Here is a 111,517-nt window from a genome sequence, read left to right on the forward strand (position 1 = left end):
ACTCGAACTTCGACTTATGAACAAGACCGATCTGATCCAGCACCTGGCTGACAAGCACACCCTGACCAAGGCTGAAGCCGGCCGCATCCTTGACACCCTGCTCGACGTGGTCGTGGCCAGTGTCAAGAAGGGCGACGCCGTCGTGATTCCTGGTTTCGGTTCTTTCAAGCAACACGCACGCGCTGCCCGTAACGGCGTGAACCCCAGCACCGGCGCCAAGATCAAGATTGCCGCCGCCAAGCTGCCCAAGTTCACACCTGGCGCCACCTTCAAGGCCGCTGTGGACCCCAAGGCTGCTGCTCGCAAGGCTGCTGCCAAGCCTGCCGCCAAGCCCGCAGCGAAGAAGGCTGCCAAGCCTGCTGCCAAGAAGGCCGCTGCCAAGAAGAAGTAATTCGGCTTGATCGATCTGGTTGGGCTGCGCGTTCCAGGCGTCTTGTGCGCCGAATGCGTACCCGCCAGAGCAAGCTAGCCAAGCCGCCCAGTCCCCAGCTCATCTGGGTGCCACTGGCGGTTTCTGGCACCGCTGCCGCAAAGGCCGTACCCAGTCGGGCATGCAGCCCGGTTGTGAAATGCGTGCCGTCCCAGTAGACATGGTCCTGCGGATTGGCGCATACCGATATGACGTTCTCGAACGTGCCCTTCACGCATGCCGTGCTGGTGTCGGCAAAGGCGGTACCTGGCGCAGCAAGCAAGGCGGACAGATAGTTGACCGTGTCGAACGATTGAATGGCTGCATCCGGATGTTTTGCGCTGGCTTGGCGCAACGCTGTTGTCAGGCTCTGGTTGTAGGCCTCGGTGGCCGGCTGGAACAGCCTTGACAGGCCCTTGAAGGTCGGCATGAGTGACAGGTCCGGCATCAAGGGCACAAAGAAGTGGCGAGCACCTGCTGCGTACAGCGTGTCCAGTGCTTGCATCATCTGCTGGCTGGCCTTGTCGGCCGTGGCCTGATTGGGGCTGAAGATCATGTCATTGGCGCCGGCCCACAACACGTAGAGCGACTGGCTGTCCAAAGAATGTGCGCCATGCGCCAGCACGTAGCCGTCGACCTGATCCAGCAGCCCGGTTTGTGCCAGTTCTCCCTGCTTGTTCAGAAAATTGCTGCGACCTGTTGTGGCGCCGCCCCATGCTCGGTCGTCCAGTGGTACGCCCAGTGCCTGGGCCATGTATTCCACGGCGACGGGGCCATTTGAAAAGCGCCCGTCGAAGTAATAGGGGGCCTGCGGCAGGTTTTGCCCCGTCGTGTTCTGGAGCTGTTGCCAGACCAGCCCCTGGTCGCTGAGGCTGTCGCCAAACACGACCAGGGCGTTGGGTGAGGTGGCGTTGGCCGTGACGCACAGCAGGGTCAAGGTGGCGGCGAGCCATTGACGGATGTGGTGCAGTCGGGTGTGATGCATGTCGGTCCCCTGTTGATTGAGAGAGGGGTATTGCGTCATGCCTGGTCAGGCGTGGGCAAGCGCCGTGCGACCGAGCGGTGCCATACGGCGTTCAAGTGCGGCTGTGGCGACCTGAACGACTTGTTCAGACGGCAGGCTTGCGGTGCGGGCGAACCAGCCACAAGGTCAGCCCGCTGATGACCTCGACGGCCATCATCACGCGCAGCATGCCATCGGGCCATCCCCATTGCGCGGCCGACATCACACGGCCCACCGCTTGCGAGAAGATCAACAGCGCCAGGACATCGCCCAGCAAGGGCTGACGATCCACATGGCGCGCAGCCAGCAGCCCCAGTGCGGTGTGCCCCAGCCACAGGCCCGCGTAGATCGCGTGCAGCTCGCTGTAGTCATTGGCACTGCGCAGGCCATTGCCGACCACCAGCGCCACCAGATCGGGCCTCAGCAGGGTCTGCAAAGCCAAGCCGGCAAAGACCACAGCGGTGATCGCCAGCAAGGCACGCCGCGTGGGCGTGTGGTGGATCAGGCCGATCATGCGGCGGCGCTGCGACCAGGCAAGGTGCGCGCGCCGGGGTATTGCTCTTCAACCCAGTCAGGGTGCTTCCACAGGATGCGCAGGTCCTTGTGGCGCCACACATCGCCCCACATGGCGAACCACTCGTCGAGGTTCAGGCGCAGCGGGTTGAGCGTGGTGGGCTGGCGGTGGCTGATGCCGTAGACGATCTTGCCGGCGTCTTTCTCGTCCACGAAGGTGCCGAACAGGCGATCCCAGATGATCAGCACGCCGGCAAAGTTGGTGTCGATCTGGGCCGGGTTGCGGCCGTGGTGCACGCGGTGGTGCGAGGGTGTGTTGAAGATGGCTTCATACCAGGCGGGCAGGCGCTTGATGGTCTCGGTGTGGATGAAGAACTGGTAGAACAGGTTCAGCTCGATGGCGATGACGACGGACATCTTGTCAAAGCCGATCAGGGCCAGTGGCAGGACCCACACGAAGACCAGGCCGCTGAGGTCGAACAGGAAGTTCTGGCGCAGCGCGGTCGAGAAGTTGAAGCGCGTCGAGCTGTGGTGCGTGATGTGCGAGCACCAGGCGTAGCGCACCTTGTGCATCACGAAGTGGGCCACGTAGAAGAGGAAGTCCGTGATGAAAAACAGCAGCGCAATGCCAAGCCACTTGTTGGACGGGGTGTACTGCAAGCCCAGCTTGACCACGTCGTCATAGAACTGGGTGATGAAGAGGGCCACGACCACGCCGTCCACCATCTTGTAGATGAAGCCGGTGCTGATGTTGGCGATGGACTCTTTCAGGTTGTAGGCGTCCGTCTTGCCCTGGCGGCGCAGGTAGGCGGCCTCGGCCAGGATGACGACCATGAAGGCCGCGCCGGCGATGAGCACGAAGCTCAGTGCGTGAAGGATGTCTTCCATATTGCTTGTCTCCTCAACGTGATGGCATGCAATGTAAAGACGGGCGAGCCGATCGCATCGACAATCGATGTCGGCTTTTTAACTATCCATGACATATGAGCATGCTGATGCGCGTCACAGGCGCCTGGACGCAATTACTCACGGATTGGCTGGATGCGCAGCGGCTGCCTGCGCCGACCATCCGTGCGCGCCTGGCGGCCTACGCACCGGATGACGTGGTGCCACTGGACGTCTGGCGCGAGATCCTGGACATGGGGGCTGCGCTCAGGCCGGACTTGCCTGCGCCTGGCCTGTCCATCGGCGCGGGCGTGTTGCCGCGCCATGTAGGCGTCTTGGGCTACCTGGTGCTGGCCAGCGACAACCTGGCTGAGGCCGTGTCCATCTACCAGCGCTACGAGCGTCTGTTCTATGGGGTGGACCTGGCCGAGGTGGTGATGCACCAGGGCGAAGTTGAAATCCGCTGGGCGCGCACCGATACCACGGGCGTGGTGGCCGATGAAACCGCCATTGCCGCGCTGGTGACCTTCCTGCGCAAGCAGATCGACAACCCGCCGCCGCCTTCGCGTGTGGGCTTTGTGTACCAGGTGCCGCCCGAGCGGGCGCAGGCCTGCGAAGCGTTCTTTGGCTGCCCGGTGGATTTTGGGGCCAGCCATACCCTGGTGCGCTTCCCCGTGGCCTACATGAGCATCCCCATGCCGCATCGCGAGCCTGGCTTGCGTGCCCTGCTGGATCGCCAGGCCAAGGCCCTGCTCGACGCCCTGCCAGATCCGAACGCCTTCGACAAGGCTGTGCAACAACTGCTGGTGCGCCTGCTGCCCGATGGCGATGTGTCGGTCGACAAGGTGGCGCAGGCCATGAACCAGTCCACGCGCACCCTCCAGCGCCGCCTGGCCGACAGCGGCATGACCTGGCAGCACCTGCTGGACCGCACGCGTGAGCAACTCGCCCGCCAGTACCTCAGTGACCGCGCGCTTTCACTGGCTGAAATCGCCCTGTTGCTGGGCTACAGCGAGCAAAGTGCCTTCACGCGTTCCTTTAAGCGCTGGACGGGTTTGACCCCCTTGGGTTTCAGGACACAAACTGTTCATATTTAAAGGGCGATACGGGGTGACAATCGGGGGTTACCGTTTTCACACGCCTGACTCATGTCCTCGATCTCCCCGGTGCCTGCCGACCAAGCCGCTGAATCCCCTGCGCTCGATACCCTGCCAGAAGCCGTGCCCGCCGCTGCGGCGTCCGCAGACAGTGCCGCCGCACCTGCTCAGGCCCAGCAGCCTGAGTCGCCGGCCGCCACCGCAGCCCGCCTGGCAGAGCTGTTCCCGGCGTTGTTCAAGGGCCAGCCCAAGCCTTTGAAGCTGCGTATCCAGGTGGACATCCAGGAGCGTGCGCCCGGCGTGTTCAGCAAGCAGGCCCTGTCGGCCTTCTTCCGTCGCTATACCGGCGCGACCTCCTACCTGATCGCCGTGTCCAAGGCCACGCAGCGATTCGATCTGGATGGCCAGCCCGCTGGCGAGCTGACCGATGAACACCGCAAGGTGGCCGCCGACGAGCTGGTGCGCCGCCGCGCCAATGCCAACGCCAAGCGCGAAGCCGAGCAGGCCGAGCGTCGTCAGCGTTCATCGCTGCTGCGTGACTTCGAAACCACCAAGCTGACCACGGCCAACTTTTGCGCCCTCAAGGGCGTGGCGCCCGAAGCCCTGGATGGCCTGCTGGCTCAGGCGCGTGCCGAGGCTCTGGAAGACGCGCAACGTCCGCAGCGCCCGCACCATGGGCATGGCCGGCCTGAGCATGGCGGTCGCCGTGATGGCCAGGGCCGCCCAGGTGGCAATCCCGGCAACGGCGGTCCACGCCGTGAGGGGCAAGGCCCTCGTCGCGAAGGCCAGCCTCGTGGTGATGGCCCGCGTGGTGAACAACGCCGTGCCGGTGGCCCGCGTGAAGGCGGCCAACGTGATGGCGCGCGTCGTGATGGCGGCAACCGCGGCCCCCGTGGCCCACAAGGTGGCCAGGGCAGCGAAGGTGGCCAAGGTAGTCAAGGTGGCGCGGGTGGCGACACCTCCAAGGGTTGAGGATGTCGCAGGACGAGGCCAATGCCGCGCCCCTGTCGCGCTTTCGTGATCTGCTGAGCCAGTCTGTCGCGCAAGGCCGCTGCGACAAGCTGGTGATGGCGAACTACCAGGGCGACGACGCCCAGCTGGGGCCGGATCTGCAGCGTGTGCTGGTGCGTCCGGTCGAGCTCAAGGGCCAGCCGCATCTGTCCTTCGTACTGCGTTATCCCACCAAGGACATCACCAAGAACTTGCCGCTGGCCGAGGGCATCGCCCACGTGATGGGCTGGGCGCAGGCGCAGACTTTCCGTAACGCCCATCTGCACACGCCCACCGAGGAAGTGCAGCTTGCCTTCAGCAAGAAGGGCAAGGCCAGCGTGCGCGTGGGCAAGCCCTCCAATGCCGAAGCCGCGCAGGCGCGTGCCGAAGCGGCTGCTGCCGGGCGCCCCGGATCGGCCGCCGTGGTGTCGGCCCCTGCAGAGGCTGGCTCAGCAGGCCACAACCGCGACAAGCACCGCTTCCTGGAACTGTCGCGCCCCTTCCTGCACGAACTGGGTGTGACCGACGCCCATGGCCAGTTGATCCCGGCCATGTCGCGCAAGTGGAAGCAGATCAACAAGTTCGTCGAAGTCTTTGCGGCGGCGCTGGCGCGCTCGCCTCTGGCCGAGCAGAATCAGATCCACGTGGTGGACTTCGGCTCAGGCAAGGGCTACCTGACCTTCGCCATCCACGACTGGCTGCGCCACAGCATGGGCCGTGATGCCCGCGTGACCGGCGTCGAGCTGCGTGACGAGCTGGTCAAGCTGTGCCAGGGCGTGATCGGCAAGCTCCAGCTCGAAGGCATGGACTACGAGCAAGGCGATGTGCGCGAGTACCACCCGACTGCGCTCAACGTGATGATCGCCCTGCACGCGTGTGACGTGGCCACCGACTACGCCATCCACCTGGGCATCCGCGCCGGCGCCGAGATCATCATGTGCTCGCCGTGCTGCCACAAGCAGATCCGCCCGCAGTTGCTGAGCCCGCATCCCCTGCGGCCCATCCTGCAACACGGCATCCACCTGGGCCAGGAGGCCGAGATGCTGACCGATGGCCTGCGCGCCATGCTGCTGGACGCGGCGGGTTACGACACCCAGGTCTTCGAGTTCATCTCGCTGGAGCACACCAACAAGAACAAGATGATCCTGGCGGTCAAGCGCGCCAAGGCCAAGTCGAATGACGAGGTGGTCGCGCAGATCAAGGACATCAAGGCCTTCTATGGCATCCAGGATCAGTGCCTGGAAAGCCTGTTGAAGGCGGATGGCTTGTTGCCTGCCTGACCAGCCAGCGCCTGCGTGGACGGGCGCTCAGCCCTGGCGCTTGCGCCTCTTCAGCTTGCTTCGCGCACCCTGCAATGGCTTGACCGTGACCTTGGGCGGCAAGCCAATGGCAGCCCGAGCCAACGCATCGGCCTCACCATTGCGGTGGCGCGGGATCCAGCTCAGCATGACCTTATCAAAGCTGGCCAATAAGGCCCGAGCCTCTTCGAACAAGTCTCTCAGCCTGATCACGGGCGGCTGCGTGCTGTGGCCATCGAGTTGCGCCACCAGCACGCTGTTGTCACAGAAGATCTGCAGCGCTTGCACGTGCGTCGCCTCCAGCGCATGCAAGGCAGCCATCAAGGCGCGTAACTCCGCTTCGTTGTTGCAACCCCGCTCGCTGCTGGTGAAAGACAGCGTCTGGCGAGCACCATCCGGTGCCACGATCACGGCGCCCATGCCCATGCGGCCCGGATTGGGCTCGGCGCTGCCGTCGCAATGAATGATCCAGGGAGAGCAGGAGGTCATGGGCCGAGCATCTCATGAATCATTGCCCAGTGATCTCCATCGCCTGTGTGCTCAGCGCAGCAAGCTGAAATGGGCGTCGTAGTGGATGTGCTCACCTTGGGGCACAGGTTCCAGGTACAGCTGTACCTGGCCTGCTTGCGTATGGCTCAGCTGATGCAGGCCCGCTTTCAGTGGCAAGGCCCTGGGGCCCTGGAACGACACGGTGAACTGCGTCAGGCCTGGTGCAGCCACATCGGTGGCCTGGCCGTCTACGGCGATCACTGTCAAGGTCACAGGGCGGCCTAGCTTGGTCTGGCTATTGAACGCCTGTCCCAGCAAGGCTTGCCAGCCAGCCTGGGTTGCGGTGGAGGCCTCCGGGGTGCCTGGCGTAGCCGATGCGTCCGTGGCGTGTGCAGCCCAGGTGCTCGTGGCAACCCCGGCCAGCAAGGTACCACTGCCTTGCACAATGAAATCACGTTTGTTCATGCTCATACTCCTGAACCGTGGGAATGCGCGTCATGGCCTGGTGCAGGCCAGACACGGTCGTTGTCTCGAAGCCCAGTCGGGCATACCAGTGGCGGATCGGGTTGTCTCGCATGACGTGCAGATGGGTTGCCACGCCATCGGCATCGGCCAGTTGCAGCAAGGCCAGCAGGCAGGCGCTGGCACCGCCCATGCGCTGGAAGGCTGGCAGCACGGTGATGTCCACCACGCGCAGTCCATCGCCATCCTCATGCAACCACAACCGCCCGGCAGGCTGGCCATGGTGGCGCAGGATCAGCTCGATGGCCGCCGGGTAGTGCAGTTCGACCGAACGGCGTTGAGCCAGCATCTGCGTGCGAATGAAGACCTCGCGCATGCCGGCGTCCGGCCCCAGCAGGTCCAGCTCGATGCTTCTGGTGCTGGCAAACACTTCGCCCAGAAAGGCCTGATCACCTGCGCTGGCCGGTGCGCACTGCCAGGCACCCTTGAGTGCGGCTGGCAGACGCAGGATCAGCTTGCTGGCGTGCAGACGCATCATGCGCGGGGTGGGTAGACGCCTTGCATCGCGATGATGAAAGACAGCGCCAGGGCGGGTGACTGGTTGTTGTGGGCCCAGCCGGCGCCATTGGCCAGTACCGCCGTGCCCGCCATGGGCGTGGGTGTGCCTGGGGCGCGGTACAGCGATGCGTTGTCGCCGCTGCGCGCCCACAAGGCTTGCGGGCCAGGCTGGGTGCTGTCTGGCGCCACGGCGCTCTGTACGGCATGGGTGTGCTGCGGTGTTTCTGCTGTGCTCAGTGTGTGTGTGGCTTCACCATCAGCCTCGCCCAGGCTGCGCGGTGTCAGCCCAGGGCCGTTGCCCGCACCCAGTGGCATGCGCGCCTGGAGGTTGGGCAGCGCAAAGTTGGTGCGGCCATCGCCACCATAAGTCGTGCCCAGAATCGAAAACAGCGCGGTGTTTTGCGAAATGGGCAGCAACTGCCCGTTGCACAAGGCCCAGCCGGTGGGCGCGAAGTTGCCGGTGAACAGGCGGATCTCGCCAATGAAGGGATCGCTCATCAGATGTCCTTTCAGCCTTGCGACGGGTAGATGCCGAACAAGGAAATGATGAAGTTCAGGCCCAGAAAGGGCGCCATGTTGTTGTGCGGCTGGCTGCCACCGCTGGGCAGCAAGGCCTGCGCGGCCAGTGCGCCACCTCCAGGCGTGTTGCCATAGAAGGACGTGGTGGCAGCCTTGCCCGTGAGGCTGCCGCTCACGCCCGTGCCGACCGTGGCATCTGAGGTGGTGGCATTGAGTACATGGTTGTGGCTGGGCAATTGGTTGGGGAGCACGGTGACCTGCTCGGTGCCTGCGGTCTGGCCGATCACGCAGGGGCTCAGGCCCGGCCCCTGACCTTGATGCACGGGCACACGGCCGCGCATATCGGGCAGGGCAAAGGTGTTTTGCCCGTCGCCACCATAGGTGGTGCCGATCAGGCTGAACAGGACATCGTTCTGGGCGATGGACAGCATGCTGCCGTCACACAGGGCCCAGCCGGCGGGCGCGAAGTTGCCCGCAAACAGGCGGATTTCGCCAACATAGGGTTGTGCCATGGATGCTCCGGGCTCAGTTGCGCGAGGGGAAGATGCCCTGCATCGCGATGATGAAATTGATCGCCAGGTAGGGCTGCATGTTGTTGTGCGGCTGGCTGCCACCGGCGGGCGCCACGGCTTGAGGGCTCATGGGTTGCAAGGGCGAACTGCCTGCGGCGTAGATGTCCTTGCCACCGCGCCCTTTGGCGGCCGGCAGGTTGCCGACCGGCGCTGCGTTGTTGGCCAGGTCGGATGCTCCTTGCAGGCCGTGCGTGTGCGGGGGGATCTCGTTGACCGTCAGGGTGTGGGCCTCTTCACCGACACGCGCGCCCAGGGGCAGCGTGTTGGCGGTGTGCGCCGGGCTGCGGCCGCGCAGGTCGGGCAGCGCAAAGTTGGTACGGCCGTCACCACCATAGGTGGTGCCCAGGATGGCGAACAAGGCCTGGTTCTGGGCAATGGGGAGCAACTGGCCGTTGCACAGCGCCCAGCCTTTGGGCGCAAAGGCAAACGCGGTCGGGCGGATTTCGCCCAGGAAGGGTTCGGACATGGCGGGGCCCTTTCTTCAGCGCTTGCTGGCGCGTTGACGCAGGCCCAGCATTGCCACACCCAGCAAAGCCAGGATGGCGGTCGAGGGTTCCGGCACGGCGGCGGTCACCACATCAATGCGGAAATCCACGAAGTTGTTGGATTCGCCCAGCCCGCGGTCTCTGAACTTGATCTGATCGAGGGTCACCTCGAAGCTGTGGGGCGACAGCAGCTTGACCACTTGCCCGGTGATCAGCGCGGCTTCATTGCTGGCACCACTGGTGCCGGTGTTCAGGAAATTGTCCTTGAGCGAGTAGCTCAGGCCCGTGATGGTGAAGCCCGCGATGCTGAGGCCATCAAATTGATAGCGGGCATGCTGGGTGCCTGAGCCCAGATAGCCGGTGGTGCCATTGCTGGCGCCTTGGGAGACACGCAACTGGAAGCCGGTGCCGATGTTCTTGATGAACTCGGCAGGCAGCATGAAGCCGCCGATGCTGCCACCATCGCCCGGCACGATCTGCGCGCCTGGCGTCAGCGATTGGGTCAGGTCGAGGGGCGTGGGGTCGATCGACACGCCGTCAGAGGTGATGCCGCCGGGGGCGAGCAGGGACACGGTCAAGGGCCCGCTGTAGCTGGCGGCATGGGCGAGGCTGGCCGCGGACAAGGCCAGCAGGCCAGCCAGATGCATGAGGCCTGTGCGCAAGCCAGGCGCCGCGAAGGCGGTGTGAGAAGACATGGGTGAACTCCTGATTTGAGGCATGTGTCAACCGTGAATCTGGCCACAGCAGGGCCTGGCCTGGCCATCCCTAGTTCAGTTTGTGTGCAATTGATACCGTGAGCGATACTTGCGCGATGCCGACGCTGCGCCCTCTCGTCCCCGTTGAACCTGCCAAACCTGCCCAAGCTGTCGAGCCTGCAGGGGTGCTATCTCCTGCGCCTGCCGGCAAGCCGGCTGATCCCCAGAAGTTCAAAGTGACCGTAGGCCCCAGCCAGATCGATGGTCAGGGCGCCTTCGCGGCAGAGCCCATTCCCGATCGCCGCAAGATCGGCGAAATTCGAGGCGAGTTTGTCGACATGCGAACCGCCCGTGCCCGCGCGCGCGAGGCCGAACGCAGCACCGGTCGCATCTTCATGGTCGCGATCTCCGACAAGCGCGCGATCGACGCAACCCACTCCACCGATCCCTTGCGTTTTGCCAACCACTCCTGTGATCCCAATATGGTGCTCAAGGTGCAGCAAGGCCGCGTGGCCTTCTATGCCTTGCGTGACATCGCCGAGGGGGACGAGTTGACGGCCCGCTATGGCAGCACGCACCACGCAGGGCGGCTGCGCTGCCAATGTGGCGCCCCCAACTGCGTCGGGCGTATCTGAGCTTGGTCCTGGTGAAAACCCAGGGGCGGATCAACTGGATCCCCCGCGCTCAGGCGTCCGTCACGGATGAATTCATGCGTCTGGCGTCATCGATCAATCGCAAACCCATAGCCTCAGGCATGCAACGCTGATCGATACTGCGGGCAATATCAAAAGGTTGCCTCATGTTTGCGACACGCATGTTTTCAACAGCAGATCGCGCATCAGGCCAGAACAGGGGAAACGCGAACCTGCAGGTTCAGATCTGGGATGCACGCGTCCAGATGCTGTGTCAGCACGTGCCGACCGTCATGGTCATGGCTGTCGGGTTTGCGATGGTGCTGGGCTGGTTGTTGCACGAGCAGGTTGATCAGACAAAAGTCTGGTCCTGGTTCGGGCTGCGTTCCGTGGTGGTTGCGTGCCGGGTTGTTCAGGCACGTTTGTATCTGCAATCCAAGGACAGCGCCAACCCGGTCTGGTACGGTGGCTTTCTCGCCTTGGTGCTGGCCGACGGCGTGCTGTGGGGGGCGGCCTGGTGGTGGCTGGTGCCGGTGGACCGACTGGATCTCACGGCCATCACCCTGACGGCCATTCTGGGCGTGGCCGCCTTGTCGGCGTTCATCTTGCATGCGGATGTGCGCGCCACGGCCACCCATGTGCTGGCCATGCTGCTGCCCTGCGCGGCCTACAGCCTCACGCGCCATGATTCCTATGGGGTGTTTGGCGCCGTTAGCCTCACAGCCTTCACCGCGCTGTTGCTGCTGGAAACCCACCGTGCCTATGTGCGTCTGGTTGAGCTGCTGACCTTGCGCTTCGAGCATGAGCGGATTCTGGGCGAGCGAGAACAGGCCTTGAAGCTGGCGCAGCATCACAGCGAGGCCAAGAGCCGTTTCCTGGCCTCCATGAGCCACGAGATGCGCACCCCGCTGCATGGCCTCCTGGGCCTGAGTCGCCTGCTGCGCGATGACGAGGTCCGCCCGGTTGCGCTCCGGCGGCTCGAATTGCTGGAGCGCTCGGGCGACCATCTGCTGACCGTGATCAACGATGTCCTGGATGTCTCCAAGATCGAGGCAGGGCATGTGAACATCGAGCGCGCCTGTTTCGACCTCACCTCGCTCGTCGATGAGGTCGCCGGGGTGTCGACCGTGACGGCCAATCGCAAAGGTTTGCATCTGCGCCTGCGTACGGACGACTTGCCGGATGGCTATGCAGTAGCCGGGGACGCGATGCGGGTGCGTCAGGTGCTGCACAACCTGCTGGGTAACGCCATCAAGTTCACCGACCAGGGCCATGTCACCTTGCACGTGCAACTCATGGAAGGCGAGCGCGTGTCCTTCGTGGTGCAGGACACGGGGATCGGCATCCCTGAAGAAGAGCAGGCGCACATCTTTGACGCCTTCCACCAGATCGACAACGGCCTGGGCAAACGCCATGGTGGCACCGGATTGGGTTTGACCATCGCCCGCGAACTGTGCCGGGCCATGGGGGGCGATCTGAGCTGCAGCAGTCAGCGAGGTGTGGGTTCGACGTTCGAATGCATCCTGCATTTGCCGCGCAGTGATGAGCGTCCTGTTGTGCGCGGGCACGCCGGTATTCGGCCGCTGACTTCGGCTTGCACGGTGCTGCTGGTTGAGGACAACCCCATCAACGCCCTGGTCGCCGAAGCCGCCTTGCGGCAGATCGGGGCAGAGGTGCAGGTTGTCGATGATGGACGCAAGGCCATCGACTGGCTTGCACGGCAATCCGCGCATCTGGTGTTGATGGATTGCCAGCTGCCTGTGCTCGATGGTTTTGAATCAGCGCGACTGATTCGTGAGCAAGAACGCCAGCTGGGGCTCACGGCGGTGCCCATCGTGGCGCTGACCGCCAATATCTTCCCGGGTGAGCGCCAGCGCTGCCTTGATGCGGGCATGGATGATTACCTGGGCAAGCCGTTCCGTCGTGAAGATCTGCATGCCATGCTTGTGCGCCATGTTGTGCACAAGCGGGCGCCAGCGTTTCACGGGGTGGGTGGCGACAATGCGCCCCGTTCGCTGGCAGCCTGAGTTCCCGTGCACTGGGGGAAACGCCGTGACAGACACATCTGCTTGCTTGAAATGACGGAAAGTGCCTCACAATGCGCCCCGTCAGAACCGGCGCAACGTGCGCCACTTCAGGAGATTCGCAGTGAGCAAGAGATGGCAGTGGGCCGCCCTGGCGGCCATCGTGATGGTCAGCCCCGTGGCACAGGCCGCCAAGCAACGTGTGTGCGTGTTCGACATTCTGGGCACGGGCGGTGACGGCTACAACGCCGCCAAGGACTACGCCATCGAGATGCAAAAGCATGGCGGTGACATGGAGCTCAAGGTCTATATTGATGAGCGCGTGGGCGTTGAAGATTTTCGCACCGGGCAATGTGATGCCGTGATGGCCACGGCCCTGCGCACGCGGTCTTTCAACGCGCTGACTGCCGCCCTGGACTCCGTGGGGGCATCGACCGTGGTCAAGAACGGCAAGCTCGATATGACCGCGAGTCTGGAAGTGGTGCGCAAGACCATTCAGACCTTCTCCAGCCCCAAGGCGGCCGGTCTGATGGTGCAAGGCCAGTATGAAGTGGGTGGCATCGTGCCACTGGGCGCTGCGTATGCCTTCGTCAATGACCGTGAGATCAGCAATCTGGAAGCTGCAAGTGGCAAACGCGTGGCGGCCTTTGATTACGACAAGGCTCAGTCGCAGTTGATTCAGCGCGTGGGCGCTCGCCCTGTTGCCGCCGACGTGACCAACTTCGGCACCATGTTCAACAACGGGAACGTGGACGTGGTGATGGCGCCGTCCATCGCTTACAAGCCGCTTGAGTTGCACAAAGGCATGGGCAGCAAGGGGGCGGTGCACCGCTTCCCCATGACCATCCTGACCTATCAGATGATCCTCAAGCGCGACAAGTTCCCGGAAGGTTTCGGTCAGAAGTCTCGCGAGGTGTGGGCCAGCCGTTTTGATGGGGTGGTGGAGTTGATCAAGCGCGCTGACGCCACGATCCCCGCCAAGTTCTGGCTGGATCCGTCACCGGTTGATGCCGAGCGCTATATCAACCTGATGCGCGACGGCCGCATCGACATGGCCGAGAAGGGCTTCTACGACAAGAAGGGCCTGAAGATCATCAAGCGCATCCGTTGTGATGTGAACCCTGCTGCGTCGGACTGCAGCCAGCCCACGGAAACCTGGTGATCCCATGAAGCTGGCCTGCGGGCCGGCTCCCTTGGCCGATCGGCCATGAAAAAAGCCTCCTGAACCAGGAGGCTTTTTCTTTGGGGAGATCGAAGAACGATCAGCCCGAGACGATCAGCCCAGAGCGGCCAGGTCGTCAGCAACCTTCTTGAGCAGGTCTTCGGTGATCAGGCCACCGGAGAACTTGGCCACCATCGACAGGGCGAAGCCCTTGCCCATGCCGATTTGCGGATGGGTCGAGATGCCTGGCAGGTGCTTTTCCAGGATGGCCTTGGTGGTTTCGTTGTCCAGCAGGTCGCCGAGTTTGGATTCGATCGAGAAGCTCATGGATGTCTCTCTAAGGATGATGGGTTTACAGAAATTCGCACCCCGCACGTCTGGAGGCGACCTGCCTTGGGTGCATCCTCAAGCATAACTCGCTTCAAACGGGTGTTTGTGACCGGCAGGGGATTTTCATGTCCCTAAGACAAGGGTGTGGCCCCACCCATGCCGTGATTGACGCTTGCGTTAACACAAAATGCGCGGCATTGCGGCGCTGGAGACGGCCAATTTTTGTGCTAGCCCGGCTTACTTATCCCCAAAAAAGGGCGAACGAGAATGGCGTGATCTGCCATGTCGGAGCCACCCTGTGCAGCGCACGGGCACACGTTCCAAGTTATTGATTCATAAAGAAAAATTGGCCATGCCTTCAGATGGTGCAGATCAGGAGAAACCCCCGCCTGACAAGCAGTTAGCGCGCGTGTGCAGAGGTTTCCCACAAAGTTATCCACAGAAAGCGTGGATAAATCAGCTGCCAGTAAAATCAAGCACTTAGCGAAGGGTGTTGGCAGTGCACTTTGATAGCGAGAGGCAAGTTCAAACGTTCATTTCCGCTTTACCCATGGTGTTGGCGCGAGTGGCCAAACCACATGAAACAATCGGCTGCGGCAAGGTCGGCAGTTCGTGAACAATGTCACAACATCCGACAAACCGTGTAAGGCATCGAGCAACTAGGGAATACCCTTTGATTTGTCAGGCGATACCACACTTATCCCCATAAAACCGGGAGCGGGTGCACACAGATGGGGCAAGGTATGCGAAACGGTCATTTGCCCGACACTTCGCGCTAAGTTGTTGATTCATATAGGGAGCCCGCAAGTGCCTCATCTTGAGGCAATCTGACCCAAACGACCGTCTGACAAGCATTTAGCGCGCATTTTCAAAGCTTTCCCACAAAGTTATCCACAGACCCCGTGGATAAGGGTAAAGCCCTGTCGAATCAAGCACTTGCCCCCTTCTGTTCATACCCTTGTAAGAATTTCGGAGACACGAACGCATGCCTGACACCCCCGCTTCCACTTGCCGAATCGGCGTCGTGGTTGAGGCGCCTCAACACAGTGGCCTGTGGGGGGCGCTGGACTACCGCTGCGCGCAGCCCTTGGAGCCGGGCACGCTCGTGCGGGTGCCCCTGGGCAAGCGCGTGGTGACAGGTGTGGTGTGGTCGAGCACGGGTTCTGATGATCAGAGCGATGTCGTGGACGAGGCCAGCCTCAAGGCGGTGCTGGAAGTGCTCGATGGCCTGCCCCCCTTGCCAGACGCCTGGCGGCAGCTCGTCAGGTTCGCGGCAGGCTACTACCAGCGCAGCCTGGGCGAGATGGCGCTGATGGTCTTGCCACCCGAGCTGCGCCAGCTGGATGCGCTGCAGTGGGGGCGGCGGCTCAAGCGCTTGAACAAGGCCGTGGCCGAGCCCTCCGTGCCGGATCCGAGTGCCTTGCCTGAACTGACGCCACAGCAGGAAGCCGCCCTGGCGCAACTGGCCGAACCAGGCGACAAGCCTTTCCTCTTGTGGGGCAGCACGGGCAGCGGCAAGACCGAGGTCTACCTGCGCCAGGCGCAGCGCGCTTTGGATGAGGGCAAGCAGGTGCTGATGATGGTGCCCGAGATCAACCTCACGCCGCAGCTGGAAGCTCGCGTGGCCGAACGCTTTGCCGGGCGGCGCATCGTGTCCTTGCACAGCGCGCTGACGCCGGCCCAGCGCTTGCGCAACTGGTTGATGGCGCACTATGGCCATGCCGATCTGATCCTGGGCACGCGCTTGTCCGTGTTCACGCCGCTGCCGCGCCTGGGCCTGATCGTGGTCGACGAAGAACATGACCCCAGCTACAAGCAGCAGGATGGCGCGCGTTACTCTGCCCGCGATCTGGCCGTGTACCGGGCGCGGCTGGAAAAGGTGCCGGTGATCCTGGGCTCGGCCACCCCGAGCCTGGAGAGCTGGTTCAACGCCCAGCCTGAATCAGAAGGCGGCACAGGCCGCTACGTGCGCCTGGCCATGCCTGCGCGGGTGGGCGATGGCGACATGCCGCGCGTGCGCATACTTGATCTGTCGCGTGCACCCAAGCAGTTGCGCGGGCAGGAGCCTCCCCCTGTTGCGCAAGAGTTGCTGGACGCCATTGCCCAGCGCGTCGAGCAAGGCGAGCAAAGCCTGGTGCTGCTCAACCGCCGGGGTTATGCCCCGGTCCTGCATTGCAGCGATTGCGGCTGGAAGAGTGGCTGCCCGCATTGCAGCGCCTGGCGCGTGTTCCACAAGGTCGACCGCACCTTGCGTTGTCACCACTGTGGCTTCACCGAACGCGTGCCGCGTGCCTGCCCCGATTGCGGCAACACCGACATCCACCCCGTGGGCCGGGGCACCGAGCGCCTGGAAGAGCAACTGGCCGAAGCCTTGCCGCAGGCCCGCCTGGGCCGCATCGATGCCGATGTGACCAAACACAAGGGCGCCCTGGAAGAACGCCTGGCCAACGTGCACGCCGGCGAGGTGGATGTGCTGGTGGGCACGCAGATGGTGGCCAAGGGGCATGACTTCCGCCGCATCACGCTGGTGGCTGCCGTGAACCCCGATTCAGCCCTGTTCGCCAGCGATTTCCGCGCCGCCGAGCGCCAGTTCGCCTTGCTCTTGCAGGCGGCGGGCCGGGCCGGGCGCGATGCCGATGTGGCCGGGCACAGCGAGATGTGGGTCCAGACCTGGCACCCCATGCACGCGCTGTATCAGGCCTTGCGCCGCTATGACTACGCCGATTTCGCCGCGCAGCAACTCAAGGAACGCGAGATGGCCGGCCTGCCGCCCTATGCCAGCCTGGCCATGCTGCGTGCAGAAGGCAAGACCCAGCAGGCCGCGCAGGACTTCCTCCACGCCGCCGTACAGGCTGTGCAGCACCTGGCCGACGACATCGGTGGCATCACCTTGTACCCGCCCGTGCCCACCCCGGTTCAGCGCGTGGCCAATGTGGAGCGTGCGCAGTTGATGATCGAGTCGCCCATGCGGCCGGCCTTGCAGCGCTTCCTGGGGCAGTGCCAGCACGTCTGGCTGGACCTGGCAAAACAAAACCGCCGCAGCGGTTTGATCCGCTGGGCGGTGGATGTGGATCCCCTGTCGATCTGACCGGGGTTCGCCATCAGGTCAGCCGAGCATGGCCTCCAGGCCTTCGCACAGCTCGCTCATGGGGGGCATGCCCTTGAGGATGTCGTCGGGCTTGAGGCCCAGCTTCTTGCAGACATCGGCAGGGATGGTGCCAGCCAGCTCGTCTTCGCTCAACTGGTTGTGTTCGGCCCGGGCGCGCCATACGGCCAGATGGATCACGCCGGCCGCTGGATCAAACGGCTCGGCCAGCGGGTTCGGGAACTTGTTGATGGCATCGCCAAAGGTGACGGGGAAGCGCCATTGGCGGGCCAGCTCGGCGCCGACATTGGCGAAGCTGTAGCCAAACGACGTGGTTTCCATGTCGATGCGACGGGGGTCCATCGGCGAGGCCAGCTTGTCCAGGTGCAGCATCTGCTCGGGCATGCCGGCGTGCATCACCAACTGGCCGATGGCGTGCATCAGGCCCACGGTGAAGGCCTGGTCGCCATTGACGCCGGTTTTCTTGGCCAGCCAGCCGGCCACGGCAGCCGTGTGCAGGCTGTAGCGCCAGAATTGCGACAGGTCCATGCCGGGCATGGATTTGTAGCCGCCAGTCAGGCCTGAGCTGATCACCAGGGTGCGCACGGTGACGAAGCCCAGCATCGACAAGGCGTCGTTGACAGTGCCCACGCTGCGTGAGACATGGTAGTAAGCCGAGTTGGCCAGGCGCAGCAAGCGCGCGGACAGCACCGGATCGGCCGCCAGCTTCTTGGCGATCTCGTCGATCGACACATCGTCACTGTTGAAGCTGTCAATCAGCTCGTGAACGATTTTGGGGACGGCCGGAAGGGCCTGGGGTTGCTTGAACAGTGCTTCGAGCTGCATGTTTGCCAGCCTCCATCTCGATTAAAGCCAGGACGGTCTGCCCGTCATCCCGCGCCTGATCGCAACGGGTTTGTGGCAGATTGTTCGCATATCGACCCTTTCGGGCATGACTTGAGCATCGCCGATCGGATATTTTTCGAGCGATGGAAATAAGGCACGGTGTACGTGCTGTTGTGCGCTTAGGGTGGCGGCTGTTGGCGTGAAGGATGTCACGATGAAAATCTCATGCACTGGAAAGACCCTTCTGGCGTCTGGTCTGTTCGCCGTGCTCTGGCCAGTGGCCTGGGCCGGCGGGCGCGATGAGGGCTTGCCGCAGCGCAACCTGATCGTCGAGTGGCGCATGAGCGGCCAGGGCCATACGCAGCAAAGCAACGTGGGCGTGCGCACGGGCCAGATCATTGTGGACAGCCGGGGCGGTGTGGTGGGGCGTACCAGCATCGGCACGGAGCGCTACCAGACCGAGTCGCAGACGAACACCGTGCAGCAGGTGCAGGTGCTCAATGGCGGGCGGGCCAAGTTGTATGTGGGGCGCAGCCAGCCCTACACGGTGTGGCAGTGGGCCTGGACAGGCAGTGCCACGGCGGGCGGTTCGATGGGCTCCTATGGCCCTGCGTCGCAGCAAGGTAGTGCCTCGGGCGCCGGCTATCCGGTCAATGTGGTGCCGCAGACCGTGTGGATCGACATGGGGCAGGGGCTGAATGTGCGGCCCCGCTGGCCTGGTGGGCGCGCACCCGTGACGGTCGAGATCGAGGCGCAGGCGCGCCAGCCGGCCCAACTGGGCGGCACCGGTGGCATGGGAGGCGCCTACGGCGGCCAACTCGAACCTGATGGCCAGACGCGCCGCATCGAGGTGGGCAGCACCTTGACGGTGTCGCTGGGCGAGTGGGTGGTGGTGGCGCGCAGCGGTGGCCAGGTGCAGCGGCGCCAGTCGGGCAGCCTGTCTACCCGTGATCTGGACGACAGCCAGTCCGAACAGCTGGAGATTCGCGTCACCGCGCCTTGATCTGCGCCTTGGCCCCAAGCCTGCTAGATTGGGCGTTCACACCAAAACAGCACTGTTGTACGGAGACAAGTTCATGGCTGACGATTCCCCCAACCCGCATGCCGCGCGTTTTTCGGCGCTGACCAAGGCCCTGCTTGACAACGTCAAGCGCGCGAACTTCCCGCCCATCTACACCCTGCCCATCGAGCAGGCACGTCAGGCCTACAAGGCCTCGGTGGGCGCGATGGAGTTGCCCCGCGCCCAGGTGGCCCGCGTGCACGACTTCGCCATCCCGGGGCCGGTGGGGGGCATGCAGGCCCGCCTGTGGGCAGACAGCCATGAGCCCGGTCTGCCCGTGCTGCTTTATCTGCACGGTGGCGGTTTCGTGATCGGTGACATCGACACCTGCGAATCCATGTGTCGCAATGTGGCCAAACAAAGTGGTGCTGCCGTGGTGGCGGTGAACTACCGGCTCTCACCCGAGCACAAATACCCCGCTGGCCTGCAGGATGCCTGGGCCGCCCTGCAATGGCTGGCTGAACATGCTCATACCCTTGGGCTGGACGGCCGCCGCCTGGCTGTGAGCGGTGACAGTGCCGGTGGCACCCTGTCGGCCAGCGTGGCCCTGATGGCGCGAGATGCTGGCATTCCGCTGGCCTTGCAGGCGCTGATCTACCCCTCGGTACAGACGCGCACCATGACCGAGTCGTTCAAGGCCTTTTCTCGCGACACCCTGCTGAGCGCCGAACTGATGGCCTGGTTCGAGGCGCAAACGCGGGGCGATGGCCTGACGCACGACTGGCACCGCGAGCCGCTGCACGCGCCCGATCACAGCGGCGTGGCGCCTGCCTGGATCGGCCTGGCCGAGTGCGATGCTCTCACCGATGAGGGCCATCATTACGCGCAGAAGTTGCGTGATGCGGGTGTGCCCGTGGAAGTGCGCCAATGGCCCGGCGTGATCCATGACTTCATCAACATGGGGCGCTTCATGCCCGAAGCCGCCGAGCTGCACGCCGAACTGGCTGTGCAGCTGAAAAAGACCTTCCAGGTCTGATACGCCATTTGCCGGATACCGGTGCACTCCGGGCCTCATCCGGTACGCTCCTTGCTCATGACTGAGCTCCATTCAACCCAACGGAGCTGAGCATGAACCGAGAAGACGTGACCGACCTGATCGTGCAGGCCAAGGTCAAAAAAGGCCTGAAGTGGGCCGATGTGGCCACCAAGGTGGGTCTGAGCAAGGAGTGGGTGACCGCCGCTTGCCTGGGCCAGATGACCTTGACGGCCGAGCAGGCTGCCATCATCGGCGACATCTTCGAGCTGCCCCATGAGGCCCGTCTGTGGCTGCAGGAGGTGCCTTACAAGGGCTCTTTGCCCACCTCGGTGCCCACCGACCCCCTGATCTACCGCTTCTACGAGCTGATCAGCGTGTACGGCACCACCTTCAAGGCGCTGATCCACGAAGAGTTCGGCGACGGCATCATGAGCGCCATCGATTTCAAGATGGATCTGCAGCGTGAACCCAACGCGGCCGGTGATCGCGTCAGCATCGTCATGTCGGGCAAGTTCCTGCCTTACAAAACTTACTGAGCAGCCTGCGTGGCCGATGCAACCGGGACGGGATCGGCCACTGCCTTGTCCTTGGTGTGCTCGGCCCAGCGTTCCTTGATCTCCAGAACCTGGGGCAGCACGCTGTCGAACAAGACCACGAGCTTGGGGTCGAAGTGCTTGCCCGCATCCTTGTGCAGCACCTCCAGCGCGGCTTCCACCGTCCAGGCTTTCTTGTAAGGGCGTTCGGTGGTGAGCGCATCGAACACGTCGGCCACAGCCACGATGCGGGCTTCAATGGGGATGTCTTCGCCCTTGAGGCCATTCGGATAGCCTGAGCCGTCCCACTTTTCGTGATGGCACAGCGCGATCTGGCGCGCCAGACGCAGCAGGGACGAGCTGTGCTCGCCGATGATCTCCGCGCCGATGACGGGGTGGCGTTTCATCACCGCCCACTCTTCTGGCGTGAGCGGGCCCGGTTTGAGCAGGATGCTGTCGGGGATGCCGATCTTGCCGATGTCGTGCATGGGGGCTGCTGTCAGCAGTTCTTCGGCCGAAGCTGGCGTCCAGCCGGCGGCCAGCGCAATCACCTGCGAATAGTGGCTCATGCGGATCACGTGCAGGCCGGTCTCGTTGTCCTTGTATTCGGCGGCCAGCCCCAGGCGCTGGATGATCTGCATGCGGCTTTCACGCAGTTCATCTATGCGCACCAGCGACAGGTGGTTGCGCACCCGCGCCCGGACGATGGGCGGGCTCACCGGTTTGGTGATGTAGTCCACCGCACCGAACTCGAAGCCCCGGGTCTCGTCGTCAACATCGGACAAGGCGGTCACGAAGATCACCGGGATGTGCGCGGTGGCGGGGTTCTGCTTGAGCGCCTTGCAGGTGTCGTGGCCGGTCAGGCCGGGCATCATCACGTCGAGCAAGATGAGCTGGGGCTTCTCGGTGCCCGCCAGCTCCAGGGCCTTGTGGCCATCGCGGGCGAACAGCAGGCGGTAGTCATCCTGCAGGATCTGGCGCAGCACCTGAAGGTTGGTGGGCTCGTCGTCCACGATCAGGATGCAGGGGCGAACTTCGCGGTCAGAGTGGGGCATCGTGGCTCTCCATATTGGCCAGGCTGTGGGCCATGCGCTCGGCGCAGGCAGCAGCGGTGTCGAAATCGAACAGGTCCACCGCTTCCGTCAGGGCCAGCACGTCGTGGTGGCCCAGATAGGTGGGGGCGGCCTGACGAACCTCCTCCAGGATGTTGTCCAGGCACTCGCCACGGCGGAAGGCCGTCTGCAATTGCTGGAGCTTGCGGTGCAGGGTGTCCGGGGCCATGGCGGGCGCCTTGGGTGCGTTGGCCTCGTCGGATGGTGGCGTCAGTTGTGCCGCCAGTTGCGTGATCTCGCTCAGTGCGGCGTTCAGTGCCTCCAGCAGCGCTTGCCACGGCTGGCTGGTGTCGGTGAGTGCACCGGTGCGCTCACGCGCCAGGGATTCCAGCTCGGCCGCCCGTTGTTCAAGCTGAACCAGGCCCAGCGTGGCCGCTACGCCCTTGAGGCGGTGGGCTTCCTTGAAGGCCGCTTCACCTTGGGGCGGGCTGAGCAGGGACTGGCTGGCCAGCCAGTCGGTTTGTTCGCGCGCAAAACGTTGCAGGGCCTGTGCATAAGGCGCCCAGGCCTGCCAACGGCGCAGGCCACGTTGCAGATCGATGATCGCGTTGTTGACCTGGGCATCCAAGGGGGCCTGCGCGGCGTCGTGTGCTGGCAGCAGGGCCTGACCGGTTACGCGGGCCATCTCGGCCATCAAGTCGGCCATCTCGATGGGTTTGGTGGCAAAGCCATCCATGCCCGCTTCAATGGCCGCGTGCCGGTCTTCCATCTGCACACTGGCAGAGAGGGCCAGCATCGGCGTGCGGTGTTTGCCTTGGCTGATCTCTCGCTGGCGCAGTTCGCGGCTGGCGGTCAGGCCGTCCATCACGGGCATCTGTACGTCCATCAGGATGATGTCGAAACTGGCTTCGCCAGCGCAAGCCAGCGCCTGTTCGCCGTTGTTTGCCGTCACCACGGTATGGCCTTGCTGGCCGAGCAACTGTGTGAGCAGTTCGAGGTTCTGGGCCACATCGTCCACGGCGAGGATGCGCATGGGCGACAGGCGCATGGCCTGCGTGGAGTTGGTCAGGCGCCGTGCGTTGTCTGCGTCGCCCTGCGCCATGGGAATGAGCACGTGGAAGACGCTGCCATGACCGGGCTCACTGGTGGCCCAGATCCGGCCGTGCATCAATTCGGTCAGTTGCTTGCTGATGGTGGTGCCCAGGCCCGTGCCGCCAAAGCGGCGGCTCATGGAGGCGTCGGCCTGCGTGAAGGCATCGAAGATGTGAGGCAGACGGTCCTGCGCGATGCCGATGCCGGTGTCCTTGACCATGAAGTGCACGCCTTCGGCTTCACGCTGGACGGACACTGTCACGCTGCCCTTCTCCGTGAACTTGATGGCGTTGCCCACCAGGTTGAGCAGGATCTGGCGCAGCCGGTGCGGATCGCCCTTGACGTGCTCGCCTACCTGGCTGTCGATCTCGCAATGCAGCGTGAGGTGCTTGCGACTGGCGTGTATGGATTGCTCTGCGCACAGCTGCTCCACCAGATCGGGTAACGAGAAGTCGAGCTCTTCGAGCTCCAGGGCGCCGTGCTCCAGCTTGGAGGTGTCGAGGATGTCGTTGAGCAGGTGCAGCAGGCTGCGCGCCGATTTGTGCACCGTCTCCAGGCGCTTGCGTTGCTCGCCGTGCAGCTCGCCCGACAGCACCAGGTCGGTGAAGCCGATGATGGCGTTCATCGGGGTGCGGATTTCGTGGCTCATGTTGGCCAGGAAGGTGCTTCGGGCAGACGCTGCGGCTTCGGCGCGTTCCTTGGCCAGGCGCAGGTCTTCCTCCATGTGACGCCGTTCGGTGATGTCCAGCAGCACGCCGTCGATCCACTCGACCTTGTTGTCCTTGCTGCGCACCACGCTGCCGTTGCCCCACATCCAGCGCATGCTGCCATCGCGATGGCGCAGCTGGAACTCCAGCACGAAGTGCCGGCTGCTGGAGAGCGATTCGCGCACCACGGATGCCACGTGTCTGACGTCTTCTTCGGGCACCAGATCGGCGAAGCGGATGGAGGCCATGGGCCCCAGAAAGTCACCCGCGGGGAAGCCGGTGATCTGCTCCACGGCATCGCTGATGAACACCATGGGCCAGCCCGGCTCCATGCGGCAGCGATAGGAGATGCCGGGGATGTTGGCGATCAGTGTGCGGAACTGTTCTTCGCTGTCCTGCAGTTCGCGGGCCATGCGCATCCGCTCGGTGATGTCGGACACGAAAGCCACGTACAGCTCCGAACCGGCGATCGGCATGCGGGCGATCACCAGTCGGATGGGGATGACGCGCTGGTCGCGGTGGTAGCCCTCGGTGTCACGCTCTTCGTCCATGAAGTCGGCCGTGCGTGCCAGGAAGCTCTGGAAGTCACCCGCCAGGTCACGCACGGCTGGCGGCATCAGCCTGGTCACGCTTTGCCCGATGATCTCGTGCGGTTCCCAGCCGTAGATGCGTTGGGCACCGGGGTTGAAGTCCTCGACGATGCCGTGGCTGTCGAACACGATGATGCCGTCCAGCGAGGAGTTGGAAATGGCGCGCAGCCGAGCACCCTTCTTTTGCAGTCGCTCCACCAGCTGGCGGTAGCGCGACAGGCCTGTGGCGCCGGCCACCAGCACCGTCGCGATCATGGACACCAATGTGATCGACAGCGCAATGGTGACGGGATCCTGCAGCGAATCCTTGAAATTGGGTTGAGGCTTGCCGATGAAGCGCGCGGCCGCCATGCCGGTGAAGTGCATGCCGGAGATCGCCACGCCCATGACGCTGCCGCTGATCAGAGATTTTGCGAAGCCCGGCAGCTTGCCCATGGTGGACGCCTCCACCCCGAAGCGCACCCACAAGGCCAGCACGGCCAGCGCCACGGCCACCACGATGGACAGTGCGAACATCCACGGGTCATAGCGCAGGACGGCGGCCATCTCCAGTGCGGCCATGCCCATGTAGTGCATGGCACCGATGCCGGCGCCCATCAACAGCCCGCCCAGCGCGAGTTGAAGGCGTGATACCCGTTCGCGACTCAGGAGGTCCAGTGCCACCCATGAGGCCGCCACGCTGGGCAGAATGGACAAGGCAGTGATCTGGCCGTTGTAATGCACGGGCGTGCACAGCTTGAACGACAGCATGCCAATGAAGTGCATCGCCCACACGCCGCCGCCCAGCGACATGGCGCCGGCCAGCAAGGTCAGGTGGCGCATGCCCTGGGTGGGCATGTTGCTGGCCTGGGAGGCGGCCTGCAGGGCCATGGTCGATGAAAACACCGCCACGGCCACGGCGAGGGTGACCAGCCAGGGGTCATGGCTGCCGTACAGCAGCATGCCAGGGTCCAGTCCCCAGGCGAAGAAGGAGGAGAGCAGTTGCATGGGCGTCGCGCACGCTATGGTGACGCCCCACTTTGCCAGGGATGGCTCCCGCTTATCGCCTCATGAAACAGCCATTTGGCGCGCAGTTTGGCGCGCCAAATGGCCTGCTCAGAGCCTGGCTCGCGGCCACAGCACCCAGACGGACAAGGGCTGTTTGGTGCGCCCAGCCTGCGCCAGGGCCTCGTCACCCCAACCCCAGAAGAAGTCAGCCCGTACCGCGCCAATGATGGCGCCGCCGGTGTCCTGTGCCATCACCAGCCTTTGCAGGGGCTGCGGTGCAGGTGGTATGGCCGACCAGGCTTGAGGCACGGTGGAGTCCAGCCACATCGGTGTGCCCAGGGGAATGCTGTCGCGGTCCACGGCCACCGAGCGTCCCGGCGTGAGCGGCACGCCCTGCGCGCCCAGCGGCCCCGACTCCGGATCAGTCAGTGCCTCCTCGCGGAAGAACACCACACGGGGATTGGCGCGCATCATCTCCGGGATGCGGGCCGGGTTGGCCTGTGCCCAGTTGCGAATCGCGGGCCAGGAGGCCTGCTCCAGCGAGAATGCGCCCTGGTCCACCAGCCAGCGGGCCACGGATTGATAGGGCTGGTCGTTGTGGCCGGCAAAGGCCAGGCGCACGATGCGTGGCTGGTTTTGCGCCGTGAGTTCATCAAGCAGGCGGACGCGGCCGGAGCCTTGAACCTGGATCAGCAACACGTCCAGCGGGTCGGCCAGGTAGACCACCTCACGGCCCGCCACGGCGGCCTTGCCATCGGGCGAGGTCTCCAGTTCCGTGCGGCTGAAATAGGGCTTGCGCTGCCCCAGATCCGCCGGGGCGCGGTGCAGCGGGTACTGAAAGCGTGCATCGGGCTGGCGTCGGCCTTCCAGCAGGGGTTCGAAGTAGCCCGTCATCAGCCCGGTGCTGCCGCCTTCCAGTGTGGTCACGCGCCAGGGTTGCAACTGGCTTTGCACCCACTGGCGCACGAAGCCATCGTCCACCTGCTGCGCCCAACTGGCGCCCAGCTTCTTGACCTCGGCGCATACCTGAGTCCAGGCGGATGCGGGCTTCTGGCAGCTCTTCCACAAGGCGGGCCACCAGTCGCTGATGCGGTCGTTGTTCCAGCCGGGCAGATCGGTCCATTGCGCGGGCATCCAGTGGGCCTTGGGGCGCAGCAGGCCGCCAGCGCCATCGGGTTGGGGCTGCACGGTACCGGGTGCGGGCGGCTGAGCAATGGAGACAATGGGGGCACCGCTGCCCCTGGTGTGAACCCAGGGCAGCATGCCGCAGCCGCTGAGGCTGCCTACAATCAGTCCGGTGATCAGGGCACGGGCATGACCGCGTGTCATCACATCGACACGCCAATTCGGAAACGGACAGAAACTCATGTGGTTGATTGTGCTGGAAGCGGTGGGCGCCTTGGCTGTCCTGGTGTTCGTGGTCTGGTGGACGATGTTTGCCGGGCGCCATCGAGGTGAGCTGCCAAGGGATGATCGCGATGTGGATCGAGGTGGCAACACATAGCGCAAGGGGTGATGCCCAGGCGTGGTCCAGACAAGCTTGCCAAGGCCGACAGGGTTGACGTTTGAGCCGATGTCATCGGCTCGGCAGCAAGGGCATCAGTGCAGAGACTGCGATCGCGCCAGGGTGAAGGCCGGTATGGTGGCTTCGAACCAGCGTGCATCTTCAGTCATGCAGAAGTAAGTGCCGTGCATGATGCCATGTGGGGTGTCCATGCGCGTCCAGCTGGTGTATTCGAAGCGCTCGCCTGGCTTGAGCATGGGCTGGTTGCCCACCACGCCCAGGCCGCGCACCTCTTCGGTCTTGCCGGTGGCGTCCGTGATCACCCAGTGCCGACCGATCAACTGCGCCGCAACGGTGCCCGAGTTGACGATGGTGACCGTGTAGGCGAACACGTATTCGTGGCGCGCGGGGTTGCTCTGGTCTTCCAGGTACTGCGGCGCCACGGCGCACGAAAATTGGGCTTGGCTCATGCGGCCCATTCTAGGCAAATGACGACAACATGCGTGGCGGATACCCCAGCAAGTCATGGGGATGTCACCCATTGGCGGCAGCATGCACTGTCTTGTTTACTGTGCGTCTGTTGTCGGGAGTGATGTATGGATCGTCGTAGCTTTCTGTCCGCGCTGGGTGCCCTGAGTGGTGGTTTGATGGTGACCTGGCAGGCTCAGGCCACCAGTTGGTCGGGTCTGGGCAATGTGCCGCTGGACACCACGGGCATGCGCACCGATTCGGCCCGTGTCTTCGATCTGTCCGTGTCTTCAGCCGATCCCAGCCTCACGGGCGTGATCCTGTGGACCCACCTCAACCCCGATGCCATCAGGCCCAATGAACCGCTTTACCTGCAGGTGGCGCTGGATGCCGGCTTCCAGACCATGTTGCTGCAAGCGCAGATTGCACCGCAGGACATCAGCCCCGAACGCGACCACACGATCAAGATCGACCTGGATGGCCAGTTGCCTGCCACTCATTCAGGGGGGCCTTACTTTTACCGCTTCATTTACGACCGCACGCTCAGCCGCACGGGCCGCTGCCGCACCCTGTCGTCTGCTGGCAGCGCGCTCAAGCACCTGAAGTTCGGCCTGCTGACCTGCCAGGATTACACCAACGGCTACTACGGTGCCTTGAGCCATGTGGCCAAGGATGACAGCCTGGACTTCGTGCTGCACCTGGGTGACTTCATCTACGAGACCGCCGGTGACCCACGTTTCCAGAGCCTGCCTTTTGCCGATCGCACCATGATCCTGCCCTCGGGCGGCACCGTGGCCCTGGATCTCCAGGACTACCGCTTCATCTACCGACGTTACCGCAGCGATCCCCAATTGCAGGCGGCCATGGAAAAGCACACCTTCATCTGTGTGCCCGATGACCATGAAACGGCCAATGACAGCTATTGGGACTATGCCCGTGACACCCTGGGGGCGCCTGACCACCCCTACACCAAGGATCCGAAATACGGCAACAGCCCTGCGCTGCTCAAGCAACTCAAGCTCGACTCACAGCGTGCCTGGACCGAATACGTACCCGCCCGTGTGGCCTACAACCCGCTGGCCACGCACCCCCACGAGGCCTTGACGGTGTACAGGCGCTTTGCCTTTGGCAGCTTCCTTGATCTCTTCATGATCGAGAACCGCAGCTACCGCAGTGCCCATGCCTGCGGCGAAGGCGATGCCCTGCAACGCTATGTACCACTGGGTTGCACCAAGTACAACAGCCCCGAGCAGACCTTGCTGGGTGGCAAGCAGCACAACTGGTTGGTTGAAGGGCTCACGCAATCGAAGGCGACCTGGAAGCTCATGGGCAACCAGACCTTCCTCGGGCGCTTGTCCATCACCTTCCTGGGCGCGCAGATCACGCCACTGAACGTGGATGCCTGGGACGGCTTCAACGCCGAGCGCCGCGCCCTGACGGGTGCCTTGCGTGAAGCCAAGGTACGCAACTACCTGGTGGTCACGGGCGACCTGCACACCTACATGGCCAGCAACGTCAAGCATGACTACGGCAGCCTCAACCCGCTGGACTTCGGCAACCTGGTGGGCGCTGAATTCATGACCCCGTCGATCACGTCGTCCAATCTGGGCGAGATGATCGGCAGCAAGCTGGACGCCCAGCAACGCACCCTGTTGATGCAAGGCCTGGCCGCGCCGGCTGTGCGCTTGAACAACCCGCACATCCAGTACTTCAACAGCAACCAGCAAGGCTATTCCACGCTGGAGTTGACCGACAGCTATGCCGAGTGGGTGGCCTACGCCGTGGACAAGAGCGTGAACGACCCCGCCGTGGCGCGCAAATGTGTGGCGCGGCAACGCAAGTACATGTCTCTGCCCTGGCTGATGGCGCAGAGCACGAGCGGGTATTGACCACAAGAAATGGGCGTTGCCATGGGTGACAAGGGCGTGTTTAATCCTGCCTCACCATGCACGCCTACCTTGCCTCCAGCGCCTACATCGATTTTGACCATCCGCTGGTGGCCGCTCAAGCTCGCGACGTGGCGCAAGGTCTGGAGGGCGCTTCGTCAACGCTGGCGCTCGTTCAACGTTGCTTCGAGTTCGTGCGCGACGAGATTCGGCACAGTGGTGATTTCAAGCTGAACCCGGTCACCTGCAAGGCCTCCGACGTTCTGCTGCACCAAACCGGCTATTGCTACGCCAAGAGCCACCTGCTGGCTGCGCTGCTGCGGGCCAATGGGGTTCCAACCGGCCTGTGCTATCAGCGCTTGTCGGTGGGCGATGGTGGCGGTGCACCCTATTGCCTGCACGGCCTCAATGCCGTCTACCTGCCTGAGTTTGGTTGGTACCGCGTGGATGCCCGTGGCAACAAGCCGGGCGTCCATGCGCAGTTCACGCCGCCGCGCGAATCACTCGCCTTTGCCTTGCAGGATGCCCAGGAACGAGATCTGCCCGAAATCTGGGCTGAACCTTTGCCGCTGGTGATCCAGGCGCTGCAAGCCCATGACGACGTCGGGGCGGTGGGGCGCAACCTGCCGGATATTCCCCTGCTCATGGTCGTTTGAGCCCTTACTCGACGATATCCACCCCGGCCGCAAACGCCACGCGGCCTTTGATCTCCTGAGCACCTTCCGTGGGCTCAGGGTAGAACCACACCGCATCAGGCTTCATATCGCCATTGGCCAGCAGGCTCATGTAGTGGGCCTGGCCCTTCCACACGCAACTGGTGCGGTGGTTGCTGAAGGTGGTGTACTCACGCTTGAGCGAGGTCTCGGGGAAGTAGTGGTTGCCTTCGAGGGTGACGATGTCGTCGCTTTCGGCAACGGTCACGCCGTTCCAGATGGCTTTCATGGGGGCTCCTTGCTTGCCTGTTCAGGCGGCGATCATCGCATTTTTCCAGCGCGGCCTCTTGTACAGTTGTTCCCCAGATTTCTTCATGCAGGAGCGCGCCGTCATGAGCATCCATTCCGCTTCAAAATGGCTCGCCGCCGTGGTGGTGGCTTACCCGCTGCGAGGCGCGACTGTGCATGTGGTGGACAAGGGCCAGCCCTTGTATGCCTACGCCAAGTGAGCGCCCGTCCATGAGCCCGTCCCTCGTCTGTCAGGTTGTGTTTCTGGATGCAGGCACCTTGCCATGCGGCTTGCCGTTCGATGCGGGCTTGTCTGCCCTGATCGATTACCGTGCTTACCCATTCACGTCGCCCGCCGAGGTGCAAACACGCATCGTCGATGCCGAAGTGGTGGTGGTCAACAAGGTGCGTTTGAGCCGAGAGCTGCTGAGCCAGGCCCCCAGGCTTCAGCGCATCTGCATTGCAGCAGCAGGCATGGACAACGTGGACCTGGCTGCAGCCAACGAACTGGGCATGTCGGTGCACAACGTGCCTGGGTATGGGAGCGATGCCGTGGCCGAGCATGTGATGGCCACCTTGCTGGCCTTGCGGCATCACTTGCATGACTACAGCCGTGCCGCTGTCGATGGGCGCTGGGCGGCCTCACCGCACTTCTGCTGGCACGGGCCTCGCATCAAGCCCGTAGCCGGCTCCACCTTGGGCATGGTGGGGCGTGGTGCCATCGGGCAGGCCACGGCGCACATGGCCCGGGGCCTGGGCATGCGGGTGCTGTTTGCGCACCGCCCTGGGCGCCCCATGGCCCCGGACGAGCGCCCGCTGGACACCTTGCTGAGCGAGTGCGATGCCGTGAGCCTGCACGTGCCGCTGACGCCCGACACGCGCGGCCTGATCGACGCACGTCGCCTGGCCCTGATGAAACCTGATGCCGTGCTGATCAACACCGGGCGGGGTGCCTTGCTCGATTCTGTCGCGTTGGCCGAGGCCTTGCGTGCACACAAGTTGGCCGGAGCCGCCATTGACGTACTGGAGGTGGAGCCACCACCCGCCACGCATCCCTTGCTGGCGCCAGACATCCCCAACCTGCTGCTGACGCCGCATGTGGCCTGGGCCAGTGAAGCCGCTCAGCAACGCCTGGCTGCCCGCCTGGTCGAGTTGATCGCCGAGCACGTGGCCCGGCGCGGGGCGTCCGCATGAACAACGCCAGCGAAGCCGCTTTGCTGCGCCGCCTGTACGAGGTGGCCGTGCAGCGTGCGCAGCCCGCCTTGGTCTTGCCGGCCCATCTGCCTGATCCCCCCAAGGGGCGCACCGTGGTGATCGGGGCGGGCAAAGCCTCGGGTGCCATGGCCCGCGCACTGGATGCACGCTGGCCGGCTGACAAGCCGCTCAGTGGCGTCGTGATCACGCGCTATGGCCATGTACCGCCGCGTGAGGCATCAGGGCCTGAGCGCATTGCCGTTGTGGAGGCGGCCCATCCCGTGCCCGATGGCGCGGGCCTCCTGGGCACGCAGCACCTCATGGGGGCGCTGGCGGGCTTGACCGAGGATGACCTGGTGATCGCGCTGATCTCGGGCGGAGGCTCCGCGCTGCTTACCGCGCCCATCCCGGGCTGGACGCTGCAGGACGAACAGAACCTGCATCGACAACTCCTGCGTTGCGGTGCCGGTATCACCGAGATGAACACCGTGCGCCGCCACCTGTCGGCCATCAAGGGGGGCCGTCTGGCGCGCCTGTGCCGGCCGGCCAGGCTGTTGACGCTGGCCATCTCCGATGTGCCGGGTGATCGCCTGGAAGACATCGCCAGCGGGCCCACCGTGCCCGATCCCACGAGCTGTGCAGACACCCTGCGCATCGTCGCGCAGCACGGTCTGACCTTGCCGCCGCCCGTGATGGCGCAACTGACAGCGGGCGAGCTGGAATCCCTCAAGCCTGGCGACGAGGCCTTCATGCGGCACAGCGCCCACCTCATCGCCACACCGCAGGACATGCTGGAGGCCGCCGCACGCACGGCGCGTGAAGCTGGATGGCAGGCGCACATCCTGAGCGATCGGATGGAGGGTGAGGCGCGTGACGTGGGCAAGTTGCATGCGGCCCTGGCCATGCAGGTGGCGCGTCATCAACAGCCCTTTCAAGGGCCTTGCGTGCTGCTTTCTGGCGGAGAGGCCACCGTCACGCTGGATGAACAGGCCGTGGCTGAGGGCAGTGGCGGGCGTTGCTCGGAACTGCTGCTCAGCGCGGCGCTGGCACTGCAGGGTGCATCAGGCATCTGGATGCTGGCGGCCGACACCGATGGCATCGATGGCATGAGCGAGGCCGCAGGTGCGCTGATCGGGCCGGATACCCTGCAGCGAGCGCACGCGATGGGGCTCGATGCCCGTGCCATGCTGCAAGCGCACGATTCAGGGCGCTTCTTTGCGGCCTTGGGTGATCAGATCCTGACGGGGCCGACCTTCACCAATGTGAATGATTTCCGCGCTGTGTTGATCAGCTGACTGGCACCGCGCATCACCGCAGCATCAGCATCAGGACTCAGGAAACACCAGCCGCTTGCCCAGATCACGCAGGGGTGGGCTGCGGGCATACAACTGTTCCGGATCGGTGTAGTTGGCGCGCATCACATAGGCCCGCATCTTCTCCATGGACTGGCGCGGCACGGTGGTCACCACCATATTGGCCAGCGACATGGGGATCATGCCGCCCGGGTCGCCATGACCTTCCAGTTCGATGGCGGTCTTGGTGGGAGACAGCGGGCGCAGCGTCCACGACGAGATCATGCGTGGCATGCGCACATAGCCGGCTTGGGGTGGCAGGACGCCACCGCGGCTTTGCACGTCCACATGAATGACATGCGTGTTCGGGTCTTGCCTGACTGTCACTTGCGCGACCACATCACGGGCGCTAACCGGCCAGATGCCGTTGATGGCCATGTAGACAAAGGTTTCGCCGGGCTTGGGGCCTGCAATGAAGCGTGCCTCGCGCAGCAGAAAGAACCACTCGTGCATGGTGGTCACATCGGCCAGTGTGGCCACCACCTGCTTCATGGGGGCATCGATTTGCATCATGCCCTTGAAGTCTTTATAGGTGTTGCCAGGCAGCTTGCGCGTGTAAATGGCAATGCCCTGATCGTCACCTGCCAGTGTCCAGACAGACTGATCGGCCTTGGCCCACAGTGGGAACAGCAGGGCCACGGTCAGCAGGACCTGTTTCCACAGCGAAAAGATGGCAGGGCGTGTCATGCCCTTATTAACGCTTGCCCCCTGCCTGTGGGTTGCACGTGTTTTCCCCAATCACCCCGCCTGGGACGGTGATTTAGTGCCGCCAGAGGCAGGCCGCCTCACCCACGCGCGGCACAGGCGCGTGATCGAATCCGGCTCAATGAAACCGGTGTGATGCCCAAATAGCGGGCCAGGTCTTTCTGCGGTACGCGTCGTGCCAGATCGCCATCCCGCGCCATGAAGGCCGTGTAGCGCTGCTCGGGGCTGAGTGTCAGCAGATCGTGCTCACGCCACTCCTTGCGGATGGCGTAATCCTTCCAGCCATTGAGCAAGGCCGTGCGCCATACCGGGTCGGCTTGCGCGGTGCGCTCGATCCAGTCGTAGTCCAGGCGCTCCAGCTCGCAGGGCTCGATCGCTTCGCAGGCATAGCTGCACACACCGCCAGGCGACATGGCCGTTACGCTGCCGAAAAAGGCGCCTTCGGCCATGAAGTCCTGTACCCACTCGTCGCCTTGTGCGGTGCGGTAGATCAGCTTCACGCAACCTTGCCGGATCACGTACAGATAAGGATGGGCCTGCCCCATCTCGAACAAGACGTCGTCTTTGACCAGCGACACGATGCGAACGTGCGCCAGCGTATCGGTGGGCATCACCACCTCTTGACCTGCCAGCGCACGCAACACGGCGGCGCAATGCAATCCCTGCTTATCCATTGTTAATGACGCTCGTTCAATCCATGCCGATGATGCCTGCATTTATCAACCATTCAAGAGGAAGCGAAGATGAGCGTGGCGTTGTTTGACACAGGTCTGGGCATGTGGGGGGCTCACGCAGGCCCGTGTCTGATGTGGTTTGCGTGGGCGGCCCTGCTGCTGTTCGGCTTGCCCATGTTGCTGTGGCCCTTGCGCTGGGCCAGCATGCTGGGCTGGGCCTCGACCCCGGACGATCACCTGGCCATCTACTTCGGCCGCACGTTGGGCATGGTCACCTGCGCCTTGTCTGTGGCAACCCTGATGGCGTTGAATCACCCCTCTTTGTGGCCGCTGCTCTACAACCTGAACATCATGATCTTCCTGGCCAATACCGGCGTGCATGCCTGGGGCGCCTTCAAGCGCATTCAGCCTCTGGCAGAAACCTGGGAGATACCGTACTGGTTCACCTTGGCTGTGGTGCAGTATCTGTTCTACCCGGCCACGCATTGGACCTGGGGCTGACCCTGCCTGGCCTGGGGCGGGCGGGAGTCAATAGAATCACGGCTTGGCCCCTGCCCACCAACTGACACAAGGCACCCTTCATGTCGCGTACCTTCCGCATCGCCCCCAGCATCCTGTCCGCCGATTTCGCCCGCCTGGGTGAAGAGGTTCGCAACGTGATCGACGCTGGCGCGGACTGGATCCACTTTGACGTGATGGACAACCACTACGTGCCCAACCTGACCTTCGGGCCCATGGTGTGCCAGGCGCTGCGCAAGCACTCGGTCAAGGCCGACGGCACCAAGGTGCCCATCGATGTGCACCTGATGGTGCAGCCCGTGGACGCCCTGGCCCAGGCCTTTGCCAAGTCCGGTGCCGACATCATCACCTTCCACCCCGATGCCAGCGCTCACGTGGACCGCACCCTGCAGTTGATCAAGGCCGAAGGCTGCCAGGCTGGCCTGGTGTTCAACCCGGCCATGCCCATTGACGTGCTGGAGTGGGTGATCGACAAGGTCGATGTGGTGCTGCTGATGAGCGTGAACCCCGGCTTCGGTGGCCAGAGCTTCATCGACAGCGCACTGCGCAAGGCCGAGAAGGTGCGCAAGATCATCGATGCCTCCGGCCGCGATATCCGCCTGGAAATCGATGGCGGCATCAAGGTGGACAACATCCGCCGCGTGGCCGACGCCGGTGTGGACACCTTCGTGGCCGGCAGCGCCATCTTTGGCCAGCCCAGCTACAAGGCCGTGATCGACGCGATGCGGGAAGAGCTGGCGAAGTGACCCCCATGAGCACGCTGCACATCGACTTCATCTCCGACGTCTCCTGTCCCTGGTGCGCGATCGGCCTCAACGGCCTGCTCAAGGCCATGCAGGAGCTCAATGGCGAGGTGACCGCCACACTCACCTTCCTGCCCTTCGAGCTGAACCCCGACATGCCGCCGGGCGGACAGGACATCACCGAGCATCTGACGCAGAAGTACGGCAGCACGGCTGAACAGCAAGCCCAGATTCGGGACACCATCCGTCAGCGCGGTGCCGAGGTGGGCTTTGCCTTCCACAGCGGCGGCCGTGGCCGCATCTACAACACCTTGCATGCCCACCGGCTGCTGCACTGGGCCGGCCTGCAAGGCACGGCCCCGCAGCTCTTGCTCAAACAGTTGCTGCTCAAGGCCTGCCACACGGACAGCCAGGCCATGGACGACCGCGCGGTGCTGCTGGCCTGCGTGGGCCAGGCCGGGCTGGATTTGAACGAAGCCGAAGGCGTTTTGAACGACGGACGCTATACCGAAGAGGTGCAGGAAGCCGAAGCCATGGTGGCCGAAGCGGGCATCCGTTCTGTGCCTGCTGTGGTGATCAACCAGCGGCATCTGATCTCCGGCGGGCAGCCAGTGGCCAACTACGTGCGGGCCTTGCGGGAGATTGCGGCGTAGGGGTGAGGGTCCGAAAAACACCAGTAGCCCGAAGCACTTCATTCCAGCATCACACAGGCATTGGAGACGTGAATGAGTGAAGCCTCACATCGCTACGATCCCAAGCTTCAAGAAGCAATTCGGCTCTTTGATGCTGAACTTGTTTCGCTGGGCTGCGCTGCGCACATGGCGGAGATGTCTCGGGCGGAGTTCCTGGCCGTCTTGCACCAGGAGCAGATCGCCGTTTTGAGGACGACGCCAGAGGAGATTGCGGCAGAAGTTGAGGCATTCACCCGGAACAGGCAGTGAGATCCGCAAGAATGTAGCCAAACAGCTATCAGGAAGCGCCAGTGCCGGATCATCCAACGCTGCACACGACGTCGAAAGAGTCGGGTCATTTCGCCTACTTCGCACACTCGGTAGAAGGGCGCCCCCCTTCGTCTTGGCAAGGCCTCTCTGAACACCTCATGGCCGTAGGCGATTTGGCCGCAGGCTTCGCCCAAGCCTTTGGCGGCGAGCAACTGGCCGCTTGTGCAGGGCTCTTGCATGACTTGGGCAAGTACACGAATGAGTTTCAATCCAGATTGAAGGGCAGCCCCGAAAAAGTCGATCATTCGACCTGGGGCGCCCGCATCGCATTGGAACGCTACCCGTCCTTGGGCTACCTGCTGGCCTACGCCATTGCCGGGCACCACGCAGGCTTGGCGAACGGCAATGGCGAAGGCCGTCGCACCAGCCTGCAAGAGCGCCTGGCTGCGGAGTTGCCGAAGCTGCATCCGCAATGGCAAGACGAACTGCCAGTGCCTGCGGCCTTGCCCATGCCCAGCTTCATCAAGCCCCACCCCGAGCGAGGCATGTTCCAGATGGCTTTTCTGGTGCGCATGCTGTTCTCATGCTTGGTGGACGCCGACTTTCTGGACACGGAAGCCTTCTACAACTGCGTGGAAGGCCGCCCCACGTTGCGGCCTGAATCTGGCACCGGGCCCACGCTGACCGACCTGAAGGCCGCGCTGGATCTGCACCTGGTCGGGTTTCGCGCAGACAAGCCGGTCAACCAGATCCGCGCCGAGATCCTCCAGCATGTACGCGCTCAGGCCGACTTGAGGCCTGGCCTGTTCTCGCTCACCGTGCCCACAGGTGGCGGCAAGACCTTGGCCTCGCTGGCCTTTGCGCTGGACCACGCCATCCGCCACGGCCAACAGCGGGTGATCTTCGTGATCCCCTTCACCAGCATCGTGGAGCAAAACGCTGCGGTGTTCCGTCAGGCGCTCGGCCCTTGGGGCGAATCCGCCGTGCTGGAGCACCACAGCGCCTTTGCGGATGACCCGCGCGACAGCAAAGAAGCCCGGGACAAGGTGCGCCTGGCCATGGAGAACTGGGGTGCACCCATCATCGTCACCACGGCGGTGCAGTTCTTTGAGAGCTTATTTGCAGACCGCCCATCCAAATGCCGCAAGCTGCACCACATCGCCAACAGCGTGGTGATCCTGGATGAAGCGCAAACCATGCCGTTGAAGGTGCTGCGCCCCTGCGTGGCCGCCTTGGATGAACTGGCGCGCAACTACCGCAGCAGCGTGGTGCTGTGCACGGCCACCCAACCCGCGTTGAAGGCACCCGATGTGGCAGCGGGCGTCGAAGGCTTTGAAGGCGGCCTTGAAAACGTGCGTGAGCTGGCGCCCGAGCCTGCCAAGCTCTTCGAGCAACTCAAGCGCGTCACGGTCAAGCACGTCGGTGCGCTGGACGACGCGGACTTGCTGAGCCAGTTGCGCGAGCGCGAACAGGTGCTGTGCATCGTCAACAACCGCCGCCATGCGCGGGCCTTGTACCAGGGCATGGCTGACCTGAGCGGTACCTACCACCTGACCACCCTCATGTGCGCGGCGCACCGCAGCCAGGTACTGGCCACCGCGCGAGAAGCCTTGAAGCAAGGGCAGCCTTGCCGGTTGGTGTCCACAGCGTTGATTGAGGCGGGCGTAGACGTTGCTTTCCCCACGGTCTACCGGGCCGAAGCGGGGCTTGATTCCATCGCCCAAGCCGCAGGGCGCTGCAACCGCGAGGGTCGCTGGGCTGCGAAGGACAGTGAAGTGCGCATCTTTGCCAATGCCAACGAAGACTGGAAGGCCCCGCCTGAACTGCGCCAGTTTGCCGACGTGACCCGCGAGGTGTTGAGGAACCACCAAGGCGACCCGCTGGACCCAGTGGCCATCGAGCGCTACTTCAAGCAGCTCTATTGGCAGAAGGGGGGCAATGCACTGGACTACTGGGGACTACTTGGGTTGCTCAAGGGCGCCAAGATTCAAAGTCTGCCCATGGATACTCTGGCTGAGAAATTCAAAATGATCGACAGCGTGCAGATGCCGGTGATCATTCCATTTGACGATGAGGCCAGGGATGCCATCCGTGACCTGCAATTCGTAGACGGCCTGCAAGGCATCAGCCGCCGCCTGCAGCGGTATCTGGTGCAGGTGCCCAGGCACGGCTTTGAGGCCTTGCGCAAGGCGGGTGCCATCGGGGCGGTCCGTCCGGAAAAGTGGGGTGATCAGTTCATGGTCTTGGCCAATGAGAGCTTGTATGAGCGTGATGTAGGTTTGTCATGGGACAACCCCGTTTTCATCGCTTCTTCAGCCTTGGTGATCTGAAGTCCTTTACCATCATTCGCGTGGCATAAAAATTCAAGGGAGGCCATGTGGCATTTGGCATTCGTTTGCATGTCTGGGGTGATCGTGCGTGCTTCACACGCCCCGAGATGAAAGTCGAGCGCGTTTCTTACGACGCAATGACACCATCCGCTGCGCGGGGCATCCTCGATGCCATCCACTGGAAACCGGCCATCCGCTGGCACATCGACCGCATCCATGTGCTCAAGCCCATCCGCTTTGAGTCCATCCGCCGCAATGAGGTCGGCAGCAAACTGCCACCGGGTGCAGTGACCAAGGCCATGAAGGCAGGCACCACCGATGGCTTGTGGCTCCTGGTCGATGAAGACCGCCAGCAACGCGCCGCCACCGTCTTGCGCGATGTGGCCTATGTGATTGAGGCTCACTTTGAACTCACGCTCAAGGCGGGCGAAGATGATTCAGTGGGCAAACACCTAGACATCTTCAACCGCCGCGCACGCAAGGGCCAGTGCTTCCAGATGCCCTGTTTTGGCGTGCGTGAGTTCCCGGCGCATTTCAGCCTGGTGGAGGGCGACGAGCCCATGCCGCAGGCCGATGCCGCATTGACCGGCGCACGTGACCTGGGCTGGATGCTGCACGACATCGACTTTGACCAGGGCAACACCCCGCGCTTCTTCCGTGCTCACATGCAAGATGGCGTCATCGACGTGCCGCCCTGGCACAGCGACGAGGTGAAGTCATGATCCTCGAAGCCCTTGCGCACCAATACCAGCGGCTGATCGAGCGCGACGAGCCCGGGCTGTCTCCCTACGGCTACAGCCCCGAGAAGATCAGCTATGCCATCGTGCTGACAGCCGATGGCGACCCGGTGGATGTGCAGTCGCTGCTGGACACCAGCGGCAAGAAGCCCGTGCCCCAAAGCATGAGCGTGCCACAGCCAGAAAAGCGCACATCGGGCATCAAGTCGAACTTCTTGTGGGACAAGACCAGCTACGTGCTGGGCGTCAGCGCCAGCAGCAAACGCACGGCAGAAGAGCACGAGGCTTTCAAAGCCTTTCACGCCCAAGCCCTGGCCGGCGACACAGACCCCGGGCTGATGGCCTTGTTGAAGTTCCTGAGCAAGTGGACGCCCGAACGCTTCGCCTCTGCCCCCTTCACGGCAGACATGCTGGACACCAACGTCATCTTCAAGCTGGATGGCGAACGACAGTACCTGCATCAACGCCCAGCAGCCCAAACTGTGCGTGCGCGGCTGTTGGGCCCGGCGGCAGAGGCTAGCGCGTCGGCATCCAGCACACAGCGCTGCCTGGTCTCGGGCGAGCTGGCCGACGTGGCTCGCTTGCACCCGGCCATTAAAGGCGTGAATGGGGCGCAAAGCTCTGGCGCGTCCATCGTCTCGTTCAACCTGGAGGCATTCAACTCCTACGGCAAGAGCCAGGGCGACAACGCCCCCGTGTCGGAGCAAGCTGCCTTCGCCTACACGACGGTGCTCAACCACTTGCTGCGGCGTGACCCACACAATCGCCAACGCCTATCGGTGGGAGACGCCTCGGTGGTGTTCTGGGCTGAAGCACAAGATCCGGAGCAGGCCCAAAGCAACGAAGACCTGCTTGCCATGCTGTTGAACCCCGACAGCAAAAGCGACGAGGGGCAGGAAGCCGAGAAGATCCGCCATGCCATGGAGATCGTGGCCAAAGGTTGCCCGCTGGCCGAGCTGGACCCCAAGTTGGACGAAGGCACTCGCATGTTCGTGCTGGGCCTGGCACCCAATGCATCACGCTTGTCTATCCGCTACTGGTTGTGCGACACCTTGGGGGATCTGGTTCAACGCCTGCGCCAGCACGCCCAGGATCTGAATCTGGAGCCCTCACCGTGGAAGACCGCTCCCAGCGTCTGGCGCTTGACGCTGGCCACAGCACCCTCGCGTGGCGACCCGCCCAAAGCCAAGGCTGACGACGTACCGCCCCTGCTCGCCGGTGAGCTGATGCGCGCCATCCTGACCGGTGGCCGCTACCCCCAAAGCCTGCTGACCAATGTCGTCATGCGCATGCGTTCTGACGGCGACATCAGCGGCGTGCGGGCGGCACTGTGCAAGGCGGTGCTGAACCGCGATCTGCGGCTGTCCCATTCCAATGTTCCAGACAAGGAGGTTCCTGTGAGTCTTGATGTGCATTCCACCAACTCGGGCTACCTGCTCGGGCGATTGTTCGCGGTGCTTGAAGGCGCCCAGCGCCTGGCACTGGGCAGCCAGGTCAACGCCACCATCCGTGACCGTTACTACGGCTCGGCATCGGCCACACCTGCCCTGGTCTTCCCGTTCTTGCTGCGCAACACGCAGAACCACATGAGCCGCATCCGCAAAGACAAGCCCGGTGCCGCCATCAACATCGAGCGCGACATCCAGGAGGTCATCGACAAGCTGCCCGGCGAGTTCCCCAAGCACCTGGGCATGCAGGACCAAGGCCGGTTTGCGATTGGCTACTACCACCAGGCTCAGGCTCGTTTCCAGAGGGCAGACAAGGCTGATGCCACCTCGAACGGCAGCAACGACACCCACAAGCAAGGAGGCGCCCAATGAGCGCGATCACACACCGCCACGAATTCGTCTTTCTGTTTGACGTCACCAATGGCAACCCCAATGGCGACCCGGATGCGGGCAACCTGCCGCGCCTGGATCCCGAAACCAACAAGGGCCTCGTGACGGACGTGTGCCTCAAACGTAAGATCCGCAACTACGTGACGCTGGACAAAGGCGACAACGCAGGCTTCGCGATCTACATGCAGGAAAAGGCCGTGTTGAACAACCAGCACGCCATCGGGCGCAAGGCTGTGGGCCTGGAAAAGGAGACAGCAGACGAACTCAAGAAGCTGCCCAAAGACGAGGCCAAGGCGCGTGAGCTGACCGCCTGGATGTGCAGCAACTTCTTTGACATCCGCGCGTTTGGCGCTGTCATGACCACGGGCGTGAATGCTGGTCAGGTGCGTGGGCCCGTGCAACTGGCTTTCGCCACATCCATTGACCCGGTCGTGCCCATCGAGGTGTCCATCACCCGCATGGCCGTGACCACGCAAAAAGAAGCTGATGACCAAAGCGGCGACAACCGCACGATGGGCCGCAAGCACATCATCCCCTATGGCCTGTACCGCGTACATGGCTTTGTGTCGGCCAAGCTGGCCGAGCGCACAGGCTTTTCTGACAGTGACCTGAGCCTGCTGTGGCAATCGCTCGTCAACATGTTCGAGCACGACCGCTCGGCAGCGCGTGGCGAGATGGCATCCCGCAAGCTCTTCGTGTTCGAGCACGAAAGCGCCATGGGCAACGCCCCGGCTCACAAGCTCTTCGAGTTGGTTGAGGTGGATCGGCTAACGACCGAGGCGGATGGCCCGGCGCGTGCATTCACTGACTACAAGGTGTCGGTCAAGCGCGATGCGCTGCCGTCGGGCGTCACCCTGCACGAACTGCTGTGATCAAGGTGTGAAGCGGCAAGGGGGAATATGGGCATGGATGACGATGCACTGATCCCCCTGTCAGCCTTGCAGCATTACCTGTATTGCCCCAGGCAATGCGCGCTGATCCATGTAGAGCAGTTGTGGGCAGAAAGCCAGCACACCGCTGAAGGTCGCTTGCTTCACGACAAAGCCGACAAGCCCAAGATGGAGCACCGTAAAGGCGTTCGCACCGTCACGGCCATGCCCCTGGCCCAGCCGCTGTTGGGAATCACAGGGGTGGCCGATGTGGTCGAGTTCCATATGGGGGACGACGCCGCAGAGCGCCCTTACCCAGTGGAATACAAGCGCGGGCGGCCCAAGGCGCATCAAGCCGACGAAGTGCAACTGTGTGCCCAGGCCTTGTGCCTGGAGCACATGTTGAGCTGCCAGATCCCCGAAGGGGCGCTGTACTATGGTGAAACGCGCAGACGCACCGTGGTGCTCTTCGATGTGGCCTTGCGGGCCTTAACTTGCGAGACCATCGAAGCCACACGGGCCATGGTGGCAAGCGGCCATACGCCTTCGGCCACGTACTCGGCCAAGCTCTGCGACAACTGTTCCCTGCTCGACCTGTGTCAGCCGCGCTTGCTCCACAGGGGCGAATCTGTGCAGCACTGGTTGCGTGCGCAACTGAAAGGCGAATGAGCCATGCGGCGGCAACTCAACACCTTATACGTGACGACCGAAGGTGCCTGGTTGCACAAGGACGGCGCCAACATCGTCATGGACGTGGACGGCGAAACCCGTGCGCGCTTGCCTGTTCACATGTTGGAGGGGCTTGTTTGCCTCGGGCGTGTGATGGTGTCGCCACCCTTGATGGGCTATTGCGCAGAGCAAGGCATCACCGTGTCTTATCTGTCGATGCATGGGCGATTTCAGGCCAGGGTTGAAGGGCCCGTATCGGGCAATGTGTTGTTGCGGCGAGAGCAATACCGCCGCACGGATGACCCCACCCGCTGTGCGCAGATCGTGCAGAACATCCTGGTGGGCAAGCTGCACAACCAGCGGGCGGTTCTGGGGCGAGGCTTGCGGGACCATGCCGACAAGCTCACAGACGATGACAAGGCAGCGCTCACTCACGCGCACAAACGCCTGGATCGCATCATGGACAAGGTGCAGAGCGAAACCACACTCGACGTGCTGCGCGGGCTGGAAGGCGAGGCAGCACAGAGCTACTTTGGTGTGTTTGACCACCTGATCCGCAGCAACGAGACCGCCATGCGTTTCAAAGGGCGCAGCCGCAGGCCGCCGATGGATGCGGTCAATGCCTTGCTGTCCTTCCTGTACACCTTGATCACGCATGACTGCAGATCGGCCTTGGAAAGCGTGGGGCTGGATCCCTCGGTGGGCTTCCTGCACCGCGACCGCCCAGGGCGCCCCAGCCTGGCGCTGGATCTGCTGGAAGAGTTCCGGCCCCTGCTGGCGGACAGGTTGGCGCTGTCGCTCATCAATTTGAAGCAGCTCACATCCAAGGACTTCCAGACCATGGACAACGGGGCCGTGCTGTTGAAGGAAGACTCGCGCAAGGTCGTGCTGACCGCCTATCAGGAGCGCAAGCGCGAAGAGCTTCGACACGTCTTCCTAGATGAGAAGGCACCCATCGGGCTGTTCCCATTTCTTCAGGCGCAGTTGATGGCCAGGCACCTGCGTGGCGACATTGATGGCTATCCGCCGTTTTTGTGGAAGTGAGGTCGGCGCATGATGGTTTTGGTCAGCTACGACGTGAGCACCCAAGACAAAGCGGGTGCCAGGCGCTTGCGACGGATCGCGAAAGCTTGCCTGAACCTCGGGCAGAGGGTGCAGTTTTCGGTGTTTGAGATTGAGCTGGAGCCAGCGCGGTGGGTACAGTTAAAGGTTGAGCTGATGTCGATCATGGAGCCGACAACGGACAGCTTGCGCTTTTACTACCTCGGCAAGAACTGGCAGAACAAGGTGGAGCATGTCGGGGCGAAGGCTGTGCTCGACCTCAATGCGCCCCTGATTCTTTGATGCTTTTGCGAACCTCAAGTGGTTGGGGATGCTTTGGGCAGTTCGCGGCTCTTTAACATATTGATTTTTATGGGAATCGGCAGACCGGAACCGATCGGTTGTTTGATTCTGGGTATTGAGAAAAGGGGTTCGCAGATGCGGATCCTTTTTGCCGTTGGGGCAATGGTTTATAAGTACGCAGTCGCGCCCATCACGGGCGCGTGGGTTGAAACACGCCCAGATCGGCCTGCAGGCGCTGGGCCTCCAGAGTCGCGCCCATCACGGGCGCGTGGGTTGAAACGACGCGATACCCCGCCACTACGAACCCCACCATCGAGTCGCGCCCATCACGGGCGCGTGGGTTGAAACCTGTGCGGATCACCGGCATCGAGGAAGACGCGGAAGTCGCGCCCATCACGGGCGCGTGGGTTGAAACTCAAACCGAGGTCCATCATGGTCAGCCTCCGTACAGTCGCGCCCATCACGGGCGCGTGGGTTGAAACAGCCGTAGCGAAGTCAAGAACATCAATCGTTGATGGTCGCGCCCATCACGGGCGCGTGGGTTGAAACATCAAGAGGGTCACGGGCGCGGTCGTGGGCTCAACGTCGCGCCCATCACGGGCGCGTGGGTTGAAACAGCGGGTTGTCGATGCCAAACTCGTTTTGCGAGGTCGCGCCCATCACGGGCGCGTGGGTTGAAACACCTACGCGAGCACGGGTGCCGATGGCGCGCTAGGGTCGCGCCCATCACGGGCGCGTGGGTTGAAACGAGGTGGTGTCTGATGCCCGCCTGGACGACGCCAGTCGCGCCCATCACGGGCGCGTGGGTTGAAACTTGCAGGATCTCCAGCGCCACGGGCACCATGTCTTGTCGCGCCCATCACGGGCGCGTGGGTTGAAACCCATCCATTGGTGCGTGGCAGCGGAAAGGTTTGCGTCGCGCCCATCACGGGCGCGTGGGTTGAAACGTCGGCCATGTCATCAAGCCATGGCGCCGCACGAGTCGCGCCCATCACGGGCGCGTGGGTTGAAACTGATGCTGAGCTGGCCGCTATGTGTCCAGCTCGACGTCGCGCCCATCACGGGCGCGTGGGTTGAAACGCTTTGGCGCCGCCTGTGGCAACCGTCCACCCCGTCGCGCCCATCACGGGCGCGTGGGTTGAAACGGCTTTGACACCATGGCACAACACGCTCCTCAAGCGTCGCGCCCATCACGGGCGCGTGGGTTGAAACAGTTCTCCGCGGCTGAATGCACACGGCTGGCAATGGTCGCGCCCATCACGGGCGCGTGGGTTGAAACATGCGATGGCCTTTCCGCCCGACATTTGATACACGTCGCGCCCATCACGGGCGCGTGGGTTGAAACTCGATCAGCGCAAAGCGCTTGCACATGGCATCGAGTCGCGCCCATCACGGGCGCGTGGGTTGAAACCCCAACATCAGCATCACAAGCGCATCGCCGAAGTTCGTCGCGCCCATCACGGGCGCGTGGGTTGAAACGGTCAGGGCCTTGTGTATCGCTTGAACGGCTACACGTCGCGCCCATCACGGGCGCGTGGGTTGAAACGTTGTCGTTGATATCTGCCTGCGCATGCTGGTGCGTCGCGCCCATCACGGGCGCGTGGGTTGAAACGCCCTGGCCGACATCCGCGCATCCGTTGCCGCCACCGTCGCGCCCATCACGGGCGCGTGGGTTGAAACGGCGTTTGCAAGTGACGGACATTTCAATTCATGGGTCGCGCCCATCACGGGCGCGTGGGTTGAAACGATGACAAAGTAACGTCGGACCAATGCTGTTATGAGGTCGCGCCCATCACGGGCGCGTGGGTTGAAACTACACAGAACCGGCCAACCTCCCGCACTTTGTTGGTCGCGCCCATCATGGCGCGTGGGTTGAAACTTGACGCGTGGCACGCCAACAAACGAGGCGATTCTCGTCGCGCCCATTCCGGGCGCAGGACTTGCCAATAACAGGTCGTTGCGTAGCCACTGTTAACCATCAATTGAGTGCCAGTGATGGCATGGTGCGCGGGAGGATATCCACTCAAAACGCACTGACGCTATGCTTATGCCATGCCCAGCTTCCTCCGCCCCATTCAGTCCCGCCTGCCCCACGTCGGCACCACGATCTTCACCGTGATGTCCGCGCTGTCTCAGCAGCATGGCGCGATCAACCTGTCGCAGGGCTTTCCTGACTTCGACGCACCGGCCGACTTGCTGGCGCTGTTGAACGAGGCCACCCAGGCTGGGCACAACCAGTACGCCCCCATGACCGGTGCGCCGGTGTTGCGCGAGGCCATTGCCGCCAAGGTGCAGGCGCTGTACGGTGCCACCTACGATGTGGCGCATGAGATCACGGTGACGGCCGGTGCCACGCAGGCCCTCTTCACGGCCGTGGCCGCCATGGTGCACCCGGGTGATGAGGTCATCGTGTTCACGCCGGTGTACGACAGCTACGGCCCGTCCATCGAGTTGCAAGGTGGCAAGGTCGTGTATGTCGATCTGACACTGCCCGACTATCGCCCGGATTGGACCAAGGTCAAGGCGCTGATCACCGCGCGCACGCGCATGATCATCATCAACTCGCCGCACAACCCGACGGGCACGGTGTGGACCGCCGATGACATGGCCGCACTCGAAGCCCTGGTCAAGGACACCGACATCGTCATCGTCAGCGACGAGGTCTATGAGCACATGGTGTTCGACCAGGCCCGCCATGAAAGCGTGTTGCGCTATCCGGGCCTGGCTGAGCGCAGCTTCGTGGTCTCCAGCTTTGGCAAGACCTATCACATCACCGGTTGGAAGATTGCCTACTGCCTGGCACCGCGCGAGTTGATGGCTGAGTTCCGCAAAGCGCACCAGTTCATCGTGTTCACGGTGCATGCGCCCTCGCAATACGCGCTCGCCGAGTTCATGAAGCGGCCCGGTTGGTACGAGCAGCTCAAGGCGTTGTACCAAGGCAAGCGGGACATCTTCCGCCAGGCCCTTGCCGGCTCACGCTTCGAGTTGCTGCCTTGCCAGGGCACCTATTTCCAGTGCGTGAAGTACGGCGCCATCAGCAACGAGGGTGATCGTGCCTTTGTGGAGCGCCTCACGCGCGAACATGGTGTGGCGGCCATCCCCGTATCAGCCTTCTACCCCAATGGCGATGACCATGGGGTGATCCGCTTCTGCTTTGCCAAATCGGCGGCCACGCTGGAGAACGCGCTGGCGCGCCTGATCAAGCTGTGAAGCGCCATGCGGTGGGCATGGCGCACGTGTGCCACCTCACCGAGGCAGGTCTTGCACCAGCTTGAGTGAGCCTTGCCCGTCAGGATTGAACTGCCAGGTCCGGCGTTGATGTCCGCCGCCCTGAAGCGGGGTGTAGGAGGTGAAAACGGGGGCGCCGGTGTGCTCGATCTGGCTGATGTTCAGGATGGACCAGACGCCTTGCTCTCGTGCCAATTGGCTGGTGGCAAGTGGTCGGGCCAGGTTTTGTTCGACGTTGTAGCTCACCAGGCTGGCAACCGGGCATTGGGCACCGGCATTGGCCTGACACCACACCATGTGCGTCATTCCGCCATGAGTCTGGGATGTGAGCAAGGCGTGCAGGATGCTCACGCCGCGGGCGACCACCTGGGCCGTCTGCTGGCTGGACAGATCTGCTCGCGCGATCGTCCAGCGGGTCTCGCTCATGTCTTCCGCTTGCAGAATCAGGGCAACCCGCCCGAGCGTGAGCACAATGGGATCGGGCTGGTTGGCCTGAACGGATTCAAACAGCGTGTACGCCGCGCCGGTTGTTCTGGACAAGGCTCTGACTTGGGTCTTGCCCGGTGAGCCGGGCACATCTTGCACGAACAACAACTCCTGCGGCGTACTGACGGCCACGTCGTCGCCCAGCCTGGATTCGTCCAGGTCGGGCGGTGTGGCCACGGCCTGGGCGCGGTGTTGCCCGTCCAGTTGCCACAGTCGGCCATCGACGATGAAGTACAGACCGGTTTCATGCGCCCAGGCTACCCGCGGCGCGGAGGGGTTTGTATTGGTCAAGCGGGCTGCGGGTGCGGTGCTCAACGCAATCCGGCCATCGGACCAGTCGAGGACATGGATGGCCTGCTCGATCTTGACATAGGCCTGATCCACCTTGCCGGGCACCTGGCCCAGCAGGCGCGCACCGAACAGGCTGGGGTCGTCGATGCTGCGGCGACCGCCGTCTGCCTGGATGAAGGTGATGCCGCTGGGGGTAGACAGCAACAGGCCGGTGAGCTGCCCCTGTGGCGTATAGCGGGGGCCCAGCATCCAGTGAGGATAAAAGTCAATGCGGACAGGGGGCTCGGATGCGGTTTGCCAGGAACCGATCAGCACGGGCACGTCGTCCGTGTCGCTGGCATTCATGCCGTCGCATTGGCCGTTGGCACCGGGCAGCGACACCAGGAGCCAGGCCACGTCGCCACTGGTATCGCTGTTGATCACGCGCTCGATCCGGCAAGCCGCGCTGGTCTGGCTCAGCTGCCTGGGGCGTGGCGTCGTGTCACCTTGCAGGGACAGGGTCTGGACCACGCCTTGGTCAATGTAGAACAGTCTTTGTGCAGGGCCCTGGCTGATCGGTACACCATCGGCATTGACCGTCATGGATGTGGACAGGGCGACAGACAGGGTTTCCGATGCGAGTGACCACACCACCTGCCCGGTTTGCGGGGAGATGACCTTGATCTCCTGGGGCTGGTCGCCGCGCCAGGGGTCATCCAGCGGGGTGGCGTAGGCCAGCGCCACTTGGTAGGCCGCATTCGCGGGGTTGGCTGCCAGGGAGTTCGGGCTTGCCTGATTGTCATCCCGGCCATCTCCCGCGCCGCATGCGCTCAGTAGCAGTGCCGCCACGAGCATGGTGCAGCCCAGCCATGTTGGCCCGATCTTCATCCCTGTTGTTGTATTTGTTGTCGTCATGTCACGGCCAACGTTGATCTAAACCACGATTATCGATCTGCACGCAATCCGTTACATCCCTTGCCTGAGGGGCTGTGGGAGGATGCGTTTGCGACATGAAAATGCTGTCTGCCACCTCCAATGTCCGGATTCTGGAATATGAAACCCTCACGCAAACTCGCTCAAGCCGTCGCCATCTGTGCGTTGGTCACATGTGTCAGCCAGGCCCAGGCCGGGCAGAAGTTCTGCGTGTTTGACTTTCTGGGCGCAGCGGGTGATCTCTACAACCTGACGAAGGATTACGCCGTGGCCATGCAGCGCCATGGCGTGGATCTGGAGTTGAAGGGCTTCAACAACGAGGCCCAGGCCACGGAAGAGTTCAAGAACGGCAATTGCGATGCCATGGTGGCCACGGCCTTTCGCACGCGCCAGTTCAACTCGGTAGCAGCTTCGATCGACTCGCTGGGTTCGACCACCATCTTGCGCAACGGCAAGGTGGACATGCATGGCACATACGAGGTCTTGCGCAAGCTGATTCAGACCTACGCCGCGCCCTCGCCTCAGGTCACCAAACTGATGACCAATGGCAACTATGAGGTGGGCGGCATCGCGCCAGCCGGTGCGGCCTATCCGTTTGTGAACAACCGCGCGCTCAGCTCCGTTGAAGCGCTGGCCGGCAAACGCATCTCGGCCTTTGACTACGACAAGGCTCAGGCCGCGATGATCCAGCGCATCAACGCGGTGCCGGTGTCCACCGACATCTCGAACTTCCACATCAAGTTCAACAACGGTCAGCTTGACATGATGGCCGCGCCCACCATGGCTTACAAGCCGCTGGAATTGCAAAAGGGCATGGGCAGCAAAGGCGGCGTCACGCGCTTTCCGCTGCTGATCGTGTCCTACCAGATGATTTTCAAGCGCGATCGCTTTCCTGATGGCTACGGCGAAAAGTCGCGCGAGTTCTGGATGAGCCAGTTCGACCGCGTGCTGCAGATCATCCGCACGGCGGATTCGACCATCCCGCCCATGGCCTGGATCGACATCGAACCCGAAGATGCCGTCAAGTACACCTTGATGCTGCGCGAATCACGCGTGCAATTGGCGCAGCAAGGGCTGTATGACAAGCGCGGTCTCAAGGTGATCAAGCGCATTCGTTGCCATGTGAACCCCGGCGATCCAGAATGCCAGACCAGATCCGAAGAGGATTGGAAGTAAAACGGGTCGGATGGGTCGTCTTTTGTGTCCGGATGATCCCTTGCGCGTGTTGAACATTGTGGTGCGAACCCCTGAATGAGAGGGGCGTGGCGCTTGGTGTTTGTTTAACGAGCGCCAATAATTCTGGCTTCCTTTTTTGCGCAGCATCGGGCGTGTGAACCACGCAGGGAGTCAGGCATGCGAGGCGGTATCAAGAGTCTTTTGGCGGCATCGGCCCTGGTTTGGGGTGCCGGGGCCGTGCAGGCGGGGCAGAAGTTCTGCGTTTTTGATTTCCTGGGCACGTCCGGGGATGCTTACGGCATGTCCAAGGACTACGCCCTGGCCATGCAGCGCTATGGCGTGGACGTGGAGCTAAAGGCTTACACCAGCGAGGCTGTCGCCACGGAAGACTTCCGCACCGGCAATTGCGATGCTTTCATCGCCACGGCGTTTCGCACGCGGCAGTTCAATGCGGCGGCCGCATCGATCGATTCCTTTGGCGCTACCACCATCGTGCGCCATGGCGCCATCGACATGAACGCCTCGTATGAGGTGCTGCGCAAGTTGATTCAGACCTACTCGACGCCTTCCCCACTGGTCTCCAGGCTGATGGTGCAGGGTGAGTATGAGGTGGGTGGCATCCTGCCCATCGGGCCAGCCTATCCGTTTGTCAATGATCGGCGCATCAATTCGGTGGAAGCCCTGGCAGGCAAGCGCATCGCGGCGTTTGACTACGACAAGGCGCAGGCCGTGATGATCCAGCGTATTGGCGCGCAGCCCGTATCGGCCGACGTGAGCAATGTGCACACCAAGTTCAACAACGGCCTGGTGGACATGATTGCCTTGCCCACGCTGGCCTACAAGCCGCTGGAGCTGTACAGGGGCCTGGGTTCCAAAGGGGGCGTTGGGCGCTTTCCCATCATGATCGCGTCCTACCAGATGGTCTTCAAGCGGGGGCGCTTTCCGGAAGGCTTTGGTGAGTGGTCCCGCGCCTACTGGCTGGGCCAGTTCGATCGCATGCTGCAGCTCATTCGCACGGGGGACGCGTCCATTCCGCCGGCCCAATGGATCGAGATCAACGCGGAAGATGCCTACAAGTACACGCTGATGCTGCGGGAGTCCCGCATTGCGCTGGCCCAGCAGGGTTTTTATGACAAGCGCGGCCTGAAGGTGATCAAACGCATCCGGTGCCATGTGAACCCCAGCGATCCGGAGTGCACGACCAAGTCCGAAGAAGAGTGGAAGTAGCCGCCAACTGCCCATTTATTCGCTGGCCACTTGCAGCAGGTGTGTGCATCATGGCCTGATGACCGTCATACCCTTCATCCGCTCCTGGGCCCGGGCCTGTCGGTGGCTCGTGTGGCTTGCCGTGATCTGGGCCACCAGCGTCGCCGCCGAGACCGCGCCTGACCTTGGGCCTGTGCGTCTCAACGGGTTCGGCAGCCTGGCGCTGACCCGAACCTTGTCGGTGGGGGATCAGTCCCTGCGGCGCGATATTTCCCAGCAGACGCAGGCACACACGAATTCGTTCGCCACGGACTCCCGGTTGGGCTTGCAGCTGCACTATGACGCCCGCCCTGATCTGGAGCTGGTGTCGCAGGTGGTGATCAAGAAGCGCTTGCCGGACAGCCCGGCTGACGGGGCGCTGGAGTGGTTGTTTGCCTCCTACCGGCCGCGCGATGACTGGACGATCCGTGTTGGCCGGACCAATACGGACATTTTCCTGCTGTCAGACGTCGGCAGCGTGGGGTTCGCCTACCCCTGGATTCGCCCCAACTCGGACTTCTACATCGCTCTGCCGCTCTACACGATGGATGGCGTGGACGCGACCTGGACGGTGCAAAGCGGGGATGCCAGGTGGAAGCTCAAAGGCTTCGCAGGCAATTCGACCACACAGGGGATCCTGTCGATCAATCCTGGTGAACTCTATAACTTCAAGATCACGCCGGCCATCGGCCTGGTGGTCTCGCGCGAGAACGATGGCTTGTTGTTGCGGGCCACCGTGGCCAAGGCCCGAGTGAGCGCGGACATGTCGCCACGGGCCAGCATGGCCCTGGAAAGCCTTCGACAGCTGGCGGCCTCGCCTTACCCTGAGGTGGCGCGGCAGGCGAACGAACTCGCCAAGCGTGCCGATCTGACGGCCAGATCGGCGAACTTCTATGAAATTGGCGTCAACTACGAGCGTGATAACTGGTTGATCAGCGCCGAGTTCAGTCAGGTCGACATGGACACCGGTACGCGTGCAGCCAGATCGGCCTACGCGTCTGTGGGACACCGGTTTGGCGATCTGACGCTCTACGGCATGGTGGGCAAGAGCGTCTCGAGTTTTGATGCGCAGGCCATCCCGAACTGGCAGGCCTTAGGGCCCGAGGCACAGGCACTGGGCATCGCCGCAGCCACGCTGGCCAACGGTGCGCGGGTGGATCAGCGTTCATGGTCGATGGGCGCCCGCTGGGATGTTCATCCGCAATTGGCACTCAAGCTCCAGTTCGATCAGTTCTGGGTCGCGCCCAATGGTGGCGCCCTCTGGATCGGTGACGATCAACAGGCCAGCAAGCCCAGAGTCTGGTCTGGCGGTCTGGATTTCGTGTTCTGAGGTGGTCACTACATGATGCCCACGCTTGGACGCTTCCTGCTGGTGATGTGGATGGCCTTGTCATCCGCACACGCTGCTGCGGATATTTTCGTGATCGTGAACGCTGCCAATCCGGTTCGCAGCCTGACGAACAAGGAGACGGTCGACCTGTTCATGGGGCGCACGCGGCTCTACGCCAATGGCGATCACGTCTTTGTCTGTGACCTGCCCAGGGACAGCAGTGTGCGGGCCGATTTCTACCGCCAGATGACCGGCATGACCCAGGCTCAGATCAACAGCTATTGGGCGCGCCTCATGTTCTCGGGCCAGGTGATGCCGCCACAGGCATTTGGCAGCGAGCAGGAAATCCTGGATGTGGTCAAGCGCAATCCCGGTGCCATTGGCTATGTAGGCCATGAGCCTCAGGACAGGAATGTGCGCGTGGTGCTGGTCATGAAGGACGGGCACTGAGCCACCATGATGAACTTCAAGGGCTTGCAGTTCAGGTTCCTGGCGCTGGTGGCGGTGGCCACGCTGGTGTCCATGCTGGTCACGGGTACCGTGGCCTACCTGCGAAGCTATGACCATGCGCTGGGCAGCAGCCGCGCCACACTCAATGGCCTGATCAAGGCCATCGACCGATCGGCGGCAATCGGCGCCTACGCACAGGACAAGGTCTTGTTGCAGGAGCTGGTTGACGGCATGGCGCAGCACCAGTTGGTGGCCCGCGTGGAGGCCCGCGATCCGCAAGGCACCGTCCTGGTCTACAAGGACAACCCGGGCGCACAAGGCGCCACCAGCCTGGGGGCGATCCGTCATCGTTTGATCTCACCGTTTGACAAGCACGAGTCGGTTGGCGAGATCGTCGTCATGGCTGACAGCGATCACATGCAGGCAGCCGCACGCGAGGAGGCGACCACGCTGTCCATCATGTTCGTGCTGCACAGCGCCATGCTGGCCTGGTTGATCTATGCGCTGGGGGATCGCATCGTTTCGCGGCCCATCGTGAAGTTGGCGGGGGCCCTGCGGCGCATGAAGCCCGGCACGACCGAACAGTTGTCGGTGGCCGCCATTCACCAGTTTGATGAAATCGGCTCCCTCGTCGAAGGGGCGAACGCCTTGTTGCGCACCAATCAGGAGGCGCTGCACAAGGAGCGTGAACTGCGCGCCGAAGTCGAGCGCATGGAGGCGCAGTATCGGCAGATCTTTGACTCCAGCAGCGCCGGCATCTTCGTGCTTGGGCCTACGGGTCAGCTGATCAACTGCAATCCAACCGTGTTGCGCATTCTGGGTATGGACACGCAAGACATGGCGCAACTCAGCGGCACGGATTTTCTCAAGCAGGTGTTCGTGCATCCAGAACTGGCCACCGGCCTGATCGAAGAGGCCATGGCCGCTGGCGATACCGTGACGCATGACCTGGAAGTCAAACACCATCGTGATGGTGTGCGCTGGGTGCATTGCCTGTTTTCCGTGCAGCGGGCGGCACGTCGTGCCGAAGGTGTGATGTATGACATCACCGAGCGCAAGCGTGCCGAACTGGCCGCCTTGAGACAGGCTGAGCACGACAGCCTGACCGGGCTGAAGAACCGTGCAGCCTGTGATGCTGCGATCGATCACTTCCTCGACGAAGCCGCGCGTTTCCGGGTGCCGGTCAGCCTGTTGTATGTGGACCTGGATGGGTTCAAGCGCGTGAACGACACCATGGGCCACAAGGCGGGTGATCAGGTGCTGGTGCAATGCGCCAGCCGCCTCAGGCAGGCCATGCGGCGATCATCGGATGTGCTGGCCCGTGTGGGCGGTGACGAGTTCGTGGCCGTCCTGTATGGCGTGGGGCCTGGCGACAAGGTGCTGATGGAGATCGCCAGCGAGATCGTGGCGGGGCTGTGCCAGCCCTTTGTGCTGGAAGATGGGCAACAAGCCCACCTGGGGGGCAGCGTGGGCATGGCCTGCTACCCCCTTCATGCCCATCACCGCAAGCAGCTGATGGCTGTAGCTGATGAGGCCATGTACGCCGTCAAGCACTCAGGCAAGAACGCATTTGCCATGGCGGTGCGCCATGCCTGAGACTACATCTGCCTGAGCTTCACCGTGGCGTGATGGCGGCGGCCTTGTTGGCATTGAACAGCCACAGCGTTTCAGCGTTCTCATTGAGCGTGCTGATGCCACGCAGCAGGCCTTGGGTCAGGTTGGAGACGCTGGCCGTCAGCGTGCCGCTGTCCCAGCCGCTCAGCGTGCTGTTGTCGGCGATGGTCAGGGTGGTGTTGCTGCTCAGTGCGTGGCTCCGCACGTTGCTGCCTTCTTTCCAGACCAGATGGCTGTGGTCGGCCTCACCTGCCAGTGTACGGCTCGCGCTGTTGATGACCGTCACCAGGCTGGCATCCGAACTCAGCAGCGTGATGGCATCGTTGTTGGCCAGCTCGATGCGAGACAGGGACACGGCATCCTCGCCCGTGACCAGTTGCTGGCTGACCAGGAGGATGTCGCCAGCGTGAGCCAGGGTGTCCACGTGCAGGGTCGGGCCGCTCAACACGATCGGGCGCTGGCTCTTGTCGGCCTTCTTGACGATGGTCAGGGTGTCAGCGCCATCACGGCGAATCACCACGGCCAGCGAGCTGGGCGTCATGGCGTGGCCGGCGATTTCGGGCATCTGGTCTGCGGTGCCAAGTGCCAATCGGGTGACCTCTTCCGCAGTCGCCTGGCCGGGTTTGATGCGCCACAGCATCAGCTCGATCGATTCCACTGGCGTGACGCTGGGTACCGCAGCAGCCACGGCCACCGTGCTGGCAAGCCGGATGTCCGCGAAATACGTGGCCTCGTCATCTGTGTGCACGAAAGGTGGCTGAACCAGATTGAGTGAGGCCAGCTTGGTGGTGTCCAGCGAGGCGGTCGCCCAGTTCAGGCTGCGTACATCGTTGCCGATGCGCAGGTACACCTTGTCCGTGCTGCCGGCCACCTTGCCGAAGACGGCAACGGATGTACCGGGAAGCACGTCGCCATTGATCACGGCGGTGCTCTCCGAGGTGCTGCGGGCGGTGATGGTCAGTTTGTTGTCGGCATCCAGGCTGAGTACGCGGGCGATGGCGCCGGTGCTGTCGCGCTGGACATCAATGAAGGCTTGCGCGGACGCTGTGGTGTCGGAACTTGACGAGAGCGCGGTTCTGGCTTGATTGTCAGCCAGCGTGCTGCAATCGCCATCCGGGCCGGCGTTGGTGTAGCTCAGCAAGCTGGTGCGGGCGGTGGCATCGGTCTCGACGACGCCACGCAACTCGCAGGCCTGCGTTTCGGAAGACACCTGGCGGGCCGTGGGCTGGCTCAGTTCGTTGCTGACGTGTTCCAGCGAGATTTCATAGAGCTTGCGCTGGTAGATGTAGTAGGCCGCGGTTTGCCGCCCGGCCACGTAGCTCTTGCCATCGGCTGAGACGGTGAAGGCCTGTGCCAGCTTGGGGTTGGTGTATGGATCGATCGGGGTGGCCATGACTTCGGTGCCGGTGACGTCATCAACCAGGGCGAGCTCTGCCGTGACAGTTTCTCCGGCCAGGGCGTTGCGCACGCCCGTCAGGTAGCTGCTGGTGCCGGGCGTGAGAACCGAGCTGCTTCCCGCTTGCGGTTCACTGTCATCGTTGTTGAGGTCACACGCGGTGAGCACGGTGCTGGTGGCCAGCAGGATCAGCAAGCTGGATGAAAGGCGGCTCAGGGCCATGGTTTGTCTCCTCGGTACGCTTTGGAACTGTTCAGGTCACCGTGACGCCGGTGATGCGTGCCATTGCCTGGCGCGCCTGAATCAGTGGGTGACGGGGCGAACCGAGAAAACTGTGATGGAAGTCACAAATATGGCCTGGGCCATTCTGACCAGCGATGTCCGAATCTGTTCCTCGGGCTTGCACCTAGTTGGCGCACGAGGCTGTAACCAGATGCGAAAGCCTTTGGGTGACGCAGGCGGTGCCGTGGGTCAAGTCACTGGCGCGCGCAGGCAAGTCATCTGAACGTCAAACATTCAATATGACGGCTCTTTTTCATCAACGGTTGGAGACACGGCATGGCCGCAGGCAGTAAAGGGGGTAGCAAGTTGCTGCAATTGAGTTTCGCCATTCACGCGATGGTGTACGTGATGGTGATGGTGGGCCTGTGGCGTATCAATGCCTCGACCTCCCAGTTTGACTGGGCCAGCATCGTGGCCTGGGGATGGGGCATCGGCCTGGCTGCCCACGGCATGGTCTGGCTGGCATTTGGCCGAGGCGGCGCCGGCCGCAGCCGTTCGGCCTGACCTTGCTCAGGGCTTGGTCTGGCCGTACAGGCGCCCGGCATGCAGGCCCAGGCCGGTGGCCACCGAGGCCAGGCGGTCACCACGCACGGCCTTGGCATTCGGGAAGGCGGCTTCCAACTGATCCGTCAGCAGCTTCAGCCCGGTGGAGCCCCCGGTGAAGTACAGCGCGTTGATGTCGCTCAGGGCCACGCCGGCCAACTTCACCGTGTCTTGCGCGCAGGCCACGATGCGGCCCAGATCGGCGCCCAGGGCCTTGTCCACCTGGGCCGCGCTCAAGGGGCTGTGCAGGCCCTTTTCGATCAGTTGCAGATCGATGTCGGTGTCACCGCCTTGTGACACGGCGATCTTGGCGGCTTCGGCGCGGCCCACCAGGGCGTGGCCCAGGCGGTCCAGCACGACTTTCATTAGGCGCTGGTGCTGGACCGGGTCGCCGTAGAAATCCGCCATGGCGCGCAGCTCGGCCGTGCGCTGTGGCTGGTAGACCGTGTTGATCAGGTGCCAGGTGGTCAGGTCGAAGTAGACGCGGCTGGGCACGGGGCGCGGGTCGGCGCCCTTGACGCTGGGGCCGAAGCCACCGTAGCCCATGGGGGGCATGACGCTGGCCAGCGAGATGTGGCGGTCGAAGTCGGTGCCGGCGATGTGCACGCCGTGGCTGGCCAGGATGTCTTCGCGGCGGTCCAGGCGCTGGGCGCGCTGCGGGCCCACGCGCACCACGGAGAAGTCGGAGGTGCCACCGCCGATGTCGGCCACCAGGACCAGTTCTTCCTTGGTGGCTTGCTGTTCGTAGTCGAAGGCCGCGGCAATCGGTTCGAACTGGAAGGACACGTTCTTGAAGCCGACCGCCCGTGCTGCGGCTTCCAGCGAGGCTTGCGCCGCGGCATCCCGCTCGGCATCGTCATCCACGAAGAAAACCGGGCGACCCATGACCACGTCGTCCAGCGCCTGCTGGCCGGCCTTTTCGGCCAGGCTGCGCAGGTGGCGCAGGTAGCCGGTGATGACGTCGAGGTACTTCACGCCAAAGCCGTGGCCCACTTCGGTGGTCTGGTCCACGAGGGCGGTGCCCAGGATGCTCTTCATGGAGCGCATCAGGCGGCCTTCGTAGCCGTCGATGTAGGCCTGCACGGCGGCACGACCGAAGGTGCGCGGCAGGTTGTCGTCAAAGGTGCTGCCGCGCCAGGTGTTGGCAGGCAGGTCGTCGGCATCCGTGCAGTAGAAAACCGCCGTGGGCATGGTCAGGTGCTCGCCCTCCAGGGGCACCAGGCGCATGCCGGCGCCCAGGCCGTCGGTAGCGGGGCGTGCGATGGCGATGGCCGAGTTGGAAGTGCCGAAGTCGATGGCGCAATAACTCATGAGGGATCCGGACAGACTGCAAAAGGGTGTGTTTATACCCTCTGCGGCGCGTCCAGTGTCAGGCGCACGTGTGTGCCACCCTGTGCTTCGTTCAGGATCTCCAGCGTGGCGCCCAATGCCTGGGCACGTTTGTGCATGTTGCTGAGCCCATGCCCGGGTTGCTCGGTACGCGACAAGGGCAAGCCGACACCGTTGTCGACGACGCTGATGCGCACCGCCTGTTCGGGCGTGGACTCGATGCGCAGCAGGATGCGGCTGGCCTGGCCGTGTCGCACGGCGTTGGTCAAGGCTTCCTGGATCAGGCGCAGCAGGTGCAGGGCGCGCGAAGCGTCCAGCCAGGGCTGAGGCGGGATCTCGCCGCCGACCTGCCAGTCGAGCTGCACGCCTGCAGCCGCCAGCCGAGGCTGGAGCCGAAAGCGCAGGCTGCCCAGCAGCAGGACGGGATCGCGGTCTTCCAGATTGCTCAGCGAATCAATGGCCACGCGCAGGTCGTCCAGGCAATCCTGGAGCGTGTCGGCCAGTGGCTGCTTGGCCGGCCCTTCGCGTCTGGCCATGTTCATGGCGGTGAGCAGATGCAGGCCCAGGCCGTCGTGCAGGTCACTGACCAGGCGTTCGCGTTCCTGCGCCAGTGCTTGTTCTCGTTCTGCCTTGACGAGCTTTTGAAAGCTGGCCTCCAGTTCGGCACGCTGGGCGTCCACTTCACGCTGTAGCTGGCCGGACAGGGTTTCGGCCTGCTGCAGAGCCTGCCAGTAGCGATGGGTCCAGACCAGGGTGATGGACAGGAACAGCGGTACGGCGGCGTATTGGCGCAGGAAGAGCCGGCCCAGGCCTTCCAGATCGTTGGCGACCAGCAGGTCATTGCAGATCAAGGCGAGATAGGCCAGCCCCGAGATGGCGACCGCCCAGACCTGTTTGGCCCGTACTCGCCAGGCCGTGAACAGGAGGTGCCATTGGCTCCACAGGGTCAGCAGCAGCCCCCCCGCGCCCAGGGGTTTGAACCACACGCGCATGCCGCCTGTGTCGTCCTGCACGCCGAAGGCGATCACGCTGAACGCCACATAAGCCAGCGGGATGGCCTGCTGCCAGCGCGGCAGGCGATCCTTGCTCAGCACCCACCGGCTGTAGCTCAGTGTGAACAGGGCCAGCAGGCCAATGAACACGGTGGCGCCGCTGACGGACAGGCGGCTCCAGGCGATGTTGTCCCAGTGCAGGCCGAAGGGCAGCTCCGTGGCCACGAAGTTGAGGTTGCGCACGCCCCACACGGTAGCGGCCACGGTGAACCAGCCGAACATGGGTTCGCGACCCAGCCGCCACCACAGGGCCGCGCCATACACGGCCACGGTCAGCACGATGATGGAGGTGATCAGGGTGCCGGTGTTCTGCCAGAAATGCCGATGGCGCCAGGCGGCTTGCAAGGCATCGGCCTCACCGACGTACACGGCATCGAGGCCGCTGCGGTAGGCGCGGTAGCCCATGAGCAGCACCAGTACCTCGTTGGCTTGACCGTCTGGCCGCAGGACGCCGTGGGGCAGGTCGAACAGCAGCGGCGTATAGAAATGCCGCGTGACGGGCTCGTGCATCCGACCGTGCTGGCCCAGCAACTGGCCGTTGACCCAGAGCTGGGCATTCATGCTGGCATAGGGCAGGTAGATCGACAGCGGCTGGCCGGCAGCCGGCGCCATGGCGGGTGCCCAGCGCAGACGGTACCAGGCGTAGCCCTGCAGGTCGGGACGCCGTGTGTCCCAGGCATCAGGCAGGCTGACGGCTTGCCAGCGCGGATCGCCAGGCGCTGGGGGCGCAGGGATGTCGGCGGGAGTGAGCGCACCCTGGTGTTGGCTGGGCAGTGTCAGTACCTCACCCTGGTTGAGTGCCTGAATCTGATCGCCCGAGGGGGGAGGCAGGCTGCAGCCGGTCAGCAGGCTCAAGACCAGGAAGGCCCCCCATGCCCACAGGCCGAGGCCGCGGTACCTCACCGCAGGGGCGACAGCCCGAGCTGGACTTGTCGTTGGTTGAATTCGTAGACCGCCTCGGCGCGCGAGTTGACAGACAGCTTCTGGTAGATGCGCTTGATGTAGGTGCGCACTGTGTTGGCCGATACCGACAACAGATCCGCCGATTCCTGGTAGCTGAAGCCCTTGGCGATCAGCGCCAGCAACTCCTGCTCGCGGCTGGTGAGCGCCATGCCGTCGGTGTGCGCGGTGTGGCCGGCCTCTGGGGCTGGGGCCATCTGGCGCTGTCGTTTCACCAGCGTTCGTGCGATCTGCGGGCTCAGTGGCGAGCCGCCTTCCTTCAGATGCTGCAGTTGCTCGCCCAGGCTGTCCGTGCTCAGGTCCTTGAGCAGGTAGCCACTGGCGCCGGCCTCGATGGCCGACAGCACATGGCCCTCATCGCCAAAGATGCTGATCACCAGCACTTCACAGCGAGGGTGCCGCCGCAGGGCGTGGCGGATCACGTCGATGCCCGATCCGTCGGGCAAGCCAAGGTCGGTCAGGACGATGTCGGCGGCTTGCTGGTCCAGCCACGCTATCGCTTCCGACACGTTCACGCAGGCGTGCACGTCAGTGTGCTGCCTTTCGAGTTGCGACAAAAGCCAGTGGCGCGTGGCCTCGTCGTCTTCGACCAGCAGAATGCGATCCAGGTTCATGCCGCCACTCTAATCAGCTGCATCGGGTGCGGCATCCCCGCGTCTGCAGGGCTGCGCGCAGTTGCCACCCGGTGTCAGGCCTTGCGGCGTCGGCCGATCGTGAGGGTGACCAGCAGGCCGGCGGCCAGCATGGCCCAGGATTCGGGTTCCGGCACCGCTGGCGTGGTGGGGCCGGTCGGCAGGGTCGCGCCTTCTCCAGGCAAATGCAGCTGGATGTTGTCAACCTGGGCGTAGACCGAGCTGAACTGGATCATGGTGAGGTTCTTGAAGCGGCTGTCGAGCGTGAGCGTCTCGAGGGAGGCCCAGGTGGCATCCAGCACGAAGTCCTGGCGCACATAGCCGCCGCCCGTGGCCGGGTAGCCAAATACCGTGAAGTTGCGGTAGCCACCGGCCGAGCTGAAGGGCGCGGCATCCATGCTGATCAGGTCGAAAACGCCGTTGTCGGTGCGTTTCAGCGAGAAACCGCTGCCGTAGTTGGTGATGACGCCGGAATACACCGAGGGTGAGCCCGACCAATGCGTGGTGTTGGCCGGTGTCAGCGCATAGATGGTGCCGCCTGCATAGTGGGTGTAGGGGGAGCCGGAGAAGGTCGTCAGCTCAAATCCGTCTTCCACATAGGGCTTGGGGACGGTGACCGTCGGGTTGGTCGTGTTGCCAACGTTGATGCCGTTGAAGTCGATCACGACGGCTTGGGCGCTGGCCAGGGCCAGACTCAGCAGCGTGCCAGCGAGAAATCGGATTTGCATGTTGATCCTCCATGTCAGGTCGGCTGAAAGTGGCGGTGCCGGCCTGTGTTGGAACGATCATAGAAACTTGTGACGACCTGGGATGACACATGATCATGTGACACCAGACGGGCGGGATGCAGTTCCGCCGCGTCGGCTGGCCGGCTCACTGGTCCCGGAATTCACCGGGCGTGGCCCCTGCCCAGCGCCGAAAGGCGTGGATGAAGGCCGCGGATTCGGCATAGCCGATCTGGGCGGCGATGTCTTCAATCGGCAGCCTGGTGTTCTTGAGCAGGTAGCGTGCCTTGGCGTAGCGGGCGTCGGCCAGCAGGTCGCGGAAGCTGCGGCCGTCTTCGCTGAGCTGGCGGCGCAGGCTGCGCTCGGACATGTCGAACGACTTGGCCACTTCCTCAGCTGACGGGAAATGCCCATTGAACATGCCCAGGTGATTGAGCACCCGGTCGGCCAGCGAGGCTGTGGTGGCTTCCTGCACCTTGAGCTGCTGGTCGCACATGGTGCGGTACATGGCGTGCGCGTTCGGATCGGCCGTGGGCAGCTTGATCTGCAGGTACTCGTTGCGCAGCCAGAAGCGCACTTCGTGCTCGCCCCAACGCACCGGGCAGCCAAAGTGCTCTTCATAGGCGGCGGCCTCGGGCGGCTTGGGGTAGGGCATGTCCAGGCGCTCGGCGCGCAGGTTCAGGCCCATGGTGGCCTGCATGTCGCGCACCATCTTGTAGGTGCCCGAGGCCTCGCCATCCACCCGAAAGCGAAAGGCCTTGGGCCCCATCATCATCGGATCCAGGATGAGGGCGCTCATGCGCTCGCCGGGTTCCAGCCGCAGCGTGCCATATAGATAAGTCAGGCGCTGGTAGCGGATGCCGGTCTGCAGGGCCTCGTAGGCGGTGGCGCAGGTCATCAGCAGCATGACCAGGGGGCCGTAGCCGGCCAGGCCGAAGAAGCTGCCCATCTTCAAGCCGATCAGCGGGTCGTGCAGGGTTTCGGCCCACTCGGCGTAGATGCGCAGTTCGCGGGCGCGCTCGATGCGGGTCGTCGGGTCCAGCTTGTCGGACGACAAGCCGTGGCGTTGCAGCACGGGCTCCGGGTCCTCGCCCAGTTGTTTGAGGCCCTGGACCATGTAGATCAAACCCAGGATGGAGCGGGTGGTCATGCGGTGTCGGGGTGGGCAAGCGGCGGCTTGGCCGAAAAAATCAATCAGTAGCCGAATTTATCATGGTCCGATCCACGGTGTTCAGGTGGAGCGCACCTCGAACCGGCCAGGCGCCGAGTTTGATATTTGTCAATTAGTGCCGCTGGAGGGGCACTGCCAGCGGTCAAATGGCCGAAACGATCAATTTCTCGTCGCAACCGAACATGGTGATTTGAGGGCTGCTGACGCAACATGGCCATGCGCTCGGAGACAAGTCGTCTCGGATCCAAAGAGGGAGACCGAGTCGACGCACCCACAAACCTATTCACCAAAGGTGCCGCCATGACAGATCAAAACGTTTCTTCTTCCCCCGTCCGCGAGGTGGAGGTCGCCATCGCTGGCGCCGGCTTCGGTGGCATCTGCATGGCCATCCAGCTGCAAAAGAACGGCATCAATGACTTCCTGATTCTGGAAAAGAAGAGCGAAGTGGGCGGCGCCTGGCGCGACAACCACTACCCCGGCGCCGCTTGTGACGTGCAGTCCCACATGTACTCGTACTCGTTCGAGACCAAGGCGGACTGGACCAAGCGCTACGCCCCCTGGAACGAAATCCAGCAGTACATCCTGGACACCGTCAAGAAGTACAACCTGCGCCCGCACATCCACTTCAACCAGGAGGTGGTCAGCGCCGTGTTCAACGAAGGCACGGGCAAGTGGGTCATCAAGACCGTGGGTGGTGAAACCATCATGGCGCGCCACTGGGTGCTGGCTTCCGGCCCGCTGCATGTGCCGGCCATCCCTGACATCAAGGGCTTGAAGGACTTCAAGGGTAAGGTCATGCACTCGGCCGATTGGGACCACAGCTATGACCTGACCGGCAAGAAGGTGGCCTCCATCGGTACGGGCGGCTCGGCCATCCAGTACGTGCCCGAGATCGCACCGAAGGTCGGCAAGCTGCACGTGTTCCAGCGCACACCGGCGTGGGTGATCCCGCGTGACGAGCGCAGCTACTCGGCTTTCCGCAAGTGGACCTTCAAGGCCATTCCCTTCTCGCGCACGCTGCATCGCTGGCGCCTGTACTGGACCAACGAATCGCGCGTGTGGCCCATCCTGAACCCCTGGATGGCCCGCATCGGTGAAGGCCTGCTCAAGAAGTTCATCTCCTACCAGGTGAAAGATCCCGCACTGGTCAAGAAGCTCACGCCTGACTACACCCTGGGTTGCAAGCGCATCCTGATCTCCAACAAGTGGTACCCGACCTTCAACCGCCAGAACGTGGAACTGGTGACCGACGGCATCAAGGAAATCACGCCCAACGGCATCATCACCCGTGATGGCAAGGAGCGTGCGCTGGACTGCATCATCCTGGGCACCGGCTTCATCGTGGACCCCCGTATCTACATGAAGAGCTTCGAGATGCGCGGCCTCAATGGCCACACCGTGCAGGAAGACTGGAAGGTCAGCCCCACGTCCTACCTGGGCATCACCACGGCCAACTACCCGAACATGTACCAGCTGGTTGGCCCGCACACCGGCCTGGGCCACAACTCCATCATCTTCATGATCGAAGCGCAAGCCGAGTACATCATCCAGTGCATGAAGAAGGTCAAGGAAAAGGGCGTGGACTACATCGACGTCAAGCCCCAGGCCATGGTTCGCTTTCTCGGTGAGATGAGCGATGCGCTCAAGGGCACCGTGTGGAGCTCCGGCTGCAAGAGCTGGTACCAGACCGCGGACGGCATCAACTTCGCCATCTGGCCGAAGTCGACCTGGCGCTACTGGATGGAGACCCGCACGGTCAATGAAGGTGACTACAACTTCGTGAAGTGCGGTGGCGCCAAGACTTCTGGCAAGACAACGGGTGCAGGTTCGTCCGGCATCGGTGGCCTGGCTGGTGATCAGGCGATGGCGCGGGTGGCGCAGCGCTGATTTGGGGGCTTCCGTGCGGCGCTACACTGGCGCCGTGGCTGAACAACCCTCACCCCCTTCTGTCATGTGCAGACACTGGCCTCTGGGCGCTTTGAGCCTGGCGGCCAGTTTGCAATTGGTCCACGCCTCGTGCGCCGCGGCTGAGCAAGCCACTGCCGGACCCGTTGCCACCACGTCGTCTGCCTTGGTATGCGAGGTGCGCTACGCCAGTGAAACACGCGTGTTGCGCCAGTCGGCTTCCGCCGATCCCTATGTGGCGCAGACAGTCGAATTTGAGGACCGCTTTCGCTTCAGGGCGGTGGTGCTGGGACGCCCGGAACGCATCGATCACATCACCCTCACGGTTTATGAGTTGGGTTTGGGGGATGCGCCTGTGATCGTCCACCAGGTGCGCCATCAGGCGCCATTTCCCGCTGCCACGGTGTTGCCGGCCTTGACGGGTTGGAACCATGTCTACGCCAGTTATCTGGGGCGCGAGTTGCGCTACGGTTGTGCCTTGCAGGCCGTGGTGGCCAAGGAGCTTGCGCCATGAGGCCAGCGTGGCGGTCAGTGTGCTTGTGGGCCTGGCTGGCCATCTGCTCGTTGAGCCATGCCCAGACCACGTCGCCGCAGGTGCGCATCGCCTGGATGGGTGACGTGATGCTGGCCGACGGGCCGGGGCGCGTGATTGCCCGCGGTGGCGATCCCTTCAAGCCCTTTGCATCGAGGCTCGCTCAGGCCGATGTGCGTATCGCCAACCTGGAGTGTGTGGTGGCGTCGGGTGGCAAGGCCCTGGACAAGCCCTGGACGTTCAGGGCGCATCCTCGTGTGTTGCCTTTGCTCAAGCGGCATGTGGACCTGGTGTCGATCGCCAACAACCACTCGGGTGATTTCGGAAAAGCAGCCTTTGCCGAGATGCTGACGCGTTTGCAGCGTGCGCACTTACCTTACGTGGGCGGCGGCCTCAACCTGCGCGAGGCGCATCGCGCCGTCATCATCGAACGCAAGGGTGTGAAGATCGCCGTGCTGGCCTATGACGAGTTCTTCCCGCGCCTGTTCGAGGCCGGTGATCAACTGCCCGGCGTCGCCTGGTCGGAAGACGAGCAGGTGGCCCATGACATTCGCCAGGCGCGCACGCAAGCCGATATCGTCATCCCCTTCATGCATTGGGGCCAGGAACACGAGCCCCGCGCCAATGACCGGCAGCGGCAACTTGCCCGGTTGATGATCGACGCCGGCGCCGATGCCGTGGTGGGCGCCCATCCGCATGTGGTGCAGGACACCGAGGTCTACCGTGGCAAGCCCATCATCTACAGCCTGGGGAATTTCGTGTTCGATGGCTTTTCCGCGCCAGAGAACAACACGGGCTGGTTGCTGTGGATGGATGTGGGCCGCGACGGGGTACGCGCCTGGCATGTGGAGGAGGCGCACATGGACAAGCATGGGGTACCGCATCCCGTACGGCGCGCGCCATTTTGACGTGACCCCACACTGGGCATCGAACCCGCTTGAGTGGCGGCCATCAGCCTGAGATCACACCATCCGCCTTGAACATCGCCTTGATGCCCCGCACCGCTTGCCGGATGCGGGGTTCGTTCTCGATGAGGGCAAAGCGCACGTGGTCATCGCCATGGTCACCAAAGCCGATGCCGGGCGACACGCACACCTTGGCTTTCTCCAGCAATTGCCGCGCGAACTCCAGCGAGCCCAGATCCTGGTAGTGATCGGGGATCTTCGCCCAGATGTACATCGAGGCCTTGGGGCATTCGACATTCCAGCCCGCCTCACGCAAGCCTTTGACCAGCACGTCGCGGCGGCTCTGGTATTTGGCGCAGATCTCGTGCACACATTGCTGATCACCTTCCAGCGCCGCAATGGCGGCTACCTGCAAGGGCGTGAAGGTGCCGTAGTCGTGGTAGCTCTTGATGCGGGCCAGCGCGGCCACCAGATCGGGGTTGCCCACCATGAAGCCAATGCGCCAGCCGGCCATGTTGTAGCTCTTGCTGAGGGTGAAGAACTCGACGGCGATGTCCTTGGCGCCAGGCACCTGCATGATGGACGGCGCCTTCCAGCCGTCGAACACGATGTCGGCATAGGCCAGGTCATGCACCACGAAGATGTCGTGCTTTTTGGCCAGGGCCACCACGCGCTCGAAGAAGTCCAGCTCCACGCATTGCGCTGTGGGGTTGGAGGGGAAGCCCAGCACCATCATCTTGGGCTTGGGGTAACTGCCGCGGATGGCCTTTTCCAGCTCGGCAAAGAAGTCCACACCAGGCACCAGCGGCACCGAGCGGATGTCGGCCCCGGCAATCACGGCGCCATAGATGTGGATGGGGTACGAAGGGTCCGGCACGAGCACGGTGTCGCCGCGGTCCAGCGTGGCCAGCATCAGGTGGGCCAGGCCTTCTTTCGACCCGATGGTGACGATGGCTTCCTTGTCCGGATCAATGTCGACCTGGTAGCGGTCCTTGTACCAGTGTGAGATGGCGCGGCGCAAACGCGGGATACCCTTGGAGGCCGAGTAGCCGTGAGTATCGGGCCGCTGGGCCACCTCGGTGAGCTTGGCGACGATGTGCGGTGGTGTGGCCCCGTCGGGGTTGCCCATGCTCATGTCGATGATGTCTTCCCCACGCCTGCGGGCGGCCAGCTTGAGTTCTGCCGTGATGTTGAAGACGTAGGGGGGGAGGCGATCGATGCGCGCAAAGCGGCGCTTGCCTGCTTGAGAGGACATGCTGAGAGTCTTTCACGTGAGCGCCCGGAACCGTCCGAGCGACGTGACCGCACGATGGGGTGCGGCCCGCAGCCATCCTATCCGCTTTTCAGCCTTGCTGCATGCGAAGTCGCCGGGCGTGTTCCTCATCCACCGCATCGTCGATCTCGCGCATCACGCCTTCCAGGTCTACAGCCTTGTGCTGGCGCTTGAACTGGCCGGTGAGCACGGTGTCGGTGCTCAGCAGCCCTTGTTCGTACAGGGCCCAGATCTCGGGGCCGTAGTGGCTGTTCAGCAGATCAGGTGCGAAGCCGCCAAAGAAGTTGCGCAGGTTCTCGACATCGCGCAGCAGCATGCGTTGGGCGTGGTTGTTCCCGGCTGCGTCCACCGCCTGCGGCAGGTCGATGATGACGGGGCCATCGGCGGCCATCAGGATGTTGAACTCCGACAGGTCGCCATGCACGATGCCCGCGCACAGCATGCGGACGACTTCCATCAACAGGGTTTGATGATGGGCGCGCGCTTCTTCCGCGGTGAAGAGCACGTCGTTGAGTCGCGGGGCCGCATCGCCGTGTTCATCCGCCACGAGCTCCATCAGCAAGACGCCATCGAGGAAGTTGTAGGGCTTGGGCACCCGCACGCCGGCCGCGGCCAGCCGGTACAAGGCATCGACCTCGGCGCTTTGCCAGGCCGCTTCCTGCGCCTGGCGGCCGAACTTGGTGCCCTTGGCCATGGCACGGGCTTCACGCGAGTTCTTGGTCTTGCGGTTTTCGGTGTAGTCCACCGCCTGGCGGAAGCTGCGTTGCGTGGCTTCCTTGTAGATCTTGGCGCAGCGGGTTTCGTCGCCAATGCGCACGACGAACACCATCGCCTCCTTGCCACTCATGAGCTGGCGAACGACCGAGTCGATCAGGCCTTCTTCCAGCAGGGGCTGCAGTCTGGGTGGGGTTTTCAACGGTGCACGCGGCGAAGTTCGCCCTGTGTGGTGGTCATGTTTGGCCTTGTTGGTACGGGCGTCCATGCTAGCCCATCGTGACACCCATGGCTTGCGTTTGCTTACATAGTGCCCTCCTAAGGGGGGGCGCCATTTGTCCGGTAAATCCGTATAGTTCTTCCTTATCAACGGCGGGCACTCAACACGACACGCCGATGCCTTCAAGGCATACCGAGGGTGGAGAACTACAAAAACAATAGGGGAAAAACGCTGTCATCACCGCGAGGCACAACGCGGGATTGCAGGGGAGGAAAAGCGGCGGGCTATGTACCCGCAGCGAATATCAAACCGGTCGACCCGTGTCGATCGGTTTTTTTTTGACCTCAATCCGAGTGCGCCTCAACTTGAACGTACTACCCGATTTCGCCCCCCGCGTTTGGCTTCGTACAAAGCCTGATCGGCGACTTCGATGAACTGGGTGGGTCTGGTGTCCTGCGTGGGTACAAATGAAGTGATTCCCACGCTGATGGTCACGATCCCGAACGTGGATTTGGCGTGGGGTTCGCGGCGGGCTTCGATCGCCGCCCGCACGCGCTCGGCCACGACAAAGGTACCGTTCAGATCCGTGTTGGGCAGCAGCAGCACGAACTCTTCGCCACCATAGCGCGCGATCAGATCTGACCCCGCGCGCAGGCCCGTGCGCATGAGGCTCGCCACCAGTTGCAGGCAGGTATCGCCCCCCTGATGGCCGTAATGGTCGTTGTAGAGCTTGAAGTGATCGATGTCGATCATGACCAGGCCGACGGGGGATTTCGTGCGCTTGGCGCGCAACCACTCGGCATCCAGCGCTTCGTTGAACTTGCGGCGGTTGGACACCCCCGTGAGGGCATCTGTCGAGCTCAATAGCTCCAGCCGCTTGTTGGCCTCTTCCAGTTCGGCGGTGCGGGCCGCTACTTTTTCTTCCAGCGAGGCATACAAGAGGGCGTTGTCCAGCGACACCGAGAGTTGCCCGGCGATCAGGGACACGGCGTCCAGACGGTCTGAAGAAAAGGCGCTGCGGCTGAGGCGGTTTTCCAGCAGCAGCATGGCTTTGAGCTCGCCCTGGCTGATCACGGGCAGCAGCAACATCGAGCACTGTTTGACGCCGTCGAAGTACGGGTCACGGCTGAAGCGTTCGTCTTTGGTGGCTTCGGCCAGCAGCAGCGGCTCGCGCATGCGCTCGGCATACTGGAACACCGACAGGGGCAACTGACGGTGCTGGGCCGCTGCGTCCAGGCTGAGCTTGGTGGTCTTGTCACCCTCATGCGCAAAGACTTGCCAGGCATCGCCTTCGTCAGACCTCACAGCCATCGTCACGGAGGCCGCGCCGGTCATGGCGCCCAGCACTTTGCTGACGCGCTTGTTGAGCTTGTCCAGGCTGGTCTCGGAGCTCAGGGCCTGTGATGCGCGCAGCACGGACATCACGTCGACCATGTCGGTGGAGACGATGGTGCTGCGGCTGCCTGCGCTGGATTTGCGGGCTGTGCGGCTGCGCAGGAAGCTGAACTCGTCGGCCATCTGGGCCACCTTGGCCTTGGCGCCCCAGGCGGCATACAGATCCTGTGCCGCGTGTATCAATGGCCTGCCGGTGGCTTCCATGCCCTGGCTGAGATGGAAGCGGGCGGCACGCTCGGTGATCAGGGCGCGGTGCCAGGGACGGGTGCGCTCGGCAGCCGCGTTCATGGCGTTGTTGAAACCCGTGGTGGCCGCCCAGTGCTCACCAACGGCCCAGGCGCGTTCGGCATCCAGCCACAGGTGCAGGTGGTGGAAGTTGGCCGGTGCGTCCTTGGCACGGCGCTTGAGCCACTTCAGCGACTTGTCCAGATCGGCCAGCAAAGGGAGGCGCTCCTCCGAGTCCGCACTCAAGCTCTGCAGCCGTTGGGCCAGGGCCAGCGCATAAAAGAGATGCGTGCGCGAATAGATGTGGTTGCCGATGGCCCGAGGCAGGAGCGGCATCGCCGCGCAGGCGTGTTGGTACAGCTTGGCTTCATCGTGAAAGATGGCTGCAGACAGGGCGCGCCCCACGTGGAAGTACGAGCCGGCAATGGGTGGGGCCGAGATAGAGGCCTCGTGAGTGGCTTCATCAAACTCCGCGTCATTGAAGGAGCCCGGCGTGCTGTCGGGTGGCATGTCGCCATGCAAGGCTTTGTATAGCTGGTAAGCCGGGCGGTGCATTTGCAGGAAGTTGTGGTCGCCCAGCCGGGCAGCTGCCCCGAATGCGGCCTTGATTTCATCCAGGCAGCCATCGATACTGGGTGAGATTTCAAACAGCGTGGTCCACAAACCGTACGTGAACATGCCATATTGAAAGTCTCCGGCCTGGAACAGTCCTTCGCGCGCTTTGCGAATCATTGGCACGGCTTCTTCAAGCGGCTCGTACCAGTGCGATACCCAAAAGGCGTGCAAGAAGCGCGTCACTGAAGTGGCCGGTTCATAGTGCCGGGCTTCGCCTACTTTCAGCAGATGGCGGCTGAGCGTGTAGGCGCCTTCATAGTCCTCCGCGATGGCCATGAGCTGTATGGGGGTGGAGCTCAAGGTCATCATCAACGCTGGACAGGGACCGTGCTCTACCCACAAACGATGACTTTCCATGGTCAGCCAGGAGCCAATCTTGGCCGCGCAGAAGTAGGCTGCCACTTGGGTCTTGCTCAGTACCTTGGCCATGGCCAGGATGAGCGGGTCCGTCACTTCGGCGCGCGTGAGGTCTTGCTCTTTGTCGGGGCTGGCGATCCAGGTGGCCATCTTGAACAGGCTCATGCCAATGGACGTCTTGATGTCCTCGGGTTGCGCCAGGCCCAGCTCCTTGAGAAGCCCCAGACCCAGCGCCACGGCGTCCTTGTGGCGGCTGCGGTTGCTCAGGCTGGCGATTTGCACGGTGGCCATGTCCACGAGCGCCATGGGGGCCGGTTGGCTGGCCACGAGGGCGTCATAAACCTGGTCAGCCTCGTCCAGCCGACCCAGCCCATACAGCGCAGCGTGGCGATCGGCTTGCAGCTTGAACAGGCGTTCTCGGTCGGCTGCGTTCAAGTCGATGCGCGACATCAGGTGGATGGCAGCAGACAGGAAGCGCTCGCACAGGTCGTAGTTGATGACGCGGTTGATAGCGGACGCTTCCTGGAACAGCTCGATCACCCGGTGGCATTCAACGGGGTCATCAATGGCTTCGTGCGCGGGCAGATACTGCTTGGCGGCCAGGGCTGACAGCTTGGGGTGTGCAGCGAGGCGGCGCGCCAGCGCCAGCCGGACTCGCGACTGACTGCTCTGATCCAGCATGCGTTCGTGCGTGGCTTGTTGCACACGGTCGTGCCGGAAGCGGATCTGGTTTTCGTGGCTGTTGTGGGCCACGATCAGGCCGTCTTCCAGTGCCGGCGCCAGTTGGCGCTCCATGAGGTCCATGTCTCGCCCACTTGCCAGCGACAGCAGACTGGTCGTGACTTCGCCGCCCAGGCAGGCCAGGATTTCCAGCAGTTCGTGCGCAGGTTGGGGGAGGCGGTCAATGCGGCGGCCCAGCAGGCCCACCACATCGCAGTCGCCCACGAACTGGCGGATGGCGGCATCGTTCCAGTGCCAGTTGCCTTGAGCAGGCGTCAACAGGCCGTCATGGCGCAAGGCGTTGATGAGTTCGACCGTGTCGTAGGGGTTGCCTTGCGTGCGTTCGTACAAGGTGGCGCCCAGGCGGCGGGCATCGCGATCAGGCAGGCGCAGCATGTTGCCAATCAACTGGCCCAAGTCCTGATCGGGCAGGTTGCCCAGCTCCATGATGGGGGGGGCAACACCCAGCTTGGCCCAGCGCGCCAGCATGGCGGACAGTGGGTGCGCGGCATCTACTTCATTGCCTCGGTAGGCGCCAACGATGAGCAGGCCTTGCAGCTCTTTGTCATGGGTCATCAGCGCGTCCATGAAGCGCAGCGACACGGCTGGCGCCCATTGCAGGTCGTCCACGACCAGTACCAGGGGCTGTTCGGGTGACACCACGCTCTTGAGCATGTCGACTGTGGCCTGGATCATGCGGCTTTCGGCTTCAACCGGGTCGTCCACCTTGATCCTGGGCAGTTTGCCCAGCAATACGGCGAACTCGGGCAGCAGCGAGGGGCCCAGGCCGGCATTGGCGCCCAGGGCCTTCAGGATGCGCATGCGGTGGCGTTCCAGGGTGGCCTGGGGCTCGGCCAGCAGCAGTCTGCCCAAAGCGCGCAAAGCCTGCACAAAGGCCGAGGTGGTGTCGCGTTGGTATTGTTCGAACTTGCCCGTCACGAACCAGCCACGGCGCGCTGTCACCATGGGTTGCAGTTCGTTGATCAGGGCGCTCTTGCCTACGCCGGGTGCGCCAGAGATCAACAGCGCTCGCCCTTCACCGCGCGCCGCACCATCAATGGCCTCTTGCAGACTCGCGATTTCTTCGGTGCGGCCGATCAGCGCCGACGGTGGTGACAGGCGCAGCGGGAAGTCATCCTGGCCAAGCGGGAAGCTCTGCGCGGGCTGATCCTGATCGAGTCGTTCACGTAAGCGCACCAGGTCGTGGCACAGGCCTTCGGCGCTCTGGTAACGCTGGTCGGCTTCCTTTTCCAGCAGGCGCATGATGATGTCTGACAGCGCCAGCGGCACGCCGGGGCGAGCCAGCGCAGGGGCCAGGGGTTGGCGGACGAGGTGGTCGTGGATCAGCTCCAGCAGGTCGTCACTCTCAAATGGCTTGTGGCCAACGGTCAGTTCATAAAGGGTCACGCCCAGGGCATACAGGTCCGAGCGTTGGTCCACAGCGCGGCCAGTGCGGCCGGTCTGCTCGGGCGCCATATAGGCCAGGGTGCCGGCAATGTGGTTCTGGTGCACAAAGCCCAGGCGCTCCTGGGCAAAGCAACTGGCGATGTTGAAATCGATCAGTACGGGTCGACGCTCGGCGCCCACCAGCAAGATGTTGGCGGGGTTGATGTCTTTGTGGATGACGCCGACGCGGTGCATGGCCGCCAGGGTGTGGCTCAGCGCCCAGGCGAGGCGGACGATGGCGTCGACGGTGAGCTTTTCAGTCAGCAGCAGCTGAGCCAGGGGGATGCCACCCTCGTCATGAAAAACCAATGCGCCCGCCGTCTGATCCGGTAAGAGTTTGACCACACCGGGGACCGAGGTGAGTCGCTCCAGAATCGAGGCTTCGTGACGCAGGCGGGTCTGGGCATCGGCACCCAATGCCTGTTTGATCACGATCGGGCCTTGCGCTGTCTTGCGCCGGGTGATCAGCGTGCGCTCGTTCTTGTAGAGCACCTCGTCATGCGCTGGCGCAGGCCCCTCGGACGAAGTAGCAAGTTGTCGTGTGTCTGAATGGTCCATCGTGCGCGCACCTTCGTGGTTGCAGGCCCGATCGCCCAAAGTGTGACGTCTTTCACGGTGCCATCGTGCGGACGTGCGGCGGGCAGGCCTGTGGTCGGATTTCGGACGAAAACCGCGCCAACTGAAGGGGTTTCAGTGCCGGGTGACCAGGCACTTTGCGGCAAATCAGGCAGCCTTGATCTCGGCCTGAAACCAGCGGTCCAGCCCATCCCAGATGAACATCAGGTGCTCGACCACCTGGTCGATCGGCTGGCGAAAGCCGTTTTGTACCCAGATCAGGCAGGCCTGCAGGGACGAGCCGATCAAGGCCGCACCAATGATTTCCAGCTCGATGTGGGCGGGCAGTTTCGGATAGATCAACCCGGCCAGATGGGCCATGGCCTGGGCTTGCTGATTGAGTTCGGGGTTGCTGCGGATCGTGACGTGGCGCCAGTAACTGGACGCGTCGACCAGCAAGATCTGGGCTCGGCGGGGGTCTTCCTGCACGAAATGCAGAAAGGCGCGCAGGCCGGCCTGGGCCAGCATCCTGGTGTCGAGGGCGGTCTGGGCCATGGCGGAGCCCGTGGCGGCGAGCGCCTGTTTGCTGAGCAGCTTGAAGGCCGCTTCATAAGCATCGGCCGCGCTGCTGAAGTGTTCCGCAAAGTAGCGTTCGGCCAGCCGGGCTTCATGGCAGATGTCGCGGATGGTGACCTTGCGCAGGCCCAGGGTGCCAAAGACCTGAATCGCTGCGCTCAGCAGCTTTTCGCGGCGTTGATGCATGCGCTCCTGCGCTGACAGGCCACCATAGCGGCGATCGGATTTGGCCGTGGTTGTATCGGCATGGCTCGCCGTGGCGGTGGAATGCTGGCTGGGCATGGCAAGGACTTCAAGACGGGGCGATTTGCTAGCGGCAATAACAAATCAATTATCGAGAAGGGCATGCACCTGACATGCTCGGGTTATCGCGTCATGCATGGCACGCAGGGGCGGATTCGCGTCATCGCCCTGCCCGCGGTTTGGCTGCGGCGGGGGTTTTCTCTGAGCCCGGAACAGTGCGTGCGCACCTCAGCCGTCGATGGGGCGGGCTGGCGTATCGAGGATCAGTTGATAGAAGTCGATGTCCAGCCAGCGGCCGAACTTGAAGCCGGCTTGCCTGAGCGTGCCGCTATGCGAAAAGCCCAGCTCGACGTGAAAGCGTTTGCTGCCTTCATTGGCACTGTCGATCACGCCGATCAAGGTGTGTGCGCCTTGTTGCCGGGCGTGTTCGATCAGTGCCTGCATCAGCACGTGGCCCAGCCTCTGGCCGCGATGGGCCTTGTGCACATAGACCGAATGCTCGACGCTGTACTTGTACGCCGGCCAGTTGCGAAAGCTGCCATAGCTCGCAAAGCCCAGCAGCGCCCCGGCCTCATCTTCCAGGCCCAGAACCGGATAGCCACCTTGCTGTTTGGTGGCAAACCATTGCTGCATCTGTTCGGCCGTGCGCGGCTGGTAGTCGTACAAGGCCGTGGTGTGGACGATGGCCTCGTTGAGGATGTCCAGGATGGCCTGCGCGTGGCGCTCGGGCGTGCAGTGAACCAGCTTGGGTGCCATGTCTGTGGTCGATGATCAGGCCGCGGCGAGGCGCCACAGCGAGGTGATCTCTGCGGCACGCGCGCGGTGCAGCGGATCGTTGGCGTCCTGCGCCTTGGGGTGACGAGGCCGGGCATCCAGCTTGCCCACCACTTGCAGGCCGGCGCCGCGTATCCAGCTTTGCAGCTCGTCCGGGCCGCGCAGGCCCAGGTGCTCGGCCAGATCGGACATGATCAGCCAGCCTTCGCCACCGGGCGTCAGGTGGGCCTTTAAACCAGCCAGGAAGCCGCGCAGCATGCGGCTGTCGGGGTCGTACACCGCGTACTCGATGGGCGAGCTGGGGCGAGCCGGCAGCCAAGGTGGGTTGCAAACGATCAAAGGCGCCTGGCCTGGTGGAAACAGGTCAGCCTCGATCACCTTGACCTGCTTGTCCAGCTTGAGGCGGTGCAGGTTCTCCTGGGCGCAGGCCAGGGCGCGGGCGTCCTGATCGGTGGCGGTGATCCTGGCGATGCCGCGTGAGGCCAGCACGGCGGCGAGCACACCAGAGCCTGTGCCGACATCGACCGCCTCCTGGATGCCTGCGGGCAAAGGCGCCTGCTGGACCAGGTCGACATACTCGCCTCGCACGGGTGAGAACACACCATAGTGCGCATGAATGCGGCCGGATCCCTTGCCCTTGAGGGCCTCGATCGCCACGCCCTTCTTGCGCCATTCGTGCGCGCCGATCAAGCCCAGCAGTTCGCGCAAGGAGGTCACGTAGGCTTCGGTGCCTGGCCCGTAGCCTTCCAGGCACGCTTGTTGCACGTCCGGCGCACGGCGCAGGGGGATGGTGTGGTCGGCGTTGAAGGGAATCAGCAGCATACCCAGGATGCGGGCGCGGTGCGCCAGGCGTTGGCGATGCTGGTGAAAGGCCAGGCCTGCATTGGGTGGCTCGTCGCGCTTGTTGGCAGCGCCGCGCTTGGGTGCGGCGGCCTTGTCGAGCCGACGCGTGAGCGCTTGCAGCAAATGGCGCGCGTTCTGGAAGTCACCCGTCCACAGCAGACCAGTGCCTTCGCAGGCGAGCTTGTAGGCCTTGTCGGCGGGCGTGGTGTCGTCCACCAGTAACACGCGTTGGGGCGCGGGCACGGCGGCCTCCGAGCGCCACAGGGCGCTGGCCAGACTGCCGTCTTGCTGGGTCCAGTGAAGGTGGGTGTCTGCGCTCATGGGGTGCCTGGTGGGATAGGGCGGCAGTGTAAGGTACCCCCTGGCTGGCGCATTTGAACACTTCCGTGATGCAGCCACCCATGCGAAACTGATCGGCCTGCCATGAAGATGTTGCGAACCCCCAGCGTGGACCGAAGGTTTTTTCAGGCCACGGCCGATGCCATGGCCGGGTTCGGCATCGACCTGGATGAGCTGTGTGCCGCCCAGCGCATCGCCAATCCCTTGCATCTGGAAGGCGAGCGCCTGCCGCTGGAGCTGGTGTCGCAGGTGTACATGGCCGTGGAGCGGGTGGCGGCTGATCCTGCCTTCATCTACATGCAGCCCGAGCAGGTGACGCACGAGGGATCCTCGGTGCTGTTCGCGTTGGTGAGCTGTTGCGCCACGCCGGCCGACATGGTGCGCATGATCTGTCGCTACTCCTCCATCGCCAGCGACGCGGTGAGCTATGAACTGGCGGACGACGGTGATCGCCTGCGCATGCGGGTGGTGCCTGACAGCCGTGTCTTCGTGTCTTTTCACCAGATCGAGATGGCTGTGTGGTTCATGGTGCAGTGGCTGCGCCAGCTCAAGGCCCTGACCGGCATCAGCATCGATTGCAGCGTGCAGTATGCGCATGCGCCGCGCTTCGATCAGGCGCGTTATGCCGAGATCTACAAGCTGCCCCTCAAATTCGAGGCCGATCGCACCATGCTGACCTTTGGCGGGCCGCAGTTGCACAAGGCGGTACCCGGGCAGGACGAGCGCATGCTGGCCTACTACCGCGCCCAGGCCGAGCGTTACGAGCAAAGCACCCTGTCTCACGGTGACTTTCCGCGCCGGGTGGCCATCCTGTTCATGCAGCGCATGGCCTTTGGCAAACCCGATGCGGCCGACATCGCCGCGCAGTTGCACATCAGTGTGCGCACCTTGCAGCGCCGCCTGATGGACGAGGGCAGCAGCTGGAGCCAGGTGTCTGACGAGGCGCGCCAGATGGTGGCTTGCCGGGAACTGCAGCAGGCAGCGCGCCCCTTGTTCGAGATCGCCTTGCTCACCGGCTTTGCCGATCCGCGTGCCTTCATGCGGGCCTTTCGGCGCTGGACGGGCCTGACGCCATCCCAGTATCGCAAGCAGGTGCAAGACGGTAGCGACGAAGGATGACCTGAGGGTTTGACCGGTGCGGCGTGGCGCATCCGGTCACTTCCGTGTTGGGGCGCCCCATGCGCCAATGGACACCAGCAGCACGCAGCCCGTGCGTGTCACCAACAGAACCCTTGCCGAGGAAGTGCCATGTCTTTGAACCGTCGTCTGATCGTCTCCGTGTGTGCGGCCGCCAGTGGCCTGGCCGTCGCGGCCGAGCCCAACCCCAATCCCAATCCCTGGTTGGCCGACTCACCCTGGCCCATGACCCACAGCCAGCCTGGCGCGCCCGATTCCAGCGTCTACCCCGGCCCGCAAAGCGCAGCCCAGCTGGGTGCGCCGCAATATGTGGCCACGGGCTACATCAACATCACGCAGGCCATGTCACCCCAGTACCCGGATGGCAACCGTGTGTACTGGGGCTCGAACATCTCGGATGTCTACAAGCTGGCCGTGGTCAATGGCAAGCTCAAGAAGCTGGCCTCGCTGGCCAAGCCTGGCAACACCTTGAGCAACCTGGGCAGCCCCACTTCAGGCGCCTATACGCTGGTGGACAAGGACAATGTGTTCTACACCGTGCGGGGCACGTCCTTGCTGGCCTACAAGGATGCCGTGGCGGGACAGCTTGATTCGCCGATCGTGCTGGCGCGCCAGTTGACCCTGCCGGCTTCCGTGACCACCAGCGACGATGCGGTGGTGGGGCTCAATCTGATGTGGGATGGGCGCCTGGCCTTCGTGACCCGCAAGGGCGTGGCCGGTGTGGTCAACCGCGATTTCACCGGGCTGCAAACCGTGGTGCTGGGTGCGGGCGATGAAGAGGTGTCCAACTCGATCGCGGCCGATGAGCAAGGTGGCATCTACATCGTCACCTCCAAGGCCATGTACCGCGTGCAATGGACAGGCCGCCAGTTGTCGCTCGACGAGGCCACGGGCGCCTGGCGGGCCGAGTACAACGGCGGCTCGGCCGGCACGGGCGGTGGGCGGCTGGGGGCCGGTTCAGGCTCCACGCCCACCATCATGGGATCGGGTGAGCAGCGCTTCGTGGTCATCACCGATGGCGCCAATGTGGCCAACATTGTGCTGTTCTGGGCGGACCGCATCCCCGCAGACTGGAAGCCCATCGCACCAGGCAAGAGCCTGCGCATGGCTGCCGAGATGCCGGTCAACTTTGGTGACCCCAAGCGCACGGCGACCAAGTCCGAGCAGTCGGTGGTGGTGAGCGGTTATGGCGCGGTGGTGGTCAGCAACGATTACCGCAACACATCCCTGCTCAGCGGTGGCACGGGCGTGGCCCTGATTGACCAGGCCATGAACGGCGCGATCGTGCTGATGAGCGGCACAACCAAGGTGCAGCCCTGGGGCGTGCAGAAGTTCACCTGGGACACGGCCGCACGCCAGTTGCGCAGCGCCTGGGTCAACACGAAGGTCAGTTGCCCCAACGCCATCCCCACGGTCAGCGAGCCCAGCCAGCGCTTCTATTGCGTGGGTGCGTATCTGGGCATGTGGACCATCGAGTCGCTGGACTGGCGCACCGGTGGCGACCACTTCCGCAAGCTCATCGGCATGCTGCCGCGCTACAACAGCTTCTATGCGGCCACGCAGCTCACGGGTGATGGTGGTCTGATCTACGGGTCGTTCGACGGTGCGGTTTACCTGCCAGCCGCACGCTGAGGGGCCGCGTCATGTACATCCATCAACTGAAGCCTTGGGTGTCAGCAGGCCTGGCGCCCGTGCTCGCGGCCTTGTGCCTGGGTGCGGCACATCAGGCTGGCCACGCCTGTACCCCTGCGGCCACCACGCCAACGCGCAACGCGCAAACCGGCAAGTTGGAGATCTCGCTGGGCAACTGTGCCGGTGCCGGCAAGGCCTGGGATAGCCAGTTCGACAGCTCGGCTTCGCAAGCCACCTTCTACCCGGATACGAACGCCAATTACTGGGTCACCGGCCTGCCATCCTTGAAAGGGCAAGGGGCGCATTGGGAGGTGCGCGGGCAGATGCCGGACGCCCGCTTCTCGTCCTTGCAGACCTACACCATCCGGGGCGATCGCATGGGTGTGCTGGTGGATGAGGATTACCAGGCCAACCCGGGCAGCGTGAACTGGATCCGCCAGTCCGGGCGCTACGCCCGTGCGACATCCCATCAGTACACGGCCACGCTGCATCAGGTGGGCGCGGAGGTGAGCTTGCCCAAAGGACAGTTGGTCATCAGTGACGAAGCTCTGGGTTCGGGCAAGGTGCCGGTCGCCTTGCTGGCCTACCGTGTCTATCCCAACCTGAGGCCGAACGGCTCGGTGGTGCCGTCTGACATGAAGGCCACCAACTGGGTGGCGCGTGGACAGGTGGCTTTGCCCGAGATCGTGTATGTGGTGGATGACACGGCCCTGCCACACTTCACCAGCAGCGATCAGATCTTCAAGGACACGCAAGCCTCCACCTTGCTGGGAAAAACCATGGCGGGCGTTGAAGCGCTGGCCGACGTGGCTGCACCGTTCTTGTCATTGGTCAAGAACCTGCCCGCGCCGCTGTGGGCTGATCCCGTCCGCTGGCAGGCCAATGCTGGTTTGCAGACCAATCTGCGCGGCATGATCAATGCGGCCGAAGCGCCCATCGCATCGACCCTTTGGCAAGCCACCTTGAGCAAGCTGCCCAACTTCAGTGGCTTTGACAACGCGGCCACACGTTACTTCGTGGGCGGTATCCATCCCGCCAGAGGCCAGGTGCTGGTCACGCGCTTCAAGGCGGCCACGGTGGCTGACCCGGATCGCGGCGAGGCCATGATGCCTGCGGCCGAAAGTGCCCGGCAGGTTCGGTACTGGTCCATCTGCCTGAACAACACGCTGAGCCTGTATGTCACCGGCTGCATCAGGGACACGGCTGTGAAGACCGATGCCAATGGCGATGTGACCCTGGTGTTGAGTTCCGGCAGCAGCGCCCCTGTGGGGCCTGATGGCTTGCCTGCTGCGAACTGGTTGAAGCATGCTTCGCCCAATGAGTTGCTGTTGATCCGCTATATGTGGGCTTCTGCCGGCTTTGCGGCGTCACCGACCGCGTACACGGGCCATGCCGATGACACGGCAGCACTGGCCGCCTGGTCCCAGGCGTATTACCCGCGCAGTACGTATTGCTCGCTCAACAACTACCGCTACAACGCCTGTACACGGGTCTTCACGCCTGCGCAGGAGCGGCTCTATCAACTCAATCCGAGCCTGTTGGGCAAGGCAGGTTGAGGCGCCAGGGCGGGACAAACCCGCGCTTTGCGCCCCGTCGCAAAGTCGGCGCGCCGCATTGAAAGACGGGCCTGTGCAGCCTGAGAAGAATCGAGCCCATCGAGTCTCGATCAACTCAAGCACACAGGACCCATCATGACCCACACCTCATTCAAGGCCGCGCGCATCGCGTCCGCCATCGCCATGTCGCTCGTCGCGGCGTGCCAGGCGCAAGCCGCATCAACTTATGCCGCCACACGCTATCCCTTCGTGCTGGCACACGGCACCACCGGCTTCGATCACATCGGCCCCGTGGACTATTTCTACGGCATCACCAAGGACCTGCAGGCCAATGGCGCCAAGGTCTACACCACGCAGGTCTCTGCATGGCATTCGAGCGATGTGCGTGGCGAGCAGTTCCTCATTCAGTTCAAGAAGATCCTGGCGGTATCAGGCGCGGCCAAGGTCAATCTGCTGGGCCACAGCCAGGGCGCGCAGACGGTGCGCTACGCCGCCGGCATCATGCCCGACCGTGTGGCCTCGGTGACCACGGTCAACGGCGTGAACTTCGGCTCGCCCGTGGGGGATCTGGCGGCCAGCGCCAGCAAGCTGGGTGGCCCGGCTGCCACAGCGATGGTGACCTCGCTCGTCAACGCCTTGGGCAAGCTCATCGACACCCTGGCCGGAGACCCTTCGCTGCCGCAAGACACCGAAGCCTGGATCGGTTCGGTCTCCAACGCCGGTGCCGATGCCTTCAATGCCCGCTTCCCGGCTGGCTTGCCCGCCACACGCTGTGGGCAAGGCCCGGCCAAGGCCAATGGCATCAGCTTCTATTCATGGGGCAGCAACAAGGTCAGCACCAACCTGCTGGACCCGCTGGACCTGATGACCAGCCTGACCTCGCTGGCCTTCCTCGGCAAGCCCAACGATGGTCTGGTCGGCCAATGCGACAGCCACCTGGGCACCGTGATCCGCGACAACTACCCGATGAACCACTTCGATGCCGTCAACCAGGCCATCGGCTTGCGTGGCTCGTTTGACCCGGTGCCGCTCTACCGCCAGCATGCCAACCGCTTGAAGCTGCAAGGGCTGTGATCGTGGCGGGGCGTTTCGAGGTCGTGAACACGATGAACACGCGCAGGAAGTGGCTCGGTGGTGGTGTGTTGGCCATCACCTTGATGGGGCTGCTGTGGGCAGTGCGGTCGCCGCAGGGGCCTGCCCTGGCTGACGAGCCCCATCCCGCAAGCGGTGTGGCCTCATGGTTCAAGGCCGCGTCTGGCAACGCCCCGCCTGCGCAAGATGTGCCGGCGTTCAATACCGGGCTGGAGGACTTGCCACCTTCTTTGCAAGGAACCGAAGTGGATGGCGAACTGCGCGAAGATGCGCAAGGCCGTCTCGTGGTCACGCTCGGTGTGCGCAAGCTGTTCGACTACTTCCTGTCCACTCGGGGCGAGCAAACCGATGTGACCTTGATCGCCCGCATCCGTGCCTACATCAACAGCCACCTTCGGCCCGCTGCGGCCACACAGGCCCAAGCCTTGTTGGACAGCTATCTGCGCTACCTTCAGCAACTCGATGCCATGGGGCGCCCCTCGGGTGGCGATGCGGTCGCCGCGCTCACGCAACGCTTGCTGGCGCTGGAGAGACTGCGCGCGGCCAGCTTCAGCCCGGAGGTCGTGCTGGCCTTCTTTGGCGACGACCGCGCCTATGACCACTACACCGTGGACAAGCTGACCGTCATGGCCGATGCCAGCCTCACGGGGCCTCAGAAGGCCGCTCGCATTCAGGCGATCCGGCAAAGCCTGCCCGCTGAGTTGCGCGAACAACTGGATGCAGCGGAGCAGGTTCAAACGCTCGATCAGCTCACCGCTCAGTGGACGAAGCGTGGTGGGCCGCCAGCCGAGTTGCGCCGCATCCGCGAAAACCTTGTTGGCCGGGACGCCGCAGACAGGCTGGAGGCCTTGGACCTGGAGGAGGCTGCCTGGAACGTCCGCGTCAGCGAACACATGCAGGCGCGTGCTCGGATCCTGTCCGATGGGACTCTGTCAGAGTCGACCCGACGTGAGCAACTGCAGGCGCTGCGTGCTGCGCAGTTCAACGGGCCAGATCGCCTGCGTATCGAAGCGCTGGAGCGCATGGTTGATGTCACGACCAAAGGCTCATGAGTCAGAACAGCGCCAGCTCAACTTTTGCAGGTGGGCTGATTTTTGCCGAGCGGCAGATCACTTGCGCCTGCGCACAAGGCCGTGACAGGTTCAGGGCGTTTTCGCATCAGGGAAAGCGTTGCACATCGTGGCAAATGAATGGCCTCGATGGTGAGTGACTTGGGTGGATCGGCCCCCTACGATGGGCCGCCAATCAAGTCAAGCCGATGGGGAGGTCCTGCCGGCCATCTCCATGAACGGGGCCGTCATGACTGCACATCGAGTTCATCGTGTTCTTGCCATTTGTGCACTGTTTGCCGCATGCACGTCGTGGGTCCATGCGGCTCAGGATGCTTCTGTTGATCTGAACGTGGCCGTGGCGCCAGCGCGTTGCGGACCGGGCTCCCTGCCGGAAACGGGTTTGCAAGGTCAGGTGCCTTTGCAGGACCGGCTCAATGGCCGCAGCCGGCAAGGCTATCGCTGCAATCTGGAGCTGGTTGGGCAATACCAGGGTGAGGGGTCGGGCACCATCAGTGACGTGGGCGGGCACTGTGCCTACCTGTCCACCTCGTCAGCTGGTCGCGGCAAGAAGAAGTCACCGGGCGTGCAGGTGGTGGATGCCTCCAACCCTTCCACGCCTGTGCTGGTGCGGGCATTGGCCACACGCGCCTTCGAGTTGGGTACCTGGGAGTCGCTCAAGGTCAATGAGGCTGGCACGATGCTGGCTGGCGCGGGCGTCGGGACCCTGATCGGTGCGGGCAAGCTCGATCTGTATGACATCACCGACTGTGCCCATCCCCGCTTGCTCAATGGGGCTGATTCCGGTGACTCCTTGCCGGTGACCAATGTGGCTCATGAGGGTGAGTGGTCGCCCGATGGCCACACCTACTGGACCTCCGGCCTGGCCGGGGGCACGCTCAGTGCAATTGACGTGAGCAATCCCGCCAAGCCCAGGAACATCTACTTCGGCGGCTCGTCCATCTTTGTCAACCACGGCATGTCCTTCAATGCCGATGGTACGCGCATGTACCTGGCCAGCATCTTTCCCGCCGGCATGGTGATCCTTGACGTCAGTGACATTCAATACCGCAAGGCTTCGAATCCCCGAGTCAAGCAGATCGCCCGCATCACGTGGCAAGACGGCTCCACCACGCAAAGAGCCGTGCCGGTCACCATCCAGGGGCGACCCTATCTGATCGCGATTGACGAGGTGGGGGCGCAAAGCCTGGGAGGCGGTATCCGTTTCATCGATATCTCGGATGAAACCAACCCCATCATTGTTTCGCACATCCGCCTGGCGATTCAACTCAAGGCGCATGCAGATGTCGCCAGGCTGGAGGGCGCAGGCAACGGCCTCTTCAAGTACGACGCGCACTATTGCGCCGTCGATAGCAAGGTGAACCCGACCGCGCTGGCGTGCGGCTACTTCCAGTCCGGCATTCGCGTGTTCGACATCCGCAACCCGCTCAAGCCCATGGAGATCGCCTACTTCAATCCGCCCGCCCAAACGGGCAAGAACGCGCAGTTGCCTGGATCGGACCATGCCATGTCGCCGGCTTTCGGCTCCATCCTCGATAACAAAATCTCCGACCCTGCGTTGCTGCTGCTTCAGGCCAGCAAAAGCAAGCAGCCTGACTTGACGGCGGATTGGTGCTCGTCCGCCCCCAAGTTTGTCAACGGGCAGCTGTGGGCGACATGCAATGACAACGGCTTCATGATATTGAGATTCACCAATGGCGCTTATCCAGTTTCCCGTTGAAAGCCAGCGAGCCAGGACGCTGACCTTGATCACCATGATCGCACTGGGCGCGGTGGTGATCAGCAGCGTGAGCTGGATGGCGCGGTCTGTGCAGCGTGGCAATGCGATGGATTCGCGCGCCATGGCCGCATCCACCGCTACTACAGCGGAGACGGTGCTGGTGCGGCAAGGCCCGGTGGATGTGGGATTTGCGCAAGACATGTCCGTGCATCACGAGCAGGCTTTGACCATGGCACATCTTGCGCTGACCCGAGGCTCGCCTCGCGTGCGTTTGCTGGCACAAGGCATCGTCACGCAGCAACTCAAAGAGATCGGCTACATGCAGGGCTGGTTGCTGCTGTGGCAGGCGCCGGGCCTGGCGCCCAACGATGAGATGCGCTGGATGCGCGATGCCTATGCCGGTGCTGCCCGTCGTGACGTCACGTATGAGCAGTTCATCGACAATTGCGCGCAAGGTCGTGGCATGCCGGGCATGGCCTCGCCACAAGAGCTGGAGGCCTTGGCGGCCGCCTCATCACCGGCTGCTTTTGATGCGGCCTTTCTGGCCCTGATGGTTCGTCATCATCAGGGGGCTGTCGTGATGGCCCGTTTCGTCTCCGAGAACGCGCAGCTGGATCAGGTGCGTGGTTTTGCCAGGGCGATGGCCGCCGAGCAGCAATTGGAGATGGCGCAGATGTTGAGTTGGTTGCGGGCGTCGTGAGGGCTGTCCAACCATGCCCTCACGAGGCCGAATAGGGGCAGGCCAAACAAGGCCAATGGATTTCTGCGACGATTCGCGACTGCCTTTCACGTGTGGGGTTATGTCGCGATGGCGACGTGTGGCTGGCGCGCGGTTTGTCGTGCGTGATGGTTTGGAACGCCATTTCCGATCGAAACCTCTATGACGTCAAAGCACTTGCCACCCTATGCTTCCGTTCAGGACTCTATTCAAACGAACCGCCTATGCCATTCCAAGCCGCCATCGTCGATCTAGACGGCACCATGGTTGACACCCTGGGAGATTTCGTCGTCGTTCTCCAGCACACCTTGACCGATGTGGGTTGCCATCCTGTCGAGTTGGCCCGTGTGGACCGCGCCTTCATCGAACTGACCGTGGGCAAAGGAACCGAAGATCTGGTGCGTCGCAGTCTGGCCCACGCCTGGGGCCTGTTGCCCGATGATGCCGACGTGACCGGAGCCTTGCCGCAGGCCCTGCACCACTACCACGAGCACTACCCCCGCCTCAATGGCGAACACTCCGAGGTCTTTCCCGGCGTGCCAGAAGGCCTGCGCCAGTTGCGCGAGCTTGGCGTGCCACTGGCCTGCCTGACGAACAAACCCACGGCCTTTGCCAAACAGTTGCTGGAGCGCAAGGGCCTGCTGGGCTACTTCGATCAGGTGTTTGGCGGGGATGCCTTCGAGCGCAAGAAGCCCGATCCATTGCCCTTGCTCAAGACCTGCGAAGCCTTGGGCACCACGCCTGCCGCGACCTTGATGGTGGGCGACTCCAGCAATGATGCGCAAGCCGCACGCGCGGCGGGCTGCGACATCCTGTTGGTGACCTACGGCTACAACCACGGCCATCCCATTCAAGACGTGCCGGCCGTGGCCCATGTGCCGCGCCTGGACCAAGTAAATTGGCCCGCCGTGTTAGGGCGGGCCAATGGCTGATTCAGTGCGCTGATTGGGTGATTACTGCAGGGCGTCCAGCACAGGCGGCGCCTTGTAGTCCAGCAGGGCGTCCTTCAAATCTTGCGTGACGGGGCGGTTGCCCAGCCAGGTGCGCAGCACCGCAGGGAAGAAGCCCGCGTCTTCCAGGGGCAGGCCGGCAGGTTGGGCGTTGACGAAGAACATGGTGCCGCGCTTGGGCACGAATTCGATCGAAAACACGTCGCCGGGGTTCAGTCGCTTGATGCGCGAGAACTGTTCACCCATGATGCGGATAGAAGGGATCAGCTTGAAGAATTCTTCGCGGCTGCTGTTGTTCTCGATGCCCTTGGTGATGACCTTGCCCAGTTCGTCCACGCGCATGCCTTGCAGCATCACGAAGCGCAGTTGCTTGGGGCCACCGGTGGCGAAGATGGCTTCGGCCTTGCTGGCTTTCTGGGGCACATACAGGCCCACCGTGTACAACTTGGCCACGGCGCGGTAGCTGATGCCGCTGCCGTTGATGGTGAGGTTGGCGCCTTCGACCTTGATCGTGGGGGGGTAATGCACACCCACCACATCGGCACTTTGAGCCTGGGCCACGTGGGGCAGCCCCAGCGCGAGTGCCAGGCCGGCTGTGGCCAGGGCTTGGCGCCCGATACGGGACATGGCAGCGAGAGTCAACGACATACGAATACTTATAAGGCGTCCTGTTGTGTGAAGCTTGGATGACGTCGAGGTCAGATTGGCTCCGAACAGGAACTGTACTGGTAAGAGATTGTTACTCGTTCAACGCGAATCACAATCTGGGTTTGCCCTTGAAGGCATGGCTCACTCAAGGGGGGTACGTTTTGATCATTTGGCGCCAAGAGCGCCCTGCTACACTGTTTTGATGTTCATCTCGCGCAAACAGACCAAAGGTTCGCACGACCGGGGGGCATGGCCCTGGCGACGCTGACTCCCTATTTCTTGTCGCTCAGTGCGTCGCGATCATAGCGGCGCGCTCACTCGGCAAGGGGCCCTCCACGTCACAACGGTAAGAGGGCGTAAACAGAACGGGTGGATCCGCTCCTAAAGGGGGTGTTTCACAAGATGACATATGTGGCGCAAAGCCGACTGATGCTGGCGCTGCCGGGCTCGGAGTCCCCAAACCATGATCACTGAACAAGCATTCAATGCCCTGGCCGCTGAAGGCCACAACCGCATTCCCCTGGTCGCCCAGGCCCTGGCCGATCTCGATACGCCGCTGTCGCTCTACCTCAAGCTCACCAAGGGGCAGCCGCTGAGCTTCCTGCTGGAGTCCGTGGTGGGCGGCGAGCGCTTTGGTCGCTATTCCTTTGTGGGCTTGCCGGCACACACGCTGGTGCGGGCTACCGGTCGCCAGGTTGAGGTCGTGCGTGATGGCACGGTGGTGGAAACGTTCGACGGCAACCCGCTGGATTTCATCGCCACCTATCAGCACCGCTTCAAGGTGGCGGTGCCTCAAGGTCTGCCGCGCTTTTGCGGCGGTCTGGCCGGCTACTTTGGCTACGACACCGTGCGCCACATCGAGCATCGCCTGGCGAAAACGCACAAGCCCGGTGGCATCGGCACGCCCGACATCCTGCTGCTGCAGTGTGAAGAGCTGGCCGTGATCGACAACCTGGCCGATCGCCTCTTCCTGATCGTGTACGCGGACCCCTCCCAGCCGGGCGCCTACGCCAAGGCGGTTTCCCGCATTGCGCAATTGCAGGCGCAGCTCAACGAAGTCGTGCCGGTGCCGCCCATCACGGCTGGCGAGTCCTACCCTGTCGAGCGCCACTTTGCCAAGGCTGATTTCGAATCGGCCGTGCTCAAGTGCAAGGAATACATTGCTGCGGGTGACTGCATGCAGGTGGTGATCGGCCAGCGTCTGCAAAAGCGCTTCACGGCTTCGCCGCTGAGCCTGTACCGTGCACTGCGTTCGCTCAATCCGAGCCCCTATATGTATTACTACGACATGGGCGATCACCATGTCGTGGGTTCGTCGCCCGAGATCCTGGTGCGCCAGGAGAAGAACAAGGATGGCGGCGAGACGGTCACCATCCGCCCGATTGCCGGCACACGTCCGCGTGGCACCACGCCCGAGCAGGATGCCGCCAACGAGAAGGAACTCCTGGCCGATCCCAAGGAGCGCGCCGAGCACGTCATGCTGATCGACCTGGCCCGCAACGACATCGGCCGCATTGCGAAAACCGGTTCGGTCAAGGTCACCGAGGCCTTTGGCATCGAGCGCTATTCGCATGTGATGCACATCGTCAGCAACGTCGAAGGCACGCTGAAAGATGGCATGACCGGTCTGGACGTGCTGCGCGCCAGCTTCCCGGCGGGCACCTTGAGCGGTGCACCCAAGATCCGCGCGATGGAAATCATCGACGAGCTGGAGCCTGTGCAACGTGGCGTCTATGGCGGTGCCGTGGGCTACCTGAGCTTTGCGGGTGACATGGACGTGGCCATCGCCATCCGCACCGGCGTCATCAAGGACCAGACCCTGTACGTGCAGGCAGGTGCCGGCGTGGTGGCCGATTCCGTGCCCGAGCTCGAATGGCAAGAGACCGAGGCCAAGGCCCGCGCCGTGGTGCGGGCGGCCGAGATGGTCGAACAAGGCCTGTGATGTGATCCTTTTGGCGATCGGGTCTGATGGCCTGGTCGTCAAGGGATATCCCCATTTCAGTGCGCCTGCGGGTGCGTCGATATACCGCTTCATCCTTCATTCAGGACGCAGCGCTCGACGTGCTCTACACCTTTGCGATCTACATGGCTGTGACCCTGGGCACCGGGGTCGCCTTGCTGCTGGTCTGGCGGCAGGATCGCGCGCAGACGTTCACGGCCTTGCTGGGCCTGTCGCACCTGATCTGGACGTTCAACCCACTGGCCTATCTGGCCACACGCAGCGCCGATCCCATGTGGCATCACATCGGTCTGGTCGGGCTGGTGCTGGTGGGCACCACCTACCTCAGCCTCTTGTCACTGGGCTTCATCCATCTGTCGGGCAGGCGTTTCAACAGGTGGAAATTGCTGGCGACGGGCGGCTTCCTGTTCGTGTTTCACGTCGGCCTGATCCTGGTTGAGCTGCATTGGGCGCAACTGGGGTTTGCGGCGCTGAACACGGTGATCGGGCTGGTAGTGGCCTGGTGGTTGCGCAAGCAGGGCCCGGGCGAACGGGCCAGCGGGGTGTTGATCGTGCTCTGTGGCCTTAACCAGTTCACCTATGTGTTGATGGGCGAACCTGGTGCCATGCTGCAGACCACGATTGCCGCGGCGCTGCGCCTGTTGCTGGGCATGTCATTGATGTACGCGGCGCTGACGCGAACCGGGCAGGCTGTGCAGCGCCTGCATGATCGCTTCTTCGAATTGACCGAACGCTCACCCCAGGGCGTGACCGTGGTGCGCAAGGGCATGGTGGCCTATACCAACCCAGCATTCCGAGAGCTTTTCGGCATGCGCAAAGAGACGCCAAGCCCACCCGTGTTTTCGCCGCGCTGGGTGGAGCTCACCGTGCCCGAAACCGAACGTCAGGGCGCCGAGATCATCGCGCGACGGGTGCTGGACGGCCAGCTTCAGCAGGCCGAATGGCATGGAGAGCGGATCTCGCTCGATGGCCGACGCCTGCACCTGCGTTTCAAGGCCTGGCAGGTGGAGTGGGACGGTGCACCAGCCTTGCAGGTTGTCGTCACGGATGACACGGCGCGCGTGGATGCCACACAGGCTTTGCTGTGGCGGGCCACGCATGACGAGCTGACAGGCCTGCCCAATCGCAGCGCCTTGTTGCAGCGCCTGCGCGAACTGTTCGATGACCCTGCTCGCCCGGCGTTCGCGCTGATCCTCATGGACGTGGACCGCTTCAAGTTGTTCAACGAAGCGCACGGGCAAAGTGTGGGTGACGATGTGCTCAAGGTGCTCAGCACCGATCTGGCCAGACGCTTCGTGTACCAGGCGCAGGTGATGCGCATGGGCGAGGATGAGTTCGCCGTGCTCATTGAATGTGAGGATGCGGTGACCGTGGCTGAGCGGATAGCCCAGGAGGTCAAGGCCATGTTGCGAGAGCCTTTGGTGCTGCCCGCACACCGCTTCTTCCTGGACGTGTCCATGGGCGTGGCCAGCCATCCCTCCTCTGCCCAGGATGCCGAGGCCTTCCTGCAAGTGGCGCACGCCGCCATGCATGATGCCAAGCGCTTGCCCGGCACGTCCGTGCAGTGGGCGTCCGCAGATGGGGCGCAAGGCCTGGTGGCCTTTTTCAGTGCCGAACAGGCTTTGCGAGCCGGCTTGCAGAACGACGAGTTCAAACTGGTCTATCAGCCCAAGGTGGCCGCCAAGTCAGGCAAATTGCTGGGCTTCGAGGCCCTGGTGCGCTGGGATCGCCCTGGGATCGGGCGCATCAGCCCGCTCGACTTCATCCCGGCAGCAGAGCGCAATGGCCTGATCGTGCCCTTGGGCGCGCTGATCCTGCGGGAGGCTTGCCAGCAGTTGGCCGCCTGGCGCGATCAGGGCTTGAATCTGGTGCCCGTGGCGGTCAACGTGTCGCCCCTGCAATTGCTGGATGCGACCTTTCCGGAGTCCGTTCTGGCGATTCTGGGTGAGTTCAAGCTGCCACCGAGTTGCCTGACCCTGGAGATCACCGAGACGGCTGCCGTGGCGCACATGGATCAGGCCAACGAGCAGATCAGCCAGTTGCGCAAGGCCGGCGTCGAGGTGGCGCTGGACGACTTCGGCACCGGTTTTTCATCGCTGAACATGCTGCGCAGCCTGCCGCTGCGCACGGTCAAGATCGACCGCAGCCTGATCGATCCCATGCCCAATCAGGAGGCCAACGCCGTGGTCAAGGCCATTTGCGATCTGGCCTCCGTGCTCAGCCTGGATGTGGTGGCGGAAGGGGTCGAGACCGAGGAGCACGCCAGTGCGGCTGTTCGCGCAGGTTGCGATGTGCTGCAAGGTTTTCTGTTTGCCAAACCGCTGGAAGTGGACGAGGCCACGCGCTGGTTGACGGATCGCTATTGAGCCCCTCGCCCGCTGCGCCAGGCCTCAGTGCGTGCCCAGGCGTTGCCGCAACCAGGTCTGAGCGGGCATTTCAACGAGCTGATAGACAAGCGTGGCCAGCCCGAACACCCCGATCAGATAGACCAGCACCCAGGCCGGTTCGTGCAAGGGCAAGGCAAAGCCCAGGCTGGAGCTCAGGCAGGCCAGCAGCAATTGCAGCGGAAAGTGCAGCAGGTAGCTGGCGTAGGTGGTGTTGCCCAGGCGGTTGAGCCAGCGGATGGCCGTGGCCGAGCGCGGCTGCACCCAGTCCAGCAGCACGATCAGCGCCACCGGCGTGAGCACCGCCACGTAGAACATGGCGCGCAGCTTGCCGCTCATCAGCAACGCTGTGCCCATGGCCACGGCCAGCAGCCCGGCGGCCTGCACCGCATGCTGCTGCCAGCGTGGGCGTTTGACCAAGGCTTCATGTGCCAGATGGGTCAAGGCGCCAAGGTAGAAGAAGAACACGCACAGCACGATGGGATGGTCCGTCAGCTTGAGCGCGTAGACCACGCCCGAAGCACCGATCAGGCCCAGTACCTGCCACCAGCGTGTCAGGCCCAGCTTGCACAGCACGAAGAACAGCGCATAGACCAGCACCTCGATCGAGATGCTCCAGATCGGGCCATTGAAGGACCATTCGCTGCGCCCCAGCCAGTCGCTGGCCATGAACAGTTGCAAGGCGAAGTGCGCCCAGTCGTTGTATTGGTAGACGTAGTCGCTGCCGTGCAGTTGCCGGTACCACAGGCCCAGCGCCGCCACGATCAGCAAGGTCAGCAGGTGCAGGGGATACAGGCGGGAAAAGCGCAGCACGGCAAAGCGCCGCGTGCTGACTCGTCCTTGCGCCACCGGTAGCGCGTATTTCCAGAAGAAGATGAAGCCCGACAAGGCCCAGAAGGCCTGCACGCCCAGCCAGCCTGCTTCATAAAAAGGCTTGAGCCAGGCATACAGCGGCTGGGCGCTGGTCTCGAAACCCACCGGCGCGCCGCCCTGAAAGAAGAAGTGCTGGTAGTGCCACAGCAGCACCGACACGGCGCACGCAAAACGCATCAGTTCCAGACCCAGCAGGGCGTGTGCGGGTTGGTCTGCGGATGTGGTGGTGCGTTTCATGGCGCGCATCTTGGCATGAGCCTGTGCTGCACAGGCCGTGGCGCGCCCCCTCAGTCAGGGCGGGGCCACGCCATGTAGAATCACCCGCATGCAGCAACCCTCGGATTTTTCTCACCTTGACGCACGTTGGTGGCGGTGACGCCAACCTGACACTGCATGACCTGCGCGCGCACCCCTCCCCGGTGCGCTTTGCCAAGAAAACGGGTCTCCGAGGGGGAATTCCGAGGGATGGTGCAAGACCACCCCATGACTCACATCCCGAATCAGGATAGTGCCCATGCTGCTCATGATCGATAACTACGACAGCTTCACCTTCAACCTGGTGCAGTACTTCTGCGAACTGGGCGAAGAGGTCAAGGTGTTTCGCAATGACGAGATCACGCTCGACGAGATCGCCGCGCTCAAGCCCGATCGCCTCGTGCTCTCGCCAGGCCCATGCTCACCCGCCGAAGCCGGCATCTGCGTGTCGGCTCTGCAACGCTTCACCGGCCAGTTGCCCATCCTGGGTGTCTGCCTGGGTCACCAGAGCATCGGTGCGGCCCTGGGTGGCAAGGTGATCCGCGCGCACGAACAGATGCATGGCAAGACCAGCATCATCACCACCGATGAGCAAGGCGTGTACGCCGGCCTGCCGCGCCAGTTCACCGTGATCCGCTACCACTCGCTGGCGATTGAGCGCGAGACCTTGCCCGACTGCCTGGAGGTCACCTCCTGGACGGACGACGGCGAGATCATGGGCGTGCGCCACAAGGGCCCACAGACGGACAAGAACTTCGCGCCGCTCGAAGGTGTGCAGTTCCACCCTGAATCCATCCTGACCGAGCATGGCCACGCCATGCTGGCCAATTTCCTGAAGATGTAATCGAGGAGGCCGACATGTCCCAGCTGACCGATCAACAGGCCTTGCAACGCGTCATCGAACACCGCGAGATCTTCCACGACGAGATGCTGGGCCTGATGCGCCGCATCATGACGGGTGAGATGTCGCCGGTGACCATGGCCGCCTTCATCACCGGTCTGCGCGTGAAGAAGGAAACAGTTGGCGAGATCACGGCGGCCGCCCAGGTGATGCGCGAGTTCGCCACGCCGGTGCACGTGTCCAACAAGATGCACCTGGTGGACTTGTGCGGCACGGGTGGTGACGGCCAGCACACCTTCAACATCTCGACCACGGCCATGTTCGTGGCTGCTGCTGCCGGTGCCCGCGTGGCCAAGCACGGTGGTCGCAGCGTGTCGTCCAGCACGGGCAGTGCCGATGTGCTCGAAGCCCTGGGTGCCTGCATCAACCTCACTCCTGACCAGGTGGCGCAGTCGCTGGCCGCATCCAATGTTGGCTTCATGTTTGCGCCCAACCACCATGGCGCCATGAAGCACGCCGCACCGGTTCGCAAGGAGTTGGGCATCCGCACCTTGTTCAACATCCTGGGGCCTTTGACCAACCCGGCCGGTGCACCCAATCAGCTCATGGGTGTGTTCCACCCGGATCTGGTGGGCATCATGGCCCGCGTGCTGCAGCGCCTGGGCTCCGACCACGTGATGGTCGTGCACGGTTGCGATGGCCTCGATGAGATCACGCTGGCGGGCGATACCCAGGTGGCGGAACTCAAGAACGGCGAAGTGCGCGAGTACCGCGTCAACCCAGGTCAGTTCGGTCTGGCCGAACATGATGGCGCCATGCTCAAGGCACAGAACCGCGAGATGTCGGTGGGCATCGTGCGGCGCGTGTTCGACAACGAACCGGGCCCGGCGCGTGACATCGTGCTGCTCAACGCTGGCGCAGCGCTTTATGCGGCCAATGTGGCTGATTCGCTGGGCGATGGCATCGAGCGCGCGCGGGATGCGATTGCCAGCGGCCGTGCTGGCGAGGCCTTGTTCAACTTCGTGCAGACGACGCAGGGTCTGGCTGCCCAGCAGCCGGCTTGAGCGATTCGCTCGGTGTGGCGGGCCCCTGCGGCTTGTGCGCCGCACCTGATTTGCGCGGCATCGTGGCCAGCGCTTGCGGGTTGAGGGCGCAGCGGTTGCGCCCGTTTTGCTTGGCCTGATAGAGCAACTGGTCTGCGGCGTTCAGCAAAGCTTGTGGCGGCAGATCGATGGTGGGCACCACGCTGGCCAGGCCGATGCTCACGGTCAGCGGGATGGGCTTGCCCTCATGTCGGAAGTCGAGTGACTGCACGCCCAGCCTGATCGTCTCGGCAATGTGGGCGGCGCCCACGGTGTGGGTTTGCGGCAGCAGCACCAGAAACTCTTCGCCGCCGTAGCGCAAGGCATGGTCGCCTGGCCGTTGCACAGCATGTGCGATGACGCCGGCTACCTGCTTGAGCGCCTCATCGCCCGCCAGGTGCCCGTGGTCGTCATTGACGCGCTTGAAGTGGTCCACGTCAATCATCAGCACCGAGACCGGTGTGTGCCAGCGCTGGGCCTGGCGCCACACCTCGGGCATGCGCTCCGACAGGAACATGCGGTTCTTCAAGCCGGTGAGGGCATCCTGCTCGGTCAATTCCTGCAGCCGTTCGTTGGCCTTGGTGAGCTCGGTCATGGCCTTGTCCAGATCGCGGGTGCGATCCTGCACGCGGTGCTCCAGTTCGGTGGCATGCGCCAGTTGCAGCCGCTCGTATTCTTCGCGTGCCAGCTTGACGCGATGCGCCAGTGCAAACGACAAGAGGGTGAACTCCAGCATCGAGCCAATCTGCATGCTGTACTCGGTCAGGAAGTTGCGCTGCACGATGCCGAACATGTGCAGCGACGTCAGCAAGACGCCCAGCAACAGCACCGTGAACGCGGCCAGGAAGTAGCGTGCCTGTTGCACCCCTTTGCGCAACAGGCCCACCGTGATGATCAACAGCAATACCGGCGTGACGATGGTGGCCAGGGTCACGATCTTGATGGGGATGGCGTAGGGCAGGACAAAGGTTTCGGGGACGGCCGCCAGGTACAACCACTGCAAGGCCTGCATGGCCAGATCGGCGCGTGGCCAGTGCGTGCGCAAATCGAGAAACTGCCGGCTGAACAGCACCAATGACCAACCCGCCAGGCCCATGAAGATGGGGGCCGCCTGGTTGCCCCAGTTGGGCGCATTCGGCCAGAGCGTTTCAAAGGCCAGGCCGCTGAGCGTGTACTGGGTCATGCCGAACAGGCTGATGTAGACCACGTAGTGCAGGTAGGCCTTGTCGCGCAGTGAAATGCACAGCAGCAGGTTGTAGACCAGCATGGCCAGCAGGGCGCCACTGTAGATGCCCAGCAGCAACTGTTCGACATGGGCGTGGCGTTCGTAGGCTGCGGGCGTGCTCACTTCCAGCGGCGCTTGCAAGGAGCCCTGGCCTTGCACGCGCACATACAGTTGCACGTGGTCGCCTTGCCGCAGCTTCAGCTTGAAGTAGAAATTGCGGTCTGCCAGCGAGCGGGTGTGGAAGGGGCGGCGGTCGCCACTGGCGTGGTGCTGCACGCGGCCGTCAGGCCACACCACGTAGATGTCCAGGTAGTCCAGCAAGGGGTAGCGCATGCCCAGCAGCCAGTCCTGCTGCTCGCTCGCTACGTTGACCAGTTCGCCGTGCAGCCACAGGGCCGAGCGGCTGTAGCCGAAGTTCAGGTTGTCGCTGTGGCGGTCTTCCCAGCGACTGTCGCTGCGCTGCGCTTCGACATCGGCCAGGCGCATTTTCCCGGTCGGGTCGTCCAGTACGCGCAAATGCCGACCGATGGGCTGACTGGTGAACTGGTCATCCAGCTTGACGATGTCAGCCCAGGCATTTGCCGCCAGCAGGCTCAACAGGGTGAGCGCCAGCCATCGAGCCCAGCAACGGTGAAAAGTGGCCCACGCCAATGCACAAACTCCCGAACGGGGGGATCTATCCTTATCGGCAGAAATTCGACGGGTACGAAGCGCCTGAATGGCCGGGAGCGGTCGCCTTTCACGTCTGTCTCGCTGAGGTCACGCCAAACGCGGATAATTCAGGCCTGATCGAACCCACCTCAGCCCATGTCCGACATCCTCAACAAGATCGTTGCCGTCAAGCACGAAGAAATCGCCGCCGCCCTTCAGCTCAAATCCTTGAGTGCCGTGCGGGCCGAAGCCGAAGCGCGCAACCGCGAGCTGGCCGATGTGCGTGATTTCGTGGGCGCCCTGCGCAGCAAGATCGCGGCCGGCCAGGCGGGGGTGATCGCCGAAGTGAAAAAAGCCAGCCCCAGCAAGGGCGTGCTGCGCGAGCATTTCGTGCCGGCCGAAATCGCGGCCAGCTATGCCCGCCACGGCGCGGCTTGCCTGAGCGTGTTGACGGATGCCCAGTTCTTCCAGGGTTGCACACCGTATCTTCAGGAAGCCCGTGCGGCCTGCGCCTTGCCTGTGCTGCGCAAGGATTTCATGGTGGACGCCTACCAGGTATACGAGGCCCGGGCCATGGGCGCCGACTGCATCTTGCTGATCGCCGCCTGCCTGGATGACCAGCAGATGGCCGATCTGGAAGCCTGTGCGTTCGAGCTGGGCATGGCGGTGCTGGTCGAGGTGCACGATGGCATCGAGCTGGACCGCGCACTCAAGCTCAAGACGCCGCTGGTGGGCATCAACAACCGCAACCTGCGTACCTTCGAGGTCACGCTGGACACCACGCTGGGCCTGCTGGATCGTGTGCCGGCCGACCGCCTGCTGGTCACCGAATCCGGCATCCTGGGCGCCGCCGATGTGCAGCGCATGCGCCAGGCGAATGTGCATGCCTTCCTGGTTGGCGAGGCCTTCATGCGCCAGCCTGACCCGGGCGTCGCGCTGGCCACGCTGTTTGCCTGAGCCGGGTGTGAAGCGCGTGGCGCAGCAGCAGGGGCTGTTTGAGGGCGTCTCGGGGCCTGATCAAGGGGCCGGGGAGTCGGCGCCGTCACAGGGGCTGAGCCGGCCGTTGAGCGCCTTGTTTGACGAGGTGCCTGCCGATTGGCGGGGCATCACCGACGCATTTCGCGGCACATCTGCTGGCCAGGCCTTGATCCGGCGTGTGGACGCTGCCCGCGCGGCAGGCGACACGATCTATCCGGATGATGTGTTTGCCGCGTTGAAATGGACGCGGCGCGACCAGATCAAGGTGGTCATCCTGGGGCAGGATCCGTATCACGGGCCGGGGCAGGCGCATGGCCTGGCGTTTTCCGTGCGGCAGGGCGTGGCCATTCCGCCCAGCCTGCGCAATATCCGCAAGGAAATCCAGCGCGATCCTGGTGTGCCTGCGCCTGAACATGGCTGCCTGCAGACTTGGGCCGAGCGTGGGGTGCTGCTGCTCAACACGGTGCTGACGGTCAAGGCCGGTGAGGCGGCCAGCCATTCGGGCTGGGGCTGGGAGGCGCTCACGGACGAGTTGATCAGGGCGGTGGCGGCTGATGCCGGCCCCAAGGTCTTCATGCTTTGGGGTGCGCACGCCCAGAAGAAAGCGGCGCTGATCGAGCAGGCAGCACAAGCGGGGGCAGCCGGCGGTGCGAACACGTCACGTCATCTGATCCTGCAAAGCAACCATCCCTCGCCCCTGTCGGCCATGCGCCCTCCCGTGCCCTTTGTTGGCAATGGGCATTTCGCCAGGGCCAGTGCGTTCTGGCAGGAAAAAGGCCAGCGCCTGGATTGGTCACTGGCCTGATGGTTTAAATGACTGGCAAAATAACGCGTGCTGCACAACAGCATGTATCAATGCGTCACATTTGACACCCCATACTTGCACGTAACGCTCATTCGCGGGGGCAAGGGTTCACCCTCAATTTACCCAAACGGCCAGAGAATGACAGCAGCGCCCAAATAAGAGAAATCAACGGTTGTCAATTCCAGGCACGGGCGAATCACAGGCGAGGGGGCGGCTGGCACGCGATGGCGCGTGTAGCTGCGCCCTTTTTTGTTTTGACGGACGGGCCCTTTCACCAAAAGACCATCGCCATGATTGAATCTCTGCCAACGGGCTTGCCCGATCCAAACTGCAGCCTGGGTGTGGTCATCGTCAACTACCAGACCTTCGATCTGACCATGCAGTGCGTGGCATCGCTGCTGGAGCATGGCATTGCCAAGGCTGAGCACATCGTGGTGGTGGACAACCACTCCCCAGATCAGTCCGGCGCCCGTTTGGATCAAAGTCTGCCTCAAGGCGTCGTGCGCGTCTTGTCCAAGGTCAATGGTGGCTTTGGTGCGGGCGTCAATCTGGGCGTTCAGGTGCTCAAGACCGATCTGGTACTGGTGCTCAACCCGGATACGACCTTCCTGCGCAACAAGATCGACGTGGTGCGCCGCTTGTTCGACCAGCGGCCGCGTCTGGGGGTGGTAGGGCTCAAGCTGATCAACCCGGACGGGTCGCTGCAGTATTCCGCCCGTCGTTTTTATTCCCTGCCCGATATCGTGGCGCGCCGTACGGCTTTGGGGAAGCTGGGGCCACTGCGTCGTCTGGAGCGCTCTCACCTGCTGATTCGCAAATGGCGCGAGGAGCCCTTCGAGGCCGATTGGGTGATGGGGACAGGGTTCGTCGTGCGGCGCCACGCTTTCGAGCAGGTGGGTCGCATGGACGAAGGCTATTTCCTGTATTTCGAGGAAGTGGACCTGTGCGCGCGCATGTGGGCGCACGGCTGGCGGGTGTTGGCCGTGCCCGAGGTCGAACTGGTACACGATCATCAGCGTGCCAGCGGGGCGGGCATTCTTTCGCCATCCGGTAAAACGCATTTGCGCAGCATGGTGCGTTTTTTCGCCAAGTTCGGCGTGCCCTGGTTTCGCCGGCCATCGCGTTACCGCATGGCGATTGCCCTGGCGCGCTGGCGTCAGTCGGCGCAGGCTGGGCGCTTGAGCAAACCACAACATGAGGGGTGACCCGCCTTCCTGCGGGTATCCCGATTGCTTGTGTCCTCTTATCATCGCCGCGGGCGGATCGTCGCCGGTGTCGAGACTTTGATTCCTTGTTCATGAAGACCTACCTTGTTCGCATGGTGATGGGCCTGCTGGCAGCATGGGCCTTGTGTGCCTGTACCCCGCTGAGCGTGCTGCCCACGCCCCAGTGGGACGCACTGGACGTGGCCATGGTCACACCAGAGCAGTTGCGCGCCATGCCCAAAGTGCCCACACGCATCCGTCCTGGCGATACCCTGCGCATCACGCGGGATGCCCAGGACTCGGCTTCACTGGATTTGCGCAACCTGGTGGACGACAGCCAGACCCAGAATTACCTTGTGCGCCCAGACGGCACGTTCTCGTTTCGTTATGCCGGCCAGGTCGAGGCTGCAGGCAAGACGCCCGATGAACTGGCGGCCTATCTGCGCACCAAGCTGGATGTGTATTACCGGGAGCCTGGTGTCACCGTGAACATCGTGGCGTCGCCGACGGGCAAGGTGGTTGTAGGGGGCGCCGTGCGCAGCCCCATTACGCTGGATGTCAACGCCGTGGCGAACCTGGAGCAGGCACTGTTCGCGGCGGGTGGCTTGGCTGTGTCTGCCGACCCCGGCCGATTGGCTTTGATGCGCCTGGATGACAAGGAACACTACCGCGTCTTCTTCATTGACATCAGCCAGGTGTTGATGGCGACGCAGGGTGCCGGCCGGGCGTCCATCTCGCTGCAACGTGGTGACATTGTTTTTGTGCCGAAATCCGCTGCGGGTGGTTCGGCCGATGGCATCGATCTGTACATCAACCAGCTGTTGCCCTTCTCGCGCTCCATTGGCGTGGCCGGCAATGTGAACTTGAACTGATCGCGCCCAAGACATGATTGACATCCGCTCACTGCGCGACCTGATTCGCCTGTTCTACATCTTCCGCCGCGAGTTCAAGTTGGCCATGCTGACCACGGTCGTGTTGGCCGTGCTGGGCGCCTTCTTGTTGCCGCACAAGTACGTGTCGGATGCACGCTTGCTGGTCAAGCCTGGCCGCGAGAACATGACGGTGCCCATTGACGCAGGCGATCGTCAGACGGTCTATCCGCAAAGCACCACGCGCGACCCCATCGTCGACGAAGAGAAGATGCTTACCGGGCGGCCCGTGCTGCTGGAAGTGGCTCGCCTGTACCTCAATGAGTTGAATGCCGAGGCGCCCAAGCCGGGTGTGCTGGGTTCGATCAAGGCAGCGCTCAAGAAAGTCAAGAAGGCCATTGGGCAAGGCTTGGGGCAGGGCCTTGCGGCGGTGGGTCTGATCGAGTTGCAAAGCGACGAGGAAGTCATGGCGGAGTTGTTGGCTTCGCGCTTTCAGGTCACACACGGGCCGGGCTCCAACGTGATGGACCTGAGCTTCACCTGGAATGATCCGCAGCAGGCTCAGCGCGTGTTGCAAACCTGGGTGCGCGTCTACACCGATCAGCGCACGGCCGTGCTGGGTCGCAAGGGCCTGGTGCTGTTCTATGAGGGCAAGGTTCGGGAGGTGGATCAGCAGATCGACTCGGCCAAGTCCTTGTTGCGCTCGCGCCTGGAGCAGATCAACGGCACCAGCGCGCAAGAGCGCCTGGACATGCTGACCAAGCGACTCAATGATCTGCGCACCCGTCTGGCTGAAATCAACGCCGAACGCTCGGCGCTGCAAAACGGCATCAGTTTCGCCGCAGGCCGTGCACGTGCCTTGCCCAAGGAGTCGGTGTCCGAGAGGGATCTGAGTCAAAGCGTTTCCTGGCAGGCGTTGAGCGCGCAACTGGCTGAACTCAAGCGCCAGCGCGCCGATGCCCTGCGTGTGTTCAAGGACACGGCGCCAGCCATCAAGGCGCTCAACGACAGCATTGCTCAGCTTGAGTCTCAACTCAAGGATGAGGACCGCGTGGTGCAACGTTCCGAGAAGCGCACGCCCAACGAGTTGAATGTGAGCATGGAGCGCAACCAGCTCGAAAAATCCGTGCGCCTGCAGGAGCTCAACACCTTGTATGCCTCCTTCGACAAGGAAGTAGCCGATCTGGAGGCTGCTCGCCACAAAGTCATGGAGCGAGAGCCTGAGTTGGGGCGCCTGGAGCAGGTGTTGTCCGTAGCCGAAAAGAGCCGCGGCCTGTACCTGGACAGCCTCGAAAAAGCCCGCATCGATCAGGCCCTGGATGACCAGCGCATCAACAACATCGCGCAGATTCAGGAAGCCACCTTCAACCCCACGCGCCGTTCGCCCAAGAGCCTGCTGATGCTGATCATGGCGCTGCCCGCTGGTGCCATGGTGGGCCTGATGGTGGTGTACCTGTATTCGCTGTTCGATCAGCGCATCCATGATGGCGGCCGTTTCGAAGAGCGCTTTGGTGTGCCGCTGTGGTCCACCGTCAAGGACATCACCGAAGGCGGTCCGGACAACGACTTCCACGCCAGCCTTTACCGCATCTATGGCACCTTGCCGCTGGAGCGCATCGCACGCGAGGGCATCGTGCTGGGCCTGGCGTCGGCTCGCGCTGGTGAAGGTGTGAGCTTCATCGCATCGCGTTTGAAGGCCCTGCTGGAGGCGCAGGAGCTGACGGTGCGCATCAATCCGGATCAGGTCAAACCCGCCCCCGGCGAGGTGATCTTGCTGGAGGCCTCTGGCCTGCACAGCAACCGTGAGGCATTTGTGCGACTGAGTCAGGCCAATCTCATCGTGCTGGTGGTGGAAGCCCGCGCCAGCACCATCCCGGTAGTGGACAATGCGCTGGGTGTCTTGCGCACCGCCTTCCGTAAAGTGGATGGCGTCATTGTCAATCGCCGGCGATTCGAGGTTCCACCTAAAGTGCTTCGCTGGCTGCAACGTTGAGGGGCGTTATGCGTCTGGCCTTGTTGTCGCCTTTGCCACCTGAACAAACCGGGATTGCCGACTATGCGGCGCACTTCCGGACGTCCTTGAATCAGGCAGGGGTTGACGTGTTGACCCCGCTTGCGGGGCAACGTCCTATCGATAGCCTGGCTGCCGCACACGCCTGGGTGGCTGAACGCGACTGGCGTCGGGTGGACGTGGTCCATGCCGAGCTGGGCGGTGGTCGCCACAGCGAATTCCTGACCTTGTGTGCCTTGGCCAGCCTGCCCAATCGGCCGGCCTTGTCGGCCACCGTGCATGACCCGGAGCGCCTGATCTGGAAGCCCGTTAACCGGGTCTGGACCATGGTCAACGGCATGTCCGGCCTGCCGCGCCCTGCCAAGCAGGCTGTGGCATTGTTGTCGGATCCGGCCACCTTGATGGCCGAGCGCAAGCTGGCGCGCCAGCTCGATGGCCTGGTCACCTTGACGCAGACCGGTGCCGGTCGTCTGATCAAGCGCATGAAGCTGCCGGCTGATCGCGTCAGCGTCATCGCCCATGGTGCGCTCACGCTGCCGTCCAGGCCTCTGCCCGATCTGGATCCCATCCGTCTGCTGTACTTCGGCTTCATCTATGCCGGCAAGGGCATCGAGGATCTCATTGACGCCATGGGCAAGGTCAAGGCGCAACAGCCTGAACTCGCTGCGCGTCTGCGCCTGACCATTGCTGGCGGCACCTCGCCCGATATCGCCTTTGGCGCGCAGGGTAGTTATCTGGATCAACTGCGTGCCCGTGTCGAGCGCCGCGGCCTGTCTGCGCACGTGGATTGGGAGCTGGACGTCGACGAGCGTGACATCCCCTTCCTCGTGCAACGCCACCACCTGATGATGTTGCCCTACCGCGAGTCCCGCAAACTGGCCCTGCTGGGGCAGATGCGCGGCACCAGTGGCGCACTGGCCTGGGCGATTGCCTGCGGGCGTGGCGCCATCACCTCCGATGCGCGTGCGTTTGCCGAAGAGATCAGCCATGGTAACGGCTCGTCCTACAAGCAAGGTGACGTGAGCGCGCTGGCCACGCAGATCGAAGGCGTGCTGCTCAAGCCCGAGATCCTGTCGCAATGGGCGGACCGCGCCAGTGCGCTGGCGCACGAACGTGCCTGGCCCACCACGGGGCAACGCTTTGTGGGCCACTTTCAGCGTGCCATGGCGCGTGCGCCGCGTGCCAAGGGCTCGTCGTCTGCAGGCCCGGCATCGGTGTGGTCGCAAAAGGAAAGCCTATGAGCTTGCCGGCCGCTACCCGGCGCCAGCAGTTGCGCCTTGGTGGTGCGCTGGCCTTCGGCGCCACCAGCCTGATGCTGGGCGGTGCCGCGAACGCCGGGTGGTCTCTGTGGCCGAAGAAGACGCCGCGTGCGCTGGAAATCCTGCCCATGCGGCCCGTGGTCTGGCAGGACTTTCTGGGCATCAATGCCCAGCTGCAATGGTTTGCGCCCGATGTGGCTCGCATGCAGGTGGAGCGCCTCAAGGCCCTGGGGCTGAACTGGGTGCGCCTGGCCCTGCACTGGATGCTGATCGAGCCCGAGGCCGGCAAGTTGCAGCTTGATGCCACCGACCGCATGATGAGCCTGGTCAAGCAATCTGGCTTGCACAGCCTGACCTATGTCGTGGGCACGCCGCGTTTTGCCAGCTCTGCGCCGCCCGGTGCCGACTACTCTGACAAGTTTCCACCCAAAGACCCTGCCGTGTTCGCGCAGCGCATGCAGGCCCTGGCCAGGCGCTATCCCAATGTGGATGTATGGCAGGTCTGGAACGAGCCCAATATCCCGGCCTTCTGGCAACCCCGCATCGATCCGCAAAGCTACGGTCGTCTGCTGCAGCCCGCCGTGGCCGCCTTGCGACAGGCCGTGCCAGACAAGCCCGTCGCCATGGCCGGCATGGCCTACTATAGCCAGATGGCAGGCCGCGAAGGCCTGATGCTCGATGCCATGGGCAAGCTGGGCGCCTACCAGCTCAAGCTGATCGCCTGCTATCACCCCTACACGGCCGAGCCTGAAGGTGCCGATGATGGCTCGCGCGACCTGCTCACCCACGTGCCCTTTCTCAACAAAGGTCTGCGGGCTTATGGCGTCAAGCAGATCTGGGCAACGGAATGGGGCTGGTCCAGCTATGACGGCCCTGTAGAAGAGCAGCCGCTGGTGGGCGAAGAGGGCCAGGCCGGCCACACGCTCAAGCGTCTGGCCCTGATGGCCACACAGGATTTCGACCGTGTCTTCCTGTTCACGCTGGCTGATCTGGATGACCCTCGCGTCGGCCCGCGTGACAAGCGTTATGGCCTGCTGCGCGCCAATGGCCAGCCCAAGCCGGTCTACACCGCGCTGCAACGCTTCCTGAGCATTGGCGGGCCGCGGCTGGAGCCGGCGGCCGCCCCCATGCGCATCGACGGTGGTGTGCCCGCAGGCCTGGTCAGCATCCACTGGAAGCGGCCCGATGGCAAGCAGCTCTGGATGGCCTGGGCGCATGAGCCCATGAGCGTGACCTTGCCCGCCGTGAAGTCGGGCACCTGGCATCAGCCCTTGTCAGGCACGCAGCGCGACGTGAAGGCGGTGGACGGCAAAGGCCTGGTGCTGGACGTCAGCACCGATCTGCAGATGCTGGTGTGGTGACCATGAAGCCTCAGCGCATCCTGTGGACCATGCCTTATCTGCCCTGGCCCATCACCAGCGGTGGCAAGGCTCGCCAGTACAACTTGCTCAAGGCCATGGCGCAACGCGGTCATGAAATCACGCTGCTGGTGCAATCCAAGACACCCGCCGATGCCGATGTGCAAGCCGCGCTGGCACCCTGGGTGAAAGAGCTGATCGTCTTGCCGAGGCGCTCGTTGAAGGATCCCCGCACCTTGTGGCGCGCGGCCTTCTCGCCACTGCCTTTGCTCACCACGATCAACGGTTACGCACCCGCACTGACACGGCAGTTCGAGCAACGGCTGAAGCGCCAGCGCTGGGACGTGGTCCAGATCGAGCACAGCTATGGCCTGCAGCCCTTCGAGGCCGCGCTGCGCCGGCATCAACAACCCTTCATCCTGGTCGAGCACAACGTCGAGTCCGAGTTGGGTGCGGCCACGTATGGCAAGTGGCCTTGGTGGGCGCGACCGCTGGCCCGGTATGACCAATGGCGCGCGCGCCGTTGGGAGCAGCATGCGATGGCGCTTGCCAGCCTGGTGGTGGCCGTCACGGAATCCGACGCCCGCAAGCTGTCGGCCCTGACCGCGCGCAGGCCGCATGTGGTCAGCAACGGCGCCGATATCCAGGGCTATGCCAGCGTGAAGCCCGATGGGCTCAGCCAGCGTGTGCTGTTTGTGGGCAACTACGAATACGCGCCCAATGTGGATGCCGTGGAGTGGGTGATGGAGGCCGTGTGGCCGCGCTTGTGGCAATTGCAGCCGCAGGCGCGCTTCGTGGTGTGCGGCCACGCCTTGCCCGATGCCTGGCGCCAGCGCTGGACGGATCCCCGCGTCGAGTGGCGCGGTTATGTCGATCACCTGCCCACCGTGCAGTCGCAATCGGCTGTGTTCCTGGCGCCATTGCGATTCGGTGGCGGCTCCAAGCTCAAGGTGCTGGAGGCCCTGGCGGCCAGCCTGCCCGTGGTCAGCACCACGGAGGGCTTGTCTGGCCTGGGGATGCAGCCCGGTGAGCAGGCGCTGGTGGCTGACAACCCCGAGGACATGGCGCAGGCCGTGGTCAGCCTGCTGAACGCACCTGAGCGCGCGGCCTTGATGGGCGAGAAGGCCCGCGAGTACGTTACTGCGCATTTCGACTGGCAGGCCTGTGCTCGCCAGCTGGAAGGGGCTTACGAGGCCCTGTCAGGCCAGCCCGAGAAGGAGTCCGCATGCGCGTAGGACTGGATCTCCGCCCTTTGACTGCGGCGCCGTATTCGGGCATCGGCAGGCAGGCGCTGGCGCTCTACAACACCCTGCGCCAACGACCCGATACCGAAGCCCTGCCTTTCACGAGCGCACCGCTCGCCCACCAGCATCGCACGTGGGCGTATTGCCCTGCCAAGCCTTCGCCCGTCGAGGGCCTGCACCGGCCGCAGGAGCGTTTCCGTTTCGAGCGGGACTTCCTGCCGGAGGCCATCAGCGGGCTGGCGGTGGATGTCTACATCGCCACGGTCAATATGGGCCTGCCCATCGGGCTGAGCGATGTGCGGCGCAAGCGCACGCTCTGGGTGCTGCAGTTGCATGATCTCTTTCAGATCACCCATCGCAATCGTCACGAATCTGGCCTCAAGGCTGCTTTCTACAGCTGGTTCGATCGCTGGAGCATCCGCCATGCCATGGAACTGGCCGATGCCATCTGGACGCCATCGGCCTACACCGCGCAAACCGTGGTCGATCTTTTTCCGGCCACGCAATCGCGGCTTCGCCTTCTGCCCAATGCGGTGCCGCTGGATCCTTGGCAGAAGCTGCAGCAAGACGTGTTTGCCCCGCAGCGTTACTGGTTGCTGGTGGGCACGCGCGAGCCGCGCAAGAACATCGCCTGGTTTCTGGAGGCATGGCAGCAGGCGCGCAACATGTGGCCGGATCTGATTCCCCCGCTGGTGCTCATTGGTCATCCCCGCGATGTGTCATCTGTGCCGCAGCATGTGCGTTTTGTGCATGGCATCAACGATGCCCAACTGGGCGCGTGGTATCGCCTGGCCGAGCGCTTGTGGCACCCTTCATATGCCGAAGGCTTCGGCTTGCCGGTGATCGAGGCGGCTGCTTGCGGCACACCTGTGGCCACGGCGCGAGGCTCGTCCCTGGATGAGGTCACCCCGCCCGGCGCTCTGCGCTTTGATACGCGGGATACCGTCACCCTGGTTCAACTCATGCATCAGGCCGCTCGGCAGGGCCGGGGCGAGCAGGAGTCGCCTGAAGCCTTGCGTGCGTGGGCGACGCAGTACGACCTGCCAGCCTATGCCTGCCGTGTCGACGAGCTGCTCAAGGAGCTGGCATGAGTCAGCTGCGCACCACGTTCGCCATGGCCAACTGGCTGCCTGTGCTGGCGGGCCTGCTGTTTGGCGGCCTGATGTTGCTGGCCGGCCCTCCCGCCTTGATCATGGGCGTAGTGGGCTTGATGGTCGCGGTGGCGGTGCTGGCCAGGCCGGAGCGTGGCTTCCTGCTGTTCTGCCTGATCGCGCCTTTCGTGCCCTGGACCACGGTCACCATCGGAATCCGCATGACCGTGTCCGAAGCCCTGTTGGCGCTGACCTGGGTGGGCGTTGTGCTGCAAAGGCTGATGGGGCGCATGCCGCCGGTCGAGCACGGCCCGACCGAGCGCGCCATGCTCAGGCTGATGGCCTGGAGCATCGTGCCCCTGGTGGCGGGGCAACTGATGGTGCACGAAGAAGGCAACGGGCCCGTGAACTGGCTGCGCTGGTTGCTCAACATCTCCACGCTGTTCCTGGTGCCCTTGCTCACGCCCACACCAGCCTTGCGCCAGCGCATGATGGACTGCCTGGTCATCGGCTTCAGTGCCATGCTGGCCTTGTCGCTGGGCGTGTTCATCAAGAGTCATGATGCGCGCGCCATGATCCCGGTGCTGTCGAGCCTGCACTACGCGCACCCGGAAGCGCTGCTGGACATCTTCACCGCCATGGCAGACCGCATGGCCTCGCCCTGGGTGCACCCCAACTCCACCGGTGGTGCGCTCTTGCTGGCCGTGCCGCTGGCCATGTTCTACGGCATCACGCAAAAGGGCTGGCGCCGAGCCTTGTGCCTGTTCGTGGCCTTGGGGGGCTCTGCCGGCATCGTGTTCAGTGGCTCGCGTGGCGCGTTGCTTTGCCTGGCTGCGCTGGTCATCTGGCTGGCGTACCGCCGCGTGCCGTTGGCCGGGCGTGCATTGGTGATCGGTGCCTTGCTGTCGGCCACCATGCTGGTCGCTTATCCGCCCGCGCGTGAGCGTCTAATGTCTCTGACGCAAGGCTCTCAGGACGCCAGCACCAGCGTGCGTTTCGATGAATACCGCAACTTCCACCGCGCCGTCGAGCGTTACCCACTGGGCATGGGCTTCAAGATCGAGACACCCGCGACGGGCTCAGGCCTGTTCGGTATCTCCAATCTCTGGCTCAACTACTGGTACAAGCTCGGGCTGCCGGGCATGCTGCTCTTCATGGCCTTGACCAGGGCCTGGTGGCGCGAGGTCCGTCTGACGGGTGACCTGTCGCGGATGGATGGCAGCATGGCCTTGCGCGTGGGCAGTGTGGGGGCCATGCTGGCCGCCTTGCTGACGGGCTTCATCGATCACTACTTCAGCTTCACCCAGGTCCTGATCTCCTTCTTCTGGCTGACCATGGCCATCAGCCTGCAGGCCTCGCGCCCATTGCCACAGGTGATCGCGCCAGGCGGGCAACCGAAGGCCTGATCTAGTCGGGACAGACACACACATCGTCATGAAACACCGCATCTTTCACAGCAACAACCTGCGCGAACGTCTGGCCGAGTACGCGCCACGCCTGGGTGTCGATCTGTCCACGCTGACCGAGGCCTTCGAATGGATGTGTGGCCACGATGTGGCGTTCGAGCAGCCCGGCCGAGGCGGCGTCACGCAGACCTACATCGCCTACGTCAACATCGAAAAACGCATTGAACATCCGCTGGGCAAGCGCTTCTACGCGATGCTCAGAGACGAGATCCCGGCGGGCTTCGTACCTCTGTACGGCATCAACTGGCCCACCCTGGTGGACCGCTGGCGCCGTGGCTGGGAGCAGGTCTACAACATGCTGATCAACAAGATCCCCAGCCACACCATTCGGCTGGCCTGGTTGCGCATCGGTGGCGCGAAGATCGGCAAGGGCTCGACCATCTGGCGCAACACCGAAGTGCTGGGCATGGAAGGTCTGCAGATTGGCGAAGACACTTGCATCGGCTGGCACTGTCAGATCGACGCCCGCGCGGGATTGCGCTTTGGCAACCACGTGACCGTGGCCTCGCACGCCATCATGATTGCTGGCGGCCATGACATGAAGGCGCCCGAGTTCTGGGCCTTCGGCTCCCCCATCGTGATCGAGGACTACGCCTGGATTACGACCCGCGTCATCTTGCTGCCTGGTGCGCACATTGGCGAAGGCGCCGTGGTGGCGGCCAACACGGTGGTGGCCAAGCCCGTCGAGCCTTACACGATCGTGGGTGGTGAGGGGCCGAAGGTGCTGGGCCAGCGTGTGCGCGGCCTCAACTACAAGGTGGGAGGCAAGGGCCTCTTCACCCTGTTGCACTGATCGGCCGCAGACGTGCTCGGCGCCGCCTCCCTGTTGACCCTGGTCACCCTCGCTGGTCTGGTCGCCGGCTTTGCCCGCGAATGGTTGCTGGTGGCCAGTTGGGGCGCGGGCGCCCGTACCGATGCCTTCGTGATCGCGATGTTCATTCCAGAGGCGGTGCGCAGCATGCTGGCGGCCGGCTTGCTGACGTCGTCTGCACTCACCTTGTGGCAACAGCGTGCCGCGACCGAACGTGCGCACTGGTTCAGTCAACTCAGTCAGGTGTTGGGCCTGGGGGGCTTTGGCCTGGCCGCCTTGATCAGTCTGGGCTCGCCCTGGCTGGTGCACCTCATGGGGCCTGGCCTGGCAACCGAGCCGCTGGCGCACACCGTCTCTGCCTTGCACATCCTGGCGTGGAGCCTGCCGGGGTTGGTGCTGCAGGCCTGGTGGGCCGTGCCGCGTCAGGCGGCCGGGCACTTCCTGCTCGCGGGCATGGGCTCCTTGCTCTACAACCTGCCGGCCATGTTGTACCTGTGGTGGTGCGGCCCGCAAGCGCAGGAAGATGCCCTGTCCTGGGCCTTTGTGTCGGGTAGCCTGACCATGGGACTGGTGATGCTGCCGTCTGCCTTGCGCAGTGGTCTGCGGCCGGTGTCCTTGCGTGGCAGTGCCGGTGCCTTTGCCGAGTTGGGGCACAAGCTGGCGCCCTTGCTGGGCAGCGCCATGGCCGGGCAGGGTCTGACCTTGCTGGAACGCATCGTGGCCTCGTATCTGGGCGAGGGGGTGGTCTCAGCCGTCAACCTCGCGCGCAAGCTCATCAACCTGCCGCTGATTGCGCTGCAAAGCCTCAACCAGGTGCTCTTGAGCCTGATGAGCCGCAGCGAAAGCGAGCGTGTGGCCTTGCTGCGCAAGGGGCTGGCGGCCGTCACGGTGGTGTCATTGCCAGCTTCGCTGGGCCTCATGCTGGGCGCGCCGGCCCTGGTGAGTCTGCTGTTCCCCAAGGTGCAGGGCGCCGAGGTGGTGGTGCCGCTGCTGGCAGGTTATGCGGCCGTGCTGGTGCTGGCCAGCTGGAATACCCTGTTGGCCCGCTTTCACTATGCCGAGGGCGACACGCGCGGGCCCGTCGTGGCTGAGCTGAGGGGCAGTTTGCTGCAAGCGCTGGCCTTGCCGCCCCTGGCCTGGTTGGCGGGCTCGTTGGGCATCGTGTGGGCCCTGCTCCTGGGCACACTGCTGACGGGGCAGTTGCTTTTGCGCGTGCCGGCCTTGAAGCGGGGGCTGGGCCTCGTGCCGCAGGCCCTGGTGTGCGCCCTGTGGCTGATGGCGGCTTGGTGGGGCATCAAGCCCTGGCTGAGCCAGCAAATCGTGTGGCAACTGATGCAGGCCGCTGTGGTGGGCTCGCTCTGCCTGATCGTCATGGCGCTGTGGTTGCGGCCCTGGCAGTCGCGTTGATCACGGTCGCCAACCTTCGGGGAAATGGCGTCTTCCAACAAAAAAGCCACAAAGATTTGGCAAGTTATAAAAAGCTGTGCTAAAGTCTTGGGCTTGCCTGGAGGGGTGGCCGAGTGGTTAAAGGCAGCAGACTGTAAATCTGCCCGCTTACGCGTACGCTGGTTCGAATCCAGCCTCCTCCACCAGGCAAACCTAATTCGTACATGCTGAACGTCGGATCAAGGTTGGCCAGTTTGCCCAATGCAGGCTGGTGACCATGTGAAGGCTCCCGAGCGGGAGTAGTTCAATGGTAGAACCTTAGCCTTCCAAGCTAATGACGCGGGTTCGATTCCCGTCTCCCGCTCCAAGGTCACGGTTCTGACACGTTCGGCATGCTACAGTCGCGTTCTTCGCTGAAGAGCGGGGCGTAATAAGTGTCAGGTCGGCACTGGTTTGAGTTCGGTAGCGAGCTTAAACCTGTGTCGATGCCCATGTGGCTCAGTGGTAGAGCACCCCCTTGGTAAGGGGGAGGTCGGCAGTTCGATCCTGCCCATGGGCACCACACACCCCTTTCTTCTCTTCTTTTCTTTCAGCTTTTCAAAGCCTCGATCAAGGCGCCAGGAGCGAGAAACATGGCAAAAGGTAAGTTCGAACGGACCAAGCCGCACGTGAACGTGGGCACCATCGGTCACGTTGACCACGGTAAGACCACCCTGACGGCTGCTATCGCTACCGTTCTGTCGAAGAAGTTTGGCGGCGAAGCCAAGGCTTACGACCAGATCGACGCAGCACCTGAAGAAAAGGCTCGCGGTATCACCATCAACACCGCTCACGTTGAGTACGAAACGGCTAACCGCCACTACGCTCACGTGGACTGCCCTGGCCACGCCGACTATGTGAAGAACATGATCACCGGCGCTGCTCAGATGGACGGCGCTATCCTGGTTTGTTCCGCTGCTGACGGCCCCATGCCTCAGACCCGTGAACACATCCTGCTGTCCCGCCAGGTGGGCGTG

At 63.3% G+C, this 111,517-nt stretch carries 96 protein-coding genes, 3 tRNA genes, 1 pseudogene and 1 CRISPR repeat array; of the genes and pseudogenes, 65 read left to right on the forward strand and 35 right to left on the reverse strand.

What is annotated here, in order from left to right:
• Window positions 1–16: 16 nt before the first annotated feature.
• A pseudogene (locus HY836_RS18970) lies at window positions 17–223 on the forward strand (HU family DNA-binding protein); the annotation flags it as partial.
• A gap of 46 nt (window positions 224–269) precedes the next feature.
• On the opposite strand, the gene HY836_RS05530 reads toward HY836_RS18970, so the two are convergent.
• The 3 genes from HY836_RS05530 to HY836_RS05540 all read right to left on the reverse strand — a co-directional run bounded on the left by HY836_RS05530 (window position 270) and on the right by HY836_RS05540 (window position 2,813).
• Window positions 270–1,394 carry an SGNH/GDSL hydrolase family protein gene (locus HY836_RS05530; RefSeq protein ID WP_367114632.1) on the reverse strand — a complete coding sequence of 375 codons (1,125 nt, stop codon included), beginning with the start codon at window positions 1,392–1,394 and terminating at the stop codon, window positions 270–272.
• A gap of 124 nt (window positions 1,395–1,518) precedes the next feature.
• Window positions 1,519–1,926 (reverse strand): DUF4345 domain-containing protein, encoded by a 408-nt coding sequence (locus HY836_RS05535; protein WP_290674380.1) that lies wholly within the window; start codon window positions 1,924–1,926, stop codon window positions 1,519–1,521.
• Entirely contained in the window at window positions 1,923–2,813 is an 891-nt protein-coding gene (locus HY836_RS05540) for a sterol desaturase family protein (RefSeq protein ID WP_290674382.1), read from the reverse strand. Before HY836_RS05540 ends, HY836_RS05535 begins: the two co-directional genes overlap by 4 nt.
• Before the next feature lie 101 nt (window positions 2,814–2,914).
• Here HY836_RS05540 and HY836_RS05545 point away from each other — a divergent pair, with 101 nt between their 5' ends.
• The 3 genes from HY836_RS05545 to HY836_RS05555 are packed head-to-tail and all read left to right on the forward strand — an operon-like array spanning window position 2,915 to window position 6,177.
• Window positions 2,915–3,907, forward strand: a complete 993-nt coding sequence (locus tag HY836_RS05545; protein WP_290674383.1) for an AraC family transcriptional regulator — start codon at window positions 2,915–2,917, stop codon at window positions 3,905–3,907.
• Window positions 3,908–3,958: 51 nt separating this feature from the next.
• On the forward strand, window positions 3,959–4,879 hold the full coding sequence (locus HY836_RS05550; RefSeq protein ID WP_290674384.1) for a ProQ/FINO family protein: 921 nt from the start codon (window positions 3,959–3,961) through the stop codon (window positions 4,877–4,879).
• Between the two features lie 2 nt (window positions 4,880–4,881).
• Entirely contained in the window at window positions 4,882–6,177 is a 1,296-nt protein-coding gene (locus tag HY836_RS05555; protein WP_290674385.1) for an SAM-dependent methyltransferase, read from the forward strand.
• Between the two features lie 27 nt (window positions 6,178–6,204).
• Here the strand turns inward: HY836_RS05555 and HY836_RS05560 are convergent, their stop codons facing one another.
• From HY836_RS05560 to HY836_RS05590, 7 genes are read right to left on the reverse strand one after another with little or no spacing between them, the layout of a single operon-like run.
• Complete coding sequence (locus tag HY836_RS05560; protein ID WP_290674387.1) at window positions 6,205–6,684, reverse strand: ribonuclease HI family protein; 480 nt, start codon at window positions 6,682–6,684, stop codon at window positions 6,205–6,207.
• A gap of 51 nt (window positions 6,685–6,735) precedes the next feature.
• Window positions 6,736–7,149 (reverse strand): hypothetical protein, encoded by a 414-nt coding sequence (locus HY836_RS05565; RefSeq protein ID WP_290674389.1) that lies wholly within the window; start codon window positions 7,147–7,149, stop codon window positions 6,736–6,738.
• Entirely contained in the window at window positions 7,136–7,684 is a 549-nt protein-coding gene (locus HY836_RS05570) for a GNAT family N-acetyltransferase (protein ID WP_290674391.1), read from the reverse strand. Before HY836_RS05570 ends, HY836_RS05565 begins: the two co-directional genes overlap by 14 nt.
• Window positions 7,681–8,202, reverse strand: coding sequence for a phage tail protein (locus tag HY836_RS05575; RefSeq protein ID WP_290674393.1), 522 nt, complete (start codon window positions 8,200–8,202; stop codon window positions 7,681–7,683). Before HY836_RS05575 ends, HY836_RS05570 begins: the two co-directional genes overlap by 4 nt.
• An 11-nt stretch (window positions 8,203–8,213) precedes the next feature.
• Window positions 8,214–8,735 (reverse strand): phage tail protein, encoded by a 522-nt coding sequence (locus HY836_RS05580; RefSeq protein ID WP_290674395.1) that lies wholly within the window; start codon window positions 8,733–8,735, stop codon window positions 8,214–8,216.
• Between the two features lie 13 nt (window positions 8,736–8,748).
• On the reverse strand, window positions 8,749–9,261 hold the full coding sequence (locus HY836_RS05585) for a phage tail protein (RefSeq protein ID WP_290674397.1): 513 nt from the start codon (window positions 9,259–9,261) through the stop codon (window positions 8,749–8,751).
• Window positions 9,262–9,276: 15 nt separating this feature from the next.
• The gene (locus HY836_RS05590) at window positions 9,277–9,975 is read right to left on the reverse strand and encodes a PEP-CTERM sorting domain-containing protein (protein ID WP_290674399.1); all 699 of its coding nucleotides are present in this window, start codon (window positions 9,973–9,975) and stop codon (window positions 9,277–9,279) included.
• Between the two features lie 116 nt (window positions 9,976–10,091).
• Here HY836_RS05590 and HY836_RS05595 point away from each other — a divergent pair, with 116 nt between their 5' ends.
• The 3 genes from HY836_RS05595 (at window position 10,092) to HY836_RS05605 (ending at window position 13,793) form a co-directional block, all read left to right on the forward strand.
• A complete protein-coding gene (locus HY836_RS05595; protein ID WP_290674401.1) occupies window positions 10,092–10,610 on the forward strand; it encodes an SET domain-containing protein-lysine N-methyltransferase in 519 nt (172 codons plus the stop codon).
• Between the two features lie 164 nt (window positions 10,611–10,774).
• Window positions 10,775–12,634, forward strand: coding sequence for an ATP-binding protein (locus tag HY836_RS05600; RefSeq protein ID WP_290674403.1), 1,860 nt, complete (start codon window positions 10,775–10,777; stop codon window positions 12,632–12,634).
• A gap of 121 nt (window positions 12,635–12,755) precedes the next feature.
• Window positions 12,756–13,793: a putative solute-binding protein gene (locus tag HY836_RS05605; RefSeq protein ID WP_290674405.1), complete on the forward strand. Its 1,038-nt coding sequence runs from the start codon at window positions 12,756–12,758 to the stop codon at window positions 13,791–13,793.
• 114 nt (window positions 13,794–13,907) lie between these two features.
• On the opposite strand, the gene HY836_RS05610 is transcribed toward HY836_RS05605, so the two are convergent.
• On the reverse strand, window positions 13,908–14,120 hold the full coding sequence (locus tag HY836_RS05610) for a hypothetical protein (RefSeq protein ID WP_290674407.1): 213 nt from the start codon (window positions 14,118–14,120) through the stop codon (window positions 13,908–13,910).
• A gap of 988 nt (window positions 14,121–15,108) precedes the next feature.
• On the opposite strand from HY836_RS05610, the gene priA reads away from it, so the two are divergent.
• Window positions 15,109–17,211 carry a primosomal protein N' gene (gene priA, locus HY836_RS05615; RefSeq protein WP_290674409.1) on the forward strand — a complete coding sequence of 701 codons (2,103 nt, stop codon included), beginning with the start codon at window positions 15,109–15,111 and terminating at the stop codon, window positions 17,209–17,211.
• Window positions 17,212–17,229: 18 nt separating this feature from the next.
• On the opposite strand, the gene HY836_RS05620 is transcribed toward priA, so the two are convergent.
• Complete coding sequence (locus HY836_RS05620; RefSeq protein ID WP_290674410.1) at window positions 17,230–18,054, reverse strand: HDOD domain-containing protein; 825 nt, start codon at window positions 18,052–18,054, stop codon at window positions 17,230–17,232.
• Window positions 18,055–18,268: 214 nt separating this feature from the next.
• Between HY836_RS05620 and HY836_RS05625 the strand changes: the two genes are divergently transcribed.
• The 3 genes from HY836_RS05625 to cynS all read left to right on the forward strand — a co-directional run bounded on the left by HY836_RS05625 (window position 18,269) and on the right by cynS (window position 20,626).
• The gene (locus tag HY836_RS05625; protein WP_290674412.1) at window positions 18,269–19,057 is read left to right on the forward strand and encodes a hypothetical protein; all 789 of its coding nucleotides are present in this window, start codon (window positions 18,269–18,271) and stop codon (window positions 19,055–19,057) included.
• A gap of 73 nt (window positions 19,058–19,130) precedes the next feature.
• Window positions 19,131–20,090: an alpha/beta hydrolase gene (locus HY836_RS05630; protein WP_290674414.1), complete on the forward strand. Its 960-nt coding sequence runs from the start codon at window positions 19,131–19,133 to the stop codon at window positions 20,088–20,090.
• Between the two features lie 92 nt (window positions 20,091–20,182).
• Window positions 20,183–20,626: a cyanase gene (gene cynS / locus HY836_RS05635; protein ID WP_290674416.1), complete on the forward strand. Its 444-nt coding sequence runs from the start codon at window positions 20,183–20,185 to the stop codon at window positions 20,624–20,626.
• Here the strand turns inward: cynS and HY836_RS05640 are convergent.
• The 3 genes from HY836_RS05640 to HY836_RS05650 form a co-directional block, all read right to left on the reverse strand.
• Entirely contained in the window at window positions 20,620–21,678 is a 1,059-nt protein-coding gene (locus HY836_RS05640; RefSeq protein WP_290674418.1) for a two-component system response regulator, read from the reverse strand. The genes cynS and HY836_RS05640 overlap by 7 nt on opposite strands.
• The gene (locus tag HY836_RS05645) at window positions 21,665–25,051 is read right to left on the reverse strand and encodes an MHYT domain-containing protein (RefSeq protein WP_290674420.1); all 3,387 of its coding nucleotides are present in this window, start codon (window positions 25,049–25,051) and stop codon (window positions 21,665–21,667) included. Before HY836_RS05645 ends, HY836_RS05640 begins: the two co-directional genes overlap by 14 nt.
• Before the next feature lie 108 nt (window positions 25,052–25,159).
• Window positions 25,160–26,419: an MltA domain-containing protein gene (locus HY836_RS05650; protein WP_290674422.1), complete on the reverse strand. Its 1,260-nt coding sequence runs from the start codon at window positions 26,417–26,419 to the stop codon at window positions 25,160–25,162.
• On the opposite strand from HY836_RS05650, the gene HY836_RS05655 reads away from it, so the two are divergent.
• Entirely contained in the window at window positions 26,418–26,555 is a 138-nt protein-coding gene (locus HY836_RS05655; protein WP_290674424.1) for a hypothetical protein, read from the forward strand. The two genes, HY836_RS05650 and HY836_RS05655, sit on opposite strands and share 2 nt — an antisense overlap.
• Before the next feature lie 95 nt (window positions 26,556–26,650).
• Here HY836_RS05655 and apaG read toward each other — a convergent pair whose 3' ends face one another.
• A complete protein-coding gene (apaG, locus tag HY836_RS05660) occupies window positions 26,651–27,025 on the reverse strand; it encodes a Co2+/Mg2+ efflux protein ApaG (RefSeq protein WP_290674426.1) in 375 nt (124 codons plus the stop codon).
• Window positions 27,026–27,151: 126 nt separating this feature from the next.
• Here apaG and HY836_RS05665 point away from each other — a divergent pair, with 126 nt between their 5' ends.
• Together HY836_RS05665 and HY836_RS05670 are read left to right on the forward strand one after the other, a co-directional pair.
• Window positions 27,152–28,912 carry an alkaline phosphatase D family protein gene (locus HY836_RS05665; RefSeq protein ID WP_290674428.1) on the forward strand — a complete coding sequence of 587 codons (1,761 nt, stop codon included), beginning with the start codon at window positions 27,152–27,154 and terminating at the stop codon, window positions 28,910–28,912.
• Between the two features lie 56 nt (window positions 28,913–28,968).
• A complete protein-coding gene (locus HY836_RS05670) occupies window positions 28,969–29,565 on the forward strand; it encodes a transglutaminase family protein (RefSeq protein ID WP_290674430.1) in 597 nt (198 codons plus the stop codon).
• A gap of 4 nt (window positions 29,566–29,569) precedes the next feature.
• Here the strand turns inward: HY836_RS05670 and HY836_RS05675 are convergent, their stop codons facing one another.
• Complete coding sequence (locus tag HY836_RS05675; protein ID WP_290674432.1) at window positions 29,570–29,851, reverse strand: DUF427 domain-containing protein; 282 nt, start codon at window positions 29,849–29,851, stop codon at window positions 29,570–29,572.
• A 230-nt stretch (window positions 29,852–30,081) separates the two neighbouring features.
• Here HY836_RS05675 and HY836_RS05680 point away from each other — a divergent pair, with 230 nt between their 5' ends.
• Both HY836_RS05680 and HY836_RS05685 read left to right on the forward strand, forming a co-directional pair.
• A complete protein-coding gene (locus tag HY836_RS05680) occupies window positions 30,082–31,044 on the forward strand; it encodes a D-2-hydroxyacid dehydrogenase (protein WP_290674433.1) in 963 nt (320 codons plus the stop codon).
• The gene (locus HY836_RS05685; protein WP_290674435.1) at window positions 31,041–32,339 is read left to right on the forward strand and encodes a glycerate kinase; all 1,299 of its coding nucleotides are present in this window, start codon (window positions 31,041–31,043) and stop codon (window positions 32,337–32,339) included. The genes HY836_RS05680 and HY836_RS05685 overlap by 4 nt, the downstream gene beginning before the upstream one ends.
• Before the next feature lie 30 nt (window positions 32,340–32,369).
• Here HY836_RS05685 and HY836_RS05690 read toward each other — a convergent pair whose 3' ends face one another.
• Both HY836_RS05690 and HY836_RS05695 read right to left on the reverse strand, forming a co-directional pair.
• On the reverse strand, window positions 32,370–33,083 hold the full coding sequence (locus HY836_RS05690; protein ID WP_290674437.1) for an START domain-containing protein: 714 nt from the start codon (window positions 33,081–33,083) through the stop codon (window positions 32,370–32,372).
• Window positions 33,084–33,181: 98 nt separating this feature from the next.
• Entirely contained in the window at window positions 33,182–33,775 is a 594-nt protein-coding gene (locus HY836_RS05695) for a Crp/Fnr family transcriptional regulator (RefSeq protein WP_290674439.1), read from the reverse strand.
• Window positions 33,776–33,844: 69 nt separating this feature from the next.
• On the opposite strand from HY836_RS05695, the gene HY836_RS05700 reads away from it, so the two are divergent.
• The 12 genes from HY836_RS05700 to HY836_RS05755 all read left to right on the forward strand — a co-directional run bounded on the left by HY836_RS05700 (window position 33,845) and on the right by HY836_RS05755 (window position 46,975).
• The gene (locus HY836_RS05700) at window positions 33,845–34,276 is read left to right on the forward strand and encodes a hypothetical protein (protein ID WP_290674441.1); all 432 of its coding nucleotides are present in this window, start codon (window positions 33,845–33,847) and stop codon (window positions 34,274–34,276) included.
• Window positions 34,277–34,356: 80 nt separating this feature from the next.
• Complete coding sequence (gene rpe, locus HY836_RS05705; RefSeq protein WP_290674442.1) at window positions 34,357–35,040, forward strand: ribulose-phosphate 3-epimerase; 684 nt, start codon at window positions 34,357–34,359, stop codon at window positions 35,038–35,040.
• Window positions 35,041–35,045: 5 nt separating this feature from the next.
• Complete coding sequence (locus tag HY836_RS05710; RefSeq protein ID WP_290674443.1) at window positions 35,046–35,690, forward strand: DsbA family oxidoreductase; 645 nt, start codon at window positions 35,046–35,048, stop codon at window positions 35,688–35,690.
• Window positions 35,691–35,762: 72 nt separating this feature from the next.
• A complete protein-coding gene (locus HY836_RS05715) occupies window positions 35,763–35,978 on the forward strand; it encodes a UPF0175 family protein (protein WP_290674444.1) in 216 nt (71 codons plus the stop codon).
• Window positions 35,979–36,019: 41 nt separating this feature from the next.
• Complete coding sequence (locus tag HY836_RS05720; RefSeq protein ID WP_290674445.1) at window positions 36,020–38,308, forward strand: CRISPR-associated endonuclease Cas3''; 2,289 nt, start codon at window positions 36,020–36,022, stop codon at window positions 38,306–38,308.
• Between the two features lie 47 nt (window positions 38,309–38,355).
• Window positions 38,356–39,030, forward strand: coding sequence for a type I-C CRISPR-associated protein Cas5c (gene cas5c, locus HY836_RS05725; RefSeq protein WP_290674447.1), 675 nt, complete (start codon window positions 38,356–38,358; stop codon window positions 39,028–39,030).
• The gene (gene cas8c / locus HY836_RS05730; RefSeq protein ID WP_290674449.1) at window positions 39,027–40,865 is read left to right on the forward strand and encodes a type I-C CRISPR-associated protein Cas8c/Csd1; all 1,839 of its coding nucleotides are present in this window, start codon (window positions 39,027–39,029) and stop codon (window positions 40,863–40,865) included. The genes cas5c and cas8c overlap by 4 nt, the downstream gene beginning before the upstream one ends.
• Window positions 40,862–41,755, forward strand: a complete 894-nt coding sequence (gene cas7c, locus HY836_RS05735; protein ID WP_290674451.1) for a type I-C CRISPR-associated protein Cas7/Csd2 — start codon at window positions 40,862–40,864, stop codon at window positions 41,753–41,755. Before cas8c ends, cas7c begins: the two co-directional genes overlap by 4 nt.
• Window positions 41,756–41,788: 33 nt before the next feature.
• Complete coding sequence (gene cas4 / locus HY836_RS05740; protein ID WP_290674453.1) at window positions 41,789–42,421, forward strand: CRISPR-associated protein Cas4; 633 nt, start codon at window positions 41,789–41,791, stop codon at window positions 42,419–42,421.
• 3 nt (window positions 42,422–42,424) lie between these two features.
• Window positions 42,425–43,465 (forward strand): type I-C CRISPR-associated endonuclease Cas1c, encoded by a 1,041-nt coding sequence (gene cas1c, locus HY836_RS05745; RefSeq protein ID WP_290674455.1) that lies wholly within the window; start codon window positions 42,425–42,427, stop codon window positions 43,463–43,465.
• A 9-nt stretch (window positions 43,466–43,474) separates the two neighbouring features.
• The gene (gene cas2, locus HY836_RS05750) at window positions 43,475–43,765 is read left to right on the forward strand and encodes a CRISPR-associated endonuclease Cas2 (protein WP_290674457.1); all 291 of its coding nucleotides are present in this window, start codon (window positions 43,475–43,477) and stop codon (window positions 43,763–43,765) included.
• Window positions 43,766–43,945: 180 nt separating this feature from the next.
• Window positions 43,946–45,645: direct repeats of the CRISPR family, unit length 32 nt; unit sequence GTCGCGCCCATCACGGGCGCGTGGGTTGAAAC.
• Between the two features lie 172 nt (window positions 45,646–45,817).
• On the forward strand, window positions 45,818–46,975 hold the full coding sequence (locus HY836_RS05755; protein ID WP_290674459.1) for a pyridoxal phosphate-dependent aminotransferase: 1,158 nt from the start codon (window positions 45,818–45,820) through the stop codon (window positions 46,973–46,975).
• A gap of 36 nt (window positions 46,976–47,011) precedes the next feature.
• Here the strand turns inward: HY836_RS05755 and HY836_RS05760 are convergent, their stop codons facing one another.
• Window positions 47,012–48,637, reverse strand: coding sequence for a hypothetical protein (locus HY836_RS05760; RefSeq protein WP_290674461.1), 1,626 nt, complete (start codon window positions 48,635–48,637; stop codon window positions 47,012–47,014).
• Between the two features lie 165 nt (window positions 48,638–48,802).
• On the opposite strand from HY836_RS05760, the gene HY836_RS05765 reads away from it, so the two are divergent.
• The 5 genes from HY836_RS05765 (at window position 48,803) to HY836_RS05785 (ending at window position 54,479) form a co-directional block, all read left to right on the forward strand.
• Window positions 48,803–49,858, forward strand: a complete 1,056-nt coding sequence (locus tag HY836_RS05765) for a putative solute-binding protein (RefSeq protein WP_290674462.1) — start codon at window positions 48,803–48,805, stop codon at window positions 49,856–49,858.
• A 177-nt stretch (window positions 49,859–50,035) separates the two neighbouring features.
• Window positions 50,036–51,085, forward strand: coding sequence for a putative solute-binding protein (locus HY836_RS05770; RefSeq protein WP_290674464.1), 1,050 nt, complete (start codon window positions 50,036–50,038; stop codon window positions 51,083–51,085).
• Window positions 51,086–51,143: 58 nt separating this feature from the next.
• Window positions 51,144–52,433 carry a hypothetical protein gene (locus HY836_RS05775; protein ID WP_290674466.1) on the forward strand — a complete coding sequence of 430 codons (1,290 nt, stop codon included), beginning with the start codon at window positions 51,144–51,146 and terminating at the stop codon, window positions 52,431–52,433.
• 12 nt (window positions 52,434–52,445) lie between these two features.
• Window positions 52,446–52,883: a hypothetical protein gene (locus HY836_RS05780; protein ID WP_290674468.1), complete on the forward strand. Its 438-nt coding sequence runs from the start codon at window positions 52,446–52,448 to the stop codon at window positions 52,881–52,883.
• 6 nt (window positions 52,884–52,889) lie between these two features.
• The gene (locus HY836_RS05785) at window positions 52,890–54,479 is read left to right on the forward strand and encodes a diguanylate cyclase (RefSeq protein WP_290674470.1); all 1,590 of its coding nucleotides are present in this window, start codon (window positions 52,890–52,892) and stop codon (window positions 54,477–54,479) included.
• A 19-nt stretch (window positions 54,480–54,498) separates the two neighbouring features.
• Here the strand turns inward: HY836_RS05785 and HY836_RS05790 are convergent, their stop codons facing one another.
• On the reverse strand, window positions 54,499–56,115 hold the full coding sequence (locus tag HY836_RS05790) for a hypothetical protein (protein ID WP_290674472.1): 1,617 nt from the start codon (window positions 56,113–56,115) through the stop codon (window positions 54,499–54,501).
• Window positions 56,116–56,451: 336 nt separating this feature from the next.
• Between HY836_RS05790 and HY836_RS05795 the strand changes: the two genes are divergently transcribed.
• On the forward strand, window positions 56,452–56,679 hold the full coding sequence (locus HY836_RS05795) for a 2TM domain-containing protein (protein WP_290674474.1): 228 nt from the start codon (window positions 56,452–56,454) through the stop codon (window positions 56,677–56,679).
• Window positions 56,680–56,685: 6 nt separating this feature from the next.
• Here the strand turns inward: HY836_RS05795 and HY836_RS05800 are convergent, their stop codons facing one another.
• The 5 genes from HY836_RS05800 to HY836_RS05820 all read right to left on the reverse strand — a co-directional run bounded on the left by HY836_RS05800 (window position 56,686) and on the right by HY836_RS05820 (window position 62,566).
• On the reverse strand, window positions 56,686–58,029 hold the full coding sequence (locus HY836_RS05800) for an Hsp70 family protein (RefSeq protein WP_290674476.1): 1,344 nt from the start codon (window positions 58,027–58,029) through the stop codon (window positions 56,686–56,688).
• 32 nt (window positions 58,030–58,061) lie between these two features.
• The gene (locus tag HY836_RS05805; protein ID WP_290674478.1) at window positions 58,062–60,002 is read right to left on the reverse strand and encodes an ATP-binding protein; all 1,941 of its coding nucleotides are present in this window, start codon (window positions 60,000–60,002) and stop codon (window positions 58,062–58,064) included.
• Entirely contained in the window at window positions 59,999–60,673 is a 675-nt protein-coding gene (locus HY836_RS05810; RefSeq protein ID WP_290674480.1) for a response regulator transcription factor, read from the reverse strand. Before HY836_RS05810 ends, HY836_RS05805 begins: the two co-directional genes overlap by 4 nt.
• A gap of 74 nt (window positions 60,674–60,747) precedes the next feature.
• Window positions 60,748–61,419: a PEP-CTERM sorting domain-containing protein gene (locus HY836_RS05815; protein ID WP_290674482.1), complete on the reverse strand. Its 672-nt coding sequence runs from the start codon at window positions 61,417–61,419 to the stop codon at window positions 60,748–60,750.
• 145 nt (window positions 61,420–61,564) lie between these two features.
• Complete coding sequence (locus tag HY836_RS05820) at window positions 61,565–62,566, reverse strand: AraC family transcriptional regulator (RefSeq protein ID WP_290674484.1); 1,002 nt, start codon at window positions 62,564–62,566, stop codon at window positions 61,565–61,567.
• A 321-nt stretch (window positions 62,567–62,887) separates the two neighbouring features.
• Between HY836_RS05820 and HY836_RS05825 the strand changes: the two genes are divergently transcribed.
• The 3 genes from HY836_RS05825 to HY836_RS05835 all read left to right on the forward strand — a co-directional run bounded on the left by HY836_RS05825 (window position 62,888) and on the right by HY836_RS05835 (window position 65,932).
• Window positions 62,888–64,474, forward strand: a complete 1,587-nt coding sequence (locus tag HY836_RS05825; protein ID WP_290674486.1) for an NAD(P)/FAD-dependent oxidoreductase — start codon at window positions 62,888–62,890, stop codon at window positions 64,472–64,474.
• A 64-nt stretch (window positions 64,475–64,538) separates the two neighbouring features.
• Complete coding sequence (locus HY836_RS05830) at window positions 64,539–65,006, forward strand: hypothetical protein (protein ID WP_290674488.1); 468 nt, start codon at window positions 64,539–64,541, stop codon at window positions 65,004–65,006.
• On the forward strand, window positions 65,003–65,932 hold the full coding sequence (locus HY836_RS05835; protein ID WP_290674490.1) for a CapA family protein: 930 nt from the start codon (window positions 65,003–65,005) through the stop codon (window positions 65,930–65,932). Before HY836_RS05830 ends, HY836_RS05835 begins: the two co-directional genes overlap by 4 nt.
• A gap of 43 nt (window positions 65,933–65,975) precedes the next feature.
• Here HY836_RS05835 and alaC read toward each other — a convergent pair whose 3' ends face one another.
• The 6 genes from alaC to HY836_RS05865 all read right to left on the reverse strand — a co-directional run bounded on the left by alaC (window position 65,976) and on the right by HY836_RS05865 (window position 76,206).
• A complete protein-coding gene (gene alaC, locus HY836_RS05840) occupies window positions 65,976–67,184 on the reverse strand; it encodes an alanine transaminase (RefSeq protein WP_290674492.1) in 1,209 nt (402 codons plus the stop codon).
• Between the two features lie 88 nt (window positions 67,185–67,272).
• A complete protein-coding gene (locus HY836_RS05845; RefSeq protein ID WP_290674549.1) occupies window positions 67,273–68,118 on the reverse strand; it encodes a PA4780 family RIO1-like protein kinase in 846 nt (281 codons plus the stop codon).
• A 378-nt stretch (window positions 68,119–68,496) separates the two neighbouring features.
• Window positions 68,497–73,452, reverse strand: coding sequence for a diguanylate cyclase (locus HY836_RS05850; protein ID WP_290674494.1), 4,956 nt, complete (start codon window positions 73,450–73,452; stop codon window positions 68,497–68,499).
• A 165-nt stretch (window positions 73,453–73,617) separates the two neighbouring features.
• The gene (locus HY836_RS05855) at window positions 73,618–74,307 is read right to left on the reverse strand and encodes a TetR/AcrR family transcriptional regulator (protein ID WP_290674496.1); all 690 of its coding nucleotides are present in this window, start codon (window positions 74,305–74,307) and stop codon (window positions 73,618–73,620) included.
• A 189-nt stretch (window positions 74,308–74,496) separates the two neighbouring features.
• Window positions 74,497–75,024, reverse strand: coding sequence for a GNAT family N-acetyltransferase (locus HY836_RS05860; RefSeq protein ID WP_290674498.1), 528 nt, complete (start codon window positions 75,022–75,024; stop codon window positions 74,497–74,499).
• 15 nt (window positions 75,025–75,039) lie between these two features.
• Window positions 75,040–76,206 carry a class I SAM-dependent methyltransferase gene (locus HY836_RS05865; RefSeq protein ID WP_290674500.1) on the reverse strand — a complete coding sequence of 389 codons (1,167 nt, stop codon included), beginning with the start codon at window positions 76,204–76,206 and terminating at the stop codon, window positions 75,040–75,042.
• Window positions 76,207–76,308: 102 nt separating this feature from the next.
• On the opposite strand from HY836_RS05865, the gene HY836_RS05870 reads away from it, so the two are divergent.
• The 8 genes from HY836_RS05870 to HY836_RS05905 all read left to right on the forward strand — a co-directional run bounded on the left by HY836_RS05870 (window position 76,309) and on the right by HY836_RS05905 (window position 86,081).
• Window positions 76,309–77,343 (forward strand): AraC family transcriptional regulator, encoded by a 1,035-nt coding sequence (locus HY836_RS05870; RefSeq protein ID WP_290674502.1) that lies wholly within the window; start codon window positions 76,309–76,311, stop codon window positions 77,341–77,343.
• A gap of 129 nt (window positions 77,344–77,472) precedes the next feature.
• On the forward strand, window positions 77,473–78,993 hold the full coding sequence (locus tag HY836_RS05875) for a hypothetical protein (protein WP_290674504.1): 1,521 nt from the start codon (window positions 77,473–77,475) through the stop codon (window positions 78,991–78,993).
• An 11-nt stretch (window positions 78,994–79,004) separates the two neighbouring features.
• Window positions 79,005–80,549, forward strand: a complete 1,545-nt coding sequence (locus tag HY836_RS05880; protein ID WP_290674506.1) for a hypothetical protein — start codon at window positions 79,005–79,007, stop codon at window positions 80,547–80,549.
• 135 nt (window positions 80,550–80,684) lie between these two features.
• A complete protein-coding gene (locus HY836_RS05885) occupies window positions 80,685–81,623 on the forward strand; it encodes a triacylglycerol lipase (protein ID WP_290674508.1) in 939 nt (312 codons plus the stop codon).
• A gap of 32 nt (window positions 81,624–81,655) precedes the next feature.
• Complete coding sequence (locus tag HY836_RS05890; RefSeq protein WP_290674510.1) at window positions 81,656–82,693, forward strand: lipase secretion chaperone; 1,038 nt, start codon at window positions 81,656–81,658, stop codon at window positions 82,691–82,693.
• Window positions 82,694–82,940: 247 nt separating this feature from the next.
• Window positions 82,941–84,431 carry a hypothetical protein gene (locus tag HY836_RS05895; protein WP_290674512.1) on the forward strand — a complete coding sequence of 497 codons (1,491 nt, stop codon included), beginning with the start codon at window positions 82,941–82,943 and terminating at the stop codon, window positions 84,429–84,431.
• Window positions 84,432–84,465: 34 nt separating this feature from the next.
• Window positions 84,466–85,131 (forward strand): DUF305 domain-containing protein, encoded by a 666-nt coding sequence (locus HY836_RS05900; protein ID WP_290674551.1) that lies wholly within the window; start codon window positions 84,466–84,468, stop codon window positions 85,129–85,131.
• A gap of 242 nt (window positions 85,132–85,373) precedes the next feature.
• On the forward strand, window positions 85,374–86,081 hold the full coding sequence (locus HY836_RS05905; protein ID WP_290674514.1) for an HAD family hydrolase: 708 nt from the start codon (window positions 85,374–85,376) through the stop codon (window positions 86,079–86,081).
• 21 nt (window positions 86,082–86,102) lie between these two features.
• On the opposite strand, the gene HY836_RS05910 is transcribed toward HY836_RS05905, so the two are convergent.
• Entirely contained in the window at window positions 86,103–86,747 is a 645-nt protein-coding gene (locus HY836_RS05910; protein ID WP_290674515.1) for a chalcone isomerase family protein, read from the reverse strand.
• A gap of 463 nt (window positions 86,748–87,210) precedes the next feature.
• Between HY836_RS05910 and trpE the strand changes: the two genes are divergently transcribed.
• The gene (gene trpE, locus HY836_RS05915) at window positions 87,211–88,689 is read left to right on the forward strand and encodes an anthranilate synthase component I (protein WP_290674516.1); all 1,479 of its coding nucleotides are present in this window, start codon (window positions 87,211–87,213) and stop codon (window positions 88,687–88,689) included.
• Between the two features lie 71 nt (window positions 88,690–88,760).
• Window positions 88,761–91,073, forward strand: a complete 2,313-nt coding sequence (locus HY836_RS05920; protein ID WP_290674517.1) for a bifunctional diguanylate cyclase/phosphodiesterase — start codon at window positions 88,761–88,763, stop codon at window positions 91,071–91,073.
• A 24-nt stretch (window positions 91,074–91,097) separates the two neighbouring features.
• Here the strand turns inward: HY836_RS05920 and HY836_RS05925 are convergent, their stop codons facing one another.
• Window positions 91,098–92,201, reverse strand: a complete 1,104-nt coding sequence (locus HY836_RS05925) for an acyltransferase (protein ID WP_290674518.1) — start codon at window positions 92,199–92,201, stop codon at window positions 91,098–91,100.
• Window positions 92,202–92,478: 277 nt separating this feature from the next.
• Between HY836_RS05925 and HY836_RS05930 the strand changes: the two genes are divergently transcribed.
• Together HY836_RS05930 and trpD are read left to right on the forward strand one after the other, a co-directional pair.
• Entirely contained in the window at window positions 92,479–93,063 is a 585-nt protein-coding gene (locus HY836_RS05930; RefSeq protein WP_290644489.1) for an aminodeoxychorismate/anthranilate synthase component II, read from the forward strand.
• A gap of 14 nt (window positions 93,064–93,077) precedes the next feature.
• On the forward strand, window positions 93,078–94,124 hold the full coding sequence (trpD, locus tag HY836_RS05935) for an anthranilate phosphoribosyltransferase (RefSeq protein ID WP_290674519.1): 1,047 nt from the start codon (window positions 93,078–93,080) through the stop codon (window positions 94,122–94,124).
• Here the strand turns inward: trpD and HY836_RS05940 are convergent.
• Complete coding sequence (locus HY836_RS05940; protein ID WP_290674521.1) at window positions 94,075–96,018, reverse strand: 7TM diverse intracellular signaling domain-containing protein; 1,944 nt, start codon at window positions 96,016–96,018, stop codon at window positions 94,075–94,077. The two genes, trpD and HY836_RS05940, sit on opposite strands and share 50 nt — an antisense overlap.
• Window positions 96,019–96,174: 156 nt before the next feature.
• Here HY836_RS05940 and trpC point away from each other — a divergent pair, with 156 nt between their 5' ends.
• The 16 genes from trpC to HY836_RS06020 all read left to right on the forward strand — a co-directional run.
• Window positions 96,175–96,975, forward strand: coding sequence for an indole-3-glycerol phosphate synthase TrpC (trpC, locus tag HY836_RS05945; RefSeq protein ID WP_290674523.1), 801 nt, complete (start codon window positions 96,175–96,177; stop codon window positions 96,973–96,975).
• Window positions 96,976–97,081: 106 nt separating this feature from the next.
• Window positions 97,082–97,801, forward strand: a complete 720-nt coding sequence (locus HY836_RS05950; protein WP_290674525.1) for a uracil-DNA glycosylase — start codon at window positions 97,082–97,084, stop codon at window positions 97,799–97,801.
• A gap of 290 nt (window positions 97,802–98,091) precedes the next feature.
• Complete coding sequence (locus HY836_RS05955; protein ID WP_290674527.1) at window positions 98,092–99,006, forward strand: glycosyltransferase family 2 protein; 915 nt, start codon at window positions 98,092–98,094, stop codon at window positions 99,004–99,006.
• 92 nt (window positions 99,007–99,098) lie between these two features.
• Window positions 99,099–99,878, forward strand: coding sequence for a polysaccharide biosynthesis/export family protein (locus HY836_RS05960; RefSeq protein ID WP_290674529.1), 780 nt, complete (start codon window positions 99,099–99,101; stop codon window positions 99,876–99,878).
• 13 nt (window positions 99,879–99,891) lie between these two features.
• Complete coding sequence (locus HY836_RS05965) at window positions 99,892–101,868, forward strand: GumC family protein (protein ID WP_290674531.1); 1,977 nt, start codon at window positions 99,892–99,894, stop codon at window positions 101,866–101,868.
• Window positions 101,869–101,876: 8 nt separating this feature from the next.
• Window positions 101,877–103,127, forward strand: a complete 1,251-nt coding sequence (locus HY836_RS05970; RefSeq protein WP_290674533.1) for a glycosyltransferase — start codon at window positions 101,877–101,879, stop codon at window positions 103,125–103,127.
• Window positions 103,124–104,506 (forward strand): cellulase family glycosylhydrolase, encoded by a 1,383-nt coding sequence (locus HY836_RS05975; protein ID WP_290674535.1) that lies wholly within the window; start codon window positions 103,124–103,126, stop codon window positions 104,504–104,506. The genes HY836_RS05970 and HY836_RS05975 overlap by 4 nt, the downstream gene beginning before the upstream one ends.
• Window positions 104,507–104,508: 2 nt before the next feature.
• Complete coding sequence (locus HY836_RS05980) at window positions 104,509–105,738, forward strand: glycosyltransferase family 4 protein (protein ID WP_290674537.1); 1,230 nt, start codon at window positions 104,509–104,511, stop codon at window positions 105,736–105,738.
• Entirely contained in the window at window positions 105,729–106,838 is a 1,110-nt protein-coding gene (locus HY836_RS05985) for a glycosyltransferase family 1 protein (protein ID WP_290674539.1), read from the forward strand. The genes HY836_RS05980 and HY836_RS05985 overlap by 10 nt, the downstream gene beginning before the upstream one ends.
• Entirely contained in the window at window positions 106,835–108,244 is a 1,410-nt protein-coding gene (locus HY836_RS05990; protein WP_290674541.1) for an O-antigen ligase, read from the forward strand. The genes HY836_RS05985 and HY836_RS05990 overlap by 4 nt, the downstream gene beginning before the upstream one ends.
• A 28-nt stretch (window positions 108,245–108,272) precedes the next feature.
• Window positions 108,273–109,097: an acyltransferase gene (locus tag HY836_RS05995; protein WP_290674543.1), complete on the forward strand. Its 825-nt coding sequence runs from the start codon at window positions 108,273–108,275 to the stop codon at window positions 109,095–109,097.
• Window positions 109,098–109,109: 12 nt separating this feature from the next.
• Window positions 109,110–110,522, forward strand: a complete 1,413-nt coding sequence (locus HY836_RS06000; protein ID WP_290674545.1) for a lipid II flippase MurJ — start codon at window positions 109,110–109,112, stop codon at window positions 110,520–110,522.
• A gap of 99 nt (window positions 110,523–110,621) precedes the next feature.
• Window positions 110,622–110,707: transfer RNA gene (locus HY836_RS06005), tRNA-Tyr, on the forward strand.
• An 87-nt stretch (window positions 110,708–110,794) separates the two neighbouring features.
• Window positions 110,795–110,868 (forward strand) — tRNA-Gly (locus HY836_RS06010).
• Between the two features lie 120 nt (window positions 110,869–110,988).
• A tRNA-Thr gene (locus tag HY836_RS06015) sits at window positions 110,989–111,063 on the forward strand.
• Window positions 111,064–111,133: 70 nt separating this feature from the next.
• Window positions 111,134–111,517, forward strand: a 384-nt coding sequence (locus HY836_RS06020) for a GTP-binding protein (protein ID WP_290674547.1), incomplete at its 3' end; no start/stop codon positions are given.

The organism is Aquabacterium sp. (assembly GCF_016234775.1).
GTDB lineage: Bacteria > Pseudomonadota > Gammaproteobacteria > Burkholderiales > Burkholderiaceae_C > Aquabacterium.

Coding starts and splice junctions, on each gene's coding strand:
- HY836_RS05530 (WP_367114632.1), bottom strand. CDS start 1,394: ATGCATCACACCCGACTGCACCACATCCGTCAATGGCTCGCCGCCACC.
- HY836_RS05535 (WP_290674380.1), bottom strand. CDS start 1,926: ATGATCGGCCTGATCCACCACACGCCCACGCGGCGTGCCTTGCTGGCG.
- HY836_RS05540 (WP_290674382.1), bottom strand. CDS start 2,813: ATGGAAGACATCCTTCACGCACTGAGCTTCGTGCTCATCGCCGGCGCG.
- HY836_RS05545 (WP_290674383.1), top strand. CDS start 2,915: ATGCTGATGCGCGTCACAGGCGCCTGGACGCAATTACTCACGGATTGG.
- HY836_RS05550 (WP_290674384.1), top strand. CDS start 3,959: ATGTCCTCGATCTCCCCGGTGCCTGCCGACCAAGCCGCTGAATCCCCT.
- HY836_RS05555 (WP_290674385.1), top strand. CDS start 4,882: ATGTCGCAGGACGAGGCCAATGCCGCGCCCCTGTCGCGCTTTCGTGAT.
- HY836_RS05560 (WP_290674387.1), bottom strand. CDS start 6,684: ATGACCTCCTGCTCTCCCTGGATCATTCATTGCGACGGCAGCGCCGAG.
- HY836_RS05565 (WP_290674389.1), bottom strand. CDS start 7,149: ATGAACAAACGTGATTTCATTGTGCAAGGCAGTGGTACCTTGCTGGCC.
- HY836_RS05570 (WP_290674391.1), bottom strand. CDS start 7,684: ATGATGCGTCTGCACGCCAGCAAGCTGATCCTGCGTCTGCCAGCCGCA.
- HY836_RS05575 (WP_290674393.1), bottom strand. CDS start 8,202: ATGAGCGATCCCTTCATTGGCGAGATCCGCCTGTTCACCGGCAACTTC.
- HY836_RS05580 (WP_290674395.1), bottom strand. CDS start 8,735: ATGGCACAACCCTATGTTGGCGAAATCCGCCTGTTTGCGGGCAACTTC.
- HY836_RS05585 (WP_290674397.1), bottom strand. CDS start 9,261: ATGTCCGAACCCTTCCTGGGCGAAATCCGCCCGACCGCGTTTGCCTTT.
- HY836_RS05590 (WP_290674399.1), bottom strand. CDS start 9,975: ATGTCTTCTCACACCGCCTTCGCGGCGCCTGGCTTGCGCACAGGCCTC.
- HY836_RS05595 (WP_290674401.1), top strand. CDS start 10,092: ATGCCGACGCTGCGCCCTCTCGTCCCCGTTGAACCTGCCAAACCTGCC.
- HY836_RS05600 (WP_290674403.1), top strand. CDS start 10,775: ATGTTTGCGACACGCATGTTTTCAACAGCAGATCGCGCATCAGGCCAG.
- HY836_RS05610 (WP_290674407.1), bottom strand. CDS start 14,120: ATGAGCTTCTCGATCGAATCCAAACTCGGCGACCTGCTGGACAACGAA.
- priA (WP_290674409.1), top strand. CDS start 15,109: ATGCCTGACACCCCCGCTTCCACTTGCCGAATCGGCGTCGTGGTTGAG.
- HY836_RS05620 (WP_290674410.1), bottom strand. CDS start 18,054: ATGCAGCTCGAAGCACTGTTCAAGCAACCCCAGGCCCTTCCGGCCGTC.
- HY836_RS05625 (WP_290674412.1), top strand. CDS start 18,269: ATGAAAATCTCATGCACTGGAAAGACCCTTCTGGCGTCTGGTCTGTTC.
- HY836_RS05630 (WP_290674414.1), top strand. CDS start 19,131: ATGGCTGACGATTCCCCCAACCCGCATGCCGCGCGTTTTTCGGCGCTG.
- cynS (WP_290674416.1), top strand. CDS start 20,183: ATGAACCGAGAAGACGTGACCGACCTGATCGTGCAGGCCAAGGTCAAA.
- HY836_RS05640 (WP_290674418.1), bottom strand. CDS start 21,678: ATGCCCCACTCTGACCGCGAAGTTCGCCCCTGCATCCTGATCGTGGAC.
- HY836_RS05645 (WP_290674420.1), bottom strand. CDS start 25,051: ATGCAACTGCTCTCCTCCTTCTTCGCCTGGGGACTGGACCCTGGCATG.
- HY836_RS05655 (WP_290674424.1), top strand. CDS start 26,418: ATGTGGTTGATTGTGCTGGAAGCGGTGGGCGCCTTGGCTGTCCTGGTG.
- HY836_RS05650 (WP_290674422.1), bottom strand. CDS start 26,419: ATGAGTTTCTGTCCGTTTCCGAATTGGCGTGTCGATGTGATGACACGC.
- apaG (WP_290674426.1), bottom strand. CDS start 27,025: ATGAGCCAAGCCCAATTTTCGTGCGCCGTGGCGCCGCAGTACCTGGAA.
- HY836_RS05665 (WP_290674428.1), top strand. CDS start 27,152: ATGGATCGTCGTAGCTTTCTGTCCGCGCTGGGTGCCCTGAGTGGTGGT.
- HY836_RS05670 (WP_290674430.1), top strand. CDS start 28,969: ATGCACGCCTACCTTGCCTCCAGCGCCTACATCGATTTTGACCATCCG.
- HY836_RS05675 (WP_290674432.1), bottom strand. CDS start 29,851: ATGAAAGCCATCTGGAACGGCGTGACCGTTGCCGAAAGCGACGACATC.
- HY836_RS05680 (WP_290674433.1), top strand. CDS start 30,082: ATGAGCCCGTCCCTCGTCTGTCAGGTTGTGTTTCTGGATGCAGGCACC.
- HY836_RS05685 (WP_290674435.1), top strand. CDS start 31,041: ATGAACAACGCCAGCGAAGCCGCTTTGCTGCGCCGCCTGTACGAGGTG.
- HY836_RS05690 (WP_290674437.1), bottom strand. CDS start 33,083: ATGACACGCCCTGCCATCTTTTCGCTGTGGAAACAGGTCCTGCTGACC.
- HY836_RS05695 (WP_290674439.1), bottom strand. CDS start 33,775: ATGGATAAGCAGGGATTGCATTGCGCCGCCGTGTTGCGTGCGCTGGCA.
- HY836_RS05700 (WP_290674441.1), top strand. CDS start 33,845: ATGAGCGTGGCGTTGTTTGACACAGGTCTGGGCATGTGGGGGGCTCAC.
- rpe (WP_290674442.1), top strand. CDS start 34,357: ATGTCGCGTACCTTCCGCATCGCCCCCAGCATCCTGTCCGCCGATTTC.
- HY836_RS05710 (WP_290674443.1), top strand. CDS start 35,046: ATGAGCACGCTGCACATCGACTTCATCTCCGACGTCTCCTGTCCCTGG.
- HY836_RS05715 (WP_290674444.1), top strand. CDS start 35,763: ATGAGTGAAGCCTCACATCGCTACGATCCCAAGCTTCAAGAAGCAATT.
- cas8c (WP_290674449.1), top strand. CDS start 39,027: ATGATCCTCGAAGCCCTTGCGCACCAATACCAGCGGCTGATCGAGCGC.
- cas7c (WP_290674451.1), top strand. CDS start 40,862: ATGAGCGCGATCACACACCGCCACGAATTCGTCTTTCTGTTTGACGTC.
- cas4 (WP_290674453.1), top strand. CDS start 41,789: ATGGATGACGATGCACTGATCCCCCTGTCAGCCTTGCAGCATTACCTG.
- cas1c (WP_290674455.1), top strand. CDS start 42,425: ATGCGGCGGCAACTCAACACCTTATACGTGACGACCGAAGGTGCCTGG.
- cas2 (WP_290674457.1), top strand. CDS start 43,475: ATGATGGTTTTGGTCAGCTACGACGTGAGCACCCAAGACAAAGCGGGT.
- HY836_RS05755 (WP_290674459.1), top strand. CDS start 45,818: ATGCCCAGCTTCCTCCGCCCCATTCAGTCCCGCCTGCCCCACGTCGGC.
- HY836_RS05760 (WP_290674461.1), bottom strand. CDS start 48,637: ATGAAGATCGGGCCAACATGGCTGGGCTGCACCATGCTCGTGGCGGCA.
- HY836_RS05765 (WP_290674462.1), top strand. CDS start 48,803: ATGAAACCCTCACGCAAACTCGCTCAAGCCGTCGCCATCTGTGCGTTG.
- HY836_RS05770 (WP_290674464.1), top strand. CDS start 50,036: ATGCGAGGCGGTATCAAGAGTCTTTTGGCGGCATCGGCCCTGGTTTGG.
- HY836_RS05775 (WP_290674466.1), top strand. CDS start 51,144: ATGACCGTCATACCCTTCATCCGCTCCTGGGCCCGGGCCTGTCGGTGG.
- HY836_RS05780 (WP_290674468.1), top strand. CDS start 52,446: ATGATGCCCACGCTTGGACGCTTCCTGCTGGTGATGTGGATGGCCTTG.
- HY836_RS05785 (WP_290674470.1), top strand. CDS start 52,890: ATGATGAACTTCAAGGGCTTGCAGTTCAGGTTCCTGGCGCTGGTGGCG.
- HY836_RS05790 (WP_290674472.1), bottom strand. CDS start 56,115: ATGGCCCTGAGCCGCCTTTCATCCAGCTTGCTGATCCTGCTGGCCACC.
- HY836_RS05795 (WP_290674474.1), top strand. CDS start 56,452: ATGGCCGCAGGCAGTAAAGGGGGTAGCAAGTTGCTGCAATTGAGTTTC.
- HY836_RS05800 (WP_290674476.1), bottom strand. CDS start 58,029: ATGAGTTATTGCGCCATCGACTTCGGCACTTCCAACTCGGCCATCGCC.
- HY836_RS05810 (WP_290674480.1), bottom strand. CDS start 60,673: ATGAACCTGGATCGCATTCTGCTGGTCGAAGACGACGAGGCCACGCGC.
- HY836_RS05815 (WP_290674482.1), bottom strand. CDS start 61,419: ATGCAAATCCGATTTCTCGCTGGCACGCTGCTGAGTCTGGCCCTGGCC.
- HY836_RS05820 (WP_290674484.1), bottom strand. CDS start 62,566: ATGACCACCCGCTCCATCCTGGGTTTGATCTACATGGTCCAGGGCCTC.
- HY836_RS05825 (WP_290674486.1), top strand. CDS start 62,888: ATGACAGATCAAAACGTTTCTTCTTCCCCCGTCCGCGAGGTGGAGGTC.
- HY836_RS05830 (WP_290674488.1), top strand. CDS start 64,539: ATGTGCAGACACTGGCCTCTGGGCGCTTTGAGCCTGGCGGCCAGTTTG.
- HY836_RS05835 (WP_290674490.1), top strand. CDS start 65,003: ATGAGGCCAGCGTGGCGGTCAGTGTGCTTGTGGGCCTGGCTGGCCATC.
- alaC (WP_290674492.1), bottom strand. CDS start 67,184: ATGTCCTCTCAAGCAGGCAAGCGCCGCTTTGCGCGCATCGATCGCCTC.
- HY836_RS05850 (WP_290674494.1), bottom strand. CDS start 73,452: ATGGACCATTCAGACACACGACAACTTGCTACTTCGTCCGAGGGGCCT.
- HY836_RS05855 (WP_290674496.1), bottom strand. CDS start 74,307: ATGCCCAGCCAGCATTCCACCGCCACGGCGAGCCATGCCGATACAACC.
- HY836_RS05860 (WP_290674498.1), bottom strand. CDS start 75,024: ATGGCACCCAAGCTGGTTCACTGCACGCCCGAGCGCCACGCGCAGGCC.
- HY836_RS05865 (WP_290674500.1), bottom strand. CDS start 76,206: ATGAGCGCAGACACCCACCTTCACTGGACCCAGCAAGACGGCAGTCTG.
- HY836_RS05870 (WP_290674502.1), top strand. CDS start 76,309: ATGAAGATGTTGCGAACCCCCAGCGTGGACCGAAGGTTTTTTCAGGCC.
- HY836_RS05875 (WP_290674504.1), top strand. CDS start 77,473: ATGTCTTTGAACCGTCGTCTGATCGTCTCCGTGTGTGCGGCCGCCAGT.
- HY836_RS05880 (WP_290674506.1), top strand. CDS start 79,005: ATGTACATCCATCAACTGAAGCCTTGGGTGTCAGCAGGCCTGGCGCCC.
- HY836_RS05885 (WP_290674508.1), top strand. CDS start 80,685: ATGACCCACACCTCATTCAAGGCCGCGCGCATCGCGTCCGCCATCGCC.
- HY836_RS05890 (WP_290674510.1), top strand. CDS start 81,656: ATGAACACGCGCAGGAAGTGGCTCGGTGGTGGTGTGTTGGCCATCACC.
- HY836_RS05895 (WP_290674512.1), top strand. CDS start 82,941: ATGACTGCACATCGAGTTCATCGTGTTCTTGCCATTTGTGCACTGTTT.
- HY836_RS05900 (WP_290674551.1), top strand. CDS start 84,466: ATGATCGCACTGGGCGCGGTGGTGATCAGCAGCGTGAGCTGGATGGCG.
- HY836_RS05905 (WP_290674514.1), top strand. CDS start 85,374: ATGCCATTCCAAGCCGCCATCGTCGATCTAGACGGCACCATGGTTGAC.
- HY836_RS05910 (WP_290674515.1), bottom strand. CDS start 86,747: ATGTCGTTGACTCTCGCTGCCATGTCCCGTATCGGGCGCCAAGCCCTG.
- trpE (WP_290674516.1), top strand. CDS start 87,211: ATGATCACTGAACAAGCATTCAATGCCCTGGCCGCTGAAGGCCACAAC.
- HY836_RS05925 (WP_290674518.1), bottom strand. CDS start 92,201: ATGAAACGCACCACCACATCCGCAGACCAACCCGCACACGCCCTGCTG.
- HY836_RS05930 (WP_290644489.1), top strand. CDS start 92,479: ATGCTGCTCATGATCGATAACTACGACAGCTTCACCTTCAACCTGGTG.
- trpD (WP_290674519.1), top strand. CDS start 93,078: ATGTCCCAGCTGACCGATCAACAGGCCTTGCAACGCGTCATCGAACAC.
- trpC (WP_290674523.1), top strand. CDS start 96,175: ATGTCCGACATCCTCAACAAGATCGTTGCCGTCAAGCACGAAGAAATC.
- HY836_RS05955 (WP_290674527.1), top strand. CDS start 98,092: ATGATTGAATCTCTGCCAACGGGCTTGCCCGATCCAAACTGCAGCCTG.
- HY836_RS05960 (WP_290674529.1), top strand. CDS start 99,099: ATGAAGACCTACCTTGTTCGCATGGTGATGGGCCTGCTGGCAGCATGG.
- HY836_RS05965 (WP_290674531.1), top strand. CDS start 99,892: ATGATTGACATCCGCTCACTGCGCGACCTGATTCGCCTGTTCTACATC.
- HY836_RS05970 (WP_290674533.1), top strand. CDS start 101,877: ATGCGTCTGGCCTTGTTGTCGCCTTTGCCACCTGAACAAACCGGGATT.
- HY836_RS05975 (WP_290674535.1), top strand. CDS start 103,124: ATGAGCTTGCCGGCCGCTACCCGGCGCCAGCAGTTGCGCCTTGGTGGT.
- HY836_RS05980 (WP_290674537.1), top strand. CDS start 104,509: ATGAAGCCTCAGCGCATCCTGTGGACCATGCCTTATCTGCCCTGGCCC.
- HY836_RS05985 (WP_290674539.1), top strand. CDS start 105,729: ATGCGCGTAGGACTGGATCTCCGCCCTTTGACTGCGGCGCCGTATTCG.
- HY836_RS05990 (WP_290674541.1), top strand. CDS start 106,835: ATGAGTCAGCTGCGCACCACGTTCGCCATGGCCAACTGGCTGCCTGTG.
- HY836_RS05995 (WP_290674543.1), top strand. CDS start 108,273: ATGAAACACCGCATCTTTCACAGCAACAACCTGCGCGAACGTCTGGCC.